This is a genomic window from Oceanobacillus damuensis (assembly GCF_001618145.1).
In the GTDB taxonomy this organism is placed as follows: domain Bacteria; phylum Bacillota; class Bacilli; order Bacillales; family Amphibacillaceae; genus Oceanobacillus; species Oceanobacillus damuensis.
On the sequence record NZ_LQNF01000003.1, the window covers coordinates 1 to 115343 of the forward strand.

99 protein-coding genes, 2 pseudogenes and 1 riboswitch (1 of these 102 running past the window's edge) are annotated in these 115343 nt (G+C 39.6%); of the genes and pseudogenes, 64 read left to right on the forward strand and 37 right to left on the reverse strand.

Annotated elements, in window-relative coordinates:
- Positions 1–365: 365 nt before the first annotated feature.
- Positions 366–758: an Hsp20/alpha crystallin family protein gene (locus tag A4245_RS03660; RefSeq protein ID WP_067726264.1), complete on the forward strand. Its 393-nt coding sequence runs from the start codon at positions 366–368 to the stop codon at positions 756–758.
- A gap of 400 nt (positions 759–1158) precedes the next feature.
- A complete protein-coding gene (locus A4245_RS03665; RefSeq protein ID WP_067725780.1) occupies positions 1159–2211 on the forward strand; it encodes a C45 family autoproteolytic acyltransferase/hydrolase in 1053 nt (350 codons plus the stop codon).
- 154 nt (positions 2212–2365) lie between these two features.
- Here A4245_RS03665 and A4245_RS03670 read toward each other — a convergent pair whose 3' ends face one another.
- Complete coding sequence (locus tag A4245_RS03670) at positions 2366–3463, reverse strand: metallophosphoesterase family protein (protein ID WP_067725783.1); 1098 nt, start codon at positions 3461–3463, stop codon at positions 2366–2368.
- Positions 3464–4007: 544 nt separating this feature from the next.
- On the opposite strand from A4245_RS03670, the gene A4245_RS03675 reads away from it, so the two are divergent.
- Both A4245_RS03675 and A4245_RS03680 read left to right on the forward strand, forming a co-directional pair.
- Positions 4008–4772 (forward strand): gluconate 2-dehydrogenase subunit 3 family protein, encoded by a 765-nt coding sequence (locus A4245_RS03675; RefSeq protein ID WP_067725785.1) that lies wholly within the window; start codon positions 4008–4010, stop codon positions 4770–4772.
- A 109-nt stretch (positions 4773–4881) separates the two neighbouring features.
- A complete protein-coding gene (locus A4245_RS03680; RefSeq protein WP_067725787.1) occupies positions 4882–6630 on the forward strand; it encodes a GMC family oxidoreductase in 1749 nt (582 codons plus the stop codon).
- A 184-nt stretch (positions 6631–6814) separates the two neighbouring features.
- Here the strand turns inward: A4245_RS03680 and yidA are convergent, their stop codons facing one another.
- The 3 genes from yidA to A4245_RS03695 all read right to left on the reverse strand — a co-directional run bounded on the left by yidA (position 6815) and on the right by A4245_RS03695 (position 11144).
- The gene (gene yidA / locus A4245_RS03685) at positions 6815–7645 is read right to left on the reverse strand and encodes a sugar-phosphatase (RefSeq protein ID WP_067725789.1); all 831 of its coding nucleotides are present in this window, start codon (positions 7643–7645) and stop codon (positions 6815–6817) included.
- 190 nt (positions 7646–7835) lie between these two features.
- On the reverse strand, positions 7836–9866 hold the full coding sequence (locus A4245_RS03690) for a bifunctional metallophosphatase/5'-nucleotidase (RefSeq protein ID WP_234402340.1): 2031 nt from the start codon (positions 9864–9866) through the stop codon (positions 7836–7838).
- Between the two features lie 495 nt (positions 9867–10361).
- Positions 10362–11144 (reverse strand): DUF4097 family beta strand repeat-containing protein, encoded by a 783-nt coding sequence (locus tag A4245_RS03695; RefSeq protein ID WP_234402351.1) that lies wholly within the window; start codon positions 11142–11144, stop codon positions 10362–10364.
- A gap of 611 nt (positions 11145–11755) precedes the next feature.
- Between A4245_RS03695 and A4245_RS03700 the strand changes: the two genes are divergently transcribed.
- Entirely contained in the window at positions 11756–12586 is an 831-nt protein-coding gene (locus A4245_RS03700) for a GGDEF domain-containing protein (protein WP_067725794.1), read from the forward strand.
- A 252-nt stretch (positions 12587–12838) separates the two neighbouring features.
- Positions 12839–14260 carry a YfcC family protein gene (locus A4245_RS03705; protein WP_067725796.1) on the forward strand — a complete coding sequence of 474 codons (1422 nt, stop codon included), beginning with the start codon at positions 12839–12841 and terminating at the stop codon, positions 14258–14260.
- Positions 14261–14512: 252 nt separating this feature from the next.
- On the opposite strand, the gene A4245_RS03710 is transcribed toward A4245_RS03705, so the two are convergent.
- From A4245_RS03710 to A4245_RS03740, 7 genes are all read right to left on the reverse strand, one after another.
- Positions 14513–15508: a histidinol phosphate phosphatase domain-containing protein gene (locus A4245_RS03710; protein WP_067725798.1), complete on the reverse strand. Its 996-nt coding sequence runs from the start codon at positions 15506–15508 to the stop codon at positions 14513–14515.
- A gap of 123 nt (positions 15509–15631) precedes the next feature.
- Positions 15632–16399: a DeoR/GlpR family DNA-binding transcription regulator gene (locus tag A4245_RS03715; protein ID WP_067725800.1), complete on the reverse strand. Its 768-nt coding sequence runs from the start codon at positions 16397–16399 to the stop codon at positions 15632–15634.
- Between the two features lie 33 nt (positions 16400–16432).
- Entirely contained in the window at positions 16433–17449 is a 1017-nt protein-coding gene (locus A4245_RS03720; protein ID WP_067725802.1) for an ABC transporter ATP-binding protein, read from the reverse strand.
- On the reverse strand, positions 17449–18360 hold the full coding sequence (locus A4245_RS03725) for an ABC transporter permease (RefSeq protein WP_067725804.1): 912 nt from the start codon (positions 18358–18360) through the stop codon (positions 17449–17451). The genes A4245_RS03720 and A4245_RS03725 overlap by 1 nt, the downstream gene beginning before the upstream one ends.
- Positions 18357–19205: an ABC transporter permease gene (locus A4245_RS03730; RefSeq protein WP_067725806.1), complete on the reverse strand. Its 849-nt coding sequence runs from the start codon at positions 19203–19205 to the stop codon at positions 18357–18359. The genes A4245_RS03725 and A4245_RS03730 overlap by 4 nt, the downstream gene beginning before the upstream one ends.
- Entirely contained in the window at positions 19183–20040 is an 858-nt protein-coding gene (locus A4245_RS03735; RefSeq protein ID WP_067725808.1) for an alkaline phosphatase family protein, read from the reverse strand. The genes A4245_RS03730 and A4245_RS03735 overlap by 23 nt, the downstream gene beginning before the upstream one ends.
- Entirely contained in the window at positions 20030–21130 is a 1101-nt protein-coding gene (locus tag A4245_RS03740) for an ABC transporter substrate-binding protein (protein WP_067725810.1), read from the reverse strand. Before A4245_RS03740 ends, A4245_RS03735 begins: the two co-directional genes overlap by 11 nt.
- A 725-nt stretch (positions 21131–21855) precedes the next feature.
- Between A4245_RS03740 and A4245_RS03745 the strand changes: the two genes are divergently transcribed.
- The 10 genes and pseudogenes from A4245_RS03745 (at position 21856) to A4245_RS20015 (ending at position 29710) form a co-directional block, all read left to right on the forward strand.
- Entirely contained in the window at positions 21856–22572 is a 717-nt protein-coding gene (locus A4245_RS03745; protein ID WP_067725812.1) for an HAD family hydrolase, read from the forward strand.
- 3 nt (positions 22573–22575) lie between these two features.
- On the forward strand, positions 22576–23424 hold the full coding sequence (locus A4245_RS03750) for a MurR/RpiR family transcriptional regulator (RefSeq protein ID WP_067725814.1): 849 nt from the start codon (positions 22576–22578) through the stop codon (positions 23422–23424).
- Positions 23425–23460: 36 nt separating this feature from the next.
- Positions 23461–25029, forward strand: a complete 1569-nt coding sequence (locus A4245_RS03755) for an ABC transporter substrate-binding protein (RefSeq protein ID WP_199860644.1) — start codon at positions 23461–23463, stop codon at positions 25027–25029.
- Positions 25030–25044: 15 nt separating this feature from the next.
- The gene (locus A4245_RS03760; RefSeq protein ID WP_067725816.1) at positions 25045–26001 is read left to right on the forward strand and encodes an ABC transporter permease; all 957 of its coding nucleotides are present in this window, start codon (positions 25045–25047) and stop codon (positions 25999–26001) included.
- On the forward strand, positions 25994–26815 hold the full coding sequence (locus A4245_RS03765) for an ABC transporter permease (RefSeq protein ID WP_067725818.1): 822 nt from the start codon (positions 25994–25996) through the stop codon (positions 26813–26815). Before A4245_RS03760 ends, A4245_RS03765 begins: the two co-directional genes overlap by 8 nt.
- On the forward strand, positions 26812–27618 hold the full coding sequence (locus A4245_RS03770; RefSeq protein WP_067725821.1) for an ABC transporter ATP-binding protein: 807 nt from the start codon (positions 26812–26814) through the stop codon (positions 27616–27618). Before A4245_RS03765 ends, A4245_RS03770 begins: the two co-directional genes overlap by 4 nt.
- Positions 27619–27639: 21 nt before the next feature.
- Positions 27640–28452: an ABC transporter ATP-binding protein gene (locus A4245_RS03775; protein WP_067725823.1), complete on the forward strand. Its 813-nt coding sequence runs from the start codon at positions 27640–27642 to the stop codon at positions 28450–28452.
- Positions 28442–29173, forward strand: a complete 732-nt coding sequence (locus A4245_RS03780; RefSeq protein ID WP_067725826.1) for an MBL fold metallo-hydrolase — start codon at positions 28442–28444, stop codon at positions 29171–29173. The genes A4245_RS03775 and A4245_RS03780 overlap by 11 nt, the downstream gene beginning before the upstream one ends.
- A gap of 226 nt (positions 29174–29399) precedes the next feature.
- Positions 29400–29492, forward strand: a pseudogene (locus A4245_RS21015) (hypothetical protein); the annotation flags it as partial.
- Between the two features lie 35 nt (positions 29493–29527).
- The gene (locus A4245_RS20015) at positions 29528–29710 is read left to right on the forward strand and encodes a DUF7713 domain-containing protein (RefSeq protein WP_157087649.1); all 183 of its coding nucleotides are present in this window, start codon (positions 29528–29530) and stop codon (positions 29708–29710) included.
- A gap of 312 nt (positions 29711–30022) precedes the next feature.
- Here A4245_RS20015 and solA read toward each other — a convergent pair whose 3' ends face one another.
- The 4 genes from solA to codB all read right to left on the reverse strand — a co-directional run bounded on the left by solA (position 30023) and on the right by codB (position 35188).
- A complete protein-coding gene (solA, locus tag A4245_RS03785) occupies positions 30023–31207 on the reverse strand; it encodes an N-methyl-L-tryptophan oxidase (RefSeq protein WP_067725828.1) in 1185 nt (394 codons plus the stop codon).
- Positions 31208–31489: 282 nt separating this feature from the next.
- The gene (locus tag A4245_RS03790) at positions 31490–32716 is read right to left on the reverse strand and encodes a M24 family metallopeptidase (protein WP_067725830.1); all 1227 of its coding nucleotides are present in this window, start codon (positions 32714–32716) and stop codon (positions 31490–31492) included.
- A gap of 247 nt (positions 32717–32963) precedes the next feature.
- Entirely contained in the window at positions 32964–33734 is a 771-nt protein-coding gene (locus A4245_RS03795; protein WP_067725832.1) for a creatininase, read from the reverse strand.
- 131 nt (positions 33735–33865) lie between these two features.
- Positions 33866–35188 carry a cytosine permease gene (codB, locus tag A4245_RS03800; protein WP_067725834.1) on the reverse strand — a complete coding sequence of 441 codons (1323 nt, stop codon included), beginning with the start codon at positions 35186–35188 and terminating at the stop codon, positions 33866–33868.
- A 505-nt stretch (positions 35189–35693) separates the two neighbouring features.
- Between codB and A4245_RS03805 the strand changes: the two genes are divergently transcribed.
- Complete coding sequence (locus tag A4245_RS03805; RefSeq protein WP_067725836.1) at positions 35694–36620, forward strand: LysR family transcriptional regulator; 927 nt, start codon at positions 35694–35696, stop codon at positions 36618–36620.
- Between the two features lie 996 nt (positions 36621–37616).
- On the opposite strand, the gene A4245_RS03810 is transcribed toward A4245_RS03805, so the two are convergent.
- From A4245_RS03810 to A4245_RS03820, 3 genes and pseudogenes are all read right to left on the reverse strand, one after another.
- Positions 37617–38969 (reverse strand): MFS transporter, encoded by a 1353-nt coding sequence (locus A4245_RS03810; protein ID WP_157087650.1) that lies wholly within the window; start codon positions 38967–38969, stop codon positions 37617–37619.
- Positions 38970–40252: 1283 nt separating this feature from the next.
- Positions 40253–40942 (reverse strand): thiaminase II, encoded by a 690-nt coding sequence (gene tenA / locus A4245_RS03815; RefSeq protein ID WP_067725838.1) that lies wholly within the window; start codon positions 40940–40942, stop codon positions 40253–40255.
- A gap of 117 nt (positions 40943–41059) precedes the next feature.
- Positions 41060–41150: riboswitch (TPP riboswitch) on the reverse strand.
- 51 nt (positions 41151–41201) lie between these two features.
- Positions 41202–41396 (reverse strand): annotated as a pseudogene (locus A4245_RS03820) (Lin0512 family protein); the annotation flags it as partial.
- Between the two features lie 166 nt (positions 41397–41562).
- Between A4245_RS03820 and A4245_RS03825 the strand changes: the two are divergent.
- The 4 genes from A4245_RS03825 (at position 41563) to A4245_RS03840 (ending at position 45164) form a co-directional block, all read left to right on the forward strand.
- Positions 41563–42042, forward strand: coding sequence for a hypothetical protein (locus A4245_RS03825; protein ID WP_067725840.1), 480 nt, complete (start codon positions 41563–41565; stop codon positions 42040–42042).
- A gap of 51 nt (positions 42043–42093) precedes the next feature.
- Positions 42094–42360, forward strand: coding sequence for a hypothetical protein (locus A4245_RS03830; protein ID WP_067725842.1), 267 nt, complete (start codon positions 42094–42096; stop codon positions 42358–42360).
- An 880-nt stretch (positions 42361–43240) separates the two neighbouring features.
- Positions 43241–44011: an SDR family NAD(P)-dependent oxidoreductase gene (locus A4245_RS03835; RefSeq protein ID WP_067725844.1), complete on the forward strand. Its 771-nt coding sequence runs from the start codon at positions 43241–43243 to the stop codon at positions 44009–44011.
- Between the two features lie 583 nt (positions 44012–44594).
- A complete protein-coding gene (locus A4245_RS03840; RefSeq protein ID WP_067725846.1) occupies positions 44595–45164 on the forward strand; it encodes a Uma2 family endonuclease in 570 nt (189 codons plus the stop codon).
- A 57-nt stretch (positions 45165–45221) separates the two neighbouring features.
- Here the strand turns inward: A4245_RS03840 and A4245_RS03845 are convergent, their stop codons facing one another.
- Positions 45222–45416 (reverse strand): hypothetical protein, encoded by a 195-nt coding sequence (locus tag A4245_RS03845; protein ID WP_067725849.1) that lies wholly within the window; start codon positions 45414–45416, stop codon positions 45222–45224.
- Positions 45417–45632: 216 nt separating this feature from the next.
- Between A4245_RS03845 and A4245_RS20020 the strand changes: the two genes are divergently transcribed.
- Complete coding sequence (locus tag A4245_RS20020; RefSeq protein WP_157087651.1) at positions 45633–45794, forward strand: MBL fold metallo-hydrolase; 162 nt, start codon at positions 45633–45635, stop codon at positions 45792–45794.
- A gap of 12 nt (positions 45795–45806) precedes the next feature.
- On the forward strand, positions 45807–46454 hold the full coding sequence (locus A4245_RS03850) for an MBL fold metallo-hydrolase (protein WP_267886895.1): 648 nt from the start codon (positions 45807–45809) through the stop codon (positions 46452–46454).
- Positions 46455–46987: 533 nt separating this feature from the next.
- Here A4245_RS03850 and A4245_RS03860 read toward each other — a convergent pair.
- The gene (locus A4245_RS03860) at positions 46988–48079 is read right to left on the reverse strand and encodes a PfkB family carbohydrate kinase (protein WP_067725855.1); all 1092 of its coding nucleotides are present in this window, start codon (positions 48077–48079) and stop codon (positions 46988–46990) included.
- Positions 48080–48425: 346 nt separating this feature from the next.
- On the opposite strand from A4245_RS03860, the gene A4245_RS03865 reads away from it, so the two are divergent.
- From A4245_RS03865 to A4245_RS03895, 7 genes are all read left to right on the forward strand, one after another.
- The gene (locus A4245_RS03865) at positions 48426–49331 is read left to right on the forward strand and encodes an EamA family transporter (protein ID WP_067725857.1); all 906 of its coding nucleotides are present in this window, start codon (positions 48426–48428) and stop codon (positions 49329–49331) included.
- A gap of 215 nt (positions 49332–49546) precedes the next feature.
- Positions 49547–50647, forward strand: a complete 1101-nt coding sequence (locus tag A4245_RS03870; protein WP_234402341.1) for a carbohydrate kinase family protein — start codon at positions 49547–49549, stop codon at positions 50645–50647.
- Entirely contained in the window at positions 50631–51548 is a 918-nt protein-coding gene (locus A4245_RS03875; RefSeq protein ID WP_067725858.1) for a pseudouridine-5'-phosphate glycosidase, read from the forward strand. Before A4245_RS03870 ends, A4245_RS03875 begins: the two co-directional genes overlap by 17 nt.
- A 256-nt stretch (positions 51549–51804) precedes the next feature.
- Positions 51805–53031, forward strand: a complete 1227-nt coding sequence (locus tag A4245_RS03880) for a NupC/NupG family nucleoside CNT transporter (RefSeq protein ID WP_067725860.1) — start codon at positions 51805–51807, stop codon at positions 53029–53031.
- Between the two features lie 34 nt (positions 53032–53065).
- The gene (locus tag A4245_RS03885) at positions 53066–54004 is read left to right on the forward strand and encodes a nucleoside hydrolase (protein ID WP_067725862.1); all 939 of its coding nucleotides are present in this window, start codon (positions 53066–53068) and stop codon (positions 54002–54004) included.
- Positions 54005–54059: 55 nt separating this feature from the next.
- Positions 54060–54941: a ribokinase gene (rbsK, locus tag A4245_RS03890; protein WP_084268656.1), complete on the forward strand. Its 882-nt coding sequence runs from the start codon at positions 54060–54062 to the stop codon at positions 54939–54941.
- A gap of 70 nt (positions 54942–55011) precedes the next feature.
- Positions 55012–56013, forward strand: coding sequence for a nucleoside hydrolase (locus A4245_RS03895; protein WP_067725864.1), 1002 nt, complete (start codon positions 55012–55014; stop codon positions 56011–56013).
- Positions 56014–56157: 144 nt separating this feature from the next.
- Here the strand turns inward: A4245_RS03895 and A4245_RS03900 are convergent, their stop codons facing one another.
- A complete protein-coding gene (locus tag A4245_RS03900; RefSeq protein WP_067725866.1) occupies positions 56158–56451 on the reverse strand; it encodes a hypothetical protein in 294 nt (97 codons plus the stop codon).
- Positions 56452–56922: 471 nt separating this feature from the next.
- Between A4245_RS03900 and A4245_RS03905 the strand changes: the two genes are divergently transcribed.
- The 5 genes from A4245_RS03905 to A4245_RS03925 all read left to right on the forward strand — a co-directional run bounded on the left by A4245_RS03905 (position 56923) and on the right by A4245_RS03925 (position 64530).
- Positions 56923–60327, forward strand: a complete 3405-nt coding sequence (locus A4245_RS03905; RefSeq protein WP_067725868.1) for a phosphodiester glycosidase family protein — start codon at positions 56923–56925, stop codon at positions 60325–60327.
- Between the two features lie 679 nt (positions 60328–61006).
- Positions 61007–62167, forward strand: a complete 1161-nt coding sequence (locus A4245_RS03910) for a hypothetical protein (protein ID WP_067725871.1) — start codon at positions 61007–61009, stop codon at positions 62165–62167.
- A gap of 50 nt (positions 62168–62217) precedes the next feature.
- A complete protein-coding gene (locus A4245_RS03915; protein WP_067725873.1) occupies positions 62218–63462 on the forward strand; it encodes a metal-dependent hydrolase family protein in 1245 nt (414 codons plus the stop codon).
- Between the two features lie 487 nt (positions 63463–63949).
- On the forward strand, positions 63950–64204 hold the full coding sequence (locus A4245_RS03920) for an AbrB/MazE/SpoVT family DNA-binding domain-containing protein (protein ID WP_067725875.1): 255 nt from the start codon (positions 63950–63952) through the stop codon (positions 64202–64204).
- Positions 64204–64530 carry a type II toxin-antitoxin system PemK/MazF family toxin gene (locus A4245_RS03925; RefSeq protein ID WP_067725877.1) on the forward strand — a complete coding sequence of 109 codons (327 nt, stop codon included), beginning with the start codon at positions 64204–64206 and terminating at the stop codon, positions 64528–64530. The genes A4245_RS03920 and A4245_RS03925 overlap by 1 nt, the downstream gene beginning before the upstream one ends.
- A 404-nt stretch (positions 64531–64934) precedes the next feature.
- Here the strand turns inward: A4245_RS03925 and bioB are convergent, their stop codons facing one another.
- Complete coding sequence (gene bioB, locus A4245_RS03930; protein ID WP_067726274.1) at positions 64935–65930, reverse strand: biotin synthase BioB; 996 nt, start codon at positions 65928–65930, stop codon at positions 64935–64937.
- Positions 65931–66055: 125 nt separating this feature from the next.
- Positions 66056–66634, reverse strand: coding sequence for a biotin transporter BioY (locus A4245_RS03935; RefSeq protein WP_157087661.1), 579 nt, complete (start codon positions 66632–66634; stop codon positions 66056–66058).
- A gap of 579 nt (positions 66635–67213) precedes the next feature.
- On the opposite strand from A4245_RS03935, the gene A4245_RS03940 reads away from it, so the two are divergent.
- The 8 genes from A4245_RS03940 to A4245_RS03975 all read left to right on the forward strand — a co-directional run bounded on the left by A4245_RS03940 (position 67214) and on the right by A4245_RS03975 (position 77506).
- Entirely contained in the window at positions 67214–67666 is a 453-nt protein-coding gene (locus A4245_RS03940; protein WP_067726276.1) for a carboxymuconolactone decarboxylase family protein, read from the forward strand.
- A gap of 226 nt (positions 67667–67892) precedes the next feature.
- On the forward strand, positions 67893–69530 hold the full coding sequence (gene ggt / locus A4245_RS03945; protein ID WP_234402342.1) for a gamma-glutamyltransferase: 1638 nt from the start codon (positions 67893–67895) through the stop codon (positions 69528–69530).
- Positions 69531–69568: 38 nt separating this feature from the next.
- Positions 69569–71179: an L-lactate permease gene (locus A4245_RS03950; protein ID WP_067725881.1), complete on the forward strand. Its 1611-nt coding sequence runs from the start codon at positions 69569–69571 to the stop codon at positions 71177–71179.
- A gap of 461 nt (positions 71180–71640) precedes the next feature.
- Complete coding sequence (locus A4245_RS03955) at positions 71641–72426, forward strand: glucose 1-dehydrogenase (protein ID WP_067725883.1); 786 nt, start codon at positions 71641–71643, stop codon at positions 72424–72426.
- 208 nt (positions 72427–72634) lie between these two features.
- On the forward strand, positions 72635–73576 hold the full coding sequence (locus A4245_RS03960) for an RpnC/YadD family protein (RefSeq protein WP_067725885.1): 942 nt from the start codon (positions 72635–72637) through the stop codon (positions 73574–73576).
- Between the two features lie 723 nt (positions 73577–74299).
- The gene (locus A4245_RS03965; RefSeq protein WP_267886896.1) at positions 74300–74836 is read left to right on the forward strand and encodes a M15 family metallopeptidase; all 537 of its coding nucleotides are present in this window, start codon (positions 74300–74302) and stop codon (positions 74834–74836) included.
- A 53-nt stretch (positions 74837–74889) separates the two neighbouring features.
- Entirely contained in the window at positions 74890–76197 is a 1308-nt protein-coding gene (locus tag A4245_RS03970) for a helix-turn-helix domain-containing protein (protein ID WP_067725889.1), read from the forward strand.
- 91 nt (positions 76198–76288) lie between these two features.
- Positions 76289–77506 carry a DUF819 family protein gene (locus tag A4245_RS03975; protein ID WP_067725891.1) on the forward strand — a complete coding sequence of 406 codons (1218 nt, stop codon included), beginning with the start codon at positions 76289–76291 and terminating at the stop codon, positions 77504–77506.
- 465 nt (positions 77507–77971) lie between these two features.
- On the opposite strand, the gene A4245_RS03980 is transcribed toward A4245_RS03975, so the two are convergent.
- Positions 77972–78538: a MerR family transcriptional regulator gene (locus tag A4245_RS03980; RefSeq protein WP_157087652.1), complete on the reverse strand. Its 567-nt coding sequence runs from the start codon at positions 78536–78538 to the stop codon at positions 77972–77974.
- 509 nt (positions 78539–79047) lie between these two features.
- Here A4245_RS03980 and A4245_RS03985 point away from each other — a divergent pair.
- The 5 genes from A4245_RS03985 to A4245_RS04005 are packed head-to-tail and all read left to right on the forward strand — an operon-like array spanning position 79048 to position 84037.
- Complete coding sequence (locus tag A4245_RS03985; RefSeq protein ID WP_067725894.1) at positions 79048–80046, forward strand: TRAP transporter substrate-binding protein; 999 nt, start codon at positions 79048–79050, stop codon at positions 80044–80046.
- A 30-nt stretch (positions 80047–80076) separates the two neighbouring features.
- Positions 80077–80589 (forward strand): TRAP transporter small permease, encoded by a 513-nt coding sequence (locus tag A4245_RS03990; RefSeq protein WP_067725896.1) that lies wholly within the window; start codon positions 80077–80079, stop codon positions 80587–80589.
- The gene (locus A4245_RS03995) at positions 80586–81875 is read left to right on the forward strand and encodes a TRAP transporter large permease (RefSeq protein WP_067725898.1); all 1290 of its coding nucleotides are present in this window, start codon (positions 80586–80588) and stop codon (positions 81873–81875) included. The genes A4245_RS03990 and A4245_RS03995 overlap by 4 nt, the downstream gene beginning before the upstream one ends.
- Before the next feature lie 16 nt (positions 81876–81891).
- On the forward strand, positions 81892–82797 hold the full coding sequence (locus A4245_RS04000) for a hydroxymethylglutaryl-CoA lyase (RefSeq protein WP_067725900.1): 906 nt from the start codon (positions 81892–81894) through the stop codon (positions 82795–82797).
- A gap of 19 nt (positions 82798–82816) precedes the next feature.
- Positions 82817–84037, forward strand: coding sequence for a CaiB/BaiF CoA transferase family protein (locus A4245_RS04005; RefSeq protein ID WP_407668350.1), 1221 nt, complete (start codon positions 82817–82819; stop codon positions 84035–84037).
- Between the two features lie 250 nt (positions 84038–84287).
- Here the strand turns inward: A4245_RS04005 and A4245_RS04010 are convergent, their stop codons facing one another.
- Positions 84288–85655 carry a D-serine ammonia-lyase gene (locus A4245_RS04010; RefSeq protein WP_067725902.1) on the reverse strand — a complete coding sequence of 456 codons (1368 nt, stop codon included), beginning with the start codon at positions 85653–85655 and terminating at the stop codon, positions 84288–84290.
- Positions 85656–85926: 271 nt separating this feature from the next.
- Here A4245_RS04010 and A4245_RS04015 point away from each other — a divergent pair, with 271 nt between their 5' ends.
- The 8 genes from A4245_RS04015 to A4245_RS20925 all read left to right on the forward strand — a co-directional run bounded on the left by A4245_RS04015 (position 85927) and on the right by A4245_RS20925 (position 92882).
- Positions 85927–86577 carry a GntR family transcriptional regulator gene (locus tag A4245_RS04015; RefSeq protein ID WP_067725904.1) on the forward strand — a complete coding sequence of 217 codons (651 nt, stop codon included), beginning with the start codon at positions 85927–85929 and terminating at the stop codon, positions 86575–86577.
- Between the two features lie 43 nt (positions 86578–86620).
- Positions 86621–87304 (forward strand): DUF2848 family protein, encoded by a 684-nt coding sequence (locus tag A4245_RS04020; protein WP_067725906.1) that lies wholly within the window; start codon positions 86621–86623, stop codon positions 87302–87304.
- Positions 87305–87309: 5 nt separating this feature from the next.
- On the forward strand, positions 87310–88095 hold the full coding sequence (locus A4245_RS04025) for a carbon-nitrogen family hydrolase (RefSeq protein ID WP_067725908.1): 786 nt from the start codon (positions 87310–87312) through the stop codon (positions 88093–88095).
- Positions 88096–88515: 420 nt separating this feature from the next.
- On the forward strand, positions 88516–89505 hold the full coding sequence (locus A4245_RS04030) for a TRAP transporter substrate-binding protein (RefSeq protein ID WP_067725909.1): 990 nt from the start codon (positions 88516–88518) through the stop codon (positions 89503–89505).
- A 69-nt stretch (positions 89506–89574) separates the two neighbouring features.
- Positions 89575–90033 (forward strand): TRAP transporter small permease, encoded by a 459-nt coding sequence (locus A4245_RS04035; RefSeq protein ID WP_067725911.1) that lies wholly within the window; start codon positions 89575–89577, stop codon positions 90031–90033.
- Positions 90030–91307, forward strand: a complete 1278-nt coding sequence (locus A4245_RS04040) for a TRAP transporter large permease (protein ID WP_067725913.1) — start codon at positions 90030–90032, stop codon at positions 91305–91307. The genes A4245_RS04035 and A4245_RS04040 overlap by 4 nt, the downstream gene beginning before the upstream one ends.
- A 472-nt stretch (positions 91308–91779) precedes the next feature.
- Positions 91780–92622, forward strand: coding sequence for an aldo/keto reductase (locus A4245_RS04045; protein WP_067725915.1), 843 nt, complete (start codon positions 91780–91782; stop codon positions 92620–92622).
- 179 nt (positions 92623–92801) lie between these two features.
- Complete coding sequence (locus A4245_RS20925) at positions 92802–92882, forward strand: putative holin-like toxin (RefSeq protein ID WP_407668353.1); 81 nt, start codon at positions 92802–92804, stop codon at positions 92880–92882.
- 204 nt (positions 92883–93086) lie between these two features.
- Here A4245_RS20925 and A4245_RS04050 read toward each other — a convergent pair whose 3' ends face one another.
- The 5 genes from A4245_RS04050 to A4245_RS04070 form a co-directional block, all read right to left on the reverse strand.
- Positions 93087–94727, reverse strand: coding sequence for an FAD-dependent oxidoreductase (locus tag A4245_RS04050; protein WP_067725917.1), 1641 nt, complete (start codon positions 94725–94727; stop codon positions 93087–93089).
- A 57-nt stretch (positions 94728–94784) separates the two neighbouring features.
- Entirely contained in the window at positions 94785–95066 is a 282-nt protein-coding gene (locus A4245_RS04055) for a HesB/IscA family protein (RefSeq protein ID WP_067725918.1), read from the reverse strand.
- Between the two features lie 33 nt (positions 95067–95099).
- Positions 95100–96866, reverse strand: a complete 1767-nt coding sequence (gene arsA / locus A4245_RS04060; RefSeq protein ID WP_067725920.1) for an arsenical pump-driving ATPase — start codon at positions 96864–96866, stop codon at positions 95100–95102.
- 15 nt (positions 96867–96881) lie between these two features.
- Entirely contained in the window at positions 96882–97238 is a 357-nt protein-coding gene (gene arsD / locus A4245_RS04065) for an arsenite efflux transporter metallochaperone ArsD (RefSeq protein ID WP_067725922.1), read from the reverse strand.
- A 240-nt stretch (positions 97239–97478) separates the two neighbouring features.
- The gene (locus A4245_RS04070) at positions 97479–97823 is read right to left on the reverse strand and encodes an ArsR/SmtB family transcription factor (RefSeq protein ID WP_067725925.1); all 345 of its coding nucleotides are present in this window, start codon (positions 97821–97823) and stop codon (positions 97479–97481) included.
- Between the two features lie 433 nt (positions 97824–98256).
- Here A4245_RS04070 and A4245_RS20745 point away from each other — a divergent pair, with 433 nt between their 5' ends.
- From A4245_RS20745 to A4245_RS04080, 3 genes are all read left to right on the forward strand, one after another.
- Positions 98257–98385 carry a hypothetical protein gene (locus tag A4245_RS20745; protein WP_267886892.1) on the forward strand — a complete coding sequence of 43 codons (129 nt, stop codon included), beginning with the start codon at positions 98257–98259 and terminating at the stop codon, positions 98383–98385.
- 142 nt (positions 98386–98527) lie between these two features.
- Positions 98528–99922, forward strand: a complete 1395-nt coding sequence (locus A4245_RS04075) for an L-cystine transporter (protein WP_067725927.1) — start codon at positions 98528–98530, stop codon at positions 99920–99922.
- A 236-nt stretch (positions 99923–100158) separates the two neighbouring features.
- A complete protein-coding gene (locus A4245_RS04080; protein WP_067725929.1) occupies positions 100159–101451 on the forward strand; it encodes a M20 family metallo-hydrolase in 1293 nt (430 codons plus the stop codon).
- A gap of 270 nt (positions 101452–101721) precedes the next feature.
- Here A4245_RS04080 and A4245_RS04085 read toward each other — a convergent pair whose 3' ends face one another.
- From A4245_RS04085 to A4245_RS04100, 4 genes are all read right to left on the reverse strand, one after another.
- Positions 101722–102981 (reverse strand): glutamate-5-semialdehyde dehydrogenase, encoded by a 1260-nt coding sequence (locus A4245_RS04085; protein WP_067725932.1) that lies wholly within the window; start codon positions 102979–102981, stop codon positions 101722–101724.
- A gap of 21 nt (positions 102982–103002) precedes the next feature.
- Positions 103003–104136, reverse strand: a complete 1134-nt coding sequence (proB, locus tag A4245_RS04090; protein WP_067725934.1) for a glutamate 5-kinase — start codon at positions 104134–104136, stop codon at positions 103003–103005.
- A 97-nt stretch (positions 104137–104233) separates the two neighbouring features.
- Entirely contained in the window at positions 104234–105061 is an 828-nt protein-coding gene (gene proC / locus A4245_RS04095) for a pyrroline-5-carboxylate reductase (RefSeq protein ID WP_067725936.1), read from the reverse strand.
- Positions 105062–105686: 625 nt separating this feature from the next.
- The gene (locus A4245_RS04100; RefSeq protein ID WP_067725938.1) at positions 105687–106469 is read right to left on the reverse strand and encodes an ABC transporter ATP-binding protein; all 783 of its coding nucleotides are present in this window, start codon (positions 106467–106469) and stop codon (positions 105687–105689) included.
- Between the two features lie 244 nt (positions 106470–106713).
- Here A4245_RS04100 and A4245_RS04105 point away from each other — a divergent pair, with 244 nt between their 5' ends.
- The gene (locus A4245_RS04105; protein WP_067725940.1) at positions 106714–106941 is read left to right on the forward strand and encodes a hypothetical protein; all 228 of its coding nucleotides are present in this window, start codon (positions 106714–106716) and stop codon (positions 106939–106941) included.
- Between the two features lie 190 nt (positions 106942–107131).
- Here A4245_RS04105 and A4245_RS04110 read toward each other — a convergent pair whose 3' ends face one another.
- From A4245_RS04110 to A4245_RS04120, 3 genes are all read right to left on the reverse strand, one after another.
- Entirely contained in the window at positions 107132–107854 is a 723-nt protein-coding gene (locus tag A4245_RS04110) for an amino acid ABC transporter ATP-binding protein (protein WP_067725942.1), read from the reverse strand.
- Positions 107851–108513 (reverse strand): amino acid ABC transporter permease, encoded by a 663-nt coding sequence (locus A4245_RS04115; RefSeq protein WP_067725944.1) that lies wholly within the window; start codon positions 108511–108513, stop codon positions 107851–107853. Before A4245_RS04115 ends, A4245_RS04110 begins: the two co-directional genes overlap by 4 nt.
- A gap of 169 nt (positions 108514–108682) precedes the next feature.
- Entirely contained in the window at positions 108683–109468 is a 786-nt protein-coding gene (locus A4245_RS04120; RefSeq protein ID WP_067725946.1) for a glutamine ABC transporter substrate-binding protein, read from the reverse strand.
- Positions 109469–109898: 430 nt separating this feature from the next.
- Between A4245_RS04120 and dacB the strand changes: the two genes are divergently transcribed.
- The 4 genes from dacB to A4245_RS04140 form a co-directional block, all read left to right on the forward strand.
- Entirely contained in the window at positions 109899–111434 is a 1536-nt protein-coding gene (dacB, locus tag A4245_RS04125; protein WP_067725949.1) for a D-alanyl-D-alanine carboxypeptidase/D-alanyl-D-alanine endopeptidase, read from the forward strand.
- Between the two features lie 358 nt (positions 111435–111792).
- The gene (locus tag A4245_RS04130) at positions 111793–112857 is read left to right on the forward strand and encodes a M42 family metallopeptidase (RefSeq protein WP_067725951.1); all 1065 of its coding nucleotides are present in this window, start codon (positions 111793–111795) and stop codon (positions 112855–112857) included.
- A 22-nt stretch (positions 112858–112879) separates the two neighbouring features.
- Positions 112880–114481 (forward strand): glutathione ABC transporter substrate-binding protein, encoded by a 1602-nt coding sequence (locus A4245_RS04135; protein WP_067725953.1) that lies wholly within the window; start codon positions 112880–112882, stop codon positions 114479–114481.
- A gap of 421 nt (positions 114482–114902) precedes the next feature.
- Positions 114903–115343 carry the 5' end (the start) of a M20 family metallopeptidase gene (locus tag A4245_RS04140; protein WP_067725955.1) on the forward strand. The gene runs 786 nt beyond the window's last position, so the window shows 441 of its 1227 coding nt (coding positions 1–441); the start codon lies at positions 114903–114905; the stop codon falls past the right edge of the window.

Here is a 115343-nt window from a genome sequence, read left to right on the forward strand (position 1 = left end):
CCAGCAGAAGAAGTACCAGCTGAAGAACCGGTAACGGAAGACCCAGCAGAAGAAACGCCAGTTGAAGGTCCTGTAACAGAAGATCCAGCTGAGGATCCAGCAACAGATGAACCAGTAGAAACACCAGAAGTGTAATAGAAAATATTTAAAAGAAATACCTTTCCCACTTAGGGAGAGGTATTTTTTTGTTTAAATAAATACCTGCTTCGCATTATTGATAGTATCGTAATAGCACGAATGGGCTTTAAGCTATCCCAACATTCCCTTCTCATTCATATAATAAATTAGATTGTGTTCTGCTGATTAAATTATTTTAAAGGAGGTAATGAATCGTGACGCACGATCCGTTCAGGCAGCTGAGAAACATGAGAAAAGATTTCGGACGCATTTTTTCCGATTTCCCTTTTTCTTTAGATGGAATACTTAACTCTGATGGGATCCGAATAGATATCCATGAAACAGAGGACGAGGTGGTGGCAATCTGTGATCTTCCGGGCTTAAAGAAAAAGGAGGATTTGGAGATCGATGTTCAGAGTAATGTTTTAACAATTTCCGGTTCTATAAATGTAACAAATGAAGTAAATGGGGATAACATCCATAGGAAGGAGCGCTTTGCCGGTAATTTCCAGAGATCCGTACTGCTTCCGTCACCGGTATCTTCAGAAGGAGTAACCGCTTTTTACAGGAATGGGGTCCTGGAAGTGAAAATGCCAAAACTGCCAGACGACAAAAAGAAAATTAATATAGAGTTTGACTAACAGGCCCACAGGGACAGGTTCCTCGGTCCATTTTAAGAATAGGCAGGAGTTGTGGGGGCAGTTAATAACACCATATATCACTTTACTGACAGGGGTACGTAAGAGAGACACGCACTATTGCTCCCCTTCTGCATTTATATTCTATTTATCTTAAGAATAGCGGAGATTCTGAAATGCTTCGTAAGTGGCTGACCGAGGGAATTACTGAGCATGCAACTAGAAAGGTTAGATTTATCGCTCTTAAAAAAGCATAATTGAATCCAGAAATAATTTTATACCTCCACAATAACAAGGTCCCAACTGTAAAAATCTCCCTAACCCCACTCCATCGATGATTTCCTGTATACTGATTTTATTGATTAAATGATTTGTAAATGAACAAATGAGAAGGGTGAGCGTCGTGAGGCAGGTTTACAGTGACATTATTCAATTTCGCGGGAATCACTATGATTTCGGGTTTATGCAAGGGGAAAGTATAAAAGATTCTTTTATTGTCAAAAACAGGCATCGCCATTGGAAGCTAAGAAGACCTCGGTTTACGATTGATGAGAGGGAAGCGAAGCAGGCATTTTTGCAGTTCGCGCCTCAAATCTGGGAGGAGCTTGAAGGATTGCGGGATGCACTCGAGAAGCCGATGGATATCATTTTGCGTGATTTTGGCAATTATCGGGTCCAGCCAGTGTACAGCGGATGTTCAATCTTAACGGGAAAGGATTATCTGATCCGTAATTATGATTATCATCCGAAAACCTATGAAGGGCGCTATAACTTTTTCCAACCGACTGACAGCGGTTACGCGTTTGTTGGTCCATCACAGCGAATTACCGGTCGGATGGACGGGATGAACGAGAAGGGACTTGCGATGGGCTATAATTTTATCAATCGTAAGGAACCAGGTGATGGGTTCATTTGCCATATGATTGGAAGGATCATTTTAGAAACGTGTGCAAATGTTGAGGAAGCAATCGCACTTGTGAAGGAAATTCCGCATCGGACATCATTTAGCTACATAGTACTCGACGAAAAGGAAGAGACGTTTGTGCTTGAAGCAACTCCTCGGTCTGTGAAAGTAAGTCAGGCCAATGTATGTACGAATCATTTCGAAGTGTTGCAGCATGAAAATCGCCGTTATATCGATGAGTCTCAGGAGCGGTTGGATGCGATTCGGAAGGGAAAAGATCAGGCGACAGATGGATACAGTGCATTCCGACTGTTGAATGATACGGATAAAGGCGTCTTTGTAGATAATTATAAAAGCTGGTCAGGAACATTACATACATCAGCTTATTTCCCAAAACAGAAAAAGGCTTGGATTGCGATCGGTGGTGACCAGGAGCCGATTGAATTTGATTTTAAAGCATGGTTGGATGGGGAAAATGTTACTCAGAAAAAAATAGTTGGTCAAGTGAATACGGATGCAGGGTTTGCGCATATGGATGAAAACGCGCGTTGAGTGCAAAGGTTGGAATCAGTCCCACACAACAACTGACACGTTTATCTGTTAAATGGTTTATTCACACTTAATTTAAAGGGAAGCCAATACAAAGCCACCCAAATTTTTTAGGGTGGCTTTGTGATAAATATTTTTTGCCAAGTAATTAACTAGCTTATTCTATTCCATAATCCTCAGCGAAGAGCATTTTTGTATCAACCAGGACATTCTCGTCATTTTCATCCAAGTGGAATACACGGGCGCCGCGCAGCCTGTTGTTTTCCTCGCCGCCAAGGCCATAGGCTCCATATCCCACGCTGCCTGCGTAACCTAATTTAATGCCATAATAGTCACCAACATATGTATTGATATGGTCATGACCAGAGAAGACACCTTTCACATCGCCTCTTTCCAGCATAGCCGCAAACATCCCGCTGTTAAAAGGCCCAGTGCAGACACATTCGTTCTTTTCACCTACGATATTATGTTTTTCCACTGCTTCCTGATGACTTTCCTCTGTTCTTTCATAAGGACTTGCATACCACATAAACTCGAACTCTGGAAGAGGAATATGCATGAATGCCAAAGATGGAACTTTATGGCCAGTTGTTTGCTCCAGTTTTTCCGAAGTTTCATAATACCATGCTACTTGATCATGACGGAGCCAATCCCATGTTTGGTATCCATCGAAATTCTGTTCAGCTATTTCATCCGGGGCATATCTCCCACTATCAAACAGCCAAATGTTAAAAGCCGGCTCTGAATTTTTGGAGTTATTGATAACCAAGTTAGTGTTTCCAGTTCCGGTAATATCCTTAGCTCCCGGTTTGTTTACATTATGTTCGTAAGACATATAAACTTCCAGCATATCTGCTTCGTTCATTCCTGTCTTCGGTGTATGGTCCTCATCATGATTACCGAAAGTAACTGCCCATTGGACACCCCTATCTTCCATCGGTTGTGCAATGTTATCGATGGCTTGTTTCACCTCTTCCGGTGTTTCCATGTCAGCATTAAGCATGTCACCATTTAAAATTGCTAAATCTGGATTCTGCTCATCAAGCACCTTATCCATCAATTCTATTGTACGGGAATCGATATCCTCGTCATCCTGAATATCGTTAAATTGCACAATTTTGTATTCCCCCTCAGAGTTGAATTGAAGTTTTTCATTCTCATTGGTCTTCCCTTGTACGGAAGAATTGGTGAAGCTAGTTGTCATTAAGATTACAGCGATTGCAATGATGATTCCGGTTAATGATCTCATTTTCATAAAAAAACCCCTTTCTTAGTTGTAGTTAAATTTTAATATAATGGCATTAAACGCATATTAATTTACTTTATGATTTATGTGAAAATAGATAGTTTAATAGACCTAAGCCGAAAGCCACTCTGCAATAGAACTGGATGACCAATTGTTGGAAAAATATAGAAGTAAATAGGTTGACAAATTAGTTTAGAAGTCCTAAAATTTAGTTACCGTAATTTTATAAAAAATTATAATAATTAAGCGTAATTAAAATAATTTTTATTATTTTATGGTGGGAAATTCAATACATGGATTTCTTTATCGTTTTAATCTAGTAATTCATATGATTTAAGCAGAAATAAAGAGAATCTATTTTGATAGCTTGATTATATTGTATGAAAGCGCGACCATTATATTTGGCGACTAAATTCATGAACAAACCAAGCACAAAGAAGATGAATTATACAAATTCGGGGATAACTGCATAATCGACTGGGGAAGGAAATCCCTTACGATGCTTTTCCACCTCTCTTTACTTCAAATTTTCTAAGAATTGGAGGCTTTTTTTATGTCAACGAATGATGAGAAACAACTGAAGACAACCGATTCCTCAAGACGTAAATTCTTAAAGAATTCTGGTATGGCTGTTGGGGGTATTGCAGTCGGTGGAGCATTAGGCGGATTACTTGGAATGAATGGAACAAGTGAACCAGCAGAACCAGCATCTACTTCACCAGCAAATAGTCACACAGAAAATCATAATGTGGCGTTAATGTACTTCACCCCAGAACAGTTTAGTATTACAGATGCTGCTACAGAGCGCATTTTCCCGGAAGATGATAACGGACCGGGAGCTAAAGAGTTATTAGTCGCATATTACATCGACCACCAATTAGCTGGTGGTTGGGGCACTGGAGCAACTGAATACACTTCAGGTCCGTTCTTCCCTGGTGAGCCGACACAAGGTTATCAAGGTCGCCTGAATAGACAACAAATCTTTACAATTGGTCTAAAAGGAATCCAGGATTATAGTCAAAAAACATATCAGAAAAATTTTCCGGAGCTTACAGAAGAAGAACAGGATGCTGTTTTAACAGAGTTTGACGAAGGTAATGTGCAACTAAGTGGCACAACTTCATCCCATTTCTTTAGTGAATTGCGCACAGCTACACTTGAAGGTGCCTATGCGGATCCATTATATGGTGGTAATGCTAGAATGGCAGGATGGGAGATGAAGGACTTCCCGGGACATCAAATGAGCTACCTTGATATTATCGAAGAAGAGTTTACTGAAATTAAACCAAAAGCATTGAATTCACAACACAATCACTAATAATTGAATAAGTAATAAATTTCACTTGAGTTAGATAGCTTTAAAAACAAAATTTAGTATTTTACTAAGGGATCAATAAAATAGATTAAAACAACTGGGGGAGTTATAGATGGCAACGAAATTACCAAAAACGGACGCCGTAATTATTGGGGTTGGCTGGGCAGGAGGAATTATTGCTTCCGAGCTTACAAAAGAGGGACTAAAGGTAGTTGGTATTGAACGTGGTAACGATAGAAAAACAGAAGACTATTATATGATGCATGATGAACTTAGATATGCGCAAAGACATGGCATGATGCAAGACCTATCGAAAGAAACAGTTACATTCCGCAATAATGAAGATATGCGTGCACTCCCAATGAGAAGATATGGTTCTTTCTTGCTAGGAGATGGTGTAGGTGGTGCCGGTGTTCACTGGAACGGACAGAACTTCCGCTTCTTGCCATATGATTTCGAGCTCCGCAGTCAAACCATTGCAAAATATGGAGAAGGAAAAATTCCTAAGGATATGACAATTCAAGACTGGGGAATTACTTATGATGAAATTGAGCCATATTATGATAAATATGAAAAAATGGCCGGCATTTCAGGCGAAGATAACCCATTAGGCGGGCATCGGTCGAATCCGTTTCCAACTCCGCCAATGAAAAAGACTGTAAATATGAAATTATTCGAGGAAGCAGCAAAGAAGCTGGGATTAAATCCATATGTGCAACCATCCGCTAACCTGTCAGAGGATTATACAAACCCGGACGGTATTTCTCGTGTTGCATGTCAGTATTGTGGATTTTGTGAACGTTTTGGTTGTGAGTATGGTGCAAAAGCTGATCCGATTGTTACGGTATTGCCTGTAGCAAAGGAAACAGGGAATTTTGAATTACGTGCACATTCTTATGTAACACGCATTCTTCATGATGGTAATGGGAAGGCTACTGGTGTACTGTACACGGATTTGAATACGGGTGAGGAATTTGAACAGCCTGCAGATGTCGTTGTCTTGACAAGTTATGTCTTTAATAATGTACGCCTTCTTCTATTATCTGAACTCGGGAAAGCGTATAATTCTGAAGATGGTACAGGATCTGTTGGGAAAAACTATGCATATCAGATAAGAATAGGGAAGTCGACTGGTTTCTTTGATGATAAGAAATTCAATATGTTTGCTGGTGCAGGTGGATTAGGTATTCTTTTGGATGATTATAACGGCGATAATTTTGACCATACCGATTTAGACTTTATTCATGGGGGAATGATTATTCATCAGCAAACAGGTCAACGGCCGATTGCGAATAACCCTGTGCCATCCGGTACACCATCATGGGGGCAAGAATTTAAAGAGGCTTCCTTAAAATATACGAATGCTACACTAACCGTAAGTGGTGAAGGAGCATCCATGGCCTTTAAAGATCATTACCTTGATCTTGATCCAACATATAAAGATTCTAATGGAGATCCATTAATTCGTCTGACGTATGATTTCAAAGAACAAGACCGGAAGTTAGCTGAATACTTAGCCAAAAGATGTGAAGAGATCTTAATTGAGATGGGTGCAGATCATGTGGATACCATGCAAGAATTAGCGCCATACGATGTTGCTGTTTACCAATCCACACATAATACTGGCGGGGTGATTATGGGTGCAGATGCTGAAACGTCTGCGGTCAATAGTTACTTGCAAATGTGGGATGTTGACAATCTATTTGTTGTTGGCGCTTCAGCATTTCCGCAAAATGCCGGATATAATCCAACAGGAACGGTAGGTGCATTATCCTACCGTGCAGCAGAGGGAATCGTTGAATATCTTAAAAATGGTGGCGGACAATTAGTTCAAGCTAAAAAGGAAAAACAAAAAGCTTAATGGAAGGAATACACTAAAATCCAAAGCATACGTTCTGTGGGATTTCAGGACAAGTTCCAGGCTCCTCACTGCTGTAAACCAATAAAATAAAATACAAAAAACTGCAAGCATCGGTATAGTTAATCCCAAGCTTGCAGTTTTTATTTTGATAAAATCCAATATGAACTACACTAAAATCGTTCTACTATTTAACACTTACACGCAAAGGCTCTAATGCAAGTTTTTCGATTGCATGTGCAACTCCGCTTTCATTATTGCTTCGGGTTTGAAAATCGGCGGCTGCTTTGATTTCTGGAATGGCATTATCCATTGCCACGCCACACCCTGCATAGTTGATCATGGATAAATCATTTCCATTATCACCAATACTCATTACTTCCTCTTGCTTTATACCAAGCTGTTCGGCAAGTTTTTTCACTGCGTTTCCTTTGCTTGCACTAGGATGAACAAATTCTAGGAAATATGGGGAGCTTTGTACAATCGTATACTGTTCTTTTATGTTTTCTGGAAGTGCTTGAATGGTTTGAACTAAGTTGTCCGGCTGATCGATATACATGATTTTTGGTAAGGATAGATCTGCAGGCACGTCGCTCACCTGGCGATAACTTAATGGAATTTTATTCAAATACGATTCCAATACCGTAAATTCACTGATATTTTTGTTCGGGGAATAAAGACTTTCCGCATCAAAAAAATGCATTGGTGTGTTCAACTCGATACTGAGGTCATACAACTTTACTAAATCGTCACGTCCAAGTGATAATTCCGCTACAATCTCGTTTGTATGTGTATCTTGCACAAATGCTCCATTATATGCGATGACAAAGTCGCCTTCCTGATCTAAGTTTAGTGCTTTAATATATCTTCTCATGCCACCAATCGGCCGTCCGGAGCAGAGGACAATTTTAATCCCTTGTCTTTTTGCTTCATCTAATGTGTGTTTTACAGCTTCTGGTACTTCATGACGGTCATTTAAAAGCGTCCCGTCCATGTCTATTGCGATTAATTTATACAATGTTCATTCTCCAATCTCTTGTCTGATAGGACCATTATACGACAACGAGGTTTATTTGGCATGTGATTGTTTTAATTACTTACTTTCCATGACCTTCATGCTGCCAGTTATACAGAATTATCACGGTAAATAAAAGAAAAATACCCGGAATCATCAATTAAATTGACGGTTCCGGGTTGGTGATTGCTATTTAGTTTTGATCCGCTTTATCTACTATTCTACCCTCTACTTCAGGAGTGATGGTACCAAGATCAACTAGATGTTCTGCAAAATTACTCCAGTCAGAAAGTCCAAGGTCAGTTACGCGCCCTTCTGCATAAGCAGCTGCAAACATATCAAATCCGTCTCCACCTTGAGCTGTAAATGCATTCGTTGGGATCGTATACCTGACATCATCTTGAATTTCGACATCATTTCCGTTTTCATCCTGGTAAGAAACCGATACAACCCGCTGTCCTGCTGGTTTTGAAGAATCATAGGTAAGTTGTCCGCCAGAGAGGTGCAAGAAGCCACCACTTTCATTTGGATAGTTCTGTAAACTATGTTCAAAGGCTGCTTTTAGCTCAGCACCCGTTATATCCATTACGGCTAACGTATTCCCGAATGGAAGAACAGTAATTACTTCACCAACTGTAATTGGACCTTCATCAATTGCTGCGCGAATCCCACCACCATTTTGCAAAGCCATGATGACATCTTCGCTATATACCTCTTTTGCTTTTGCAAGCATTCCGTCGGTAATTAAGTTGCCTAATGGGGTTTCATTTTTACGTACACTTGGTGCAGTATTATCGCCATTTGTACGTGGGTTTTCCAATGGGGCAGTGGCTGTAGCCCCTATTTCCGTTTGAGCAACTTCATTAATTTGCGATTGGTATGGCTCGAGCATTGCCGCAGCCTCTGGATCCTCTTCTTGACTGCCGATAGCAATTAATTCACCAGCTTGTCCGATAACAGTACCGTTTTCATCGAATTGAACATCAAGCACTCCGAGATAGCTATTGTTTCCGCCCGCTTGAACAATTACAGTAGGATCTTTCTCTTCACCATTTCCATCTGCAGTTACAACTGCAGGCTCAGTAAGTGCTGTATGAGAGTGTCCGCCGACAATAACATCGATCCCGTCAACTTCCGCTGCCAATGTTAAGTCATTATCCACCGCTGCATTATCATCATAGCCAATATGAGTTAAAGCGATAATCTTATCTACACCTTGTCCTTCAAATGCCTCAACGGCTTTTTCTGCCTCTTCAAGGTAGTCTGAGAAGCTTATAGCACCAGGACTTGAAAGAGATTCTGTTTCGGCGGTTGTTAAGCCGAAAATACCGACCTTTTGCCCGTCCACTTCTTTAATGATCCCATTGTAAATCTTACCGTCTTCAGGCTCACTGGAAATTAAATCACTGAAGAGTCCAGTAAACTTTTCATCTTGTGAAAAATCTACATTTGAACTTACAAATGGGAACTGAGCCCCTTCAATAAAATCCACTAACCCTTGATGTCCTTCAGGTGTTGAACCTAAATCAAACTCATGGTTTCCAAAGGTCATTGCATCGTATCCCATGAGATTCATAAACTGCAAGTCTGCCTGTCCAAGGAATTCATTAAAATATAGTGTTCCAGAGAAAACATCTCCAGCACTAAGCAGGAGAGAATCGGCCTTTTCTGCTCGAACTTCATTAACTGCTGTTACTGTTTCAGCGATATTATCCAGATTTGCATGCGTATCGTTCGTATGCATAATTGTTAAGTCAAAAGGTTTCGGAAAATGAATGTTTTCAGGATTTGCCCCTTTTACATATTCAATCTCCTCAATATTTTCCGCGCCTCTGACTTCAGCGACCATGTCACCTTCAATGACCACGTTCGATATCTCATTGTTATTAAAGTCAACAACCGCACCAGCGTTTTTCGGCTTAATCGTTACAGGGGTATCTGCAAAACCGTCCCCATGGAATTCCGCATAATCCCCAGTTACGACAACGCCGTTTTTAATGTCCGCTCCAGGCTCTAATGTAATCGAAACACTAGCATCATGAACCATCAATTTACCAGTTTTGTAGTTTGCATCTAAATAGATTTCCTTTAAACCTTCTTGTTGAAGCGAAGCCTCTTGTTGTGAAAGATCTTCTTCAGCGCTAACAGTCATTGGTGCTGTTGAAAATAGTAATCCAAGCGACAAAGCAACATTAAGCGACGATCTCCAATTCTTATTGCTCATTTAACTACACTCCTCTACAAGAATAATTGTTTTCTATGAATCTAGTAACATAACTAAAGTTAGTATAGGGAGCGGTTAAAATACTGTCAATTTGGGATTGTGAAGGGTTTGTTAATTTGTGGGTGATAAGGATCAGAGTCTAAAGAACTAATTTTTGAGGGGAGGCATTTTCAATGTAATGTTTTTGGGTTTTTTAGGTGCATTTTAGTTTTTATTACCTACATTTCGAATGAGAAACGCTAAATTTAGTTAAAAATCGTGTTACAAAAATTTTAGTTTTGAGGCATTTCATGGATGCTGGGAGATTATGGTAGTTTGCTGAAAATAAGATCGAAGTATGTGGATTAGCATCTGAACTGTATCTGCGTTTATATCCTTACAATAAAAATAAAAACTGAGCAGCAGGAGGCATGTTCTCTTGCTTACACAGTTTAATTTACATTCCTATTCGCAGGGGATTGCCCATCATCTACCAATTAAACCATTCAATCATCTCTATCGGACCGTTATTTTTCCGTTATCTGCTGTCAGTTTGATTACATTATCTCCATTGCCAATCACTGAATCATAGTTTGATTCACCAAAAACATTCACTTTTCCATTATCTAGGGTGATATCAAAAGTGGCATTTGTGGGTGGCTCTACTGTTTGAATATCGATAGTTCCATTATCTGTTTCCAGTGTAAGTGGCCGATCCAATGATTCCGTTTTTAAAGAGATCCGACCATTATTTGATGTGCCGTGAATTTCTCCTTCGATATTTTCTAATGAAACCTCACCATTATCTACCTCTACATTAATCAAACTGCTTTTTATCTTATCCAGCAAAATTTTTCCGTTATCAGCTTCCATATTAACAAGATCTGCTTCCATTCCACCAGCAATTATTTGTCCATTGTCTGTTACAACTTCAACAGTGTCATATGCTTTCTCCGGGAGGTAAACTTTTAGAGATGTTGGTGATGGATTAAAGAAGTCGATGGAAAACATTTGAAACCTCTTATTCTCTACTTCGACATGAAGCGTATCTCCCTCCACATTTGTGGTAAGCTTGTATTTACCTTTTTTATTTCCCGCTAACTCAACTTCTGCTGTACTGCCACTTGCAGGCAGGATTTCAATTTTTACATTTTCAGTCTCTACATCGATGTTGTCAAATTGTTCGCTAATGGTTTGCTTTTGTTCCTCTTTCCCATTAAACCCATACTGTAAAAAATTTATTATGACTAACGCAACAGCAACTGCTATAAGTATAGCAATAATTGCTCCCCTCCTCATTTCAATCAACTGCCTTCCTTTTTAATATCTATATTACTGTCATAACAAAAGTATAGCTTAAACTTGATAACTATATCACGGTCTTTAAACGTAACTTTTATTAAGACTTAAGGCTTAGGTTATTCTCGTTGAATATAGTGAATTAATGGATCATTATGGATTAGTAAGCGATTTATTGATATTTGCTTAAATAGCAGTCCGAACAATGATTGTAACTATCGGCTATATAGTCAAAAAGAGGTAGCCACCCTTCTGTTAAGGGCAGCTATTTCTTTGCGTAGCACTATGGTCAGCCATTCAAATAGCCGTTTAATGGCCAACCTGGCATTTTAGAACGACCAAACGCTGCTCTAAACGTGGATGAGGCGAGCAAGAAAAAACAGCTAAGGGAAAGCGACTCGGGGACAGAAAAAGAAATGGACCAATAAACCTGTCCCCATGGACCACTTCCACCAAAAGTAAATGAGAACCCACTCCTATTTTACCGTAAGAAATCATAACTCAAATAAGAAGGTTAGGTGATAGCGATACCTAACTCAATATAATAAAATAATAAAGAGCTCTCCATAATGAACGGAAATCCTATGCTGTAGAACGAGAGGAAAACTTCGATGATCAATAAGTATTTTTTATGTTTCTTTATCCCATTTTCTTTTATTGGAACTTTGCTAGTTAACTATTATTTCCCATACCCGACACTTTGGATTTTATTTTTAATTCCAGCTGTTTCTGCTGTGGTCTTAATTCCAAAATGGAAAGTTGTTTTATTGGTTGGCTTATTAGTCTCCGCTGTCAAAGTGGTTATGCAGTTAATGTTATATTCCAAAGGGCTCAGTATTTTTGCGAATCCGTATTCCTTGGTTGTTTCAGAGATTGTTTGGTGGATTTTATTGCTTTTTATTTCTAACCTAAAGATAACGAACAGAAGATTAGTCCTAGAACTAGAGGAAATTTCTGTAACTGATCCCCTGACGAAAACGTACAATCGAAGGTTCCTGAATCTGTATATGGAAAAAGCATTAACCCTGGATAATAGTGGGGACAATCCTTTATTGATTTTGATCATGGACATCGATCACTTCAAAAAGATCAATGATACTTATGGGCATAATTGCGGGGATAAGATACTAAAAAGGTTAGTGAAAGTTACGAAAAAAGCAATTCGAAAAACGGACGTCCTTATACGATATGGCGGAGAGGAATTTATTATAATTTTACCTAACACCAGCCTGAAGCAAGGTTTGGATATAGCTGAAAGAGTTAGAAAAATCGTGGAAAAGGAAGGATTTATCTACAAAACTAAGAAGATTGATGTGACCGTCAGCATGGGAGTTGCACAGTATATTGAGGAACAGAGTTTGTCTGGGTTTATCAATAATGCTGATCAAGAACTATACCAGGCAAAAGAAAGCGGGCGGAACAAAATAGTTGTTTCAAATTGATAAAAGTAAAGCATGGGGAACGGATCTTATGTTTTCCTTTTATTATTAAGAGGAAGACGGGTATGCTTTTATGCTTCTAAGAGGGTTCCATGTCCGGGAAAGATTCTATTCTAAGCACTATTTGATTTCGGGAAATGCATGTCAACTTGATTTTATACATATTTAGTGTATAATTATACACTATATTTTCTGATATTCATTTATTCTTTTAGTATTAGAATTTATATAAATACATGTTTCTTGGAGGATTCGATGAAGAACAAAAATGATTTACACAATGAGGAGTCTAATCAATCTAAAAAATCCAGGTGGGAGATGCCGGATACATATGTTATTTTGTTTCTGGTATTGCTTGCAGGTTATATAGCTACATTTATTATCCCTTCAGGAGCCTTTGATAGAGAGGTTGTCAATGGAGTAGAGAGAGTCATTCCGAATACTTATCAGCAAGAAGAGGGGCAAACGCTTGGATTACTTGATATCTTTAATGCAATCCAAACGGGGATGATTCAATCGGCAGATATTATTTTTATGGTTCTCTTTACAGGTGGTATGTTTGAAATCATTGAGCGGTCAGGGGCATTACGCGGTGCCATCAACCGGGCTGTGAAGGTGACAAGGAATAATGAATTTTGGTTAATTGCCGTAGTTTCTCTATTTTTTGCTTTAACAGGAGCTGTCGGTGCTGTAGCAAATTCGGTCATTGCATTTGTTGTCATCGGTGTGATTATTGCAAGAGCAATGAAGCTTGACCCGATTGTTGCGGTTGCTATTACCTTTGGTGCCAATTTTGCAGGATTTAGTGTCGGGTTCATAAATCCTTATACACTTGGCGTAGCCCAGGGCATTGCAGACTTGCCAATCTTCTCAGGTATGGCATTACGTCTAATCATTTTTGCACTTATCGTATCGATTACAATCTGGTACACGTGGCGGTATGCGAAAAAAGTTATGGATGATCCGGGTCGAAGTCTTATGGGAGTATATGAAGAGTCCGATGAGGAGGGTGCATTAGATGCCCCATTTACAACAAGGCATAAGCTATTGCTGACCTTTGTTGGATTATGCTTAGTATTTTTCGTTTACGGTTCAATCCAATTAGGCTGGACAATTAATCATATGTCGGCATTTTTTATCTTTATTTCGATAGGTGCTGGTATAATCGCCGGTATGCATTACAACACCTTTGCCAGTACATTTTTGGAGGGAACGAAAAAGCTCGTTTACGGTGCTCTAGTTGTCGGACTGGCAAGATCCGTGATCGTTATTTTAGAAGAGGGAGTAATCATCGATACGATTGTTTATGCAATCTCCGTTCCTTTGGAAAGCTTAGCACCAGTATTATCGGCCATTGGAATGTTTCTTTCTAATGCATTTTTAAATTTCTTTGTTAACTCCGGAAGTGGTCAGGCGATGATTGCAATGCCGTTGTTGACACCTTTAGCGGATATGGTTGGGGTTTCCAGACAGGTTGCAGTACAAGCTTATCAATTTGGTGATGGGTTAACGAATCTTATCTTCCCAACCTCAGGTATTTTGATGGCAAGTTTAGCTGTGGCAAAGGTTCCTTACACGAAGTGGGTAAAATGGGTGTTCCCATTGTTCCTGATTTGGCTGGTGATTGCCATTGTGACGTTGGTTATTGGGGTTCTAATTAATTGGGGACCGTTTTAAGGCTTGATATGAGATGCAGATTGCTCTATTTGGAAGCATGGGGACGGTTCTCCTGCTTCCTTTTTGATGAGGGGGAGAAGGAACCATCCCATGCTCTCCACGGTCTAAAGCAATTTTTTTTATGGTTAGACAGCCTGACCTTTGAGAAAGTGCTTATTTACCGTGGTTGAGGTGAGCAAGAAAAAGGAGGGAGCCTAGGGGAAGGGGAGAGGGTCCTGAAAAAAGTGGACCAGCAAACCTGTCCCCGCGGTCCTACAGTGCTTTCATTGTTCGTTGTTTTTGCTGGAAGGTTGCGATTTCTTTGATGCCTTTATTCAGTAATATATTTTTGATTTCATTGGAGTAGATGCCCAGGTCGTTTGGGAAGTGGGAATCGGATGACATCGTGAATGCAACACCTGCTTCGATCAATATCTCAAGGAATGTGGTGCTTGGGCACATTTCTTTTACGGGATATCGGTAGTAGAGTCCGGGATTTACTTCTGTTGCAATATTGTTCGCAGCCAGTGTTTCTGCTACATTGCGGTACATTTCAATCAAGCTTGTTTCGTCTGGACGAAAATTAAACACCTTTATATTATCTAAATGTGCAATGATGTTAAACAGATTGCTTTTTGCTGCATTTTTTACTGTTTCAAAATGGTTTCTGTACAGTTCCTTTAAGTTGTAATTCTTAAATCTATGCTGAAGCTCCGGGTTATCAAAGCCCCATCCATCATAAAAATGCACTGACCCAATGATATAATCAAAGTCATAAGCGTTTAGAAGCGATGCGAGCTCTGCTTCGCCGCCACTGAAATAATCGGCCTCAATGCCAAGCCTCAACTGTATGCCTCGCTCTGCCCATATTTCTTTTTGTGATTGAATAAAGGACACAAATTCATCCAGGCTTCTAACCATTACTTTGTCGAGCCATTGCGCCTGCTGAGCACCGATTTCGTCTGAGGTTAGGTCCATATATTTTTCAAAATAGGCACGCGTTTCTTTGAATCGATAAAGATGGTCAACAATTCCTACCTCTTTGATGCCTTTGGCCAATGCTTCTTCTAAATAAAAATCAAGCCACCACTTGGAGTACTCACTTTCTGCTAAACGGTTGCTCATTTGATCCATTGCTTGGACGAGCCATTCTTTTGTGTTTCTCGGAGAATTTCCCGTATTTTTATGCTCCATTGCCTTTAAGCTTTTCTCGACAAACGAAAGGGAATAGGGGCCTTCCTCAAGATGGATATGATAATCAACTTTCATGATGCGTACGACCTTTCTTTTCTTAAAATTATGGTAAAATGTCAGATCTGTTCCGGACTTGGGCTAGCAGACCGGTAGTTTCTATATCATCGCCAGCCCTTTGTTCCCGGAAAACTTTACTTTTCAGCTTTCGGTAACATGAATCCAATCATATCCTTCGTTGGCCCAATCATCGGGCTTCGCTTTATCGCTAATGATTACTGATAGTTTGGAGATCGGACATATTTCAAACAATGACTTTTTGTTTAATTTCGATGAATCGGTAAGTAAAATTGCTTCTTGGCTGCATTTCATCATAGCCTCTGAAACAAGGGATTCGTCCATGTCGAAGTCATATACTGCGTCCTTTGTCAGCCCGCCACAGGATATGAAGGAGCGATTGAAATGAAATCGTTGTAAAAACTCGACCGTATAGATTCCTTTAACCGATGCCTGATAGGGATTAGTCGTTCCCGGAAGCATGATGACCAGTCCTGTCATGCGCTGTTCTTCGATTGCTAAATTGAATCGACTAGCCGCACTCAGTGAGTTTGTGACAACGGTAACGGATTGAAGATTTTCAATCATATCCGCTATATGAACGGTTGTTGTACCAACGTCTACGGCAATTGTATCGCCATTTTGAATCATTGCTGCTGCTTTCTTTGCCAATTTCTTTTTTTCGTCCAAATGCAATGACATTTTCTTTTCGTAGACCATTTCCTTTTGGGAGGGAATATAAGGCACTGCGCCACCATGAACGCGTGTTAGCAGCTCATTCATTTCAAGCTCGGCCAAATCTCTCCGTATTGTTTCCGGAGTCACTTGCTGCTGCTTTGCTAAAGTTGTAACCAACACTTTTCCATGCTTGTTTAACTGATCCAAAATAAGCATATGCCGTTCATCCTTCATTGCTTCTTCCCCTCGATTCATTGCATTCTGCACTTACTTTTCAATCGAAATAATATTCGTTCGTTCAATATAAAGCTGTGCTTGTGACTGGATGCTTTCCTGATTTCTTTCGTTATTGATCAGATCGACGGAAAGCTTTATACCATTTACGTCATATATGCAGCGGATTGTGCTGCCTAAAACGGTGTAATTGATGAGCTGTCCGTTGAAAAAGATGCCCTTCTCACCGGAAGACGGTGCCAATTGAATGGACTCTGCGCGTATCGCAAACGTATTCTCAGCATTCTCAGCTGAAAATGTCGGATCAATTTTTTTCAGGTCCTTCGCAGATAAAATATTATAATTTCCGATAAAACTTGCGACGAACTGATTTTTTGGATATGCATAGAGCTCTGCTGGGGTGGCGCTTTGCACGATTTTCCCTTCACTCATTACAAAAATTCGGTCCGATAAAATCATAGCCTCTTCCTGGTCATGGGTGACGAAAATCATCGTGATCCCTAATGTTCTTTGCAATTCCTTGATATCCACTTGCAATTGCTTTCTGATCTTGGCATCCAGTGCACTTAACGGCTCGTCCAATAATAGGACTTTCGGTTTTGTGACGAGTGACCGTGCCAGGGAAGTCCGCTGCTGTTGCCCGCCTGAAAGCTGATGTGGGTAAGCGTCTATTTTATCCTCTAAGTTGACCAACCGTACAATCTTCATCACTTCACGGCGTATTTCATCCTTGGGCATTTTCTTTAATGCGAGGCCAAATGCGATGTTTTCAAATATCGTCATATTTGGGAATAGCGCATAGTTCTGAAACACCATTCCAACGTTACGATCACGAGGTAGAATATTGCTGATGTCTTCCTTATCGAGAAAGAGATTACCCTCCTGGAATACTTCCAATCCTGCAATTACACGTAATAATGTAGACTTTCCGCAACCACTTGGTCCGAGGAGCGTAATTAATTCTCCTTCTTCCAACTGTAATGAAATATCTTTTAATACTTTATGCTCACCAAAACGAAGGGAGAGATCCTCAATTGTAATAAAGCTCATCACTTATGCCTCTTTTCATTGTTGACTTTTATTTCTGTACTTGTTGCAGGTTCTGCCTGGGCAAGGGTTAATGGTGGAAATGGCTGATTTTCGTTAGGTTGCTGCTTTCTTTTTTTCCACGCAGTTCTCTTCCCTTTTTTGGAAGCTGTCAAGTGCGTGATAACTAGGCTGATTACAATCAGCAGCAGGAAGTATGCCACCATGACAGCACTAGCTAAGTGGCCATTTTCATTCATTCGTCGCATCATATAAATCCGAATCGTTTCATAACGCCCACCGATTAACAGGTTTGTTAACACAAACTCACCGAAAAATCCCGAAAAGATTAGTAGGGTAGTAATTAACAGGCCTAATTTGATGTTTGGCACGATAATTTTTAGAAAAGCTTGCAGTTTATTGGCCCCGAGCATTTCGGCAGCATGCATCAGGTTTCTGGAGTGAATGCTTTCCAGGCTGTTTCGGACACCTTGATACATAAACGGTAAAGAGCCGACGAAGAGTCCGCCGACCAAAACGGCAAACATCGGAATCGCTGAACCAGAATACATTCGGAGTAAGCCTGTCGCCAGAATCACCGCAGGAATCGCATAGGGCATTAATACGAGCCCCTTCATAAAATTGTCTACTCGAGGGAAATACATATACACTAAGAAAACAGTTGGAACCATGACGACAAGGACGACCGCTAATGTGACAAACGTTAAGGTGATGGATCGCATAACTGCAGATATGAAGTTAGGATCCTGGAACAGTTCGATAAACCACTTCAATGTGAAATCCTTTGGCAACAGGGTATTGGACCAATTTGTTGACGTTGCATATAAGGCAGTTGATATAAATGGAGAAATCATATAGAGACCAAATATTGTCAGTATGAGATAGGTGCTGTAATTCCGTTTTTTTGTTTTCATGCTAAATCTCTCCTAACTCTCCGTAGCATCGTTTGCGACAGAATTAATATCGCAATCATAATTACGGCAAAGATAACGGCTAATGTGCTGCCAAGAATCGGACGTGCATAAATGTCTCCAGAAACAAGGGATGCGATGCGAATGGTTATTAGATTAACATCACTTCCTGTCAGTGCGTAGGCCGTCTCATACGTGCCCATTCCATTCGCGAACATAATTACAAACGTCCCTGCAATCGCGGGGAAAATATTCGGCAGACCAATTTTCCGCCAGTAGGTCCAATTTGAAGCCCCTAAAATGAATGCCGCTTCTTTCCATTCCTTTTTTATCTTTTTTAACGAAGGATAGATGAAAAGTATCCCAAGCGGAATCTGGAAGTACAGGTATGTTAAAGCGAGGCCTTGCCAGGAATAGAGGTTAAAGCCATCAAATAGTGGAACATTTAATCCATCAAAGAAAAGACGCAAGACCCCGGAATTCCCAATCAGAATGATAAACGCAAAGGCTAGCGGAACACCTGCGAAATTTGCCGCGACATTAATATAAACGGCAATTTTATCCTGGATTCGCTCAGGTAAATTCGTTAAGGCATAAGAGACAATGATCGCTAATGCCAGCCCGACAATGCTTGAGAAAATCGATATCATTCCACTATTTATAAAGGCCTGGTAATAATAAGGGTTCGTGAATGTTTCTTGATAATTTTCCAATGTAAATGATCCAGTTGTTTCACTTGTGAAACTCGATGTGATCATTAAGACCATTGGAAGAATCAAAAAAAGTGCAGCGAGCAGGAAAAATGGGATCAGACATATCCAAATTTTATTCAACCGTTTCGTTTTCAAGGATATTCATCCCTTCTTTTAAAGTTTGCCAATCTACTTCCTGCATTTTGTGACCTTTCTCAATGCCAAGTAAATGACACACAAGCGGAGCGAGCTGCAATTGCTCCAGTGGTTTGGTTCCGATTCGGGGCTCTAGCTGATCAGAAATGATAAATAATGGGACCTCTCGATGTGCAGGCAGTGTACCGCCGTGATTTCCAAAGTCGTCCATGCCATGATCTGAAGTCACGATCACCTGATACCCCATCTCTAACCATCGCGGTACGTAAATCCCTAAAATCGTATCCACTCGGTTGACAGCACTGCGGTATTCGATGGAATTTCCGGTATGCTTATGCCCGACATCGTCGATATTCATGGAATGAACATACATGAAATCCGGGTTTGCTGAAGTGATTAGCGAGTGTGCATCCGCAAAAAGATGTGAATCTGGGTAGGTATCATCCGCATAGAAAATCCCATGTTGAATTGCCTGCTCCTCATCATGCTGAATACGATCTTCAAACATGGAAAAAGGTGCGCGATTATATAATTCGCTTACCCAGTGATAAGCAGCAGCTGCAGTCGTCTTCCCGGCATCTTTCGTCAGAGAAAAAATGCTTTGTTCCTTTGACCGCTGTACACTGTAATTTGTGTAAATCCCATTAACATGTGTAGGTACCCCTGTTAGCAGTACTTCATATAAAGGGCGTGAATTACTTGGTGTTTCAGAAATGACTTTAAAGCGACTAGCCAGTTTCTTTTCGACAAAATGATTCAGAAAGCCAAGATGCTGGATGGCCATGTCATAGCGACAGCCATCCAACGTAATCATAATGAGCTTTTTACTGGGCATTTACCAACACCTCTTGCTGCCATAATTGTGGTAATTCAATTGCTGTTTGATCCCATGCTTCATGATCATCAACTTGTTTTACATTTTCATAGGCTTCATCCGGAAGTAATTTTGCCTGTACATCTGCAGGCAGCTCGACATCACGGATCGGGCGTGCATATCCTTTTGCAAGGTTGATTTGACCTTCATCCGATAAAATATACTCTCTGGCCAATTTTGCCGCATTCGGATGTGGGGCATTTTTGTTGATGACAGTTGTATACCCGCTCATCACGGAACCATCTGTTGGAATCGTTACTTCAAAACGGTCAGCATTGATTTGATCACGGTAATTTAATCCATTGAAGTCCCAAACAACCGCAACATCGATTTCGCCTTTTTCCAAATTCGCCAAGTTAGCATCTGCAGAAGTTAAACGTCCTTCTTCTGCAAGTTGCTTAAAGTAGTCAAGCCCTGGTTGAATATCTGTTTCACTTCCACCGTTAGCCATAGCTGCAGCAAGAACTGCGAATTGTGCCTGGGTTGCTTTCGTCACATCACCTACAGAAATATTGTAGTTTCCATTTGCTGCATCTTCCCAGGAAGTAGGGGCTTCATCCACATTCTGCTTGTCCGTGATAAAAGCAATTGTTCCTGTGTAGCTTAGCAGCCAGTGACCTTCGTCATCCTTCGCCCAATCCGGTATTTCATCCCAGTAGGAAGTTTTGTACGGGGCAGTTAGACCTTTATTGACTGCCAATGGGCCAAAGTTAATTCCCACATCCCCAATATCTGCCGTTCCATTTTCACCTTCTGATTCGAACTTCGCTAATTCTTCAGCGCTGGACATGTCTGTGTCAGTTTGTGTAATGCCGTATTCTGATTCGATTTCGTCCCAAGTTTCCACCCAGTTCGCCCACGTATCCGGCATCCCGACACTTGCAATCTCGCCTTCTTCTTTTGCTTTTTCGATAATTGTTTCCAGTGAATCATCTGCGTTTGCTGTAGAACCTTCGTTATCAGATGAACCGCCGCATGCCGCTAACAGAAGCGCCAAAGCAATAAATCCTGTAATTAAAAATGTCATTTTTTTGCTTATGTTTGTTTTCATCTTAAGTTGCTCCTTAAATGTTTGATTTAATTCTAAATAATCTTAAGTATTTATTTATTCCTATGGGTAAATTCACTAAAAGATGAAGTAGCTATGCAAGTGTCCTCCTTTATTTGAGAAATTGATGCTCCTAATCAAACGTAGTTTTGATTTTGTTTTGTTTATGTTTGATTATGCTTTTATATTATCAAACAAATATTAAACAAACATGGAGGGAAGGTAAATTATTTGTAAAGCTATTGTGGGGGAGTGGGAGATGGGATGGGTAGACTGAAGGGAAACTGGGAACCTAACCCTTCAGTCCTTCCCGCACCCATAAAATCAATATTGTTTAAATTTACCCAGGTTGACAATAAAGAACAGGTTTGTTTTGCAGTAAGAGAAGGTGCAGCATTCTCTTATTTGATCACCTTCCTTTAAATGAAAAATCATATCTAGCTCTTTGCTCTATTTATAGTGTTAATCAAAAGGCAAGATAATGGAGGCTCAATAACTTTCGCAGAGTATGGAAGTTATTGAGCCGTTCCTTTTGGTGTGTATAATGCTGGTTTGGTTCAACATTAACTAATATTAATAGGGTACTCATTCCATCTTTCCTTCAAGCATTTACAAACAATTAACGGTGGCTTTATTGTAGTAACATATTTCGGAGTTACAATTAAAAGTGTAGGAAATGCATCAAAGTAGCAATTTTGTTGGAAAAACTACGATATGAGGAGAGTGAAATGCTATTGGTAGATTACATTTGGTTTGATTTAGGTTATACGCTGGTTCATTTGAATAGAGAAGAAGTCTACCAAGAAAGATTGAAAGATTTCGGAATAGAAAAATCATTAGATGAGATTGCTTTAGCTTATCATTTAACTGATAAATACTTTATGCGTGAGCATCCAGGCTTGTTGGGGAAGGATCGCAAACAGTATGCCGCTTATTATCAAGGTAAACTGAATACATACTTAGGCCTTGAAGTAGATTTAATTGATGAAAGTGAGACAAGCAAATTTAATCAAACAGTGAAAGTAGAATGGAAAGCATTTCACGCAACTTTACAGACCTTAATGCAATTAAAGGAAAGTGGAATTGGTGTTGGATTGATCTCCAACTGGAATCATACGGCAAGAAAAGTTTTAATGGAAAATAAGATCCTTCCATTATTAGACCATGTGGTGATCTCGTCTGAGCTAGAAATTGAAAAACCTGATGAACGAATTTTTGTACATGCATTTCGTCAATCAGGTGTTTCTCCTGAAAAAAGCTTATATATTGGAGATAACTATTACGACGATGTGGTTGGCAGCAGAAAAGTAGGTATGGATAGTATTTTAATTAATCCATTTGAGCGAAGTGGTATTGAAGAGCTTAGCAATGATATTCATACGATATCTAATATAAAAGACCTCGTTCCTGCATTGAATTCTGATTTAATAGTAGCTAGGGGATAAGTGATGGTACAAATTAATGAGAGAATCAAAGAAAAATTTTCAACATTAACTAGTTCACAGAAAAAAGTTGCTCATTATCTACTGGAAAATATGGAAGAGGCGTTCTCTGCATCTGCGATAGAAATTGCATCAAATTCCGATGTGAGTGAGGCAACGGTTCATCGATTAGCACAAGAGCTTGGTTTTGAAAGTTTTCGCCATATGAAGCAAGAGATTGGTACGTTTATCCGGCATGATTATCGTTCTATTAATAACCTTGTTACTTCTACAACGTTGAAGCAGGATATATGGCTTGAGGAACATTTTTTTCAAGAGGCGGAGAACATTATCAATACGAGTAAACATCTTAATCAAGCAGAGATTACAATCGCAGCAGAGGCTATATTACGAGCACCTAATATTTGGGTTGGTGGATGGAGAATGGGTTTGTCGGTAACTTCTTATATGCAATTTATTTTGAAGTATATGTTAGGAAATAGTGCACTCATTCCTCAAGGAGAAGCTGCAGAATATGCTGCATATTTCAAAAAAGAAGATGTTGTTTTTCTTAGTGCATTCCCCCGTTATGACGAGAAAGTACTTAATCTTGCTAAGATAGCGAAAGAAAAAGGTGCATATGTAATTGGTTTAACGGACTCGACAGTATCGCCAATTAAGGAATATACCAATCTGTGTTTAATTGCAAAATGCAAGTCAAAAAGTTTTCTGGATTCCTATACAGCGGCAGTTTCTGTTTGTAATGCGGTTGTCAGTGCCATTTCTTATATGGAAGAAGAAAAGGTGAAATCCAATATTAAACAGGTGGAGGATAATTTTGTTACTTTTCAGCAGAAATACGAATGGAAGCATTAAGAGCATTGAAAAAATAAACCTAAAAGGAGATTTAAAATGAAACGTTTAAAAATAGCTGTTTTCATATCTTTACTTGCTGTATTCCTTGTTGCTTGTGGATCTAATGAAGGTGGAGAATCAAACTCAGACGAAACGGAAAATGCTGCTCAAGCGGGAACAACAGAGTTGGACGAGTCTACAGAAATGAATACAGAAAAAAAGGAATTAAATATGGCATTGTCAGTAGATCCAGATGGATTAGATCCGCATCGTACAACAGCAGCCTCAACATTCCAAGTCACAAATAACATCTATGACACCTTGGTAAAAGTTACTCCAGATGGTGAGTTTGAAGCTGGATTAGCTGAATCTTGGAAGGTTTCTGAGGATGGCTTAACAATCACGTTTACATTACGTGATGGGGTTGTTTTTCATAATGGACGTGAAATGACAGCTGAAGATGTAAAATATTCATTCAATCGATTAATGGATGAGGAAAGTCCAAGAGCAGGAGATTTTGCAAATATCATTGAAATCAATGTAATAGACGAATTAACCATTGAATTTGTGACAGAAGAATTAAATGTTGCACTTTTATCTGATTTTGCATACCCATGGACAGCAATTGTTGCACAAGAAGCTTCAGAAGAATTACGAAATCAACCAGTTGGAACAGGGCCGTTTATGTTAGAAGAATGGATTCCACAACAACAATTAGTATTAACCAAAAATGAAAAGCATTATGATCCTGCTTTATTAGAAACAATTACCTTCAACATGATGCCAGATGCGACATCACAAGTATCTGCACTACAAGCAGGCGAATTGGATGTCATCGCTGTTACAGGTGATTTAGTGAGCCAGTTTGAAGGAAATGATGCCTTTACCATTTTAGAAAACGAAGCAAATTCGATTCAGTTAATGGCAATGAATACAGCGAATGAAGCGTTAGGGGATGAACGTGTCAGACAGGCAATCAATTATGCAGTAAATAAAGAAGCATTGATTGAAACAGTATGGTGGGGATATGGTCAGGAAATTGGTTCGCATTATCCACCAATTTTAAAAGAGTATGTAGATACAAATGACGTCATAACTTATGACCCAGAACAGGCGAAAGAATTACTTGCTGATGCAGGATATGCTGATGGATTAGAGTTAGACATGTATCTTCCGGCATCTTACCCGGCCTATGTTGATGCTGGCCAGGTAATAGCAGATGAATTAGGAAACGTTGGAATCACTGCTAATATTGAAATCGTAGAGTGGGCGACGTGGTTAAGTGATATCTATGCTGGTCGTCAATATGATCTAACGGTTGTTGGTCACACCGGCCGATTGGATCCATATGTATTGTTATCCCGATACCATACAGATAGCGAAGAGAATTACTTCAATTATTCCAATGAGCGTGTGGATGAAATTCTAACATTAGTTCAAGAGGAACAGGATGATACTAAGCGTATGGCTTTGTATGAAGAATTGCAGGAAATTTTAGCTGAAGAGGTTCCAGCATTTTATATTCAGTCACCAACTGCATTAACAGTTACTTCAAGTGATGTAGCGGGTTATGAGGCATATCCAATTGATATTTATGAAATGAAAGATGTCTATTTTACTAACTAATAAAAGAGGAATAATATGCTGAATTTTATTGTGAAACGTTTATTTAGTGGTTTGGTTGTGTTGTTTTTCATTTCTCTTGTCACCTTTATCGTGCTGATGTGGATACCTGGAGATCCGGCATTGCTAAGTCTTGGAACCGATGCGACACCGGAAAAACTAGCAGAGCTACGGGAATCGATGGGATTAAATTTACCATGGTATGAACAGTATTATCAGTGGTTAACTGGATTTTTGGTTGGAAATTTGGGCAATTCATATGTGTTTGGCGAGGACGTATTTACGTTGCTCGTCCAACGCTTGCCCGTCACGATTTCATTAGCAGTTCTGTCTATGGCGATTGCGATTCCGATTGCAATTGTTATAGGGGTTTTATCTGCTATTTATAAGGAACAATGGATTGATTATATTGCCAGAAGCGTTATGCAACTAGGAGATGCGATGCCACAATTTTGGCTTGCTCTCGTTTTCTTAGTATTCTTTTCTGCTGGGTTAGGATGGTTTCCAGTCGCGGGGTTTACACCAGTTGAGGAAGGATTCTTTGCAAGTTTGCATAGTATTCTTTTACCATCGATTGTTCTGGCAATCGGTCAAATTGGTCCGCTGATCCGGATTATCCGTAGTTCAATGTTAAGTTCTTTAGAACAAGATTATATGCTGATGACGAGTGTGAACGGATTTACAAAATTTCGTTCGATTGGCAAATATGCATTAAGGGGTGCAATCATTGCGCCTCTTACCATTATCGCTATGCAGCTGGCAGGTATTCTGGGTGGCGCTGTATTGGTGGAGAGTATTTTTGCACTGCCGGGCTTAGGGCGATTGCTTCTAATGGCAGTAGAACAACGTGATTTAATATTACTTCAGGGAATCGTTATTTTTGTTACTGGTACGGTTGTTGTCGTAAATATGGTGACAGATATTTTATATCAAATCGTTAATCCGATGATTCGCTTTGGAGGTAGTCATGAGTAAGTTAAAAGATAATAAGCTGCTCGTATTTGGGTTGATATTGGTAATGATTGTTATTAGTATTTGTGTCGTTTCGTTCTTTTACCTTCCGCATGATCCAAATGCGATGAATACATCCGATCGTTTTCAAAGTCCCTCTATTGAATACTTACTTGGGACAGATCAGTTTGGTAGAGATATCTTTAGTCGAATTATGGTTTCGTCACAATATGCATTGTTGATTGGACTTGTGTCTGTCACGCTTGGATCATTCCTAGGATTGATTCTTGGAGCTATTGCAGCAACATCGAAGGGATTTGTGCAAAGTATATTGATGCGAATAATTGATGGATTTATGGCCTTTCCAGGAATTTTGCTTGCTATGATGTTAGTTGCTGTGCTTGGGAAAGGTTTATGGAATGCCGTTATTGCAATTGCTATTTTCATGGTTCCGGTATTTGCCCGGTTGTCGTATTCACTTGTGTTAGATCAAAAAAATAATTTGTATGTAAAAGCTGCAAAAAGTTATGGCGCGAGTAAAGGCAGAATTATTTTTAAACATATACTACCAACCATTTTGCCGCGTTTGATTACACAATTTAGCGCAAGCATAGGGAGTGCGATTTTAATCGAGTCTTCTCTTTCCTTTTTAGGGTTAGGAGTACAGCCGCCTGACGCGAGTTGGGGGCTCATGCTAAGTGAGTCCAGGCAATATACGTTGACCTATCCATTTTTGGCCTTTCCATCCGGTATTATCCTAATCATTACGGTCCTTGGGTTTAATTTAATCGGAGATGCGTTAAATGACTCGATGGTAAAAAGGAGGGCGTCTGCATGATGAATCGTTTACTCCATTTGGAAAATTTGAATGTGAAAGATACGCATAACCATGAATTGGTGAAGGGTGTCTCGCTTGATTTATATGAGCATGAATTTGTTGGAATCGTAGGTGAATCAGGTTCTGGAAAAACGCTTAGTGTAAAAGCTGCGTTGCATTTACTACCCAATGACTTAGGTGTTACTTTTGAAGATAGTGAAGTGTTGGGAAAGTCTATTATCGATTTAAGTGATCACGAAAAAAGAAGGTTGATTGGAAGCGGAATTGGCTTTGTTCCTCAAAATACAGTTGCATTCTTGCATCCAATGATTAAAATTAAACATCAAATTGGTGATGCCTTTATCTATCATACAAAAGCGAATAAAAAAGAGGCATTACAAAAGGCAGAAGAGCTGTTGGTCAAGGTGGGAATCAAGGAGCCAAAACGGGTACTTCATTCCTACCCAGTTCAACTGAGCGGTGGAATGAAGCAACGTGTCAATATTGCGATGGCATTAATGACTGACCCGAAAGTAATTATTGCCGATGAACCAACGACAGCACTTGATACGGTCGTTCAAAAACAAGTCATGCAGTTATTTAATGATCTTTACACGAACGACGGCGTATCAATCCTATTTATCTCGCATGATTTAAAAATCGTCAAACGTTTTTGTAATCGTATCTATGTAATGCATGAGGGAAAAGTTGTGGAATCAGGGTACACGAGTGAGGTGTTTGCAGACCCTACGCATTCTTATACGAAGAAACTACTTCGTTTGATTCCTTCATTAAAATCAGGAAGAACGAGAAGGTTAGGATAATCCGAAGATAGGGTGAATCAAATGGACACGATATTAGAAGCAAAACAGATTATAAAAGAATTTAAGGTGAAAAAAGAGCGTCTTTTGGATAAGAAGTCGTATTTTCGCGCAGTAAATGATATTTCACTGCGAATAAGAAAGGGACAGACTATCGGGATTGTTGGGGAATCTGGCTCAGGAAAATCAACGGTTTCTGAAATCATCGGAGATTTGCAAAAACCAACATCAGGCACGATAAACTATGAGGGAAAAGATATACGGAAGTTGTCCCAAGCAGAATATCGTGATTTTCGGAAGAATGTCCAATTTATTTTCCAAAGCCCAAAGGATTCACTTCACCCTTTTTATACGATTAAGGAAAATCTATTAGAACCGCTTAAGATTTATGCGGAGGAATTTAATCAGAAGCAAGCAATGATAGAAATTGAAAATATGATAAAAAAAGTAAATCTTGATGTGTCAATTTTAAAAAAACATGCCTCGGAAATTAGTGGTGGACAGGCGCAACGGGTCGCTATTGCCAGGGCATTGTTGCTAAAACCAAAAGTAATTATTTGCGATGAGTGTGTATCGGCACTTGATGTATCGGTACAAGCGCAAATTTTGGATTTGCTGCTTGATTTGCAGGAAGAATTTGCGACGAGTTACTTATTTATATCTCATGATATCAGTGCTGTGAATTATGTTTCTGATTATGTTGTTGTAATGAAAAATGGTGAAGTACTGGAAGAAGGGGTCACCGATCAAGTGCTATTCCAACCGCAGAGTGACTATACGAAAACTTTGATTTCCAGTTCATTTCTATCAGAAGAGGATGAAGTACATGCATTGTAGAGTAATTGGAATGTGGGGCGGGTTTCCTAAAAAGAATGGCCCCTGTTCCGGATTTTTGATTCAACAAGATGGATTTTCGCTATTGCTGGATTGTGGCAGTGGTGTCGTCCCGCAATTACAAAATTATATCGATTTAAATGAAATAAATCATGTTGTCTTATCTCATTATCATTATGATCATTTTAGTGATATAGGTGTCATGTTATTTTCGAGGCTAGTGAATACCCAATTAAAACGTGCAGACAAACCTTTGTCTATTTATGGACCGCTTAGTGAGGAAATGGAAAGAAGAGTGGAAGAAGTTCCCCATTCGAAATTTGCTTATTTTAATGAAAAGAGTAAGTTGGAAATTGGCCCTTTTACATTGGAATTTAAGAAAAACAGTCATCCGGTAGAAGCATATTCTATCAAAATTACGTCGGATGATAAAACAATTGTATTTACTTCGGATACGACTTTTACAGAGGATTTAATTCCCTTCTCAAGTGAGGCCGATTTACTGATTGCAGAATGCAGTTTGTATGAAGAGATGGACGGGTCATCATCGGGTCACATGACATCTAAGGAGGCCGGAATATTAGCAAAACAATCCAACGCAAAAAATGTCATCCTTACTCATCTCCCTCATTACGGTGATTTGAATGAATTGCTGGAGAATGCGAAAAAACAAGGAAATCCAAACATAAAGCTTGCAGATGTTGGAATGGTAGTGGAGGTTTAAGGGGCATAGGAGGTTAGCTTCTTGACCAACCTTCGAATCCTAAACAATTTAAGCGGGGAAGAGTTGGCAGAGAAGATTGATATAACCGAACAGTCTATTTGGCAGTATGAATGGGTATGTTTCTCCTAAAATGGAAGTTGTAAATACATTAAAGCGTCTCTTTCACGTTAAGTCTTCTTGCTTTTAAGGGGATGATTTGATATAAGATGGGGATTGCTATAGGTTTGAGATAGACGGTGAATTGGATAGTTACCAGAAGTTGTTGTTGGAGCAATTGGTTGAAAAAGTAAAACAGGGACTGGAGACTACATATATTTGATAAGATAGATTTCCAAATGGCAGCGATATCAAACGATGACGAAGATGTTGGTAGGAAGGATAGAAAGCAGTGAAAACTCTTTGGATATTCCTATAGTAGTCATTGATGGAAAACTGCATTCCTGGGAGGAAGTAGAGAAAATGGGGATGAGTTATGAAGGCTTCCAGATTCAAATGGAAGTGGTTCGTCCCTGGCTTCAGACAATCAAAATTTGTTAATTCCTGCATATACAATATACGGTGGATATACGATTCGATAGATAAATAAGTGGAACGTGGGACAGGTTTTTCATTGTCACACGTTCAAACTCTTATATAGTCTCACCTACAGGCCTCACATAAACATTTTTATTTCTATAGTTTAACATCAGATAGGCTGTGACCGGATAGAATCAACCTCTAAACGAGAATGATTCTTATAATAGAGCAACATTTCTTCTTTTTGCCCAGTACCTTACTATGAACGTGCCCCCACTACCAACTAAATTCAGAAAGAGTAATGGAACAACAAACCAGTCACAGCGTCCCTTTCTATTTTTTTGCTACACTGGATTCTCTTAAACTTGGCCGGTTTAAGTTAAAGATTGATATATCATGACTTGTTTCACCTGAAATAGCTAATTGGGATAAAATTTCTCCTACAACACTCGCAAACTTGAATCCATGACCTGCAAATCCGGCAGCAATGGAAATATGAGCGTGTTCTGGATGTTTATCAATAATGAAGTGGCCATCTGGAGTTCTTGTATACATACAGATGACGCCTTTTTTTAGTGCCCCCGATGCTCCTGGCATAAATCTGTCCAAGAATTCGCGAATATGACCTTCGTCGTTTTCATCGAAGCCGAAATCACGGTTCACCGTATCCGGATCAATCGCTTCAACGTAATCATGTCGTCCTACTTTTACCCCGCACCCGTCAAAGGTTGGAAAGCCGTAATATATTGCTCTCGTATCCGTATCACCTGAAGGAACTTCAACCATAAAAGTAGGGAATACGTTTGAATTAAATAATGCTTCATCTGCCTCAAACCAAGCAACCGGTTGACGTGTTGGGACAAGCGGCAGATCAAGGCCAACTTTAGAAGCGATTTTCCCGCTCCAGGATCCTGCACTGATGATTAGCTTGTCTGAGGTAAATGATCCTTTTTCTGTGATGACTTTGACTGAATCCTCGTATGCCTCTATATCCTTAACCGGGTTGTTTACAGATAGTTCAGCACCGTGTTGTTCTGCTAATTCACGGTATGCCTGTATACAATTTTCGCTGAATAAAAACCCTGAATTCGGTTCATAAAAGGCACTATAATCATCTGGAACATTTAAACCTGGAAAACGCTCCTTCGTCTGTGCTCCTGTTAAATGTTCGACATTCAGATCATATTCTTTCCCACTTTCGATCGCCTCATCGATAAATGGCGCATTGCCTTTAGGACCAAAACCCATTGCGCCAGCTTGCCTGAATATCTTATGATGTGTCTTTTTTTCGAGCTCATCCCATAGCACCTGCGATCGAAGAGCTAGTGGTACATATTCTCGCCCTTCTCCGTAAGCGTGACGAATGATTCGGGTTTCGCCATAATGACTTCCCTGATCATGCGGCGGATCAAAAGCATCCACCAGCAGAACCTTCACTCCTTGTCTTGCTATATAATATCCCGCAGCCATCCCCATTGAACCCGCACCAACTACAATAACATCATAATGTTTTGTCATTTATAATCCCCCTCTTTTAATGTTTTGTTGCTATCGTCTAAGTAAGCATTTACATAAATGTCCTACTGATTGAATTAACTTACGTCTTATATACATTATAAGAATGATTTGTTGCCGTATATAATGATGGGAAAAGATGTTTCCTATCAGTTCTACTGATTGCTAAAGGAATAGGATTCAGCCTATTCTGTCATTTTACTTTAAAAAGAAAAAGTGTTCATATTGAGAAAGCATGAACTCCCTTGGAGATTTGCGTTAGAATCTGAGAAGCAGTCTGAACCATTATTTTTTAATGATATTATGTTTTGGACCGTACGGAAATTTGGTAATGTTTTCAGCACCATTTTCAGATAATACGATAATGTCATGTTCACGATAGCCGCCAGCACCAGGTTGACCTTCTGGAACCATAATCATTGGCTCCATGGAAATAACCATTCCTGGTTCCAACACAGTGTCAATATCCTCCCTTAGCTCTAAACCTGCTTCACGGCCATAATAATGACTAAGTACTCCAAAAGAATGCCCGTAACCAAATGTCCGATTTGGTAAAAGGTCATGTTCGCGATAGATTTCATTAAGCTCAGCAGCAATGTCCATACATCTGGCACCTGGTTTGAGTAGTTCTAGTCCTTTTTCATGTACTTTTACGTTAATCTCCCACAATTCCAATTCTCGATCAGATATCTCTTCAAAAAACAGCGTTCGTTCAAGGGCTGTATAATAACCAGCAATCATCGGGAAGCAATTTAAGCTTAAAATATCACCACGCTGTATTTTTCGGGAGGTTGCCCAATTATGAGCCCCGTCTGTATTGATGCCAGATTGGAACCAGACCCATGTATCCCTCAGTTCAGCATGCGGGTACGTTCTGGCAATTTCTCGTGTCATTGCTTGTGTACCATGGAGCGCTACCTCGTATTCAGGAACTCCCTCATTGATGGCTTCAACCACAGCCGATCCTCCAATATCCGCGATTCGAGCTCCATTTTTTATTAGCTCAATCTCTTCTTGTGACTTAAACATTCGCTGCTTCATGGTTACTTTTGACACATCTATTAGTTCAGCATCCGGAAATGCGTCTTTTACTTTTCTGCGCATCTCGAGGGTCATATGATCGTCTTCAACGCCAAGGCGCTTGACCGGTGCTCCTCCTAGTACTTTCTTGACTGCATACAGGTAATTGTCTTTGTTCCAGTCAGTATACACAATATTGTCCTCAAAACTGCGGCGCCACGGTTGACCGGCGTCTATATTCCCGCTGACCGTACAATGTTTTTCTTGGGTGACCACAAGGGCGTAGGATCTGCCAAACGATGTATAAAGGAAATCACTATAATAATTTATATTATGATAAGAAGTGAATAACACAGCATCTATACCTTGTTCTGCCATGTTTTGACGTAAAATATTGTTCCGGTTTGCCATCTCTTGTTTGGAAAAGGTTGATTTAACCTTTTCACCGTTTTCAATTATTTTAATTCTTTCCAAATCTGTTACGTTTTGCATTTTTAATATCCCCTTTCAAGTTTTTCAAATTGGCCATTTTAGAATTATGCATGGAAATTGATTACTAAGCACATATCACCTCCTTCGTATAGTCACTCGTTTTTTAAATCTTTGCGGTTGACTGAATACGCTTACATTGAAATGTGTTTGATCCGCTAACATCAGTATAGTAGATAGATGCGTTCCTGTATAATAGCTAAAAATGATAGAATATATCATTTTTACAGATCTGCTTCATGTTGTGCTTTCAAACTTCATGTAAAGCAAATTCCTTCTTCAAAAATAGAATAATATTATTTGTGACATCTTCCACAATCAACCTGCCTTTTTCTGCTGTACTGGATTTCCCGGTATAAAGACAGCCTGATGAAGGTATTAACGTTTTTGATGGTGGAAACCTTTGATAGGTTGGCGGGTTCTCAATCCCATCATCTGTAATTAGGTCTTCATGGACAAGTTCAGGTGTAAAATACATCATCATGGATGTTTCCGTAATGGCAGCATGCTCCATTGCCCACCCCTTAAATTCTACTTCATCAAATATTTTTGGCATAAGTTCAATTGATATATTATCCCACCAATTAGATAGAAGAATTTTAGGAAAAGCCTCTTTTTGATTTCTTAGTAAAAGGTCAGCAGCTTCAGCAAGAAATGCGTCATTTTCATAATGACCACTCATAATTAAAATGTTTTTCCAGCCGTCATCTACAAACTCTTTCAGCACATCATAGATTAGCGAAGTTAAAGTAGTGCCATTTAAATCAACCGTACCAGGAAAAAGAGGACCTCCTCCACTAGCAGGCTGGGATTTATAGCCATATGTTATTGTTGGAGCAATAACTGCCCTTACTTTCTCTGCTATAGCCTGACTATATCTTTCCGATATGATTGCATCAACACCCAGCGGTAAATGAGGGCCATGCTGTTCCGTTGAACCCACAGGTAGAATAAGGATATAATCCTCAACCTTAGAATGATATTCCTGCCAAGTCATGTTTCTCACTAAATTATTTTTCATATAAATCAACCTTCCTTTCTAAAAACTATTAAGTTAAATTCTATAAGACAATGAAATTATCCTTCTTTTCTGCAATTTGATTACGATGACCCCGAGTTGGTAGTGGGATATACCTTTGCTTCACATGCATATCAGCTAATATTTTTACTGTATTCGGAATCAGTTGGGACTTCATGGCGATCATCAATACTCAAAAAGTTAAAAATTTTATCCATTACAAATACTAAGCCGATTCCTAGTAGTATGCCATTAAGTGGTGGCAATCCTATATCAAAAATAGAGCTTAAATATGCGCCTAAGGTAGCCAGTATATAAGCTATCAAGTTTGAATAACGTACCACCCTGAACTTAACACTTTCAACTGTCGGAAATGATTTTCTCCAGTTAAATATATAGTCTCCTATGATTAACCCACCAAGCGAAGGAACGAACACACCCAAAAATGATAGGAAGGGAATAAATACTTCATATATTCCTGTAACTGCCATAATCGTGGCGATAATCAGCCCGCCAATAACAAATGGAACTTTATTAGGTTTATTGAAGAATTCGGCTCCTGCGATACCAAAGGAATATGCTGCTGTCGTATTTGTGGTCCATATATTAAAAATTAAGATGAGCATCGCCATTACAATGATCCCCAATTTCATCAAAACTTCTACCATATCAGCTTCTTGCATGACTAGTCCACCTAACATACCAGAGATGGCCATTACTATATTACCTATTAAGAAGGCAAAAAACCCTACTGCAAATCCTGTTTTTGGTGTTTTTGCAAAACGAGCCCAATTAGGTGCCTGGGTACCTCCGGAAATAAATGCTCCTATTATAATTGTGATGGCTGCTGCAAAGGTAATTGTCGTGGTAGGTTCTATTGCAAAAAGTTCTCGAAAACCTCCTGCAGTCTCTACACTTACAGAAGGAATCTTGTATGCTAAATAAAGGAATGGAGGTATTGAAGCATAAGCTACTATCTCCATTCCCTTAGTCCCCCAGATAGCAAAAGACCCCATAAATAGTGACCAAAATATCGTAATTGGTATAAAATATGCTTCCAAACCTAAGCCTAGTGTAAACACCTTGCCCATATATGCAGCCTGAAATGCGTACCAAAACACTTGTGTTCCACCTAATATAATGCCAGTCCATTTAGAGCCTACTTTTCCTAACGCGTAACGGGCCAGAATAATTGCATTTAAACCAGTTTTTGCAGAAATCCAACATAACACACCTACATAGGTAGAAAGAATCAAATTACCTACCAACAAAACTTTAATCAAATCACTGAGCTTCAGTGAGGTGCCAAGACTTGCCCCGGCTGCCATCGTCGTGACGATAAACGTGAATCCAAGCAGAACTGCAAATATAGAGATCCAGTTCTTTCGCGCGCTCATTGGTACATGAGTCAAGGTATAATCAACATCAACATATTCCTTCGACACTTGCTCTTTCATAACATGAACACTCCCTTAAATTAGATTTTCCAAAACGGAGTAACGCAAATCCAACTATTGATTATCTGTATTGAATTTTTCTCTTAATGTTAGATGTTCATATTTACTCCTTTCTTAGTGGTTGATTCGCCGTCTCTTCTAGTCAGGAAAGGGCTTTAAAAGAAACGAACTCAGCACCCATTAGATAGAAGGGACATACAAATTTGTTGTTTCAAAGAATATGAGAACGCTTACAATAATGGCTGTATATAGTCAATTCGTACACGCTAATAAAGAAAACCGCTATCCTCCTTCCAATTATGAAAAGAAATATATATATTTCGAATAGATTGTTGTGGTATATTTCAAATATATATATTTGACTATTATAATAATTTTAACTTGTCTAATACTTATAAAAATTATAAAATGAAATTGCCTTCTTGTATAATGATTTGAAAAGATGGCTCCTATCATTAATACTGAACGGCATGAAATTGAATCGATTATCGGAGGAGGGTTACAAATGGAAATAAAAGATTTGTTGATTTTTCAAAGTGTTGCCCAACATGGCAGTATCAGCAAAGCAGCAGATGATCTTTGTTATGTTCAATCCCATGTGACAGCCAGAATAAAATCCTTAGAATCGAAGCTTAACACACAATTATTTCATCGACACAGCCGAGGGACAACCCTCAATTCAGAAGGAAAGAAGCTTTTATCATACTCCAAAAAAATTTTATTCATGTTAGACGAAATGAATAAGGCGTTTCAGGACATGGATAGTCCCTCAGGTACACTTGAAATTGGAACAGTTGAAACTGTTATGAAACTGCCGTTGATATTATCCGCCTATCATAGGAAATACCCTAACGTTGATCTAACACTTAAAACTGGTGTCTCAAAATCCCTAATCAGTCAAATCTTACAATGCAAACTGGACGGTGCTTTTGTTGCAGGATTTGGTCCGCATCCAGATATACAACAAGTCGAAGTTTTCCAAGAAAAATTAGTTTTAATCTCCGATGATGAAAAAGTTTCCTTTGATCACTTAAAAAATAAACCTCTTCTCGTTTTCAATTCGGGCTGCAGTTATCGCGCGCGGCTGGAGGACTGGCTTAGTGATGAAGGGGTAATTAATGCAAAAGTTATGGAGTTCGGCACATTAGAAACGATTTTGGGCGGTGTCATATCTGGACTTGGAATCAGCCTCGTTCCTCAGTCTGCAGTTAGTCACTTAGAGGAAGAGGGAGTCATACAATGTCACGCCATCCCTGAGAAGTACGGTAATGTTTCAACTGTCTTTATTAGGCGGGAAGATACTTACCTAACAAATACAATGATAAAATTCATTGATACAATTAAAGAATTCACAAATGTAGTCCCCCCTTCGTTTAAACCGATTTTTAGCGTTACAGATAATGAGCAATCGCCTTTATTGAAAAGTCAATAGATGCAGTTGATGAAAATGAGTATCAATTTTACAGATGGTAAGTATCAATATTGGCTATTTTAACAGATGAAAGATACCTTCTATGACAGACGAAACAAAATCTAGAATAAAACCTGGCAAAACTGATAAAAGGAGGAATTTAGTAACAGCCTGAAATCAAGGTTATAGAAGCGCAGCAAAAGGTTATGATAGGAAGGATATGAATGGTAGCTAAGGGACTTCTGTCGCACTGAAAATGCCAACTTATAACTTAGCCGAAGCAACGATTCCTAATACTGAGCTAAGGCTGCCCCAAATGCGAAGTCTCAGGTGATAGAATTCAAAAATAATCCCGTATCACATTAAAGTGGTACGGGATTAATTATTTATCAAAAGTGATGGATAGAAAGTTTGAAATTTGAAGGAACTGGTTCTATCATTTGGAAATTGATAGGCTGATTCTATAGCCTTATATGATAGAAAGTTATTTTCAATTGATTTTTTTATCAGAACCCCGCAACCTGATCAAATTTATAAAAATACGGCTCCAATTCCTCATAGGTAATAACCCAATCCTGTAATGTATAGCCACTGAAACGCTTATCGTGACCGTATTTGATCCATCGTCTGAAAGGGAATGAGCAGACTTCTTTTAATAAGTAACATTTCTCCGAATAGCACACCTTCATGTAATGAGCGGGCGCCAACCACACCTAACCAGCACCCGCCACCAAAAGATCAGAAAGAGCAATGGGAACAAAACGGTTCCGGCGTTCCTCCCCAGTAGATTTTAAAATCGCAACCAATACATGCGTTTACAGAAAACTTATACTGTTATTATAGTAAATAGTCATGCTACTATATGATAGGTTGAAAATGATGGAATATATCATTCCTACAGATTGGTCTATTTTATCGCTCATAATCTGAACGTCTAAGGTCGATCACTGAGATGTGCTTTGCTTTTAAGCCATTATTTAGCAAATGACCCTACGATTTTAAAACTATCGAGAATTTTTATAGGCCAGCAGTATTTTTTTCGATTGGTGAATCTTCACTTTTATGCTGGTTGTCTACTTCTGAAAGCGAGATATTAAATGATTCCTTTGTTTTGAATAGAGCAATGCAAGCGATGATTGCTCCAGCCATTAGGTAGAAGGCAGGTGCAAAGTCATTGCCGGTGAAAACAATTAGGAAGGTTGCAATATAAGGTGCTGTTCCTCCAAATAGTGCATTTCCGGTGTTGAATGATAATGCAAAGCCACTGTATCTGACTTCTGTCGGGAACATTTCTGATAAGAAGGTAGCTAATACTCCATCATTACAGGCTAGGATTGCCCCTAATAGAATCATGGATAGGATGGTATAAATTCCACCCATGGCCATTAAAACGAAAATCGAATACGTAAATAGGACAAACAAAACACAAGCAGTTAGTAGTACTGGTTTTCGACCGACTTTATCAGTTAATTTCCCAACCATTGGTAGCATGATAACGTATGTTAATAATGTAAAGATAGTCGTTAAGGTACTTTGTAAACGGTCGAATCCCAATACAGTAGAAAGGTAGGTAGGCATGTAGGTTAAAATGATATAGAATCCAACAGCGTTCAAACAAATGACACCCATTGCAATGATAATTTTTCGGCCATTTTTGCGGATGCCTTCAATTGGACCCAGCTGTTCGACGGTTGATGTTTCCTTTCTCATTTCATTGAATACTGTTGAATCTTCCATTTTTAGACGAATATATAGACCAATTATTCCTAATGGCAAGGACAACAAGAATGGTATTCTCCAGCCCCAGCTGTGTAATGCTTGAGTGCTTAAGGTGAACTCCAATATGGCAGCAGCACTAGCTCCGAGTAGCATCCCTGCAGCTGTACTGGCCGGAATTATACTTACCAACAACCCTCTTTTTTCCCTAGGTGCATGCTCTGCAATCATTAACGAGGCTCCTGCATATTCCCCTGATGCAGAAAATCCTTGAATTACACGACAAGCTAATAATAAGAACGGAGCCAATATACCAATGGTGCCATAGCTCGGAATCAGCCCAATGGTAAAGGTAGACAAGGTCATTAAACATATTGTTAAAACTAATACTTTTTTACGTCCAATACGATCTCCATAATAGCCCCATATTAGACCGCCAATCGGCCTTACTAGAAAGGATAATGCAAAGATTGCGAAAGTATTCAACAAGGCTGCAGTACTGTCGCCTGGTGCGAAAAATACGGAGGCGATAATCGTTGCTAAATATCCATAAGTGGCATAGTCGAACCATTCAATCATATTTCCATAAGCGGATCCGCCTATTATTTTTTTTAACCCTTTTTGCTTTTCCATATCATGTATTGACATAGTCATTCGTCCATCTCCTTTTATTAGACCTTAATTTCGTACAAGAACATCACTAAGGGTTTCTTGGTTGTGAGCGATTACAATTGATCGGACAATTAAAAAAACGGAACCCCCTTTCAATTATGAGTATACTTGTCATAAAGTTTATACATTTGCTATTTTACAAAGTTATGGACCATACGATATCCACTCGTCCTAATGAGGATCTTCTTCCTAACAAGTTCAATCCAAAATAACAGGGTCCTTCAACTTAATTGGAAGTACGTTACTAAAATTTTCCCTTACTTATCATTACGCTTGAGAAAAAGACACAAGAGTAAGATCACTTAAATAATCCTTTTGAAAATAGACTCTCTCTATTTTTATTTAAAGATATTTACTTGAAGTAGATAGTAAATAATCTTTATTTCGCTTATCAAAGATGATTTCAATAGATAAAATCTGTAACGAATAACTTGTCAGTTAATTTAACCGCTAATGTGGATTGTAATCTTCCTTGGAAATTATAGTTAGGAAGTGCTTTCTTATAACAATTTAAAATGATGAGTATTATCTTTTAATCTGATGCCTAGCAAACATTATTTTGAACAAACTACTAGAATTCCTTCCAATTTAAAGTCACATAGGAGATAAGCAGGGTGGAATGTGCGTTATCATTTTCTAATTATTAAAAACTTATTTAATATTTAGATATATTATAAATTGAAATTTGCTTTATTGTATAATGATTTAAAGAGATGACTCCTATCATTAATACTGAAAGGGGTGAAATTGAATCGATTACCGGAGAAGGGTTCCAAATGGAAATAAAAGATTTGTTGATTTCAAAGTGTTGCCCAACATGGCAGTTTCAGCAAAGCAGCAACTAACCCAGGATGGAAAAATTGTGTTGGGCCTGTAGGTGTTACTGAAAGCAGTGTAGAACATGAGGTTCAAGAAGGACAAGCAACAGTTAACGTTAATAAAGCTTTAATGTTAGTGCTGGCCGCTAGATTAAAAAACCTCAGATAAATAAGACTGCCCCAAAAAGGGGAGCCTCAGGTAATCGAATTCAAAAATAATCCCGTATCACATTAAAAGTGGTACGGGATTATTTATTTATCAAAAGTGGTGGCTTGAGAGTTTGAAATTAGAAGGAACTCGTTCTATCATTGGGAAATTGATCGGCTGATTCTATAGCCTTATATGAAAGAAAACTATGTTAGAGAACCTAAGTAAATAGTAGTCATTTATGAGAAAAAAGACAGTTAAAAAAGGGCGGCATTCCATCAGCCGCCCCGACCTCTTCTCTAGACAGACGTTCCTAACTTATCCTTTTCCGAAAGCCATGTTTCGAATGTATACGACATTTCCCAGAATGCAAGTTCATATTCTTTGGCAATAACGAACTGTTCTTTAATCTTTTTCAGTTCTGCTTCACTCGCCTGGTCAGCTAATTTATCCAGCAGGTCAATCATTTCCTGTGTGGATTCCTGGAACCAGCTGCTTCCATACATGTTCAGCCAATTTTGGTAGATTTTTTGTTCTGGTTTGGCATCCTTAAATTTCAAACCGATATCCGCATAAAGCCAGTAACATGGCAGTATAGCAGCTACAATTTGGGCCAGACTGCCGGATAATGCAGCCCGGTACAAATGAGATGTATAGGCATACGCAGTTGGCGCTGGTTTAAAGTTTTCTACTTCCTTATTGGTAATCTTTAAAATTTCAGCATGCTCCTTGTGTACAGTAAGCTCTGCTTCGGTTGTCTTTTTTGCCTTTTCAGCCAGTCTGGCAGAAACATGAAAGTCATCCGCATGGGCTGCCGCAAAGGCATGCACCTTGCCGTAATGTTTCAGGTAATAGATGTCCTGCATAATATAGTTCTTGAAAGTTTCCAGCGGCAAATCTCCCTTGACAATTCCTTGTACAAACGGATGATTCAAGCTTAACTCCCAGCTTTGCTTTGTTGCTTCCCGCAACGACTCTGAAAAACGCATAAAAAATTCCTCCCCTATTTTCGTTTCCGACTGATGGAGGGAGGAATGGATGTACGCTTTTACTGACTATTCTTTCACATTACTGTCATTCTCTATGTCATCAGCTCGATGAACAGAAACAGCGTTCTTCCACTTCCCTCCGCTGGTATTAACCAGATCAGGTTCAAAGAGTGTATCTCAGCCATAATAGGCACCTCTAGCAGAAACGTATTTTGTTTTCTATTCTATCTTATCATAGTTACCGAAATTATTCTGATCTTTAATAGCCCACCTCCACGACAGCTTTCACGATATACATCAAATCGTTTCTATCCTGCTGTTCTTCAAGAAAAATTTCGCTTAACGTTGCCATGCCGCCGTTCATGACTTCGACTGGCACCGTACCATAGGGAATCAACTTCTTTATTCTGTGCAGATCTAATTCTTCCAAATCCCGCGGGACGCCTAGTTTTACGAGGGTGGGTGAGCAGAAAAATTACAGATACAGTAGTGCGGAGGAGACTTCCCTCGTTTCTTTTTCTATATAAGTACTTTTCTGTTATATTAGTAACTATAAGTTCAGAAAACATTCTGTAACTATTTAAGTGAATAATGCGACTAATTTTCTAAGAGGTGAAAAAATGAATACAAAAAAATTATTTTTCTTATTGATGAGCGCCCTGCTTGTAGCAGTTTTAACTGCGTGCGGTGGTACTGACGAGGAAGGTACGGAAACAGAAGAAAACGAAGTGGATGTAACAGAGGAGCCGGCAGAACAAGAGGAAAATGAAGATAATGAGGATGCAGAAACAGAGGATTCCTCATCGGCTGATGATCAAGTTGAAGAGACGGAATCTACAGAAGAAGATGCTGGTGAGGAAGGTACCGGATCAGAGAATGATGATGCTGATGCAGAAACCGTAAAACAAGAAGCAACTTATAGCGGGCAAGCAGATCCTCATACAATTGAAGTCGAAACGGCAGAAGGAACAATCGCACTACAGATTATGGAATTTATGGAGGATGATTGGCCTTCGTTAGAACCAGGAACACCGATGGACATTGAATATTACGAGACTGATACAGGTCAGTTAATGCTCGTGGATTACACGGTAAAGTAGAGGGTTATGGTTTAGTTCAACTCTTAAGGCATTGGGATAGTTATTATCCTGATGCCTATTTTTGATGCACGATTTTTACATGAAGCGAAAGAAACGTCGCCGTACTTTATTAAAACTGGACCAGAACCTTACCCTAACTTTCTTTTGGATAGGAGAGACACATTTGAGCATGTTGAAAAGGGCAAGCCAATGAGAGACTCGGATATGAAGCAGCTTGAGAAATTACTGATGTTTAAAGAATATGCGATTCAGTGGGAACTTATCGAAGAAATGTTAAAGTATGGCAAGACGATTGAGCAAGAGGCAGTGGTTTTGTAGTTGCAGAAGATTTGCAAATAATATTTAAAAAACATCGTATTCCATATGAATAATGGTATGATGGGGTCAGCAATTACATAGGTAGGATGGCGGTTGGCCATTTCCCTGAGAAAGAATGGTGACATGCGTTACAATAATAGAAATATTAATTAGTTTTGGTATATTATTAGCAACGTCACTAACGGTGATTGTAGCAATCATTGCGTTAACTGTCACCAATAAAAATAAAAAGTAACCGCCCTCCACACATACCAGTTGACGGGCGGTTGCTTTTTATGCTCACAAAATTGGCCAGCCGCATATCTGGCGGCATGTAGTTGCGCTGACCGGGTGTTGAGGCACTCGGTCATTTTTATTATACGAACTTTCTTTTTTAAGTATACCTTTATTTATTATGTGTTCCAATATTTTATTTATTATTGATGAATTGCATTTCTAATGAGAACTTTAATGAAATAGATTTTTTCATTTTTCCAATTCTCATCCTTAAACCTTCCGCAAATTAACCACCTTTGTATTCGAAAGTATAGTCAATTGCTTCATCATATATTCTCTGGAGTATAAAAAGATTCGGGATATTAGTCTATCAATATATATCCATCTTTCAAAACATTTCCGTTTTCCTAATCCTTCTATCCATATTCGTCATCCTCTTAAATAATAATACTAAACAATTCTATTATAACTGTTGCTTAAGCTTCATAGTAACTGTTTGTGTTTACCGTTTTTTCAAAAGTTCATGCTAGGATAGAGATGTAAGTTAGGAAATAGATTTCCAAGTAATGTAAGGGATTTCAACGAAAGAAGCGAGAAGTTTGTTCTATTAATTTCTAACCATTACAATAGAAATGTAAACGTTATCCAAGAAGGAGGATTTTTAATGGGAAGATTAGAAAATAAAGTAGCAGTAATAACTGGTGGTGCTGGAGGTATCGGGAAGGTAACGGCAGAAAGATTTCTGAAAGAAGGGGCCAAGGTTGTTTTAGTTGATTTATTCAAAGAGCCGTTGGAAGAAGCGCAGAATGAACTTAAATCATTCGGTGATGTATTAACGGTTGAGGCAGATGTCTCCAAAGAGGATGATGTAAAGAGATACGTTAAAGAGACAGTTGACCAATTTGGAGAAATCGATGTTTTCTTTAATAATGCGGGCATTGAAGGAAAAATAGGGCTATTAACGGATTTAGATGTGGAAGATTTTGATAAAGTAATCAATGTAAATGTCCGAGGAGTATTTTTAGGATTGAAACATGTATTGCCAGTCATGAGAGAACAAGGATATGGCAGTGTAATTAACACTTCATCTGGTGCCGGATTGATGGGTACTCCAAACCAAATTGCATACGGTGCTTCCAAACATGCGGTGACGGGAATGACTAAAACGGCAGCACTCGAAATCGCAGACGCAAACGTACGAGTTAATTCTATTCATCCATCACCTGTAAACACGAGAATGATGCGATCCATTGAAGAAGGAACAAGTCCTGGAAAAGGTGCGGAGGCAAAAGAAGCATTTACTCAAATCATCCCGCTTGGACGTTATGGGGAGTCAGAGGATATGGCTAACCTGGTTCTCTTCCTTGCATCAGATGAGAGTGCATTCATCACTGGCTCACAATACCGTATTGACGGAGGACTTGGGGCTAAGTAGTTTATAGATTGTTGCTGGGATAAAAGTTGCTTGTGAGACAGAATCATGGTGTTAGGCGACCACAAGCATGCTTCACCATTAATATTCACCAAATGGTTAACGGAAAAAGAGTTCTTTTTAATAAAGATAATACTGTTTATTAGTAGATACCACTACTATAACCAAGCAACTGTATAAAAAGAATGAAAATTGCCATTTCCTCGCAACGATTTTAGCGATAATTTCATTATTGAAACCAAAAAAAGTAACCGCCCGTCCCATATTAGGCAGTTACTTTTTTTGCGTAACAGGTTACTCCTCTTCTTGGGGCATATAGTTGCAATGCCACCGATATGTGTGAAATTGGAGCCTTTTATTCTGGACTCTTTTTAGTGGCAGTTTGCCTTGTTTTAACATGATTGAATCATTATAATTATAATGAAAGGCATTACAATTTGGATTTGATGAAGATATTTTTTAATTCAAATAGGCAGGTCTTCAAGTGAAGATACCAACCCATTTATACCAGACCAATACAAGGCGAATGTAAGTCCAATCTGATTTAGGTTACCTTACTAAAGAAGAATAAGAGGTGGATAAATTCATGAGCATTCCAAGATATGATAAGAAACTTTCCTATACGGATTATTTAAGTTGGTCTGGTGATGAGCCAATAGAAATTATTAATGGAATTCCACATAACATGTCCCCTGGACCCTCAACGAAACATCAACAAGTATCTATGAACTTATCTTATCAGCTAATGAATTTTTTTATATCACAGAACTGCCAAGTCTTTGCAGCTCCATTTGATGTTCGGCTATTCTCAGCAGGAAAAAGTGATGATGAAGTCTTTCATGTTGTACAGCCAGATATTTCTGTGATTTGTGATGAAAATAAATTAGACGAGAAGGGCTGTGCTGGTTCTCCTGACTTAATCATCGAAATCCTTTCTCCGTCGAGCGCAAAGATGGATAAAATGAAGAAGCGTAATTTGTATGAGAGGGCACATGTAAAGGAATATTGGATAGTAGATCCACTGAATGAACTGGTTGAAGTTTATCATTTAGATAAGAATGAATTATATGGAAAACCGCTTTTCTTCTCAACAGAAGATACGGTGGAATCGTTCATTTTTAAAGAACTAAAGATAGAGGTTGGAGAGGTGTTTTGAGGGAAACAGAGGTCAATGATTCAGTTTCCCACTACCGTAAGTTTTATATAAAAATATCTAGAAGCTGCAAGAATCGATGGAGTTAATCCCATTTATTTTCGTAGCTTCTATTTTTGAGAAAATATTTTTCATATTTACTGAGTGCCTGTGACTTCCCGCCGGTGTGTTATCATAAGTGGCAAAAATATAGTTAGGAACGATGACTCCACCAATACGCCCCCGCATTCTTGGGTTTAATGTTTTTCTCTCCACCAGTTGAATTACTCCTCATCGTGCGCCTAGAATGACTTCGGTTTGAAACCTCCTAAGCATTAAGCTTAAAAATTCGATATTTAACCACAAAATATTTAAATAATAAGTTACACCAAGTAATTCCACATAGTTAGTCATCTAGGATATAAAATACTGCACATCTGTGAGTATTTCATGCTTGAATTGGGTAAATTTCAAAGGAAGGAGGTTTTATTTATGAAGGAAATTAAGTTAACGATGCTTGGGACTGGCTCTCCTATACCCACCTTGGAAAGAGCAGCATCTGCACAGTTATTGGAGATGGATGAGATACCCGTATTGATTGATTGCGGCCAGGAGACAACGTCGCAATTGCAAAGAATTAATGTTAAACCGTAGAACGTAAACCACCTGCTCTTCACTCATCTGCATTCCGATCACTCCATGGGTTACTTCCAATTTTTAATTGGTGGATGGCATCTTGGAAGAGAAAAACTGACGGTGATTGGGCCTCCGGGTGTAAAAAAATTTCATGAAACGGTTTTGGAAATGTACAAAGAAGATATTGAATACCGTACTTCGCTAGGTTTCCCAAAGGAAGGTATTCTTGATGTGAATGTCATTGAAATGGAAGAGCCCGGCAATGTACCAGCCGAGGGCATTCCAGCCAATATAACCTCTGCATCCATGATACACAATTTACCTACTTATGCCTATCGCTTTGAAATTGATGATAAAATTATCGTATTTTCGGGTGATACATCTCCAACAAATAAACTGGTTGAACTCGCTCGAAATGCTGATTTATTGATTCATGACTGCTCACTGACAACTGAAAAGCTTGAAACTGAGAATTCTGATGAGATAGGTGAAAATCTGAAAAAAGAGCACAGTACCCCAACTCAGGCTGGAGAAACTGCTTTTCATGCAAACGCCAAAAGATTAGTGCTAACCCACTTCTTACCGAACATTAATGTTGATGAGATTAAAGAGGAAGTCAGGGAAGCATATGATGGTGAATTAATTCTGGGTAAAGATTTGCAAGCGATAACAATTTAAACAGCATCATTGTCTGTTGTTAATTATTTCTCTTTATTAACCATGTTAATTGTGTCATTACTGAAGGTTCATTTCCATGATGGAGATAGACCTTTAGTAATATAGTGAATTCCTTGCTTCAAGTATTTTTATTCAATTCCTGCAAAAGTCAAAATTCAACTTACCAGTTATATAATACAGAAAAGTTGTGGTGGGGTGATAGCTGACATTTGTTTATCTCAAGCGGGAGAGAGAAGCCCACACCCGGGAGAGCGTCCATCCGAGTCGGGAGAGAAGAGCCACTACCCGGGAGAGGCCTCGTTTCAGTCGGGAAAGCGGAGCCACCATACGGGAGAGCGCCCATCTCAATCGGGAGAGACGAGTCTACACCCGGGAGAGCGTCCGCCCGTGTCGGGAAAGCGGAGCCCACCCCCGGGAGAGCCAAGTCCTCACTCGGGAGAACCAAGTCCTCACTCGGGAGAACCAAGTCCTCACTCGGGAGAACCACGTCCTACCCAGAAAAGCTCTCTCCCCTACTCAAACTGAAGCCCCCACTACAACCGCTCCTCCACCAAAGTATAAATCTTCTCAGGTCTTAGTTCTGTGGACACCGAACGTTCTGTTTGCTGTGTGAGGGAGTATCCAGCAAGTCCCAATTGGCATGCGCGTGATAAGGAGTCTCCATTCATGATTCCGTATATGGCACATGATGCAAATGCGTCATCTGCACCTGTTTCATCAACAATATCGGTTTGTAATGGTGGAAAATGACCGGATTCTTCTTGTGAAGCATAGTAGACACCGTGATTAGGCATCATTATAATTACTTTGTTAACACCTTGCTTCTGCAGTTTTTCACAGGCCATTTTAAACTCATCCGCCGAATTAATCGTAGAACCAATCATCATCTGTGCTTCTTCCTGATTGAGAATCAGCAATTCGACCCCGTCGAGATCAGTGGGAAGTCTTTTAGCTTTTGTGGATGATACTGGGTTAATGTACAATGGAATATTTTCATCCTTACACCGTTGGATTATAAAATGGATACAATCCTCAGGGATATTTGTATCCAAAAAGATAGCTTGGGATGCGACAATGTAGGACCACTTTTCTTCAATCATTTCAATAGTGATATTATCGTATATATTCATATCTGCCATGGAAACGACCATTTCTCCATTGACATCCAGCAAAGCGGTATATGTACCTGTCCGTTTTGTTTCCAAAATCCAAACCTGGCTGACATCAACCCCCTGCTTTTTTGTTTCCCCTAAAAGCCATTCTCCTTCCCGATCATTTCCGACACAAGTCATGAGGGTGGTATTATGGCCAAGCCGGCTTAGATTTTCGGCAAAGTTCCGGGCAACTCCACCACAAGTCTCCGTTATTTTGACTGGATTTGACGAATGCAACTGCACTTTCTGATAGGAACTGGCTTTCCGGTCCGTATTTGCGCCCCCAATACATACAATCGAGGACTCCTCTTTCAGAACATATGCACGACCCTTAATTTCCCCAAGCCTAGTTAGGTTAGCAATATAATTGGCTACTGCTGGTCGAGATAGACCGACCTTTGCCGCCAACTCCTGCTGGGTAATGAAGGGGTTTATTTTTATATGGTGTAAAATCTGATTTTCTTTATTCATGGAAACGACCCCATTTCTAATTCCAACATCATTTGATTTAGTAATCTAGTGATTGATCCAGTTTGCCACCTATCTAATGCATCCTTAGTGCTTAAATAAATCCGACGAGTTATTTTGTCTCTATCGTAATTAATAATTGACAAAAAGTCCAATCTAGCTTTATAGTAAAAGCTATTTATTTTTTGGTGCAAATAAACGCTAACCTTTGTCTGCTGGCTTAGTATAAATTATTCCAAAGGATTTGAAACCTTGCGGGATATGGTTTGCTCCCTAAAATCAATAAAATTTATTCCGTGGGGATTTAGGCTGCCTCTTGGAAAATTAATATATACGGAGGAAATAAGTAATGAAAACATCCTGGTTTTATTCACTGTTAGTTATTATAGCGGCCAGTAGTTATGGTATTGTGTCAACGATTATTAAACTGGCGATGCAAGATGGTTTCACTGCATCAGAAGCGGTCACAAGTATGTTTCTGATAGGCTTTTTACTGGCATTCATTATTTTTATTTTTACAAATCGTGGAAAAATAAGTTTTAAGGGAATGAAAATTTTAGTTCTTGCTGGTTTTCTAACGGCGTTAACGAATATTTTATATGGTCGCTCACTTGTTTATTTGCCTGCTTCATTAGCTGTCGTACTATTATTTCAATTTACCTGGATTGGCATGCTGATCTCCTCTGTCGCCAAGCGGCAGCTGCCAAGCAGAATTGAATTTATTTCATTAATCGTGTTATTCGCGGGAACGATCCCGGCAGCAGGCCTAATCGATGTTGATTTAAGTCAAACTCCGATTCAAGGCTGGTTATGGGGATTCGCTGCAGCGGTCAGTTTCTCCTTCTTTATTTACATGAATGGCAAAGAAATTAAAGGGATGAAAACTTCAAATCGGCTGCTGATTGTTGCCCTTTTTGCTTCTATCACAACGGCAATTTTGCAGTCACCGCAAATTATTTGGAATGGAACGTTATTTGGTGAGGGGCTATGGATTTATGGATTGGCATTAGGGCTGTTTGGGATGATTGTTCCTGTTTTCTTATTTTCGATTGCCATCCCGAGAGTAGGGTCTGGCAAGTCCTCAATCCTCAGTGCCTTTGAACTGCCAATTGCCGTGACAGCTTCCGTTCTAATGCTTGGGGAATCGGTAACATTCCTGCAAGTAGCAGGTATAATCATCATTCTCATTGGTATAGGACTACCTGCGAGACAATATAATGACACATTAATCAAGAAAGATAGAAAATTTACGTAAGAATAAAAGGGCGAGAATGAAAGCAAACTATTGCTATAGTTTTCTAAACAAATCTGAACGATATTCCGTGCTGATTGCAAAAGCATTGTAAGAGAAAGCATATCAAAAATAAAAAGTGCTGCTTCTATTTTCTGGGGTTGACACTTTTTAAGTGAAAGCGTATACTAAAACAAAAGTTTAATAATTAAACCTTTGTTTACAAGCCGTGAAAGTAGGTGAGAAAAATAACTTATGACACTAGCTATAATAGTGATTTAATCGTGGGGAGTCTATCCTCCGAGTCGAAAACAGAAAGCATAACGGATATGGAAACCTCAAATTCATCAAATGTTAAAGCAACGAAGAAGAGTTCTACAGCAAATACCAACCAAAAGCTGCCGGTTATCTGTATCGGTGGAGCTAACATTGATCGGAAACTTTATGTAAAGCAAGAGATCAGTACTGGAACATCCAATCCAGTAACCTCATCGAAAACGATTGGGGGAGTTGCGAGAAATATAGCAGAAAACTTAGGCAGACTTGGCGAAGACGTTACGTTGATCTCGGTAGGCGGGGATGATATAGAGTGGAAAGAAATTGATCTTGTTTCATCACCGTTTATGAATTTAGAACATGTTGCGCAATTGGAGCATGCAGCAACTGGTTCTTATACAGCGGTATTGGATCAACATGGGGATATGAAAATTGCCTTGGCTGATATGGATATTTTTGATGAAATAACACCTGAGCTGTTAAAGGGAAACAGCGATATTCTAAAACAAGCAAAGTGCATAATCATAGATTTGAATTGCCCTAGAGAAACCGTTGATTTTCTTAGTCACTTTACAATGGAATACAACATTCCATTCGTTGTGATCCCAGTCTCCTCCCCAAAAATGGACAGACTTCCGAGTTCATTAGAGTCGGTAAGCTGGCTTATTGTCAATAAAGATGAAACCGAAGCTTTTTTAGATGTAACAATCAAGAATATGGAAGATTGGAAACGAGCTGTAAAAAGCTGGCTGGAATTAGGTGTCAAGAATGTCATCGTCACAAATGGAGCGGAAGGTGTCATTCTCGGGAATGAAAATGGGAACTTCCGTCATTATCCAGCCGTAGATACACCCGTAGTAGTTGATGTGACAGGTGCTGGCGATTCATTTTGTGCCGCTGTCATCCATTCTTGGATACAGAAGAAGGATATTGATTATATCATTCATTCAGGATTGGTGAATTCGCATAAAACGATAACCTCAAAACATACCGTCAGACAAGAATTATCCGCAAAACAAATAAAAATCGACATGGAGGAAATTTTAAATGAAAAAATATCTTGAACTGGCAAAAGAAGTACAGGAAGCAAAAGAAGCAGGGAAAGCAATTGTCGCATTGGAATCAACAATCATTTCTCATGGAATGCCTTACCCGCAAAATGTAAAAATGGCTCGTGAAGTGGAACAAATTGTCCGTGATAATGGAGCGGTACCTGCAACAATCGCAATTATCGATGGGAAAATTAAAATCGGTTTGACAGATGATGAATTGGAAATGTTCGGTAACAGCTCTGGTATTGCCAAAGTGTCCAGACGCGACCTGCCCCAAATCATCGCAACAAAGCAATTAGGGGCTACAACTGTTGCAACAACAATGATCTGTGCTGAAATGGCAGGGATTGAAACGTTCGTAACAGGCGGCATAGGCGGAGTTCACCGTGGTGCGGAAACAACAATGGATATCTCAGCAGACTTAGAGGAATTATCACAAACAAATGTAGCTGTTATCTGTGCGGGTGCCAAATCAATCCTGGATCTTGGACTTACAATGGAATACCTTGAAACAAAAGGAGTTCCTGTTGTCGGATATGAAACGGAAGTTCTTCCAGCATTCTATACAAGAAATAGTGAATTCAAATTGAATTTCTCTACTGATTCTGTCGATGTCATTGCCGATACAATGAAGGCGAAGTGGGATCTTGAGCTTGATGGTGGGCTTGTGATTGCAAACCCGATTCCTGAAGAGTATGCGATGGATGAGGATTATATTAACGGAATCATCAATCAGGCAATCAAAGAAGCAGAAGAGAATAATATTGTCGGTAAAGATGCAACCCCATTTTTACTTGGAAAAGTTAAAGAACTGACAGAAGGCAAAAGTCTTGATGTGAATATCGAATTGGTAAAACACAACGCTAAGATCGGCAGCTTGATTGCGGTAAGTTTTAATAACAAAAAGAAATAATGATCAAAGAAAAAGCAACCTCTATACACAATGGAAGAAAGTGAAATTATAGGGGTTGCTTTTTAACACAAATTGAAAGCGTTATTTTATTGGTTTTAAAAGAAAGGGATTGTCTCAATTATAAGCTGGTGGGACCCGTATTGATACTATTCGTAGGTCGTCAAGAGGCAAGCAAGATTAATAAATGGTTTAACGATAGAGTAATAGAATTGAAACTTGTGTAATCGATTGCATAAACAGAGAGGGTGTAAAATATATGAATATTTTATGGGGGATTATAGGTATTGTAACTGTTTTAGGACTGGCTTATCTTATGAGTGTTGACCGCAAACAAATATATATGCGAACCATTTTTGGGGCGTTAGCAATTCAACTGGTTTTCGCGTTTCTTACTTTAAAATCTTCAACCGGACGAGCTGTGTTGGGTTGGGTCACGGAAGCGGTACAAGGTACTATTGAATTTGCAAATGAAGGGATATCCTTTATATTTGGATCTTCAGTTGACGATGGCTTTGTTTTTGCTTTTGAAGTATTGACTATCATCATTTTCTTTTCATCTTTAATTTCAATCCTTTATTATTTAGGGATAATGCAATGGGTTATTAACATTATAGGTGGAGCACTATCCAAACTATTGCGAACAACTAAAACAGAATCCTTATCTGCTGCAGCCAACATCTTTGTTGGTCACACGGAAGCACCATTGGTAGTAAAACCATTTATCAATAAAATGCATAAGTCAGAACTTTTTGCCATCATGGTAGGAGGTATGGGGTCTGTTTCAGGTTCTGTTCTTGTCGGATATTCACTGTTAGGCATACCGCTTGAATATTTATTGGCGGCAAGTTTTATGGCTGCACCATCAAGTCTTTTAATAGCAAAAATAGTCCTTCCTCTTCCAAAGGAAATTAGAGAAGGAATCGGTGATAACCAAGAGGATATTAAAATTGAAATTGATGAAAATGAGAAGGCAGCTAACGTAATTGATGCTGCAGCAAGTGGGGCATCTACAGGTTTGAAGATGGCATTGGAGATTGCTGGTACACTTTTAGCATTTGTTTCTTTGATTGCTTTAATCAATGGTCTGTTTGGTATAGTAGGTAATTTTGTCGGAATTGAAAATCTGACAATGGAACGAATTTTAGGAATCATTCTATCGCCAATTGCTTTTCTTATAGGGGTTCCTTGGGAAGAATCTGTACGTGCAGCACAATTTATTGGTCAGAAAATAGTAATCAATGAATTTGTAGCATTTGCTGGATTAGGTGAGGTAATTGAGACAATGTCTGCAAAAACCGGTATAATTTTAAGTTTTGCTTTAGCTGGTTTTGCTAACTTTGGATCGATCGCAATTCAAATTGGTGCATTAGGTTCACTTGCTCCAGAAAGAAGAAAAGATGTTTCCAAATTAGGGATGAGAGCAATGCTTGCTGGTACGCTTGCTTCCTTATTAAACGCTGCTATTGCAGGTATGTTCATTTAATAAACAGCGATAATTATACTACAAGGAGGATTTTATAGTGAAAAGAAAAGTTATATTGGACTGTGATCCGGGACATGATGATGCGATCGCAATTATACTTGCAGCATCTAAAATCAGCAATTTGAAAATTGAGGCGATAACAACCGTTGCAGGAAATGTAGAAGTTGAAAAGAACACTCTGAACGCTTTAAAGGTCTGTGACATTATTGGTTTAGAAAATGTTCCTGTTGCACAAGGTGCCGAAAGACCTTTAGTAAAAGAAAGAGAAATTGCTGAGGAAATTCATGGTGAAACTGGGTTGGATGGTCCTGTTTTACCTGAAAATCCAACCAAAAAGGCAATAGACAAACATGGTGTCGACGTCATTATCGAAAAAATACTAAGCTCCGATAATGATATTACGTTAGTTCCTACAGGGCCGCTTACAAATATTGCATTAGCGATGATCAAAGAGCCGAAAATAATTCCAAAAATAAAAGAAATTGTTTTAATGGGTGGAGGCACATTTGGTAATTGGACCCCTGCGGCAGAGTTTAATATTTATGTTGACGCAGAGGCAGCAAAAGTTGTTTTTGAAAGTGGAGTGCCAATTTCTATGTTCGGATTGGATGTGACTCACCAGGCCATTGCAACCGATGATATCGTAAAAGAGCTGTCTGAAATAGATAACCCTATTGCAGACTTCGTTATTGAACTCTTGAAATTCTTCTCAGAAACATATAAAGAAGTTTTTGGGTTTGCGGGACCACCAATCCATGATGCATGTACCGTTGCTTATTTAATCGATCCTTCTATTTTTCAAATGAATCATGTACGTGTGGATATTGAAACAAAAGGTGAATTTACGTATGGAATGACGGTTGTAGATACCCTTGAGACAACTGGCAAGGAACCGAATGTTCATTTTGCATATCAATTGGATTCAGATAAGTTTTGGGACTTGATGACAAGAGGATTGAAATCGTATTCTTGATTGAAGGACGGACAACAAAATAGATGTAAGAAAAATATGTTAGGAGGAGGTCTTGTTGAATAATCCTACGATTACAGTTATCGGGAGTATTAACGTAGATATGGTAACTACCACCGATGTTTTGCCCAATCAAGGTGAAACATTGGTAGGTAGGAAATTTCATATAAAGCCTGGTGGCAAGGGTGCAAACCAGGCAGTAGCAGCAGCGCGCCTAGGAGCGAACGTAAACATGATCGGCAGAGTAGGCCAAGATAAAAATGGGACGGATATGCTTCAAGTACTAAAAGATGAAAATGTCTCTGCTGGCATGGTAAAAACTGTGGCGAATGCTAACACAGGTATTGCGAATATTTTACTGTCTGACCGTGATAACCGAATCATTATCGTTCCAGGTGCGAATGATGAAGTTACCCCACAGTTCATCAAGCAATTCAAAAAAGAGATTATTCAAAGTGATCTCGTATTGATACAATTTGAAATTCCTGTTGAAACGATATTATATTGCCTTGATCTCTGTTATGAAAATAATGTACCGATAGTGGTAAATCCTGCACCAGCAAAAGAACTTCCTTATGATTATTGGCTTAAAGCAACATATATCACGCCAAACGAAACAGAGGCAGAACAATTATTCAATGGTGGTGAGAAAGATTCGGCCCTTAATAACAGATTGATTGTTACAAAAGGGGAAAATGGCGTTTCTTATTATGAGAATGATGAACCGTTAATCGCTCCTGGATATTCGGTTACTCCAGTAGATACAACTGGTGCAGGAGATACGTTCAATGGAGCATTTTGTGTGGCACTTTCTGAACGTAAGAGTCTATCCGCAGCGATTGATTTTGCAAATGCGGCGGCAGCTCTGTCCATTCAAAAATTTGGTGCGCAGGGTGGAATGCCAACAAGGTCAGAGGTGGATTCTCTTTTAACAGAATAATTCACTTTGTATAAGGTATCCCTTTTGCATGGCAACAACTTGTTTAATTTTACATGAAGGAAGTGACAGCATGGAAAAAAGGAAGATTATCATTGACACAGATCCTGGCATTGATGATACATATGCAATGACTGCAGCTTTAACCTATGAGGGTTTTGATGTACTAGGAATCACAGTGGTTGCTGGAAATGTAGGTTTGGATAACTGTGTCGTTAATGCTTTAGGAGTTGTTAATTTAATGAATGCAGATTGTTTCGTTTATCCTGGAGCACAAGCTTCATTAAATCAGTTGGATAACTTTGAGACCTATGATTTAAAAACTACGGTTCATGGAGAAGGTGGGCTTGGAAGTGTTACACTCACTCCTGATTTTTCGAAACGGTCTGAAACCCATGCTGTAGATTTCATATTGGAAACAGTAAAAGAGAACCCTGGAGAAGTCGAAATTATTACTTTAGGTCCACTAACTAATATTGCATTAGCGATCCGAAAAGATAGAGAAACGATGAAAAAGGTTAAGAAAATCTGGTCTATGGGTGGAGGTGTCCGATATGGAAACCGTACACCCGTAGCCGAATTTAACTATTGGGCAGACCCTGAAGCTGTTAAAGAGACCTACGCGTTAGGTGAAGATATTGACATCAATATGGTAGGGTTGGATGTTACACAACAAACTCGCTTTACTTTAGATGATTTGTTCTTTTTGCAAACAGAGTGTGGGGAATTGGGTGCGCTATTAAGTGAAATGTCAAATCATTATACGAAAATCTATTGGGATTCTCTTCGGATCTCCGGGGTTGTCGTTCATGATTTAGTTGCGGTAATGCTTGCAATTGACCCGAGTTTAAGCAATGAAGATGATATCTTTAATAGAGTCAATTTAAGTGTTGAATGTGAAGGAATATGCAGAGGGCAGACAGTGGTCCAATTATCTCCTAATGGGATGTACGAGGATGCGAGTCCCAAAAATGCAAATGTGTATATGGGAATTGACAATACAGCTTTTAGAAAAGCCTTTATTAAACTGTGCTTCCCAAAAGCGTATCCAATGTATATCAAATATATTTTATAATCTGCACGCTCAGAAAGCGGAGAGAGGGACAAGTACATGGTCTGACATAGGTGGATTTCGGACTTGGTACTGGTCCCTCTTTGTCTCTAATGGAAGCAAAAGAATCTTACTTGCACCTCTAGCCAACTCTCTTTTTTCTAGCTGTTAAATAGTCACTTGATCTACTGAACGCCTTGGGCTTGGAAGGGTGTTATTCAAAGCGTATCCTACTCGAAATAAAAACAATCCTTGCCATGAGGGGTCATCAGTAAAATTTTTCAGTTCCAGTCCAAACTTTTCTTTCGCTCCTAAATACTTTTCGCGGTCACTCATTTCATTCGGTTGATTTAGTGGGTGCATCCCCATTTTTTGCGTCGCTCCATATAAATGTATCCTTTGCCATGCTCTGCCCGCAAGCATTCTTTCTGTATTATCCATTGCATCCCTTACAGATATCATTCCATAAGCTCCGGCTGTGGCAGTGTGTGGTTTTTAATTATGTAAATAAATCTTAAACAATCCAGAAACGGTTCTGCTCCTTTTATTTCGGGAGCATGAGACAAAAGAATCAATTCTGTGCTTCTATTTTTTAAGTGGTCCCCTGACAAAAATGAAATAGTATCCAAACTGGAAGGTGAATCTAATGCAGATGTTGTTTTTTTGCGTGGATATCATTCTAATTGGCGCTGTTGCTGGACGCGGCAGTTTATGTGTAGAAATTAGTTGCTGCCAGTAAAAAATGCAGATGTCCTACCCGGTGATTGAAGAAAATATATTAATATTCATCATCCTATTTTACTATAAAAATTCATAAAATTCTTAAACCTATTTAATATAGTTTTGCTACTATTGATTATAAAGAACGGATGAAGGGGGGACTAGTGTACATAGTGCTGCAATCTATTAAAACAAATAGGGAGGGAATTATGAATGAATCGTAAATGGTGGATGACCATGGTTCTGATTTTTATTTTTTCTTTGTTAGCAATTATGCCGGTATATGCAGACAATGAACCGAATCCAATAGCCGATTCCCGTTCCGCGTCCTCGGACAGGACAGAACCGGAGATAACAGTTGGCCCCGATGGAAGAACGCTTTTATCGGAAGAAGATACCATTACAATCGGTCCTGGTATAGAATTAACAAGCTTTGAAAGATTTGATATACGTGGATGGCTGAATGGTGAAATTATGACAATCGACCTATCCAATGAAAATGTTTCAACGGACTTGCTGTTTCCCGGTGTAATCACAAAAGCAATGAGAGTTTCCGAGATGGCACAAGCTTCTGGAGCAGTTGGGGCTGTGAATGGTGATTTCTTTGACATTAATAATACGAAGGCACCTTCAGGGACGATGATTAAAGATGGGGACCTGTTGAAGAGTCCACAAGGCTCCCATACGTTGACTGCAGGAGTGGATGAGCAAGGGAAAGGGCAAATTGCAAATATTTTCCTTGAGGGTACCATTAAGCTTCCGGCTGGAGAGTATACGCTCTCCGCATTGAATCAATCTTCCATTCCATCCAGCGGAATTGGACTTTATACATCTGTATGGGGTCAGGCCCAAAGACCGGCCAGCGGATCTTCTCTATATGAAGTAACCGTACAAGAAGGAGAAGTAGTGGGTGTGTCTGAGGAACCTGGAAGTGGAGAGATCCCAGAGAACACCTTTGTATTGGTTGGACGTGAACAAGGGGCTGCTAATTTAAAAGAACTGTCGATAGGTGATGAAGTAAGCGTGGAATACGCGCCAAAAATGGATGAAGATACATTAATGAATTTTGCAGTAGGTGGAAATGTCAAGCTGGTTGAAAATGGACAAGTTCCTGCAACAATTGATGACAGCACAACAGCACCACGTACGGCTGTTGGGTTTTCTGAAGATGGGAATACGATGATTCTCGGGCTTGTTGACGGTCGTCAATCCGATAGTCGCGGAATGACCTATAAAGAGCTAGGGGAATTGATGAAGGAATACGGTGCATATACTGCCTTGAATATCGATGGTGGTGGATCATCGACAATGGTCGCACGAAAACCAGGTTATGAAAATGCCGAGGTGATAAATGAACCATCTGATGGTGTTGAACGCAGTGTACCAAATGGAATTGGCATTTATGCCGAGGCTGGCAGCGGCGAGCTCACAGATTTTTCAGTTGAGACAGTCTCGGATACGGAAAACAGTGATCGTATTTTCCCAGGATTGAGCAGAAGTTTTACTGGGATTGGTTACGACGAAAACTATTCTCCAGTAGAAGTTGGAGAAATATCCTGGCAGGCATTGCCGGCAGATGTCGGATCTTTTGATGAAGATGGCGTTTTTTACGCGAAAAAAACAGGCACTGCTGTAGCGGAAGCACAAATTAAATCTGCAAAGGGAACAAAGGAGATTACTGTACTCGGAGAATTGGAGCGGATAGCTTCTTCAAATTCCTATCTGGGACTTGAAATGGGCAGGAACAGCAGTTTTTCAGTTACTGGCTATGATTCGAAGGGTTATTCAGCTCCAATTGAAGCACTCGATATTGAGTTGGAGTATGATGATTCGGTTGTTGCAATCGAGGAAAAACATGACGGGAGCTTTACCGTGGTACCAGTGGAAGATGGGGCATCCACTACCATTTCAGTAACTGTACTGGATAAGGAAGTAAGTATTCCTGTCACGGTCGGACTTACATCCGTCAATATAGCTGATTTTGAAGACACAACAGGATGGGGTGTAACTAAATATCCATCGAGTGTCGGTGCATCCATGGAAGTAGTAGAAGGCAGAGAGGGGAATGGCATCCAGGTAAACTATGACTTTTCGACAACTACTGCAACACGGGCAGCCTATTTACAGACATCCCCTCGTCTCGAACTCCCTGGTGATGTTCAGAAAATCGGTTTATGGGTACATGGTGATGGCAATGGTGCTTGGCTTCGTACCGTCATTTCCGACGCAACCGGCACAAACTATACATTAACATTAGCGAATCAGGTGGATTGGACTGGATGGAAATACGTAGAAACATCCCTTCCGGAGGGTATAAGCTATCCAGCGAAATTATGGCGTATATACCCAGTGGAAACAAACAGTAATAAGCAATATACAGGACAGCTGATCTTTGATGATATAACTGTTGAAGTTCCGCCATCTGTTGAAATGATAAATGAAGAAGCACCGGCATCTGCTGATCCATTGATTATCCAAAATGATTCGATAGGCAATGACCGCTGGAAATTTGCAGTACTTACCGATAGCCAATTTGTAGCAGCTTCTCCTAACAGTAATCAAGTAGAAATGGCAAGGGAATCCCTTCGCCAGATTGTAGCCGAAGATCCTGAATTCCTGGTGATTAACGGGGATTTTGTTGATACAGCATGGGAAGAGGATTTCGAGTTTGCCAAACAGATCTTGGAAGAAGAAGTAGGAGATGAGATTCCAGTCTATTATATTCCTGGTAACCATGAAATTGCAGGTTCAGGGAATTTGGATAACTTTTTGGACGTATTTGAGGAAAACCGTTATAGCTTTGACCATAATGGCACCAGATTTATTTTACTGGACACGTCAACTGGAAGCTTAAGAACGAGCGATTTTGACCAAATGATTGAATTGAAGGAATCTCTGGATGATGCCGCATCGGATCCTGCCATTAAAAATGTGACGGTTATCGGACACCATCCAACTCGTGACCCGTTGCCAACAGACAATAGTCAGCTGTCAGATCGAAAAGAGGCTGAGCTATTGGAAAAATGGCTGACTGAATTCCGTGAAGAATCGAATGGAAAAGGGGCAATATATTTGAGTGGTCATGCCCACACTGTACATCTGGAACGAGTTGAGGGTGTTCCATACATGGTTACAGGACCTGCCGGGAAGGCACCTTATGGCGCAAAAGATAATGGAGGCTTCTATGCATGGACATTATTTGGAATTGATCCTACTGCTGTACCGAACAAGGCAATCGGTCCAGACAGAGCAGCAGAGCAAAGCAACGTAAAAGGCTCAGAATGGATCCAAGCAGAAGTTCTCCCACTGCTGGAATCAGTCACACTGCATGCACCTGAAACTGTTACAATCGGTGAAACCATTTCAATTGATGCAACAGGTCATCAGGCTGGAAATCTGGATTTCCCTTTACGCTATCCAGCATCTGTAACTTGGGAGGGAAGCGATAATGTTTATGTCGGCTCTGGAGATACAGCCGAACAAGCCGAAAAATCTGGCAGCTATGCAGCTATCTTCAACCCAGCAGATGGAAAGCTTAAACCATTGAAAGCAGAGGAAATTACATTAAAAGTTACATCAAACAACGTAAGCGATGAGCAGCAGATAACAATTCAATAGGAATCTATTTTTAAAAGAAAAGATGCAATTTCACTTTGGTGAATTGCATCTTTTTGGTGTTTTTTAATTTTTACGTTATATATAAAGTTACGTAGGATTAAGATTATTGCCGAGTGCTCGTAAACAGGGGTAAACACCCGTGCATTGACTTTGGGCATTCCAACATCGAATCCAAACGCTCCGTGTTATGTGAGGACTAGAGGCAGGTTTCTTCGTCCAGTGTCAAGTCCCACCCGGGAGAGGGGAGCTACGAGATGGGAGAGCGCTCTGCACAGTCGGGATAGTTCCGCCTCCAAACGGGAGAGCACTCCACCCAGCCGGGAAAGGCCCACCTCAACTTGGGAGAGCATCCACGCGCACACTCGGCTTAGCCAAGCCTCCACTCTCACTCGACATAATCTTGTGAAAAACAACCAGACAAAAATCGTTAATTTTGGTAATAAAAACCTCTACAGATGGCCATTATAAGGAGTGACTTATAATAAATGAATACGTAATCGTTTACATAACGAATTTTAACAAATACTTCAGAAAAAATATTGATTTTCTAGAAACAATGAGTATATAATATGTAACAGTCGCTCTGATTGTTAGGTGAATAGCTTGCTAAAGACCCGCATCATGGAGTGAATTTTCATAATAATAGAATTATACACATCTTAGAACGGAGGGTCTTTTTATGCTTAGTAATCCACTAATAGCTACAACATTAATTTTTGCGTTAATCGCTTTAGGGGAATGGCTTTCAATCGTTTCCCGAGCAAGAGTCCCCATGCTTCTGACAGCAATGGTAGGCTATCTGGTTTTAGTTTGGACAGGAATCTTCCCTGCGGATTTATTGGATAGATCTCAATTTGCTGCACTGGGTGCCATTCTGATTGGTCCTGCCATTTTACATATGGGAACAATGATCCCATTTGCTACATTAAAAAGTCAATATAAAGCAGTATTGATTGCGGTGGGCGGACTCATTGTGTCAGGAGTACTTGTACTGACCATTGTCACCTTCCTGTTTGATTATCCGACTGCTGTTGCTGGGGTTGGTCCACTTAGTGGTGGTGTTATAGCCCTGCTAATTACATCGGAGAAGCTGACTGAAATTGGACTTGCAAGCTTAGTTATTATCCCAGCCTTGATTGTTGCATTTCAGGGTGTGTTGGGAATGCCGCTTGCTCAATACTTCTTACGCAAATATGCTTTTACGATTCAAAAGGAAATGGATAATGGGACATTTGTTTCTTTCAATAGTACAGACAGTTCTCCAACTGAGAAGGTTTCATCAAGTCCATTCAAGTCGAGTATGACTTTAAAATTATTCTACGTGTTTGTTGGTGCGGCAATAGGTGTTGCTCTTGGCGAAATCACGCCAATTAATTACAGTCTTTGGTGTCTGATTATTGGTGTTGCTGGATTGAAGTTCGGTATTTTTGAACCGAAGCAGCTGGAGAAAGCTAATTCATTTAACATTACAATGATTGGTATTGTGTTTGTCGTTATTGGTACAATGGCAGGAGTTACTCCACAGGACGTTGTCAGCAATCTGCCAAGTGTTATCGTACTTATGTTGGTTGGTACTACAGGTCTTTGTATTGGAGGATATATTGTATCCAAACTGGTAAAATGGCATCCGCATAAAGGAATGCCTGTAGCTTTAACTGCCCTTTTCGGCTTCCCTGCAGATTACATACTCTGTGAAGAAGTAAGCAGAAGTATTGCCCGGAATGAAAAAGAAGAAAAAGCAATTTTCAATGAAATACTGACACCGATGTTGATTGGTGGTTTTACCACAGTTACAATTGCATCTGTAGTTATAGCTGGAATATTGGTGGAGACATTATAGAGGATATTCAAAAAGTCCGAGATTAATGTGCAATTAGGAGGTATTAGATAATGACTAGAACGCTGATTAAAAATGGTCTATTGATCGATGGAAATGGTGGCGAACCTCAGAAGAATGCAGCTGTTGTTCTGGAGGATAATCGCATTGTATATGCAGGGGAAGAAAGTGGCTATACTTCCACTGGTGAAGAAACGATTCTTGATGCTCAAGGTGGAACGATCATTCCTGGGCTGATTGATACACATGTCCATATGATGATGGAATTTTCCTCAGCTGCAGACAGACTGGCAAAACCTTTCTCATTTATGTATTACGAGGCTGCGAAGTATTTGGAAAGGACGCTTCATGCTGGGGTGACTTCCGTTCGTGACGCTCTAGGCACCGATCTTGGAGTAAAAAAGGCAGTTGAAGAGGGTTTGATAGCTGGACCGAGATTGCAACTGAGCATTAATGCCCTGACAATCACCGGTGGCCATGGAGATGGCTATACTGTTTCAGGGAGAGATATGGATATTCTCCCTTCCGGTTATCCAGGAATGCCAAACGGTAAGTGTGACGGAGTGGAAGAGGTGCGTAAGAAAGCCCGTGAAATGCTGCGTGCGGGTGCAGAGGTAATTAAGGTTCATGCAACTGGTGGTGTGTTAAGTGCAACAGACCATCCGGAATTTACGCAGTTTTCACAGGCTGAACTGGAAGCTATCGTTGAAGAGGGTAAATTCCGAAAAGGGGTAAAAGTCATGGCACATGCCCAGGGTGCAGAAGGGATCAAGAATGCGGTAAGAGCCGGGATTCATTCGATCGAGCATGGGATTTTCATCGATGACGAAGCAATTGAATTGATGCTGGAAAAAGGAACATTCCTTGTCCCAACATTGCTCGCTCCGGTAGCAGTTCTTGAAACAGCCGATGAAATGGGAATGCCGGAAACAGCAGTACAAAAATCCAAAGAGGTTATCGAAATTCACAAAGCGAGCATTGCAAAAGCATATCAAGCTGGAGTTAAGATTGCAATGGGAACCGATGCCGGCGTAATGAAACATGGTACAAACCTGCGTGAATTAGGGCTGATGGCGGATGTTGGGATGACACCAATGGAAACAATCGTTGCTTCTACGAAAACAGCTGCAGAATGTTTGGGCTGGGAAGATAAAGTAGGCACCATTGAGTCAGGAAAGCTGGCTGACATAGTCATCGTAAAAGATAATCCATTAGAAGATATCTACTCAATGGCAAATAACGATACCATTCAAGTTGTAATAAAAGATGGAAAAGTGGAAAAGAATATTCTTGTTTAATAAAAAGCCTATCCAACCGGATAGGCTTTTTTGGCACTAGGTATTATGATGAAATATATATTAAAATTAAAGTAAATGAAATACATTACAGGATTTATCCAATTTGGAGTTCCTCCACGAAACGTGATAAGGTTTGTGAAACTTTTGTCATCATAGCAGAGGAGGGCTTTTTTTATCAAGTAAGAAAGTATAGATTTTGGCAGCAATTAACTCTTGCACATAAAGAGCCACGTCCAGCTCCAGCGCCTACCCCCTCGAGGTCTAAAGTAGAAACTACCTGTGGCAAAGAACGCCACTGGTAGTTTCTACTTTAGCTTGTCGGGGGTGATCAAGGCGCTTGCGCTTTTGTTCTCATACTTAAAGGAAGTTCCGTTTCTGTTCCTACCAGAGCCTGGGGCTTAAGAGTTGGAGTTAAGTTATCTTTGACAAATATCTTATCCATGAATATAATTTAAGTAAGGAAATGTAAGGAATGGAGGTTAATCAAGTGTTTGAAGCTAAATTAACAAGTAAGGGCCAAATTACAATCCCTATTGAAATTAGACGTATGCTAGAGTTGGATACTGGAGATCAAGTGTCATTTACCATTAACGAGAATGGAATCTTTCTAGACAAGTTAAAACGGCCACTGACGATTCAAGAAAGATTTGCGCACTATGATATCAGTAAAACAAATAAAGAGGTAAGTGAATCAATGAAAGAAATTGATATGGGGAATGATGTTGGAGAGGAAGAATTCTAATGTATAGAGCTAGACAGGGAGACATTATTTATATAGACTTTAACCCGCAAAAGGGATCTGAACAGCGGGGAAGAAGACCTGCAATCATAGTTAGTAATGATTTTTTTAACCAGCTCAGCAGTTTAGCTCTTGTTTGTCCAATTTCAAATGTTTCTTCTGATTTCCCGCTGAATGTTAAGTTAGACCACAAGACAGAAACAACTGGCTCCATTTTATGTCAACATGTAAAGTCCCTTGATTTTACAGCACGAAATGCATCTTTTATTGAAAGACTCCCAACTGAATTGTTAGAAGAAGTCCTCAGTATTATTCGTAGTGAATTTTAATAAGGATTTCAATATTGAGGTAAGTATTATAGAGGTAAAGTCTAATTTTTAGTGACTGAGCTTATTAATGGGAAAATCAGACCTTGCTGCTCTGAATTTGGCATTTAGAGGGACTCGGGGACAAGCAGAGTCCACTGAAAAAAGGCCTGTTTTCAAGTAAACTTTCTTTTACTAAAGCAGGAATTTTCAGGTTTCTGCTATTTCCACCTGTCACACTATCCCGCGACTTCATTCTTCTGGGGCAATCAAAAATTTGGCGTGAGTAATTACATATGATAAGAAGAAGGCACAATGGCAGAAAAGATCCGCTAGTTGCGCCTTCTTCCGCGCAAAACCTTCGATTGTCCTCATATTTCTCTTTACTCTATATCGCTAGGTCAATCTAATTCTACTGATCCTTTATTTTATACTTGCTCTTCTGGTACTTGATTATAATCAATTTCAAATCCGAGGTCTTCAATCATTTTATGATCCTCCGTACTCTCCTGGCCGGCTGTCGTTAAATAGTCACCAACAAAGATTGAATTGGCTGGATAAAGTCCAAGTGGCTGCAGACTTCTCAAATTTACTTCCCGTCCACCCGAAATACGAATTTCCTTGGTAGGATTGATATAACGAAATAAGGCCAATACTTTCAAGCAATACTTCGGATGCAATTCTTCTGTTCCTTCTAATGGTGTTCCATCAATCGCATGTAAGAAGTTTACTGGGATAGAGTCTGCATCAAGAATTTTAAGACTTCTTGCCATATCAATCACATCTCCTTGTGATTCCTTCATACCGACTATCACACCAGAACATGGTGAAATACCTGCTTCTTTTGCTGTATTAACTGTTGCCACACGGTCATCATATGTATGTGATGTTGTAATATTGGGATGGTGAGCTTTGGATGTATTGATATTATGGTTATAACGATCAACACCAGCGTCCTTTAATTGCTCTGCTTGATCCGGCTTTAAAATCCCCATACAAGCACATACTTTTAAATCGTATTTACCCTTAATTTCTTTGACCGCTGAAGCAACTGTATCCACTTCCCGTTTGCTTGGCCCTCTGCCGCTCGCAACAATGCAATACGTTCCTGCATTTAGCCGATCTGCTTGCTCTGCACCACTTAGCAGTGAAACTCTATTTACGAATGTGTACTTCTCTACAGGTGCCTTTGATATTGAGGATTGAGCACAATATCCACAGTTTTCCGGACAGAGACCCGATTTCGCATTAATAATCATATTTAATTTCACTTTATTCCCGTAATAATGACGTCTAATATTATAGGATCCCTGCAGTAGCAATAGCAATTCGTCATCCGGACAATTTAGAATTGAAAGTGCTTCATCATCACTTATTTCATCGCCTGCTAACACTCTATTTGCCATACCAAACCAATCATTCATCATTTTTTATTCTCCCTTTTTAAAGATTTATAAGATTGCCCCGAGCGATTGCATATATTATCAGTTTTCAACCCTGTATGCCGAACGAGCGCTCCATACCATTTTCCAACAAAGAGTCTCAACACTTAAGCAGTTGTCTTATGTTCTGTATTTCTGGATCTGTAGACTTTTCCGTGAAGCCGGAATGCCAGTATACCAGCTAAACAAGAGAAGATAATATCTTTCGGAAATGGAGCAGCCATCCATAACCATGCAATCGCATAACTAAATCCCTCTGGAGCACCAAACCATAACTGATAAGCAAAGTACATCCAAGTTGTTCCAAAAACATAGTTAATGGTCATTCCTGCTAATGCTGCAATAATAAAGTTTGTTTTTGAAGATTTTTTCTCTACCATTTTTCCTGCAACATAGGCAACTAGAATATTAGATAGAATAAACCCGAAAGTTGGTGTGAGTATTGATGATGGGCCACCTGAGAATTGAGAAAAAACAGGAGCTCCAGCTAGTCCAATCAGGGCATATACTGTCATGGAAATAGCTCCTAATCTGCTCCCAAGCAGAAGCCCTGATAAAATACTGAAAAATGTAGTTAAGGTAATCGGTACTCCTCCGACAACAATAAAAGCTGTTATATTTGCACCGATTGCCATTAACGAAGCGAATAATCCCGCTAATGTAATATCTTGCGCTTTCAATTTAATTGTTCTTCCTCCTTTCTGCTTCACAAATCAGCTGAAATTTGCAACAATCTAATTTATTTATTGTTAAAACTAAGAATATTTTATTCCTGACTTAATGTCAACCCATTTATAAAAATGGATAACATTTAAGTTAAGATTATAGCAAGGGGATTCAATTTCCACTGCATTTGCAGGCTTTGATGGAAGTGTAAACGTTAAATTTTTTTATTAAGATAAAGGACCTTCACCCCCCTCAAAGAGGTTATTATGACAATTAATATGGCTAAAAAATAGCCGAATTATTATATAACTAACTATCCAAATAAGAGACCTATTGATATTCAGCTATCTCTTGCATACAATTTAATAGAAGTGCAATAAGTGCTTCCCTTTAAGAAATGATCTCTTTAATTAGAAATATAGTTAGTTTACTTATTCCTTATCAAGTGTTGCACCTCTTTCTGGTAAGATTTTGTTGAATAGGGTTTAATGTACTTAAGAAGATACCATGTCAGAAAATTCAGGGGAATATGAAGGGAGTTGCTTGTATTGGTTAGGATAATTAATAAAGGGATTGTAAAAGCGGCAGGATTTATGAATATGAAAAATAGAATCAATTATTTCAAGGTTGCACCAGAAGCTTTAGAGAAAATTATGGAAATGGAAAAGTACGTAAAGAAAACACCCATTGACCGAAAGTTGAGAGAACTGATCAAAATAAGAGTGTCCCAAATTAATGGTTGCTCCTACTGCATTCAAATGCATACAAAAGAAGCGAAGAAGTTAAAGGTCTCTGGCGAGCAGATTGACCAGTTAAGCAAGTGGAAAGAAACGAACATATACAGCGAAAACGAAAAAGCAGCACTGCAGCTTGCAGAAAACATAACATTAATTTCAGAAAAAGGTGTTGATGAGGAGTTATATAATCAAGTTAGAAAATATTATGATGAAAAGGAATATATTAATTTGGTTATGATCATCAATCAGATAAATATGTGGAATAGGTTATCCATTTCAGCGGGAAACAAAGCGAACATGGAACTAAACGATTAGCCCACTCTAACTTTCAAAGCACTTCTTTTAAAAGAGGTGCTTTTATTTATGGTTATTATCCGATAATTTATTGCCTTGTTGTTTAACCTTTCATTTGAAAGCAACTGCCAATGGGCGGACCAGCAACCAAAACAGTCAATCCAATGCTTTCCTAGTTTACCCAACAAACAGAGTGGGAAGGGAAAATAGTAGTCAACTCACATTTTATAAATTAAGGAGGTATATTTTGGGTAAAAATAACTCTTTTCTGAAAACAGGCAGACCGGTAATGGAAGGGAAGAATGGGGCGGTCACATCGCCGCATTATTTAGCCACGCAAACCGGAAAGCGGATACTGGACCGTGGCGGCCATGCGGTAGAAGCGGCGATTGCAGTTAATTCTGTACTTTGTGTTGTGCTCCCGCATATGGCTGGACTTGGTGGAGATTTATTCGCAATGGTTTGGGACGAGCAGGAAAAGGAAGTTAAGTCGTTAAATGGCAGTGGAAAATCCGGGAGTCAAGTGAACAGGGACGTATATAAACAAAAGGGCTTGGAAGAAATCCCGGAGCGTGGGCCTTTAGCAGCGAATACTGTCCCTGGAACGGTGGATGCATGGTGGGCCCTTCATAAACGATATGGAAAACTGGAATGGTCACAGCTGTTTGAAGACGCTATCCATTATGCGGAAAGTGGCTTTCCAATTACAGAAAAGGTGAGCGGTTATGTACAGGATAAGGCTGAATTATTAAGTGAATATCCGGAAACGAAAGCATTGTTTTTCAGCAATGGACATCCTATCCAAGCAGGAGAACTTCTGGTCCAGCCTAATTTGGCGTGGGCTTTCAAACAAATTTCCAAAGACGGCAGAGATGCCTTTTACCAAGGAGAGATTGCGGATAAAGTTATTGCTTCCATGGAGAAGCATGATGGCTTGCTCGTAAAGGAGGACTTCGCAAATCACTCGTCGGAATGGGAAAATCCAATCACGAGGGAGTATAGAGGATACGAAATCTATCAAGTAAAACCGAATACACAGGGGCTTGCTGTATTAATGATGTTGAATATGCTGGAAAAGTATGATATGGAATCGATAAATGATGGTACTGCAGATTACTATCATCTGTTGGCAGAGGCCAGCAAGCTAAACTTTCGCTATCGAGATGAATGGGTGACAGACCCTAACTCTATTCAAATACCCTACGATCAACTACTATCCAAAAACTTGTCATCGAAAATTAACGATCATTTCTCCAACGATAAGGTATTTCAGGAATCGAGCCTGGAAGAGCTTCCTTCGATTAAAGAAAGCAGAGACACTGCCTTCCTGAGTATCGTCGATGGAGATGGAAACTGTATTTCTCTGATTCAAAGCATTTTCCATGAATTCGGTTCGGCTTTTATCCCGGAAGGTTGCGGGTTCCTCCTGCAAAACCGTGGTTCATATTTTAGTTTGGACTCCAATCATCCAAATAGCCTGGAACCTAACAAGCGTACCTTTCATACAATCATCCCTGCAATGGCATTAAAGGATGGAAAGCCGTATATGTTATTCGGGTCCATGGGCGGAGAAGGCCAGCCGCAAACGCAATGTGCCATGCTGACAAGGGTGATTGATTTTGGCTATAACATTCAACAGGCGATTGAAGCCCCTCGCTGGCTTTATGGAAAAACGTGGGGCGAAGACAGCTCCACACTGAAGGTAGAGGCTAGGATCCCCAGTGAAATTGTTGATGATTTGAAAAAGCGTGGGCACGAGGTGGAGGTCGTTGAAGACTATTCCCAAACGATGGGACATGCACAAGGAATAATCATTGACAGTGAGAGCGGGATATATAGTGCTGGAGCAGACCCGCGTGGTGACGGGATTGCACTATCCTGGTAAGTGGGTTCTAAGAAAATGTTGGAATGGAGGAATTTGTGATGGATAATAATTTGCCGGTAGATATATTACATTGGTCTTTGGCCATCCTGCCATTGATCCTGCTTTTAGTCATGCTAGTTGGTTTCAAATGGTCTGGCGCCGCATCAGGCTGGATAGCGATGGGTGTCGCAACGTTAATAGGTTTCTTTATGTTTGAAGCTCCTTTGGATAACTTAGCAGTCGGGTTTGGCAAGGGACTTTGGGAAGCCTTTTTCATCCTGCTGGTCGTATGGTTTGCATTATTGCTATATCATGCAACAGAAGAAGCTGGTGCATTTGAAGTCATACGCGAGGAAATACAGGAGCATAGTGAAAATTATTTGTTCCTAGTCCTGGGCTTTGGCTGGGTGTTCGCATCCTTCCTCCAAGGAGTGGCTGGATTTGGCGTGCCAATAGCGGTAGTTGCCCCTCTTTTGGTGGGGTTGGGCGTGAAGCCCATTGCTGCTGTGGTTATTCCATTAATTGGACATGCTTGGGCAAATATGTTTGGTACGCTTGGTGTAGGGTGGCTTGCCACGGTTAATGCAGTACAGATTGAGGACACGACTGCTACACTTCTTTACACTGGATTCCTTTTATGGATTCCAAATATTATCGCAGGGTTCATGATTTGCTGGCTGTTCGCAAGGTGGAAAGGTATAAAAGAAGGTTTTCTTGCTGTAATTGTCATATCGCTTATTCACGGCGGAGGCCAACTAGCATTGGTAGCATTCAACCCTGAGCTTAGCGCGTTTATACCTACTATTCTTGCTGTTGGAGCACTTTTCCTGCTTTCCAAACGGAAGCGGTATAGTGAAAAGACAGAGCTGGAAGACGAAACAGATATGCTTGAAGAAAAGGACTCAGCTTCGGAAGAAAAACCGGACATATCGCTTCACCAAGCTTTTATGCCGTACTATGTATTGTCGGTATTGAGTATTGTGTTTCTAGGTATACCACCAATACAAAGCTTTTTGGATCAGTTTGAATTCGGCTTCTCTTTTCCGGCTGTAGATACCGGATACGGTTTTGAAATGGATGCGGAAGACCCTTATTCTCCGATTGCACCATTGACACACCCAGGATTCTATTTGCTTGTTTCCTTTATATTTGCCCACTTTTGGTATAAGTACTTAGGGTTGCACCATGAGAATACGACTAAAAATGTTTTCTCTGAAATGAAGGACAATGCCTTAGGAGCATCACTTGCAATAACAGGTTTTCTGACAATGACAATGATCATGGAGAATTCCGGACAGACAAATGTACTCGCACTGGGAATCGCTGAAGTTTCACCACCTGCTGTTTATCTTGCCTTGGCAAACGTAATCGGGATTATCGGCTCATTTATGACATCTTCCAACACATCGTCCAATGTGCTGTTCTCACCATTGCACGGATCTGTAGTGAACACGATGGACAATTTATCACTGCCACTCGTGATAGCTGCACAGTCAACCGGTGGAGCTATCGGTAACGTGATTTCACCTTCTAATATTGTACTGGGAACAAGTACAGCGAACGCACAAGGAAGGGAGTCGGAAGTATATAAAAAGACATTCATATTCGTACTGATCTCAGGAATTCTGGTATCAGTGACAAGCGTATTGATGCATTACCTGATTGGATAAAAAGAAGGGAGCAATTGGGGGAGAGTTCCTGTGCTTCTATGATCTGTAGGAAGCAAGTAAGGCCGGATTATTCTTGTCTTTAACATCGGAAAGGAAGCGACCGTCCAAACCGATTGACATAGGAAGTGTGGGCAGAGTGGTAACTGCCTGCCCTATGTCCTATACATAGTATGGTAGAATAAACAATTACCATTTTTCATTCGTTCTGAAAATATGGGTACTCCAGCTTATACTTGGCTCCTCCATCCTTATCGGCTGTATCTGTGGTGTATATCCAGCAATTAAAGCATCAAAATCGGCCAAGCCGGGGATCGCGGCTTGATTAGCTGAAGGGTTTGCTTCCTAAACTAATATTATTTGTTGAGCAAACAAATTGCCTTTGATTAATAAAGCGAATACAATCGACTTGTAATTGAAATAATACATTTTAATTACCAAAACATATGGAGAGGGATGGTTTAATGGGTAGGTTTACAGATAAAGTGGTATTGATCACGGGGGCAGGTTCTGGTTTAGGTCAGGCATCTGCATTGCAAGTGGCAAAAGAAGGGGCAAAACTTTCGTTAGTGGATTTAAATGAAGCCTCATTAGAAGATACAAAAAAACAAGTATTAGAGGTAGCTCCCGAAGCTGAGGTTCTTTTAGTTACAGCGAATGTAGCTGACGAAGAACAAGTGAAAAATTATGTGAACCAAACAGTTGAAGCGTTTGGCAAAATCGATAGCTTTTTCAATAACGCAGGAATCGAAGGAAAACAAAATCTAACAGAAGACTTTGGTGCCGACGAATTTAATAAAGTAATTTCCGTGAATTTAAATGGTGTATTCTATGGTATGCAATATGTACTAAAAGTAATGAAAGAACAAGGCTCAGGTTCTGTTGTTAACACAGCATCTGTTGGTGGTATTCGTGGGGTTGGTAATCAATCAGGATATGCCGCAAGTAAACATGGAGTTGTTGGACTGACCCGAAACTCTGCCATCGAATACGGTCAATATGGCGTAAGCATTAAAGCAATCGCACCAGGGGCGATTATGACTCCAATGGTAGAAAATTCCCTGAAACAAATCGGTGGGGAAGAAGGCTGGGAAGAAGTTGGTAAAGAATTTGTCCAGCCAAACCCAATGAAACGTTTTGGCAAGCCAGAAGAAGTGGGCTACTTAGTAGCGTTCCTATTGTCTGATCAAGCTAACTTTATCAATGCAGCTGTTGTTCCGATTGACGGTGGGCAGTCTTATAAATATTAAGATAATAAATAAAAATGACCAAGCCTCAGCAAGGCTTGGTCATTTTTATCGATTAACTAACTAGTGGTGGGAAAAGCTGGGGGATTACGGAGCATTCAGCATATAGTAGTTGAAGATATAGTTGTTCCTTATATGAATATTTAGTAAAATAAAGATAGATTTCCTCACCACGTTCTTCCCTCCATACCGGCCAAAGGAGAAGTGTCCCATGCTCCAAACTACTTTAGTACGAGATAATTCCACAAAGTACACCTACACGAGTCATGACCAATTATTTAAAGAACTAATCAACAACTATTTTGAAGAATTCCTCGAAGCGTTTTTCCCAGACGTCCATAGTAATATTGACTTTACTGCGATAAAACCAATGTCGGAAGAAGTGTACACAGATGTACTGAAAGGCACAGCTAGAAGGCTGGATATTGTGATTGAGACAAAATTGCAAGATGAAGAAACGATTATCATCATTCATCTGGAGCCGCAAAGTTATTATGAAAATAATTTTCATGAGCGGATGTATCACTATTTCAGCCTTTTGTATAATAAGTATCGAAAGCCAATTTTGCCGATTGCTATTTTCAGCTATGATGAAAAAAGAAATGAGAAAGATAAATTCATCATAGACTTTCCTTTCTTTCATGTACTGACATTTAACTTCCTGATGCTGGAGTTGCGCAAAAAGAATTGGCGCGCTTATATTGAATCAACTAATCCGGCAGCTGCAGCATTGCTAAGTAAAATGGGGTATAGCCAAGATGAAAAGGTTGAGGTGAAGAAGGAATTTTTAAAAATGATCGTTCGGATGGAATTAAACCCGGCAGAATCCAGATTTATCAGCGGTTTTTTTGATATCTATTTAACGTTAAACGAAAGAGAGGAGAAGCAACTGATGGAAGAAATTCAGCAAATGGAAAATGCGGAAGAGATTTTTGAGCTGTCAAACTCCTGGGAAAGAAGAGGGAGAGAGGAAGGATTGGAAGAGGGGCGCCAGGAAGGGCTAGCGATTGGGAAAAAGGAAGAGCGCAGAAATATCGCAATGGAACTTTTGAAAGAAGGATTAGCGCTGGAATTAATAGTGAAAGTTACGCACTTGACCAGGGAAGAGGTTGAAGGGCTGAAGGGAAATTTAAGGGTTACAAGATTGGATTAGCTGTGCCGTCTTATAAGGACATTGCTTCCATTGAGATTTATACACAACTAATGAGCAACAGATAATAATAAGAGAACTTTTTAATACAAACCAATGTTTAAATATAAAAATGTAGAGAAACTCAGGCTTTCATGTTGTGTATAAATGCAATGTGTGAGCCTCCTTTTTAAAAGGAGAAACATAGCGGAGGTTCTCGTCCTTTCTTACTGGCAAAATAATTGATTGCTCCTGAAGAATGATGTAGGGAAATAAAGTTTTCCCCTGGGAGTTTTCTTATTACACATTTTTATGTTTTGATATTAATTCCGAATAGACCGCTTAACTGAAAAAATAGAAGCTGAGAGGTTGAAATCATATGATTCTTGCCAGAATGAGGAAAGGAAATGCCTTTCTTACGATAAGGTCAATGTGTTATGGCAGGCGAATCTATCTATTATCATGAAAAAATCTCGTCTTTAATAACGGACCATTTACGGACATTGACACTTAGTGGAAACTGAAGTAAGGTAAAATAAATTATTGCAATAATAAAATTTTTAAGAAAGGAAGGGTTAATTATTTAGCACAACAAGAAAGGGGCATAGGATCATTTTTAATTGTAAAGACATACCAATTAAGGAAAATGGTGAAAAGCTTATCGCACTTTCTCAACTCTCTGAGAAGATTATAGTACAGCCATATTATTTTCTGAATGATATTCCAGGCTCCATTAAGGAATGTTACCTGAGAGAAGGTGCTGCCAATCGACTGTTAAAGGCAGCAGAGATGCTTTCAAATAAGCATTACCTTGTTGTATTTGATGCCTGGCGTCCATATGAAGTTCAATTAGAACTGTACCGACGGTTGAAAGAGGAACTACAGGCAAAGAGAATTTTGAATATTGAAAAAGAGTTATCTTTGTATGTTGATACACCTTCAAAAGACGCGATGAAGCCTTCCAATCATTTAACTGGTGGAGCAATCGATTTAACAATTGCAACAAAAGAAGTTCATTTAAATATGGGGACATGCTTTGATGATTTTTCTGAAGGTTCAAGAACTGATGCATATGAGAATATGACAGATTTAAACGATGAGGAACTTTTAATTCGAGAGAATCGTAGAATGTTAAAAAGGATAATGGAAAATGCAGGGTTTGCCAATTATTCAGAAGAGTGGTGGCATTATGATTATGGTAATCAGAACTGGGCTAAATCAGTTGGCAAGCACATGGCTTTTTACAGAGGGGTTCTAAAGTTAAAAGATCATATAAAAGTATAACTCATATTAATTTAGGTCTGTTTCTTTTACCGTTCTGGAGGTGGAAAATACTATTGCAGATTAAAGTGCTTGCAGTGGGGCCAAGTGATATCGAAGATTTAGTTTTAGATGTTGGGAGGGAATTTCCTGAGCTGGAAATTAACTATGTAACTTATACGAGTAAGGATGAGGTATTGAATATTGTAAAACATCATGTTAGAAATTATGAAATTCTATTGTTTGCTGGTTCTCTACCACATAATATTGCAAAAAAACAGCTGAGAAACAATATTCCAATGGTCTATATCCAATTTGAAGGGACTGCACTATATCGTGTATTATTCCAGTTAGTCCAAGAGTTAAACATTGACCTTTCGAAACGTGCGATTAATGTCAGTATTGATAATTTACAGAAGTTAGAAGTGGAAGAATGTCTTGTGGAACTAAATATACATGCTGATAAACTATTTTTTTACGAAAGTAATATGCAGCAGGATATTGACCTTACAACAGAATTCCACCATGAACTATGGCAGAATAAGCAAATCGATGTGGCAATAACATGTGTCGGTTCTATTTATGAAAGGTTAAAGACAACCGGTGTTCCAGCATTTAGAATTATACCAACACGATCTTCGGTAAGAAGCAGCTTGTCTCAAGTATTAATGGAAGGAAAAAATTTAAGACAGTTAGATTCGCAAATCGCGGTTGGAATCATTAATTTGAGTAATATGTATGAAGATGATTATCTTTCTGAGTATCAATTGCAACGTAGGATTTTAAATTTACAACAGATCTTGATCAATTATGGAGAAGAGTCAGGTTCGATCATTAAGGGTCCTGATCGAAAAGAGGTAAAGTTTATCTCGACTCGCGGATCAATTCAGTTCGAAAAAAGACAATCAAAAGAAATGAATTTACTTAAAGAAATCTTTAACAAGACACAAATAAAGGCTAGCATGGGTATAGGAATTGGACGAACTGTCACTGAAGCAGAGGTGCAAGCACGGCAGGCGCTGACAAAAGCATCGGAAAATCAGCCGAGCTGCTTTGTAATGGATATTGATGGGACAGTATACGGTCCTATTGGCAATGAGAGGCAGTTACGTTATTCCATTCGAAGTGATAATCAGAAAATATTAGACATGGCAAAAGAGACGAATATAAGTAGTTCTACAATTAACCGTATTCTATCCTTTTGCGACATACATGGGAAAAATTCAGTCACAACGATTGATTTAGCCAATGGTCTTGGTATTACAACAAGAAGTGCCCGAAGAATTTTAAGTAAACTTGAGCAGGCAAGCTTGGCCGTTATAACTGGAGAAGAACAACCAATTCACAGGGGAAGACCTCGTCAAGTATATTCACTATTCTCATGATGGAGGGCTTGGAAAACAGAGTTGTTTTTATTTTTTGTTGAAAGCGATGCCATATATAACCAAATCAAGATAATTTTTAGGGGGATGAAAGATGATTTATTCGATTATACAACCGGATGATACATGGATACTTTGGGGGTTTTTGGCCGGATGGGCAGCCATAAGTATCTACCTGGAACAAAAATATGCGTGGGCTTCTAAAGTTTCAGGGGCAATTATTGCGCTTATAGGTGCCATGATTCTGGCAAACTTGAATATTATTCCAACTGACTCGCCTGTCTATGATACAGTTTGGGCGTATGTTGTACCGCTCTCGATTCCATTATTATTATTCAGATCTAATATTTTAAAGATATGGAATGAGAGTGGCAGATTATTGATTATGTTCCTGATAGGTTCTATCGGAACAGTGACAGGGGCAATTGTAGGATTCTTTTTGCTGAAGGATGTCATCCCAGGTCTGGATAAAATCGGAGCAATTATGACAGGTTCTTATATAGGTGGCGGAGTAAACTTTGCAGCAATGTCAACAAAGTTTGAAGTGCCTGGAGAGACGGTGTCCGCTACAGTTGTTGCTGATAACCTGCTTATGGCTATCTATTTTCTTGTGCTAATTCTTATACCAACACTTACTTTTTTCAGGAAACGCTATAAAACACCATATATAGATGAAATTAACAGTAATGTAAAAGATGACGAAAATCAGGCTGCAACCTATTGGATGAGAAAAGACATTTCGTTAAGTGATATTGCTCTTGCAGTTGGTACTACATTTGTCATAGTTGCCGTATCCTTTAAACTTGCGGAAGTTTTTGATGGAATCATTCCATCCGGGGAAAATGTGAACTTTTTCCTGAATGCTTTAAATGGAATATTTGGGGATAAATACTTAATGTTAACAACGCTCACCATGTTAGCAGTAACAATTTTCCCTCGTTACTTTGAAAATATTAACGGAGCTCAAGAAATTGGAACCTACTTAATTTATATTTTCTTTGTAGTCATTGGGGTTCCAGCATCACTTCCACTAATATTACAACACGCACCACTTATTCTGATTTTTGTAGCAATCATGGTCTTTATCAATATGCTGGTATCGTTCGTGTTTGGAAAACTATTCAAATTCTCGTTGGAAGAAATTATTCTTACGAGTAATGCCAATATTGGTGGTCCAACAACAGCAGTCGCGATGGCTATCTCTAAAGGTTGGACAAAACTTGTTGGTCCAATACTGTTAGTAGGTACCTTGGGGTATATTATTGGTAACTACATTGGAACAGGTATAGGATATTGGATGGGAACTTTTTAGGACAAGAGCAGATGTTCATTGAATGGAATGTGGTGTGGGCTTGAGCTTAAAATCTTCCACATACATGCTGCATGCGGCATGTAATTGCTAAGACTGGGTGTTCACAGCACTCAGTCTATTTTTTTTATTATAATATAAATATTTGAATCAATGATTTCATTAAAATAGAATTTATTAAAGTAAAAAATCGGCAGCATGGCTACAAGATCTTCAGCGATGTTCCTGATGGGAGACAGCGCCAAAGACATTGGGAATTTTCTTGGAAGGGTTAAATTGTTATAAATCCCTTGAAGGCCAATTCAACCATGATTTTCTATCTGCTTGGTTTATTGATTAATTTTTGAAATAGTTGATTTGTAGATAATACAAAAAAAGGTGAGCATTATTCGCCATAATTCAGAGGGTGACCACTGTCACCGTAAAAGCAATTTTCCTCCTCCAATGACTGTGATACAACTCCTGTTCCTATCGTATTTTTCTAACAGGAGTAGGTAGGTTTGTTTTAAATAAATTAGCGAATGATCTTTTCTTTATTTCGTATACGGATGTAGTTGTCAACTGTTGTTTTAATGCTTCGATTTCTTGCCTCAGGTCATTTATTTCTTTTGTTGTTTGTTCTTCCAATTGCTGGATCTTTTTGTGTTGTTCCCGCTGAATCTGCTGTAATGCTTGTATTTCTTTTTCCTGGTTCGCGACATTCGAAACGGTTTTTCCTATTGTTTGCATGACAGTTAATATATTTTCCTTGTGATATCCTTCATCTATTGAATGTTGAATTTCTTCTAGTGATCTGGTTGCTGTGACTGGTATATTTCGATTTGCTAACATTTCTGAGATCTGATTGTTTTGGTAATCCTTTGCTTTACATTTTTTAATAAACTTTAATATATCAATCGCTTCTGGATGGTAATAGGTGATATTCTTCTCTACTGTTTTCGGGATGTAAACATTAAAATCTTCTATCCACTCTGACATCGTGTCTTTTGAAACATCTATAATGTAGCATAGTCCATCGATTGTTAACAATTCCAATGTTTTCACCGACTTTCAATTATTCTCTCACTGCAATCATTTTTATCTAGATTCCAAGTGATATCACGAGCATACACTCCAACATTGGAAACAATATGTGATAAATATGGGAAAAATAAGTAAGAAGCACAAAGATGGTTCCCGGACTTATGCTCGTACAAAGGAACTTTATTAGAAGGATGTTTTGCACTTTTTTTCCACATAAAAATATAAGCAAAAGAACCGTTGAACTTCTTCGACCGATGGATTCTGATACTTCGAAAAATTGCTGTTTACTAAATTATCTAATTATGGTATGCTCATTTTAATTTGCATTTTGTCGAAAATAGGCGAATTTTTCGAATGGATGCCAATACCCATTAGGGGACTTTCCTGTTATTTGGCAATTTCAAATGCGAGGAACAATGAAAGAAGAAAAAGAACAACTCAGGGAAGAGCCTAGCGGTGTTTGATCTGGATCGGATCTTGACGTTATTTCCGGATGGTTCGTTAAAAGGGAGGCTGGAATGATGAGGTATCATTTAATTTTTATGTTAACTATTATTGCTCTGCTTATTTCCGGATGTGGAGGTTCGGTAGCAAGTTCAAAAGACGAAAAGTTATCACTCGTTTTTGCAACAACAATGGATGATTCAGGTATCGATAAGGATATTAAGGACTTTTTTGGTAATAAAATAACTGAATTGAGTGACGACTCGATCGAAATCGAATTTTTCATGGCCGGGCAATTAGGAGGGGAGCGGGAGGCTTTGGAGCAGATGAATATGGGAGAGATTGATATCGGCTATAGTGTATTGCAGGCCGAATTGTACTTCCCGGAATATAATGCGATTTCCATTCCTTTCCTATTTGAGGACCTTGATTCCATGAGAGAATTTATGGACGGTAAGGTTGGCGATGAAATCAAAGAAATTGCCAGGGAAGTAGGCGGGATTATCCCAATGGGGCTGCACGGTTATGGTGCGCGCTGGACCACATCGAATGTTCCTTTTTCAAACATTGAGGAATTAAAAGGATTGAAAATAAGAATGCCGGAAATTGAGTGGTGGGTGGATGTTTGGGCTGAACTGGGAGCACTTCCGACACCAATCGCAGCTACAGAAATTGTATCTGCCTTACAAACGGGAACCGTGGACGCACAGGAAAATTTCCTTACTAACATCGCTGGACGCCAAATGTGGGATTATCAGAAATACTTGATGAAAACAGAGCACATCCAACTGTTTCAGCAGTGGGTTGTCAGTGAGGAAACATGGGAGAACAAGTTAAATGAAGAGCAGCGCAACATCGTCTCACAGGCAATTGACGAAACACTTGCATATGCGGATGAAATTGTAGCTGAAAGTAATGAGGCTTTTCTTGAAGAAATCGAAGCAAATGGCATGGAAATCATTTATCCCGACCAAGAAGAATTACGGGAAAAAGCACAGCCGGCAATTAAAGAAATTGTTGAAAATGAGTTAGCTCCCGGGGTGTATGAAGAAGTTAAAAAAATAATAGAAAAATAGAATGATAGATTCACGATGAGGAGGGAGCACATGCAAAAACTGTATAGAAAAGTGATGGCAGGCGTCACTTTTCTGATCGAACATCTTGCAACAATTTTATTTATTTTGTTTTTTATTGTAGTAATCCTGCAAATTTTCTTCCGTTTTGTATTGAACATGCCATTGACCTGGAGTGAAGAAGCTTCCAGATATTTGAACTTATGGTCGGTATTACTCGGTGCAGCGCTTGCAGTGAAATATAAAGACCATTTACGGGTAGATTTGATCGATGATTTGGTAAAAAGATGGCCATACAGGGCGCAGGTAGGATTTTACATGTTTACAACGGTTATTTCTTCGCTAGTGGCGTTAAGCTTTCTGACCGGGAGTATAAAAATGACGATCGATCGCTGGCACATTCCATTAACGATGGTGCCGATCTCGCAAGGTGTTCTATATCTGGCTTTATTCACCAGTTCGTTGCTTATGTTAGGCTACTTTGCCCATCACCTTGTTCGTTACATCATTGATTTCAGGAGAAATGAAGGCGGTGATGTCAAATGATCATGATTATTATGCTACTGACCTTAGTAGTCGCACTTATTATCGGTATTCCAGCCGTTTTTTCAATGGGTATCGCTACACTTACATATTTTCTGTTAGACCGCGGATTGTTTGAAATTCCTGATATCCTGATTGCGCAGCGTATCGTTTTTGGGCTGGATAGTTTTACATTGCTGGCAATACCGTTATTCCTGCTTGTTGGTAAGGTTATGAATGAATCCAATGTGACAACCCGCTTATTTGATTTTGCTAAAGCATTGGTAGGTCATCTGAAGGGCGGAATGGGCCAGGTGAATATTTTGGCAAGTGTCATTTTTGCCGGTATGAGTGGATCGGCAACTGCGGATGCTGCAGGCCTTGGCGCAGTTGAAATCAAGGCAATGAATGATGCGAAATATCCGAAGAAATTCTCTGCAAGTATTACAGCAGCTTCTTCCTTGATTGGACCGATTATCCCACCAAGTATTCCAGTTGTCCTCTATGCGATTGTTGCTGGTGTGTCTGTCAATAAGCTGTTGATCGCAGGAATTATTCCAGGGATATTAATGGCTGTCACCTTAAGTATTTTTGTGGCAATTCAAGCGACCAGAAATAATTTCCCTACAGAAGCAAGGGCTTCTCTGAGAAAAATAGCAAGTACAGCCAAAAAAGCATTCCTGCCTGTATTAACACCTGTTATTTTAATTGGTGGTGTGCTGACGGGGGTATTTACTGCTACAGAAGCTGCAGCTGTTGGAGCATTGTATGCCATTATTTTATCAACTGTCATATACCGGACAATTACGCTTCCGCATTTATATCAAATTTTCAAACAGACGATGCGTGACAGCGCGGTAATTATGATTATTCTAGGGGTAGCTAATATATTTGCATGGATCTTGATTCGCGAGCGTGTTCCAGTTACGTTTGCAAATACAATTACAGCAATTACAGATAACTACTATTTTGTGATGGGATTCTGTCTTGTATTCTTGCTCTTATTAGGAATGTTTCTATCATCGATTGTTTCCATTACCATTGCAACGCCTGTTTTGGTACCACTGATTATGGAAGTGGGAGGAGATCCGCTGCATTTTGGAATTATCATGATTGTAGCTTTAATGATCGGTGAGATCACACCGCCGTTCGGCATGGTTTTGTTTGCCATTACAAGGGTTGGGAATATACCGTTTAGCGAATTGGTCCGGGGTGTCGTTCCTTATATCATTCCAATTTTAATATTACTGGTTATACTTATTATTTTCCCATCAATCGTTACATTCTTACCTGATTTATTCCTATCATGAATGGAGATGAATTTTTTTGGAAAATGAAAAAGTAATTTTAACTGATGTAACTGGCAGAGATGGTTTTCAAATGGAAGATTGGGTGGAAACAGAGGATAAAGTCAGGATTATCAATGAAATTATTGCTGCTGGTGTGAAACGAATCGAGGCGACTTCCTTCGTTTCACCACGAGCGGTTCCTCAATTGAAAGATGCTAAAGAAGTAATCAAACAGATTAATCGCGAAAATGTACGTGTTATTACGCTTATTCCCAACGTAAGAGGGGCAGAATTTGCCTTGGAGTCTGACGTGGATGAAGTCAATGTGGTGGTTTCAGTCAGTGAAACACATAATCGGAAAAACGTAAATAATACGGTAGATGAATCGATAGCAGGCATTGCTGAGATAAATCGATTAATGCAATCTGGTGGTAAAAAGGTAAATGTAGGTTTAGCAACAACGTTTGGTTGTCCGTTTGAAGGTCTATATGAAGTGGACCGGGTAACAGAGGTTATTAATAAGCTGACAGCCAAGGGATTAAATAGCTTTATGCTTGCAGACACGACAGGCATGGCAAATCCATTACAGGTTTCCAGTTTTGTAAATAGTCTAAAAGCTGACTTTCCAGATGTGGGCCTTAGTTTACATCTTCATAATACAAGGGGAATGGGACTGGCAAACGTACTTGCTGGTTACGAAGCAGGGATCAGGAACTTTGATGCATCACTTGGCGGAATCGGTGGCTGCCCCTTTGCACCGGGAGCTACCGGAAATGTGGCCTTGGAAGATGTTGCCCATATGTTTGATCAGATGAATATTCCGATTGATCCCGATTTGAATAAGTTGATAGCAGCTGCCAGAGATCTGGAGCAAGTGTTGGGCTATAAGCTACCGGGACAAGTGATGAAGGCGGGTCAATCCACCGATTTGCATCAGGTATAATAGAGGGGAGACATAACGAATGGCATTAGATAATATGAAAGAAAACAAACCATTACAGGATATTAAAGTACTCGAATTCGGTTCCTTTATAGCAGGCCCTTTTTGTTCCAGATTAATGGCAGACTTCGGAGCAGAGGTCATTAAGATTGAATCCCCTGCAAATGGTGATCCTTTACGAAACTGGGGATCTGCTAAGTATAAAGGCGAATCATTATGGTGGCCGATCCAGGCAAGGAATAAAAAGTGTGTCACCTTAAATTTAAAAGAAAATGAAGGACAGGAAATTGCTAAAAAGTTAGTGAAAGAAGCGGATATCGTCATAGAAAATTTCCGTCCGGGTACGATGGAAAAATGGGGACTGGGTTATGATGATTTGAAGGAAATAAATCCTTCTATTATAATGGTGCGAATTTCCGGCTTTGGTCAGACTGGTCCATATAAAGATAAAGCAGGATTTGGGAGTGTCGGGGAAGCAATGGGTGGTCTTAAACATATCACTGGTTATCCGGATCGACCCCCTACTCGTGTTGGGGTTTCCATTGGTGATTCACTGGCAGCAATGTTCGGCGTAATCGGTGCTCTCATGGCACTTCATTATCGGGATCAATCACCGGATAGGCAAGGGCAATTAGTTGATACCGCATTATATGAATCTGTTTTTGCTATCATGGAAAGCAGTTTAACCGAATATATGAAGGTTGGCGCAATCAGAGAACGGACGGGAACGATCTTACCGGGCGTTGCACCGTCAAATAATTATCCTACGAAATGTGGCAAATGGATTGTTATTGGAGCGAACGCAGATAATATTTTTAAACGATTGACGCAAGTGATGAATATGGAAGAGCTATCTGAAGATGAAAGATTTTCAAGCCATAATGCAAGAGGAAAGAATCAGGAGGAACTGGATTCCATTATTTCAGAATGGACAGCAACCTATGAATTGGAACCTTTGACACAAATGCTTGATGAAGCAGGCGTCCCTGCCGGCGGTATTTATAATGCAGAAGATATCGCGGACGACATCCATTATCAAATGCGGGATATGATTTTAAAGATTACAGACAAAAAACTTGGCGAACTCCACATGCCAGGTGTCGTACCGAAATTAAGCGAAACCCCTGGTGCAGTGGAATGGACAGGACCAGAGCTTGGTGAGCATAATGAGGAAGTGTATAAGAATTTATTGGGGTATAGTAATAGAGAGTATGAAGAATTAAAGAATAAAGGGGTAATATAGGTGCCTGTCACTCCCCGAGTTTTGTGGTAATATGTCGAAGAGTTTTTTGCTTGGAAGAATGACCCTGACTTTTTGGATGATTGTGAAGTGAAACTTTAGGGGACGGAGGAACATCCATAAAATAAAGTTAACCATCTCCGCTCATGTCAAGCAACCCAACATGTATCCAAATGAAAGAGAGATATCCCCAAAGCATATGAGTTTTGGGGATGTCTCTCTCATTTAAGTGTAGAAAACCCTAATATTAAAATCAATCCTTATTTTTAATCTCTAACCCCAATCGATAATAACCTTCCATTACCTCCTCAGGTACCATACTTCCACCAGTTCCCCAAGCGATATGTGTTGCATTCGTCATTTTTTGTTCCAAATGTTTATCTTTCAAATATTTTTGCCCGGCCGGATTTTTAAATAATTGGACAGGCCCGTGAACACCAGCAAGTGCGGATGGCTCCAAACGAATATTCTCTGTATCTATTAGGCTGCTTAATAAACCATATAATGTTTGATCATCTACTGTATAACTTCCGCTGATTAAATTTTCCAGCGTCTTACCAACAAAGCCAGACGGTCTTCCAACCGCAAGCCCATCTGCATCTGTAATATTATCGATGCCGAAATCCTGGACTGAAATTTTATCATGTTTACCTGTCATGAGGCCGATCAGCATGGACGGTGAATGCGTAGGTTCAGCGATAAAGCAATGTACGTGATCTTTAAATATCATTTTCAGTCCAAATGCAACGCCACCCGGACCCCCACCAACTCCACATGGGAGATATACGAATAATGGATGATCCTGATCCACGACCACATTCATTTCATCCAGTTGTTTTTTCAATCTCGTTGCCGCTACAGCATATCCTAAAAATAGATTTATCGAATTTTCATCATCCACAAAATAACTATTTGCGTCTAAATCTGATTGCTTTCTTCCTTCTTCTACCGCTTTCCCATAATCAGAAGTATGCTCAATGACGGTTACACCCTTTTCGCGAAGCAAATTCTTTTTCCATTGTTTAGCATCAACTGACATATGGACGGTTACGTTAAATCCAAGCTTCGCACCGATAATTCCGATACTTAGCCCTAAATTACCTGTCGATCCTACAACGATCGAGTAATCAGAAAAAAAGTCTCTGAATTTCTGACTATGGATGATAGCGTAATCGTCGTCCATCGTCATCATTCCATGTTCTATAGCCAAATCTTCAGCATATTTTAACACTTCATAAATACCGCCTCTTGCTTTAATCGAACCAGAAACAGCAAGATGACTGTCACATTTCAATAATAGGTCCCCATCCACTTTTTGCTGGAACATTTCTTCAAGACAACGATGCATTTCTGGTATCTCGACCGTAGGGGACTCGATTATTCCGTTTAATTCTCCAGTTTCAGGAAAGGCCTCAGCGATATACGGAGCAAATCGCTGTAATCTTTCTTCTGCTTTTTTAACGTCCTCTTCAGTCAGTGAAATGTTATGTAATGCATCCTCAAAAGATAAGTAGTTCGGATTTTCCCAAAATACTTCTTTGGTAGAGATGATCTTCTCCAGCAGCGGATAGTCATTTTTCCATTGCTTTATTGTTTTGCCTGCGATTAATTGGTTGTTCATTTGTGTTTGCCTCCTAATGGTAAAATGTCTGGGCTATTATTTGGGTGTTCTTTAAATAAATTATAGTAGAAATAAAAAGAAGTGACCACTGAAGTATAGCTAAACAAATGAGATAGAACCGAAATGCCGATTAGGAACTAAATTGAATTTCTAGTCAAATTAAAAGTTGATATTTTTTATACATATTGACAATTCAGAAATATATAATGTATTATGTATACATAACACAGAATACATGTATGAGTTTATTATGATTTATGGAGTGAAATACATGAAGCCAATTGCTAAAAGGAAAACAACAAAAGAAATGGTCTATGAGCAATTAAAGAGAGCAATCTTAAATGGAGATATCAACCATACCGAAATTTTAACGGAGACTTATTTAGCCAACTCCTTGAATACATCACGTACACCAATTAGAGAGGCTGTTGCAGACCTTATAAAAGAGGGGTTGCTCATTCATATTCAAAGAAAAGGTTTCTGTGTAAGGAAAATTGAAGATCATGAAATGGAACAAATTCTTTATCTTAGATCTTCGATAGAAATGAAAGGGGTTACACTATTAGCCAAAACAGTTTCTTCAGATGAAATAGAAATTCTAAATTCTATTATCTCTGGGCAACAGGATGCAATAAAAAATCAAGACCGAATAAAATATATAGAATTAGATCAAATCTTCCACAGACAGATACTAAAATTTTCAAATCAAAACCTATTGGAAGGCATATTACAGGAACTTTACAATCTAAGCTTATTAATAGGGCATGCGGCTATTATGAAAGAAGGTAGAATGGAAGAAGTTATTCAAGAACATAAAAATATTGTTAAAGCACTGGAAAAGAAAAACGAATATAACGCAGCTGAACTTATGAAAGAACATTTATTGATTACAGGTGCAAGTGTAAGGAAGGGAAAAAATTAGATTTCCTTTATCAAAAAAGAGCAGACATTATGGAGGGGTTAAAATGGATAAATTAAAGTATAAATTAGAGGTTAATAGAAATGAAAAGGAACTTGAGATTACTCGTGCTTATTGTATTGGTTATACTGGAAGAAATAAGGAGAAAACAATGGAACATATAAAGGAGCTGGCCGAGATTGGTATTCCAGAGCCTAAAGAAATTCCGATGCTCTATCCCGTTCGTACGAGTAGTTTAAATCAGGTCCATCGAATTGAAGTTCTTGGAAATGAAACAAGTGGGGAAGCTGAAATAGTACTAGTATTCGGAAATTCTGAAGATGAAGTTTATGTCACTGTTGGGAGTGACCATACAGATCGTGCATTGGAAGAGACTGATATTAATAAATCTAAACAAGTATGTGATAAGCCATTTGCAAAAAAGGCATGGTTACTTAAAGATGTTATTGATCATTGGGATTTCCTGGAACTTTACTCTGAAGTCTACATTGATGGAGAATGGAAGGAATACCAAAGAGATAAAATCTCAATGATTCTCTCTTTTGAAGAAATAAAGGGTTATTTGAATAAAAAAGATGTGCCTTTAAATAATAGCATATTCTTTTCTGGCACGGTTCCGTTACTTGACGGGTTTCATTATGGAACAAAATTTAGAATGATTTTTAAAGACCCTATTAGAAATCAAGAAATTGTATCAGGCTATGACATCAACAATATTGAAAGGTGGTAATGATAATGAAGTTCTCTATCTATCAAATGAATATTATACCAGGTGATCCTAAGCAAAACAGAAGCAAAGTTAAGAAATGGACACAAGAAGTTGTTCAAAATGATAGACCAGACACAATTGTATTACCTGAGATGTGGACTACATCATATACATTAACACATTTAAATGGACTTGCAGATGAGGCAGGTGAGCCGACGAAATCTTTTTTAAGTGAATTAGCAATTGAACATAAAATTAATATTATAGGCGGTTCTGTTGCAAATAAAGTAGAAGATAAAATATATAACTCTAGTTTTGTGTTTAACTCAAAGGGAGAACTAATCTATGAATATAATAAAATTCACTTAGTTCCAATGTTGGGTGAACCACTATATTTAACCGGGGGAACGAAGAGGGTCGAAACGTTTGAGTTGGATGGTGTAAAAATGGGGTTAATTATTTGTTATGATTTGAGATTTCCTGAATTGGCTCGTGCCTTAGCTCTAGGTGGTGCTCAAGTACTATTCGTCGTTGCCGAATGGCCAACTGCACGAAGGTATCATTGGAAAATCCTTCAAATTGCAAGAGCTATAGAAAATCAAATGTATGTCATTTCTTCTAATAATATAGGTTCATTAGATGGAGTAGAATATGCAGGGAAGTCTATGATGATAGATCCATGGGGAGAAGTATTGTATCAAGGATCTGAAAATAATGAGGAAACACTTACTGGCGTACTGAATGTTGAAAGAGTTTCTGAAGTTAGAAAAGAAGTACCAATTTTTGAAAGCCGAGTTCCTAATCTTTACTGAAAAATAACATAATAATATAGATTTTATAAGTAAGGAAGGTGGTGTACTGTGAAAAGATTTGGGATGGAATTCACCCACTTTAAAGAATTTGGATTGAATGATGTTACTAGAAGTGTAAAAGGAGTTTCAGAAAGAATTATTTCAAAAGATTCCAGTGATTAATATTTAGTTCGTATAGAGTTTGCACCTGGAACAGATACTTCAGTAAATGGCGTGCAGGTTCTTGATTATTGGGAAGAAATTATTATTGTACAAGGTTCTATTTATAAATTGACATTGAATGAGGAACTTTCAGGCGGAATAATTGCATCTAGGCTACCTGGGATAAAACATGGTCCATGGAAAACAATAAATGGATGTATTATGTACGAGGCACGTTATTTTAAATAAAATAAAATAAAATAAAAGGGGTTCATTAAAATGAAAAAAATAGTATTAGGGAGTTTACTTATTTTATTAATCATTTTTACCGCGGCATGTTCATCGGATACTGTGGGAGAATCTGGGGATACTATTACATTAAAATTAGCTCACACAGGATCTGACACTCATCAATATCATCTTGCAGCTGAAAAATTTAAAGAGTTGACTGAAGAAAAATCAGCTGGTTCAGTAGAGATAGAAATTCATGGAAATGCAACACTAGGTAGTGAGGCAGATGTAATTGAGCAAGTTATGGATGGATCCGTTGAAATGACAACTGTTGCTCCAGATAGTTCTTTTGCGAATACAGTTCCTGAAATGAATATATTTGGACTACCGTATTTGTTTAGGGACAGAGAACATGCTTATAGCACATTAGATGGAGAAATCGGTCAGGAACTGCTCGATCTTACTGAAGAGAATAATATGAAAGGATTAGGATATTGGGAGATAGGATTTAGACATATTACAAATAACACTAAAGAAATAAAAACTCCTGAGGATATGAAGGGATTAAAAATCCGTGTACAACCATCACCTGTGTGGGAAAACCATATGAAAGCATTAGGAGCAAGTCCAACGCCAGTTGATTTTAATGAATTGTATTCCGCATTAGATCAAGGAATTGTGGACGGACAAGAAAATCCACTCCCAACTATCGATTCGATGAAATTTTATGAGGTTCAACAATACGTTTCACTAACGGCACATACGTATAATCCGGCAATAGTGGTTATGAACAATAATGCGTGGGAAAATCTTACCGGAGAACAGCAAACAGTAATACAAGATGCTGTCGATGAAACAACTAGTTATCATAGAGAATTATTAGCAGATAAAGAGGAAGAAATACTAAACACTCTAAAAGAAAATGGAGTAACAATTACAGAACCCGATCGTGAGGCATTCCGAGAACAAACAGTAGAAGTGAAAGATTCTATCTCTGAAATTCCACATGATCTAATAGAGAAAATTGAGAATAACTAAATGATTTGACGTGGAAGGGAGAGATTTTCTCTTCCAGGTAACTCTTAGTTGATGAAAGGATGTAGCCTAATGACCTTAAAAAGACTAGATGCTATTCTTGGAAGGCTGCTTGAAATAATAATAACTGCTTGTTTGGGAGCAGTAGTTATTATTACATTCTTACAAGTTCTGTTTAGATATGTGCTACAGCAACCTCTTACATGGTCGCAGGAAGCGTTAATGATTAGTTTTGTATATAGTGTGCTTTTTGGGGCAGCTTTAGCTATTAAGAATAATGATCATTTAAAAGTTGATTTATTTGAAAAAATGCCATCACTTTTAAGAAAATTATTTATGATTGTCGAGTTTATTGTTGTGGGTATCCTAATTATTACTCTCTTTTATTATGGGTATCTACTAGTAATGAGCAATCTAGAATCTGGTCAAATATTAGGGATCCTACCCATAAAAAAAGCATATGTTTATATGGCAATCCCTCTCAGTGCTTTATTTATGTTGTACTACCATATTAAGAAGGTGCTCAAATGATCTGGTTAGTTGTATTTCTTTTCATACTTATTTTAATGGGGATTCCTATAGCTTTTGGATTAGGTTTCGTGTCTATTTTTGGAATTATACTCACTGAACCTGACTTGTTAGTTAATGTACCTAGAAGGATATTTAGTGGCATAAATAATTTCACACTGGTCGCTGTTCCATTGTTTATTCTTGCAGGAGAGATTATGACAAAAGGTGGAATATCAAAAAGGTTAATTGATTTTTCGAAGACGATTGTTGGTCCTTTACCTGGAGGATTGGCAATGGTTGTTATTTTAGCCAGTATGTTTTTCTCTGCACTTACAGGGACTGCTATCGCAGCTGCCGCAGCGATTGGTGGCATGATGATTCCAGCAATGAATAAAGAAGGATATGATACTCGCTTCTCTGCAAGTATTGTGGCAACATCTTCTACAATAGGACCAATTATTCCACCGAGTATTGTTTTAATTCTATATGGAGTGATCGCCAGTGTTTCTATTGGAGACCTATTTATCGCAGGAGTAATACCTGGTGTGCTAATGGGACTAGGATTGATGATTTACAGTTTCTTGGTAGGGAAGAAAAATAATTATCGTTCTAGTGAACAAATTGCAACTTTTAAAGATATCATAGTAGGTTTAAAAGACGCAATATTAGCATTAATCATGCCAATAATTATCATTGGTGGAATTGTAAGTGGTATTTTTACTGCAACAGAATCAGGTGTAATTGCAGTAGTCTATGCCATTATTATAGGGATGTTTGTTTACAAAGAAATAAAAATTAAAGATTTATGGCCAATCCTACTAAATACTGCAAAAACAACCGCTACTATCATATTCTTAATTGGTAATGCTTCCTTATTTATTTGGTTCTTGTCTTATAATCAAATCCCAAATCAAATAATAGATATGATGGGTAGTGTAGCTGATAATCCGATTTTGTTGTTACTTGTAATTAATGGTATTCTGTTAATAGCAGGCACATTTATTGATACAATAAGTGCAGTTTCCATTTTTACACCATTATTTTTGCCTGTAGTACTAGCTGCTGGTATAGATCCAATTCATTTCGGAATTATTCTTGCAGTAAACTTAACAATTGGAATGGTTACTCCACCTTTGGGTGTATGTCTCTTCGTAACATCATCAATTGCTGAGATAAGTGTACCAAAGATGTTTAAATATTTAATTCCTCAGATAGTGGTATTACTTGTAGTTTTACTAGTAATTACTTATATTCCAGATATTGTAATGTTTCCGGTAGAGTTATTTGTGGAGTGATATTAGTATTATGCTTATAATTTCTTAAGTTTAATAAAGTTGGTATCACGTTTGTTAGAATTGTTTTGATCAAACAATAAACTATTTTATATTAAAGAGAAAGGGTTCAAATTATATCTGTGACAGTATCTAGATAGCTTGTCACCTTAAATGGTGATAGGCTATTTTTTGGTTATTACTAGATTTAAATCTTCCAATTGCCTTGGATGGTAACATGCTATTATAGTTAACAAATTGGAATGAGAACGGTTTATAATTTTTTTATGATTCAGCTGTGGTATTTTTATGTATATGGATGACAAAATGCTGCTAGATAATTAATTCACTATGATATAATAATGAGAACTCAGAATTCATCGATAGTAATGATTTGATTTTCTCTGGCAAAGCTTGGTATAAACCGTTTTTACCTTAGCAAGTAAATCATTAGAGCTTCAATCTGCTCATTTGTATAACGAAAGGAGAGATTTTCATGAATATATCAATCCCAAAAATCACACTTAATGATGGATTGACTTTACCGGCCATCGGTTTAGGTACATACAAACTTAAAGGAAATGCAGGTGCCAGCGCTATTAATAATGCGATCGATATCGGTTATCGGCTGATTGACAGTGCTTATAATTATGAAAACGAAGGCACAGTTGGTGAAGCACTTAGACGAAGTTCGATTCCGAGGGAAGAATTAAGAGTAACATCTAAATTACCAGGTCGTTATCACACGTATGATAAAGCTGTAACTACGATTCAGGAGTCCCTTTATCGTGCAAATTTGGACTATTATGATTTATACCTCATTCATTGGCCAAACCCAATTCAAGATGATTATGTCGAGGCTTGGCAAGCATTAATAGATGCTAAGAAATGGGGACTGATTCGTTCGATTGGTGTCTGTAATTTCTTGCCGGAACATTTGGATCGCTTGGAAAAGGAAACGGCTGTGAAGCCAAGTATAAACCAAATTGAGTTGCATCCATTTTTCAATCAGGAAGAACAAAGAAAATGGCATGAAGCGAATAATATTCAAACACAGTCATGGAGTCCATTAGCTCGGGTGAAAAATGTTTTGGAAAATGAAACACTCAGAAACATTGCCGACCACCATAACAAGACGGTTTCCCAAGTTATTTTACGCTGGCATTATCAACTAGGGTCAATCTCAATTCCTAAATCCGCATCACCTGAGCGGCAGCTTGAAAATATATCCATTTTCGATTTCTCTTTAAATGAAGCAGAAATGATGAAGATTGCAAAATTAACTCGAACTGATGGCAGGCAGAAGAATCAGGACCCTGCTACATATGAGGAGTTTTAATAGTTCAAAATTAAAATGTCAGCTCTCTTTAAATGGGGGCTGACTTTTTTGAAAACTATATTAAAAATGGGAAAATATGTTCTGTCTAAAATAGACAATCAATGTTAAAATGAGACTTGTACAAGAAGGCTTTCATGGGTGGTGGCTTACTCCCTTTTTTCGAAAGGGGGTGATGCCTGATGACGGTATATGAATCGCTTGTTCTAATGATTTCATTTGGAACGTTAATCGTTGCATTGCTGTCAGATAATAAAAAATAACCACCCTGTGAGCCTGACAAGCAATTAGGGTGGTTATTTCGTAACTCTATTGTGAGTCGCCCCCTTGAAGGGCTATTGTATGTGACCGTTAGTGTATCAGCACTAGCGGTCTCTTTACATTTTATGCAACTGCTCTGCATTTATTATACCCCATATCCCAGGAAATGAAAACAGTGTCACTCCCCGAAAATTGTAGAACGTTAATTACTGTTTATGAAAGCTTTGGTAATTCTTATTCCCGCCAGAGAGGTTAAATACTTCCTTAAAGCCCATATTTCTTAACACATTTTGCGCTGCATTTCCGGTAACTCCACTATTGCAGTACGTTACGGTTGGGATGTCAGGATTTAAGTTTTTAGCTTCAGTTCGCAAGTTGGCTAGTGGGATATTAATTGCTCCAGCTACATTGGAGACTTCAAATTGCTTGGAAGCTCTTGTATCAATAACTTGAAGTTGTTCACCACTTTCAATCCGATCTGTTAATTCTTCTGGTGTAATTAGTTTGTTTTTCTTGTCGATGGCATTCTGCAGAGCCATACCGGTATACATGACTGGATCCTTCGTAGTGCTGAAGGGTGGTGCATAAGCCAAATCTAGATGGAACAGGTCTTCCGCCTTGGCTCCAAATGAGATTGCTGTTACAAATACATCAAGCCGCTTATCAATACCATCTGCCCCGAGTATTTGGACCCCGAGAACTCGGCTTGTTTTTCTGTCTGCAATCGCCTTAATGACCATTTCCTTTCCTCCGAGATAATCTGCTCTGGATGGTTTAATATTATGGAGAACTTCAATATCGAACCCTTCCTGAAGTGCTTCTTTCTCACTTAAACCGGTATAACCTACAGCAAGATCAAACACTCTTAAGATTCCAGTACCAAGAATTCCACGATGCTCCAAATCCCCACCAGTGATTACATCTCCGGCAATGCGACCCATTTTGTTTGCGGTGGAACCTAATGGACGATAAATGGCTTTTCCAGTAATAACGGAGAAGCTTTCGGCAACATCGCCTACAGCATAAACATCCGGAAGATTCGTCTGCATTTTTGTGTTGACTTTAACTGCGCCAGATGCTCCTAATTCAACACCAATTTCTTGCGCCAACTTTGTATTCGGACGTACGCCGGTTGCTAAAATGACCATATCCGATTCAATTGCTTTGCCTGACTTGGTTTCCACACTATTTTCTGAAATCGTACTGGCTTCTTCATGTAAAAGCAGATTTACGCCATTATTTCTTACATGTTCTTCAACTCTTTTTGCCATATCCTTATCCAAGTGTGGCATGACTTGGTCACTTCTCTGAATGAGTGTTACTTCCAAACCTTTATGTGTGAGCTGCTCAGCCATTTCAAGGCCAATAAACCCAGCACCAATTATCGTAACCTTTTGTGGGTTATTCGCCCTCATGTAGGAATCGATACTAGCCGTATGCTGAATGGTGCGTACTTGAAAGACATGTTCTTGATGAACGCCATCAATAGTTGGCGTTATTGGAGTTGCACCTGTTGCAAATACCAATGTGTCGTAATGATCTTCCTTGGTTTCATTCGTATCTAAGTTTTTAACAATGACTTTCTTACTTTCCGGATCGATGGTTGTTACCTCATGTCTAGTTAAAATATTTACGTTGTACCGCTTTTTAAACCAGGCAGCACTTCTGGGGGTCAAAGATTCTAATTCATCTACTTCTCCGCCTAAGAAATAAGGAATCCCACATATCGAGTAAGAAATATCGTAGTCTGCATTGTATAACGTTATCTCCGCATTTTCATCGTTTCTGCGAGCTTTCGCAGCAACAGAAGTACCAGCAGCAACGGATCCGATTATTATGATTTTCATTTTATAAAATCCTCCATAGGTATCGTGTGAATTAATAGTTTATGTTTTATCCTTCTGCTAGCAGCACTGATCTATTCCCAATAAAACAAACTGTGATCCATTTGCAGTTTCATCATTGTCTAGAGTTAATCCTTCCAGCGTATTCTTTACATCTTTATCAATAGCTACTTTTATTCCATTGATTTCTTCAATGATGTCATTCTCCTCCGGTGCATCCATGGATATTCCCAACTGTGGTCCGCAACAACCCGCTCCCATGGAATAAAAGCGAATTCCTTCTCCACCTTTTTCTTCAAAAATTGTTTGTAAATTTTGCTTTGCCTTTTCAGTTATATTCATTTTAAATCCCTCCAGTTTCATTTAATAAAAAACTTATGATTGAGTAACCTTATGATCATTGTTCAAGATGGCTTTCTTTGTCCACGGAATAAGTGCACACCGTCCAGACAGTTCATTATCTATGTTTTTAATCCATTGTTTTTCGCTTGAAGCCCTCATCTTTAAGACCTTGTCTTCTGTTCCCGCTGCAGACAAACTTCGGTTAATGATCCACCATTTTGGAACAATTTGGGCACGTTTAAGATCTTCTTGTAAGCGGGTTGATTCAAATACAGGTGTAGCTTCAGCCAATGTTACAATCACAACTTCTGTTTCTTGTGGATTCCGGAGACGAGGTAATAATGCTTTCACGCTTTCTGGCGTACTACCTGTAGAGCGACTCATCTCTTTATGATAGGCTTCTGATGAATCGAGTAAAAGCAATGTATGACCAGTCGGTGCCGTGTCAATGACAACTATTTCGTTTTCTGACCTTGCGACAACATCAGCAAAAGCGCGGAATACGGCGATTTCTTCTGTGCATGGTGATTCCAGATCTTCTTTTAAGTATGCTAATTCTTCTTCGCCCAAGTGTCCTGCGGCTGAAATGACTTCTTTTTTGTATTTTTCGACTTCCAATTCCGGGTCAATACTGCTGATGGATAAATTTTCATCGACAGCACTATTTTTAAACATGTAATCAAGATGGGATGCTGGATCGGTTGTAGTAAGATGGACCTTATGTCCTTTTTCAGAAAGGCCAACAGCAATGCTTGAGGCAACGGTTGTTTTTCCGACCCCGCCTTTACCCATTGTAAAAATCACACGCGTATTTTTAGCTGAGAAATCATCAATAACGTCACGTAACTCGGCTAATTGATTAAGTTCGATACCTTCATCGTTATCTTCTGTTAAAACAAATGGATTGTCGCTTACCAGTTGTCGTAGACTGGCAATATCTGTAAGAGAATAAGGGACATATGGTATGGATAATGTATCTATTAGCTTTAACGCTTTTGGCATTTCAGCTAAGGCATCCTGCTGACTTCCGTAAAACGCAGCTGCGACTTCATCATTAGTATCATGTGACTGAAGCAGTCCATTAATGATCAGCATATGATTTTGGATCCCGATTTCTCTTAGTTCTGAAGATGCGCGATTTGCCTCAATGAGTGTCGATTCTTCTGGTCGAGCAACCAATATAAGGGTCGTTTTTTCAGAGTCAGAGAGAGCCTGAACAGCTTTTCCATACATATCCTTCTTATCTCCAAGACCTGAAAGTGGTCCCAAACAAGAAGCGCCATGTGTACTCTCTTCCAAAAATCCATTCCAGGCAGTAGGGAGCGACAAAAGTCTTAGTGTATGACCAGTTGGCGCTGTGTCAAATAATACATAATCAAAATTAGTCAATGTCGATTCATCAGCAAGTAAATGTGAGAACTCATCAAATGCGGCAATCTCCACCGTACAAGCACCCGAAAGCTGTTCCTCCATCTGATTCACAACGGATTCCGGAAGTTTTCCGCGATATGGTCCAACTGTTTTTTCACGATAGGCTCTTGCAGACTCTTCCGGGTCAATATTGCTGGCAAACAAGTTTTCCGCCTTAGGAATTTCGGTTGGTTCGCTCCTTAGTTCCACCCCGAAGACATCCTGCAAATTTGATGCTGGATCAGTACTGACGAGGAGTACCTTGTACCCTTGGTCTGCAAGGGAAACCGCTGTTGCACACGCTGCGGAAGTTTTTCCTACACCACCTTTTCCGGTAAAAAACAAAATGGGTGTTTTTACATGTTGTACTGGATTATATAGTTGGTACATATCATTTCCTCCTGGTTAATCAAGATTGATGGATACACGAACTTGAGGTTTTTGCGTAAGTTCTTCCGTTTCCGTTCCAAACCATTCAGCAAAATCCTCATTCGTTGGATATGACCCCACTCTTACTACCTCATTGTCTAAAAGCGTTACAGGCAGTGCATCCGCTCCCTTTTCATGAAGTACCTGATTAACCGTTTTGTTATCCGTAAAAGCTGAAGGATCATTTGCCAGATTATAGCGTGTAATATTTGCTCCTTTTTTTTCTAGAGAATAAACAGCTGATGCAACCCTTGTCAAATCAGGGTCGACACTTGGTCCACAAACTCCCGTGGAACAACACATTGCCGGATCAAAAATTTCAACTTTTTTCATGTATGAACATCTCCTCATTAATATATAACTATATCCTTATCATAAAGTTTCAAAGTGACAGATATAACCCGAATAAATTAGTAACTAGGTTCGAAAATTTCAGGACTATCCCTGCCTTAAAATAGGTCTGCATGAAATATTGGTACAATTTCTCGATAAATAGGGAGTCATCACAGGGCTGCATGTGTATGCAGCCTCGGGAACAAGGTCAGACATGTTTGACATTGACGGTTTCTCCAATTAACAACATGTAATCCGTGTACCTTGTTTTTCCAATTCGTTTAATTTATCATCTTGATCAGGCAGTTGACTAAGGATTTGGCTGACAAACGGATAGTATTCGTTACTCTTATTTACTGAATAAAAAATCCATTGTCCTCTTCGTTCTTCCTTCACCAATCCGACATCTTTCAATTTACGTAGATGCTGACTAATCGACGGCTGACTCACTTTAAAAATTTCAACAAATTCACATACACAGCAGTCGTGGGAATCAAGAATTTTGACCATCGTCAGACGTGTCTTATCACCTAATAACCTCAAAATCATCGCCGCTCTATCCATTTCAATCGCAGTTTTTAACATGACTTAACACCTCCTGTATGTTTCTTTAACATTCTAAGATTATTATATAATGATTTGCTTATATATACAATGAATTGGATTATATTACCGTGACATTTTTTGAGGGCTTAAATATAACTTTTTATGAAAAAGAGGGTCATAATGAGAGGATGCTCACTGCCTCAGTGGATGGATGGTCAATTTTCGTTGCATTTTAGTAGATATTGTCTTATGAATTTATGCTCTCCATAGCGACACAATCGAAGCGGGTATATAGTTTTAAACCGCACGCAAAAAGTAATTATGTGAGACGGCCCCCTTTTTTAGACAATAAAATCTCCCATTCCCACTTTAAATAAAACTGTATACTTGGGATTTATTTGTAATAAATTGACTGCATAGTTCATAAATATAATTCACGCCCAATTTTGTTGTGTACAGTAGTGGAGAATCGTTGCTTGAAAATACGATATTGAGAGATGACATTGTTGGGGATGTGGATTATGTATCTTTTGAAGAGAAGGAGATATCATTGACCGAACGCACCTGCATTGCTGACATGGGTAGAAAGCAGGAAGAATAGTGTGCACTGAATTCCGGTTAAGCCAGAAAGCAGCTTCCCCTTTTATCCTCAAATTTATATCTTGTAATTCTCCCAAAACCAATGTATTATTATATCTTAGTAAACTCATAGGGATAATTAACAGAAATAGGAGGTTATGAGAATGGAAGGTTTATTTATACTGGTTAATATTGTCGTTTTACTAGCAATCATTGGTTTATTAATTAATATGCAAAAGAGACATGTTTCCTTTTCTAAGCGTGTATTTGCCGGTATGGGATTTGGGATTGTACTCGGTGGTATTTTACAGGCGATATACGGGGTTGGATCAGATGTTTTAGTGGGTACTTTGGATTGGTACAGTATCGTTGGGAGCGGATATGTTCGTTTTCTGATGATGATCGTTGTCCCACTAGTTATGGTATCCATTATTCGGTCAATCATTAATCTGGAAAAAACGAAAGAGCTTGGAAAGATGGCCGGATGGGTAATTGGCATTCTCATTTCGACGACGCTGATAGCAGCAGTGGTTGGAATCGGTTCGGCTTTATTATTTGACTTAAATGCTGAACAAATTAAAGCTGGTCAAGCTGAAAGTGAACGTGCAGAATCTATTGAAGGAAGCTACGCGTCGATGGAAGGTCAATCAACAGCACAAAGAATATTAAACTTTATTCCTAGCAATATTTTTCTAGATATGACGGGAGATCGTCCAACGTCTGTCATTTCAGTGGTTATCTTCTCAATTATTGTTGGGGTTGCGGTTCTTGGAGTGCGAAGGAAAAATCCGGAACAGGCAGATATGTTTCTTAAAATTGTCAATTCCTTATATGCTGTCGTCATGCGAATCGTTACCTTAATTCTGCGTCTGACACCATTTGGCGTATTGGCCATGATGGCAAATATGGTTGCAAGCACTAATTTTGCCGGCATTGTGGAACTTGGAAAATTCGTCCTTGCATCTTACGTGGCATTGATCGTTATGTTTGTGATTCATCTCGTTCTTGTAGGTGTATTCGGTTTAAACCCAATGACATATCTGAAAAAAGTAATTCCGGTATTAGGTTTTGCTTTTACATCCCGTTCGAGTGCAGGAACAATTCCGTTGAATATTCAAACCCAGAAAGAAGCACTTGGTGTTGATGAGGGTACGGCGAATATTTCCGCGTCATTCGGTGCAACCATGGGTCAAAATGGATGTGCAGGAATTTATCCGGCAATGCTAGCCGTGATGATTGCACCAACAATGGGAATTAATCCATTATCACCTGAATTCCTCATCCAGCTGGTACTGATCACTGCTATCAGCTCATTCGGTGTAGCTGGGGTCGGCGGTGGCGCAACTTTTGCAGCCATCATTGTACTTTCATCCATGGGTCTCCCGATAGGATTGGCTGGTTTGTTGATTTCTGTGGAGGCATTAATCGATATGGGACGTACAGCACTTAACGTAAATGGTTCCATTGTTTCAGGAACCCTAACATCTAAGGTTATGCGTAAGTTGAATGTGAAGAAATTTAATGATAAAGAATCGGTAACGGAGAGTACTGCAGTGTAATCGGTTTTCTTAAAAACAGTCATCTGTGGAGATGGCTGTTTTTGATGTGTCTTAGATTTTATAATTGATTTGTTGAGCGCATAGATAAAAGTGGGCAGTAGGGATTGCTAATCTCATTTTCTTAGCATATATTTATTTTCCATATAAATATGATAATATAATGGGACATGAAGAGAATCTATTCTAGATAAGAACATTTGGCTGTAAATATTCATAACAATCGAAAGGAGTCAATCATGCATCATACATTTTTAAACAGATTAACAGAGGAATATAATTCAGACTTAGATCACGCAGGCATTAACGGTGAAAGGATTGCCAGCAGACTTGCGGAGCTTTCAAAAATCGGGTCAGAAGAAAATGGAGGGTTAACCAGAATTGGTTATTCCATGGAAGAGAAACAGGCAAAAGAACTCGTTATCAGCTGGATGAAGGAGGCGGGATTATCAGTAGTCATGGATGGGGCTGGTAATGTTTTTGGCAGATTGGAAGGTCAGAAGGATTCCGCTGCCGTGATGTCAGGATCCCATTTGGATAGTGTACCAAATGGCGGCCATTTTGATGGTCCACTAGGTGTTCTGTCAGCACTTGAGGTAGTTGAAGCTTGGAAAGATACAGGGTATACACCACCAGCACCGTTTGAAGTAGCAATTTTTACAGACGAAGAGGGCTCCAGATTTAAAACGGGATTAACCGGCAGTCGATCTTTTATGGGGAAAGTCTCCAATGAGGAATTGGATCACTTAAGAGATGAAAGCGGAAAAACGTTTGATGAAGTCATCGAGGCCTATGGAAGTAACCGGGAATCCTACTTAGAGGCACATGATAAATCTAAGGATTTGAAACTGTTTGTGGAAGTCCATATCGAACAAGGAACAGTATTGGAAAAACACAATGAACCAGCGGGTATTGTTAATGGGATTGCGGGGCCTTCTTGGCTGGAAGTATCCTTTAAAGGAAAAGCGGGACATGCAGGGAATACACCAATGGAAAACAGAAAAGACCCGGTCATTGCGGCTGGTATTTTTGTACATGAAATTGAATCCCTGCCACGAAAAGTGAGCCAAACAGCAGTTGCAACAGTGGGGAAGATGAATGTCATACCAAACGGTGTAAATGTTATTGCACAGGAAGTCAATTTGATGGTTGATATAAGAGATATCACCGAGGAAACACGTGACAAGCTTTTAGAGATGATTCATCAAAAAGCTGAGGAGATTGCAGCTAAAAGAGGTATCGAGGTAACGTGGAATATTAATACAAGAATAAAACCGTTGCCAATAGATCCGGACTTGCAGGGGAAACTTGCGGCAATTATGGAAAAGCAAGGCATCAAGCCAGTGTACATACCAAGTGGTGCCGGTCATGATGCCATGATAATCGGTGGAGAAGTTCCAGTCGCCATGATCTTTACCCGCAGCAAAGATGGGATTAGTCATAACCCGGAGGAATGGTCCAGTTTGAATGATTGCGTGAATACGGTCCATGTGTTGAAACGGTTTGTAGAAGAGATTATGGAGGAAGATTGAGCGGGTTCGAAAGGCAGGGCAGGGGGCGAAGGAAAATTTACCGGCAGATAAACGTCTCCGGCCGGTAAATTCTGTTAATGGCAGATAAATTTGTCCTATGTAGTATATATTGCAGCTACGGAAATTTAATTTCTGTCGAGTTGCATTCAAGTTTAAATTACCCAAAAATAAAGCTAAAGACAAAGAAGTTGCTTCTTTGTCTTTAGCTTAGTTTATATTTGCAAGTAAGGCATTCGCCGAAAGGCTTGGCGCATGCCAGGTTTTCTAATATTACCTAACCTGCCCATTACCATTCATCAGATACTTAACTGTTGTTAAAGCAGGCAATCCCATTGGTCCGCGGGCATGCAGTTTCTGGGTGGAGATTCCAATTTCTGCACCGAAGCCCAATGCACCTCCGTCGGTGAAACGGGTAGAAGCGTTGTGGTATAATGCTGCAGCATCAACGAGCTTCATAAAGGTGGAGGCAGTTTCGGCGCTTTCGGTGATAATTGCTTCGGAATGTTTCGTGCCATATGCATCAATGTGTTCAATTGCTTCTTCCACATTATTAACAATTTTGACTGCAATGTCTGTGCTTAGATATTCATTGGCCCAGTCATCTTCACCGGCAGGCACAGCACTTGGGATAGCTTTTACAGCAACCTCATCACCATGGACAGCAATGTTATTTTCCTTAAACGTTTGAATCAAGGCCTCTTTGTTGGCATCGAACCAATCTTGATGAATGATTGCCGTTTCTGCGGCGTTGCAGACAGCGGGACGATCTGTTTTCGCATTGACCAAGATAGCTAGTGCTTTTTCAACATCAGCTTCTACGTCAATGTAAATGTGGCAATTTCCTACACCAGTTTCCAAAACAGGCACAGTCGCATTGTTGACGACCGCCTGGATCAGCGAACCGCCACCGCGTGGGATGAGCACATCGATATGCTGTTTCATTGTGAACAGCTGCTGTGTTGCCTCCCGGTCGGTGCTGGCGATAAATTGTACCGCCTCTTTTGGAATTTTTGTCTGTTCCAAACCACGGTGGATGACTTCAACGATTTTTTCGTTGGAATTAATCGCTGAGGACCCGCCTTTCAGTACGATTGAATTCCCTGATTTCAGCGCGAGGCCAGTGGCATCCACCGTAACATTTGGACGTGCTTCGTAAATCATGCCGATGACTCCAAGCGGGACGGTAATCTTTTGAACGTTCAATCCGTTGTCCAATGTCCAGTCAGAGTTGATGATTCCTGTTGGGTCATCAAGCTCTGCAACATTACGTAAACCCTGAGCAAATTCTTCCACACGCTCTTTTGTAAGGGTCAGACGGTCCATATAAGCATCATCGTATCCATTTTTACGTCCATTTTCCAGATCTTCCTCATTGGCAGCTAAAATGGTTTCGTATTCGGCATCAAGCACATCTGCCAGTTTGCGCAGTGCTTCATTTTTCTCTTCTGTAGTCAATAATGATAAAGTCTTAGCTGCTTTTTTTGCTTGAATGGCCTGTTCTTCGACGTTGACTTTCTTCATAATTGTCATCTAATTCCTCCTATAAAGAGTTTATACATTTGCGGGCACGGCAATATCAAGCATACATACGAGCTGTTCGCTTTCTATCGCAGGATCCGTGTAGTTTTCCAAATTTATATCTGTATTGCTAATCAATTGGTCCAGTGCCTTGGAAGAGTAATTTACGACCCCAAGACCGATTTCCTCTCCGGTCACATCGAAAATCTTGACGACTGCTCCTTTTCTGAAACGTCCCTTCACGCTGTGCACTGCTGAAGGTTCCAGGCTGGTTTCATTTTTAATGATCGCTTCTGATGCAGCGTGGTTGATTGTCACTTCGCCTTCAGGACCTGAGTTAAACGCAATCCATTGCTTTTTCCGATTTAGATTTTGCGTGTCATCCTGTGGCTCGAAATAGGTGCCGACAGCATTTTTACATACAGCTTCATAAATGATGTTGTCCGTACTTGACTTTCCTAAAAAGGAAGGAATGCCGGATGCCATTGCAATTTTAACGGCCTCAATTTTTGATTTCATGCCGCCTGTTCCGACAGCACTGCCCGGATCTCCAGCCGCTGCTTCGACCTCAGGGGTAATTTCATTCACTTCAAGTAAAAGCTTTGCATCTTTGTTTTTGCGTGGATCACTATCATAAAGTCCATCAATATCAGATAGAATGATTAATTGATCTGCCTCGACAAGTCCTGCCACTTTTGCGGAAAGTGTGTCATTGTCCCCGAATCTTAAAAAGTCCATGGCAATCGTGTCATTTTCATTTACGATTGGAATGATTCCACGATCGAGCAATACGTTTATCGTGTTTCGTGCATTGTTATAACGCTTCTCATCGGAGAAATCACTCCGTGTGATCAATATTTGCGAAGCTACATATCCGTGGGAAATAAAGAGGTCTGAATAGGTTTCGATAAGCAGGCCTTGACCAATGGATGCTGCAGCTTGTTTTTCTGCTAATGAATCCGGACGGGTTAGACAGCCAAGCTTACGATAACCAGCTGCTACCGCTCCAGAGGAGACGAGCAGTACGTCATGACCGTCTTCTTTAACTCGCACTACCTCGTCGACCAGTTTTTCCAGCTTTCGATGACTAACTTCCCCGTTCATGCTTGTTAGGGAACTGCTTCCTATTTTAATTACAATGCGTTTTTTGTCTGTTCCAGGTGTCACAACGTCACTCCTATATATTATTAGAAATAGATTTTGAATCATTGTTTATTTTTTGGTGAAAAGACGATGGGATAAGATGTTTTCCAACATGTCCCACCTATATTTTAATTGGTTCTTTGCTTAATTCTTTGGAGCGGGATGCAGCACTTTTGACTGCTTCTTCAATTGCCATACCGCCTCCGAACTTATCTAATGCATCCAATCCGGCTGCAGTTGTGCCATTTGGAGAAGTGATGTTTTTTCTTAGCTCTGCCGGTGTTTCTTCCCGATTGAGCATCATCTTTGCAGCACCATAAAGTGTTTGTGCTCCAATTTCCCGTACCAGTTTTCGTTCGAATCCTGCTTCATGGCCAACTTCCTCAATATGTTCCATTAGGTTGTAAAAATATGCTGGGCCACTACCTGCTATGCCGGTATACACATCCATCATTTCCTCATCGATAATATACGCTTCCCCGATGCATTTCATCAGTTCCTTAACAAGGAAAACCTGATCCATTGCTACATGATTTCCCGGAGAAACAGCAGTTGCTGATTCCTGAATCATGCTGGAAGTGTTCGGCATTACCCTGATTACCTGCTGGCTATCGTTTAAGTTATCTTCCATATAAGAAGTGGAAATACCAGCCAACACAGAAATGAGTAATTGGTCCGCATGGATTTTGCCACGTAAATCTTCCATTACGCCATCTATATCTTTTGGTTTCATTGCCAAAATAAATATATCTATTGAATTATAGTCCAACTTGTCTTTAGTTACTGCTTTGATTCCGTACTTGCTTTGTAATTCGTTCAAACGCTCCTGATTGCTGCGGTTTGTAACGATAATCTGCTCAGCAGCCAATTTTCCTGATTGTACAAAACCTGAAATGATTGCCTCCGCCATGTTACCCGCACCTAGAAATGCGATTTGTTTGTTATTCAAATTAACAACGCTCCTAATTTCCGTTTTTTTTATTAGCCGTATACTAGCGTAACATGCTCAAATTTAACTTCAAGGGTTTACCAACAAGTCGGGTGCATATCGCTCAAATAATTAAGGTAAGCGGTAACATTCGGAGTTATATCCGTATGATCGTTGCTGAAGAGCTTTAATCGTGTTTTAACGCGAGATATGGAGGCTGGAAAAATGGGGAAAGTGGTTTTAATGGTATTAAGTGGGTTTGAGCAGCAAGCAAAAAGTGTAAGAGCGGGCGTAGATGAAGTGAAGTCGGGAGGCAGTGAAGTTGAACCGGGAGAGTAGGGAATGAAGTCGGGAGGCAACGATGTTGAACCGGGAGAGCGAGGAGAGAAGTCGGGAGCAGTGAAATTGAATCGAGCTGCTGAGAGTACAAGCGGGAAGAAGCCGAATCGAGCGACAGCGGGCAGGTACCTCGTCCCACTGTACGCGCTCGAAGCCCTTGTTTAATAGTTCAAACTCAAATTTTATCTCCATTATTAGGAGCTGTAAAAGAAAGAGCTGTTTACACTCCCAATTAAAGAGGGAAATGCGCCCGAATGAAGAGAATAATCTTTGCGAACATAATCGCTCCCTGAAAAGGCTGTTTCCATCACTCCCGAATCGTCATCCATGGCCGTTCTCTTCTCCATTCCACTTGCACAGGTTTATCGAAAAAGTGAGTTAAGCGCTCACTAGTCAGGACATCCTTACTTTCACCTTGATCGAAGACTTCACCTTGGTGTAACAGCAGTGTATGAGTAAAGACCGGCAGTATTTCTTCGATGTGATGGGTTACGAAAATGATTGTTGGTGCATTATCATCGGCAGCGAGCTTATTTACTGCAGCCATTAATTCCTCTCTGGAAATAAAATCAAGGCCGTTGGTAGGTTCATCCAGTATGAGTAACTGTGGTGTCCCCATTAATCCACGTGCTATAAGAAGCTTCTGCCTTTCACCATGAGAACATGTTTGATAGGTCCGTCCAGCCAATTGACTGCATCCAAGACCTTCCATTATTTTTACAGCCTTTTGAAAATCTTCCTCAGTCGGATTTTCATACAACCCGATTGATGCATATTTGCCACTGACGACAATATTCTCGGCATATTCTGTTCCCTTTATTCTCTCTTGAAGTGAGGAGCTGACCCAACCGATTGACTTTCTTAATTCTCTAATATCGGTTTTTCCAAATATTTTGCCTAGCACACCAATCTGTCCTTTGGTAGGCCAAATATAGCCATTTATCATATTAAGCAATGTTGTTTTCCCGGACCCATTTAAACCAAGTACGGCCCAATGCTCGCTTTTAGATACTTTCCAATTGATATTGGATAGGATTGTTTGATTCTGTCTTTTCCATGTGACGTTCTGCAAATTGATGATTGGTTCCATTTTTAATCTCCCTCGTATTAGGTTGTTATGTAACTAGCTATAATTATATGATTTTATTGCTTGTAGAACTAAATATTTTGATTTCATGCTAGTGGAAACGGGATTATTATATGAGGTTGAAAAGAGTGTTTGATGGGGACCTTGCTGAAGTTTCCGGTGTTATAAAAGCAGTAAAATATAGGAGGATGAAACGAGAATAACCAGACATACTAACACAGACTTTTAAACTAAAGGAGGAGAGAATATGTCCCAGCAGCAAGCACAACAGACACTTCAGCAAATCGCTCAGATTGCTCAGCAACTGCAGCAGCAGGAGCAACAGAATGCCCAGACCTTACAGCAACAAACCCAGCAGGGCGGAGCAAACATGGGAACTCAACAAAACATGGCTCAGCTTGAACAGAATGCTGCCCAGCAATTACAGCAGATCCAGCAACTTGTTCAACAATGCCAGCAACAGATGACACAATAACCTATTTGGTGTGAGAGCCTGTGAACGTTTACAGGCTCTTTTGTTATATAATATAGAAGGGATGTCCCTTTATAGATCATATCAATTTTAACCGTGAATATCTGATTTTCCTCGCAAATTCTGTAGACTATTCCGCGATTACAGGAAATCACGAACCGGATGCTCAGATAAAACCTTTCCCTCTCCCTTGTTATAAAATCTTATTCAAAAACTCCTTTGTCCGCTCAGACTGCGGATTGTTAAATAGTTGATCGGGGTTTCCTTCTTCAACAATGACACCATCGTCCATAAACAGGACTCTGTCACCGACTTCTCTTGCAAATCCCATCTCATGCGTAACGACGACCATCGTCATACCTTCAGTTGCCAGCTGCTTCATTACTTCCAGCACTTCTCCGACAAGTTCGGGGTCCAATGCGGAAGTTGGTTCATCAAATAACATCATTTTGGGTTCCATCGCAAGAGCTCTGGCAATTGCCACCCGCTGCTGCTGTCCACCGGATAATTGTCCTGGATATTGTTCAGCCTTTTCGGAAAGGCCTACTTTTTCAAGCAGCTTCATGCCACGGTCTCTGGCAGCTTCCGTCGTCAGCTTGCGCACTTTTTGGGGTGCAAGCATAATGTTTTCAATTACATTTTTATGTGGAAACAGATTGAACTGCTGGAAAACCATTCCGATTTCTGTACGTACCGAATTGATATTTGTTTTTGGGTCGGTTAAGTTTTTTCCGTCTACAACGACCTCCCCGCTTGTAATGGACTCAAGCATATTCAGGCAGCGCAGAAACGTACTTTTTCCCGAGCCACTCGGGCCGATCACACAGACAACCTCTGTGGGCTGGATGTGGCAATCAATCCCTTTTAACACTTCATTATCTCCGAACTGTTTATGTAAATCGTTTACTTTAATCATTTAATATCCAACCTTCTTTCGATAATGCGCAATACAAAGGACAACGACAGTGTAATAGCCAGATAGAAAACGGCAACCGTTGTATAGATTTCCACGGCATTAAAATGGTTCGATGCGATCAGTCTCCCTTGAAACATCAGCTCCGGAACAAGAATAACAGATAACAGGGATGTATCTTTAATACTGATGATAAACTGGTTCCCAAGTGGGGGAATCATCCGCTTGAATGCTTGGGGCCAAATAATGTAGCGCATTGTCTGCCCGTGATTCAAACCGAGTGATCGACCCGCTTCCATTTGTCCTTTTTCTATTGATTGTACAGAACCACGTACGATTTCAGCGATGTATGCTCCCGAGTTCAAGGCTATCACAACGATCCCCGCCGTCACAGAGTCCATGTTGTATCCGGTAATCAGCGGGAGTGCAAAGAATATCCAGATTGCCTGTACAAGTACCGGTGTGCCGCGTATCACTTCAATATATACTGAAGAAATACCGTAAACGATTTTATTTTTGGAAACCCGTCCCAATCCAAAAATGCCGCCTAAAATAAATCCGATCAAAAGACCGACGATTGAAATTAACAGGGTGTAATAAAGACCTGTTCCTAGTTGTGGTAAAAAATCTATTACACCCGCCCAATTAAATCTACCTACCATTTTTCCACCTCTTAATATAGTAAATCTAAGGGTAATCCTGTCTCAGATTATCCTTAGATTTTTTAGATTCTTAGAAGTAATGCCTGATGCTTATAATATTGAAACTTTTCTGCTGCATAAATCGTTTGCCTAAAGGCCTGGTGCAGATCCGCTTTTTCCCATGGCTGATTTATTCGGTCGGTTCACCAAACCATTTCGCATAAATGTCATCATACGTGCCATTTTCACGTAATTCTGCGAGCGCTTCATTGATCGCTTCCACCAGAGCTTCTTCCCCTTTTGTGATTGCGATACCATAATCTTCGGCCTGATAAAGATCACCAACGACCTTCAAGCTGCCTTCACCCTGTGTCTGAATATAGTAATTCACGTTTGGTGCATCGTAAAGAATTGCATCTGCACTGCCATTTTCAACAGCAAGGTAAGCCTGGTCCAACTGCTCATATTGATTTGCCTCGGCATTCTCAATATTATCCTCGATATAGGATGCGCTCGTGGATCCTAAACGAGTGGCAATTGTTTTGCCTTCCAAATCTTCTATTCCATTAATGTCTTCGTTGTCAGCCGCAACACCGATAGCCAGTCCAGATTCATAGTAAGGATCACTGTAATCGATTTGTTTTTTTCTGTCTTCCGTAATACTGATTCCGGCGATTGCAATATCAAACTGTCCTGTCTGTAATCCAGGAATGATTCCGTCAAAATTAGTTGTTTCCATATCAATTTCGAATCCTGCTTCATCAGCGATTGCATGTATCAGGTCAATATCAAACCCGACATATTCCCCATCATCCATAAATTCAAATGGAACGAAGGATGTATCCGATACAACGGTATATGTATCTGCCAGTTCTTCTGATCCTGTTGCTTCATTATTTGTGCCACATGCTGCTAGGATCAGAATCAGCATGAACGATAATAGACTAACCTGAAGTTTCCAATTTCTATTTTTCATGAACAAATCTCCCCTTTGTTTTATCTCTACTATGTTAAAAGTGACAACTATAATATTAACAAGGAATTGATTTTTTAGAAAATTGGGTATTAAGTGATATTTCATGAAAAAGGAGCGTTATTTAGGATGATGGAGAAATAACATAGGAAATGCTTAGATTTGTTGGTGATAACTGGCATATACTACTGGATTGCAGGAAATAATCTGACGAGGAAGAGGTATTCGGAGAGGGGGGAAAACTTATAAATAGACCATAGCAAGATTTTCCGGCAATGCCTGTGAGCTTCAGTCTAGTCGCTTCGACTTCAGACCAAATACACTGTCGAAAATTTTATCTGGGTCTATCGATGCCTTTAATAGAAATGTTCTCCTATCATAATAACATTACTGTATAATTAAAATATTCAAACTATAAAGGATGTGAATGTTGATGAAATTCAAGTCTTACTTGAAACAAAGGCTGCTATTGATCCTAATTGGAGCTTTGGCTGTGATTCCTTTCATGGGACAGGAAGAAGCGCTATTTGTGAATGCCTCCGAAGAAATTACACAAGCTGAGTTTGACGAGAGTGCGTCATTGGAAGAAAAGTTGGCAGTAATACTCGATAATGAGCGATTGGAAGGTACGGTGACTGGGGTCAGTGTCAAACATGCAGAGACAGGTGAATTGCTTTTTGCTCAAAACGGGGATATTCGCCTGCATCCGGCATCGAACCAGAAATTACTTACAGCAGCATCTGCATTGGAGACACTAGGAGTGGATTACAGGTTTAGCACAGAAGTACTGACTGACGGTAAGGTAAATGGGGATGTACTGCATGGAAATCTTTACATAAAGGGAAAAGGTGACCCAACTTTACTGAAAGCGGATCTCGATCAGTTTGCACAAGATTTAAAAGACCAGGGCATAAGCAAAATTAAAGGCAATCTTATTGGAGATGATACGTGGTATGATGATGTCCGACTTTCTCAGGATTTAAATTGGTCGGATGAACCTTTCTATACGGGTGCACAAATCTCTGCACTCACACTTTCGCCGGACACGGATTATGATGCGGGAACAGTAATTGTGGAAGTTAAGGCTGCAGAGGAAGCCGGCGGACAGGCAGTGGTGTCAGTGACTCCTGAAACAGATTATGTAACAATCGTTAATAACACAGAAATGGCTGCAGCGGGGGAAAGTAAAAATATTTCGATTGAAAGGGAACATGGATCAAACAATATTATAATAGAAGGAACGATGCCAGTTGGTGGAACTTTTTCCCGGTCTTGGGTTTCTGTCTGGGAGCCGACTGGGTATGTACTCGATGTATTTGGAAAGTCATTAGAAGAACAGGGAATGGAGTTCATTGGTGAGTTGGAGGAAAAATTTGCAGCAGCTCCCGATGATGCAAGATTACTTGCATCCAAGGAGTCCATGCCGCTGGAAGAATTACTGATACCTTTTATGAAATTAAGCAACAATGGGCATGGGGAAGTTCTGACTAAAGAGATGGGGAAAGTCGTTTATGGTGAAGGCAGCTGGGATAAAGGACTTGAGGTGATGGAGGATGTCGTGACAAGCCTTGGTGTAAATGGTGATACGATCCTATTACGTGATGGATCTGGAATGTCGCATAAAAATATGATTCCAGCGAATGACCTTGCCCAGATGCTGTACGAGGCACAGAATAAAAGCTGGTATCCAGTATTCAAACATTCCTTACCGGTTGCCGGTGAGTCTGAGCGATTTGTCGGAGGTACATTGCGTAACCGCATGACCTCAGAACCTGCTAAAGGAAATGTGACAGCGAAGACAGGGTCACTCTCTGGAGTATCAACGCTGTCAGGCTATGTGACAACAGCTGACGGAGAAGAATTAATTTTTACTGTGATGATTAATAACTACCTGGGTGCGGGCAGCAGTATGCGGGCTATAGAAGATGCCATTGCCACTGCGCTTGCAGGACATGCGTTTGGGGAATAGATTAGAGGAGGCCGTTTCTTCGCTTGATGGGGAGGAACGGTTTTTTTGTCGCTGGTCGGCATGCGGAACAGCTGCGAGGTTGGGAGGGGGGCAGGTTATACGATAAGCTTTTTCTGATAACCCAATCTATAACGGCGAATTTTAAGATTTATCAGCAATTTTTTTAAATTTATCAGCGAATTCAGCCTCTCGACAAAATACGACAAAACCCGGGAAGTGACAGGCACCATATTGATTGATTTGGATTGGAGTTCGGTATAAAATGGTTAGTAATTGTCGAAATATGACGACTAGTGGCGTTTTATTAAGATGATAATTTTGAATACTTAATCAGATATGCACATAGGGAGAGGGAAGAATGGACAAGCTTGTGAAACAACTAAGTGAGTTGAACGGACCATGTGGGTATGAACAAAATGTCGCTTATTTTATTCGCGATTATGTGCAGGATAAAGTAGAGGATGTTCAAGTGGATGCAATGGGAAATGTGACCGCCAGGAAGAAGGGGAACACTCCCGGACCGACGACACTACTTACAGCACATATGGATGAGGTTGGATTTATTGTTAAGAAGATAGAGGACAATGGTTTGCTTCGCTTTGAAAAGCTTGGTGGACACGATGACCGAATTTTACTTGCACAACCTGTAAAAGTTCTTGGAACACAGAAAGAATTGGATGGGGTAATCGGAACAATGTCTGCTCATTTTGTGAAATTTGATGATCCGAAGAAAGTCAGAGCCCACCAGAAATTGTACATAGACATTGGCGCAACCACCAAAGAGGAAGCATTGGAAATGGGTGTAGAGCTAGGTACACCTGTTACATGGGCAACCGAAACGAAGGTGATTGGAAAAGAAGATAATCAGATGATCATTGGCAAGGCACTTGATGATCGTGCAGGATGTGCTGTACTCTTGGCGGTTCTAAATGAAATCCAGGGTAAGGATTTTGCAGGCGAGGTCATTTTTCTTTTTACCGTTCAAGAAGAGGTCGGTTTGCGTGGTGCACAGGTGGGAATAAATCGTCTGCCCGAAGTGGACGTAGCCATTGCCATTGATACGACTGCGGTCAGTGATACGCCGGAGGAAACAATGGACCAGACACTTCACATTGGTGCGGGGACCGGTATTAAGGTAATGGACTTTAGCTTGATTGTACAAAAGGCAATGAAAGATGAGTTAAAGAAAATAGCCAAGCAGAAAAATATCGCCTATCAAATGGAAGTTTTCCCTGGTATCGGTACGGATGGAGGAGCGGTTGCATTAGCAAATGAAGGAATCCCAACCGGCGTCTTATCAATCCCGTCACGTAACGCACACTCACCAGTTGAGCTTGTTAGTATGAAGGATATGGCCGCAACAAAAGATCTAGTAGAGGAATTTATTTTTAGTCTGAACGAAACTACACGATTTACATTTTAATAATTGAAAGAGGGAAAACATCATGACAAAACTGAAAAAGTCATTATTAATTACTGTTTTTGTATTTGTACTAGGTACGCTGCTTGCCGCTTGTGCAAGTGAGCCGGATGAAAATGCTGGGGATGACAGCACGACACAGGAGGAAGGCACACGTGGTGGTGACCTTGTCATTGCAACACAATCAGATGCGGTATCCTTGGATCCGCATGCTACAAATGACACGCCATCTGCAGACGTACGCATTAATATTTATGATAATTTGGTAATCCAGGATGAAAACATGGAGCTGCAGCCGAGCCTTGCAGAAAGCTGGGAACAGATCGATGATACGACATGGGAATTTAAGCTGCGCGAAGGTGTTACATACCATGATGGGTCAGCGTTCAATGCCGAAACGGTAAAAGCAAACATCGAACGTATTTTGGATCCGGATATCGGAGCGCCGGTTGCATTTATGTATGACATGGTAACAGAAGTTGAAGTGGTTGATGAGTATACGGTACGATTTATCACAGAATTTCCTTTTGCTCCACTTCCTGCACATTTAGCACATCCAGGTGGACAAATGGTATCCAAGGAACAAATTGAAGAAGACTACGCTGCAATGGAAAATGGTGAACAGCCTGGTACCGTAATTAATCAAAACCCAATCGGTACTGGTCCATTCAAATTTCAGGAATGGAACAGTGGACAATCCATTGTATTAGAAAACAATGAAGATTATTGGGATGAACCTGCACTGCTTGACTCTATAACATTCAAAGTGATTTCTGAGGATCTAACTCGTATTTCCGAATTAACAACAGGTGATTCACATGTAACGACTCCACTGAGTCCATCTGATGTTGCACAAGTTGAAGGTACGGATGGAACGAATGTGCAAAGACAGGAAAGTTCATCACTTGCATACATTGGATTCAATATGGATAAAGAGCCATTTGATGATGTTCGGGTCCGTCAGGCGATTTCCATGGCTATCGATAAAGAAGAGATTATTAACGGAATCTATGATGGAGTTGGGATCCCTGCAAAAGGACCACTAGCACCAGGAATCTTTGGCCATGATGAGGATCTGAATGGCCTGGAATACGATGTAGAGGAAGCAAAAGCATTATTGGAGGAAGCTGGCTATGGAGATGGCTTCTCCGCAACAATCTGGACAAATGATGATCGCCAGCGTATGGATACTGCGACAAATGTCCAGGCACAGCTTGCAGAAATCGGAATCGACCTGGAAGTGGAAGTGCTTGAGTGGGGAGCAATGCTGGAGCAAACCGCACAAGGTGAACATGAAATGATGGTATTCGGCTGGACAACGGTTACAGGCGATGCCGACAACGGAATGTATCCATTATTCCACTCCGACAATCTTGGAGCACCAGGAAACCGAACATTTACAGTGGACGAAGAATTGGACAGCTACCTGGATGAGGCACGCCAAACTGCCGACCCTGAGGTCCGACTAGAATTATACAGCAAAGCACAGGAAAAACTAGTAGAACTAGCACCATTCGTATACCTGCTTCACCAGGAATATTTATTGGGAGTAAGGGATGAAGTGAAAGGATTGTCGCAGTTGCCTACACAGCTGCTGCAATTGAAAGAGGTTTATATTGAGGAATAGAGCAGAAAGCATGGGGGCGTTTCAAAACGCTCCTATGCTTTTTTGTTTATTTTGCTGTCTTATTTTTGTAAGTGTCAGAAGTTAGGATCGCTCTCCCGCAAGTTCGGGGAACTCTCCTGGAAATGACGCAGTTCTCCCGGCTGGCAGTTGCTCTCTCCCGACTTATGCAAGTCTCTCCCATATAGATGTTGCGCTCTCCCGAAAAAAGGATTCCCTCTCCCGCCTGGCCGGGGACTCTCCGAAGAAAAGACGCTGCTCTCCCGCCCGTCCGTCGCTCTTTCCTGACAAGCGACACAGCTCTCCTATATGACAGAGTACTCTCCCGCCTCGATTTAAAATAACTATTTACTAGATTGCCTTATTCCTATATAATATATATAAATATCCGAATATTATGTAAAAATAGCGAGGAGCATGTCTTTTGAAAAAATTATATCCCGAGGAAACATACGCACGAGATCGGGAGGCAGTTATTCAATTAACGAGAGAACTTGTAAGAATTCCCAGTGTTTACCGGGAAAACGACCCAACAGGCAATGAGGCGAAAGTTGCTGGCTATGTAGCGAATTATTTAAATCGAATTGGGATTGAGACACATATGGAAGAAGTAGTACCTGGCAGACCGAATGTCATTGGAATTGTCGATTCAGGGAAACCAGGAAAAACCCTGCTTTTTGAAGGACATACAGATGTTGTAACTGCGGGGAATCGTGAGAGTTGGGAATATGATCCGTTTGGTGCGGAGATTGTTGAAGGGAAAATGTATGGACGTGGGACGAATGATACGAAAGGGAATCTGGCTTGTATGATTACAGCCGTTCACTCGATTCTATTAGATCAGGCTGCATTTACCGGTAAAATT

Excerpts from the sequence above, each read along its gene's own strand:
- A4245_RS03660 (WP_067726264.1), top strand. The coding sequence starts at position 366 with ATGAGAAAAGATTTCGGACGCATTTTTTCCGATTTCCCTTTTTCTTTA.
- A4245_RS03745 (WP_067725812.1), top strand. The coding sequence starts at position 21,856 with ATGCTATTGGTAGATTACATTTGGTTTGATTTAGGTTATACGCTGGTT.
- A4245_RS03710 (WP_067725798.1), bottom strand. The coding sequence starts at position 15,508 with ATGAAAGTTGATTATCATATCCATCTTGAGGAAGGCCCCTATTCCCTT.
- A4245_RS04085 (WP_067725932.1), bottom strand. The coding sequence starts at position 102,981 with ATGACAATTATGAAGAAAGTCAACGTCGAAGAACAGGCCATTCAAGCA.
- A4245_RS04130 (WP_067725951.1), top strand. The coding sequence starts at position 111,793 with ATGGACAAGCTTGTGAAACAACTAAGTGAGTTGAACGGACCATGTGGG.
- A4245_RS03765 (WP_067725818.1), top strand. The coding sequence starts at position 25,994 with ATGAGTAAGTTAAAAGATAATAAGCTGCTCGTATTTGGGTTGATATTG.
- A4245_RS03775 (WP_067725823.1), top strand. The coding sequence starts at position 27,640 with ATGGACACGATATTAGAAGCAAAACAGATTATAAAAGAATTTAAGGTG.
- A4245_RS03880 (WP_067725860.1), top strand. The coding sequence starts at position 51,805 with ATGAATATTTTATGGGGGATTATAGGTATTGTAACTGTTTTAGGACTG.
- A4245_RS03755 (WP_199860644.1), top strand. The coding sequence starts at position 23,461 with ATGAAACGTTTAAAAATAGCTGTTTTCATATCTTTACTTGCTGTATTC.
- A4245_RS20015 (WP_157087649.1), top strand. The coding sequence starts at position 29,528 with ATGACGAAGATGTTGGTAGGAAGGATAGAAAGCAGTGAAAACTCTTTG.
- arsA (WP_067725920.1), bottom strand. The coding sequence starts at position 96,866 with ATGTACCAACTATATAATCCAGTACAACATGTAAAAACACCCATTTTG.
- A4245_RS03950 (WP_067725881.1), top strand. The coding sequence starts at position 69,569 with ATGGATAATAATTTGCCGGTAGATATATTACATTGGTCTTTGGCCATC.
- A4245_RS03990 (WP_067725896.1), top strand. The coding sequence starts at position 80,077 with ATGCAAAAACTGTATAGAAAAGTGATGGCAGGCGTCACTTTTCTGATC.
- A4245_RS03715 (WP_067725800.1), bottom strand. The coding sequence starts at position 16,399 with ATGAAGGATGAACGGCATATGCTTATTTTGGATCAGTTAAACAAGCAT.
- A4245_RS04075 (WP_067725927.1), top strand. The coding sequence starts at position 98,528 with ATGGAAGGTTTATTTATACTGGTTAATATTGTCGTTTTACTAGCAATC.
- A4245_RS03940 (WP_067726276.1), top strand. The coding sequence starts at position 67,214 with ATGAAAAATAGAATCAATTATTTCAAGGTTGCACCAGAAGCTTTAGAG.
- A4245_RS03670 (WP_067725783.1), bottom strand. The coding sequence starts at position 3,463 with ATGAAAATGAGATCATTAACCGGAATCATCATTGCAATCGCTGTAATC.
- A4245_RS03780 (WP_067725826.1), top strand. The coding sequence starts at position 28,442 with ATGCATTGTAGAGTAATTGGAATGTGGGGCGGGTTTCCTAAAAAGAAT.
- A4245_RS03910 (WP_067725871.1), top strand. The coding sequence starts at position 61,007 with ATGCTTAGTAATCCACTAATAGCTACAACATTAATTTTTGCGTTAATC.
- A4245_RS03905 (WP_067725868.1), top strand. The coding sequence starts at position 56,923 with ATGAATCGTAAATGGTGGATGACCATGGTTCTGATTTTTATTTTTTCT.
- A4245_RS03810 (WP_157087650.1), bottom strand. The coding sequence starts at position 38,969 with ATGACTATGTCAATACATGATATGGAAAAGCAAAAAGGGTTAAAAAAA.
- A4245_RS03895 (WP_067725864.1), top strand. The coding sequence starts at position 55,012 with ATGGAAAAAAGGAAGATTATCATTGACACAGATCCTGGCATTGATGAT.
- A4245_RS03960 (WP_067725885.1), top strand. The coding sequence starts at position 72,635 with ATGCTCCAAACTACTTTAGTACGAGATAATTCCACAAAGTACACCTAC.
- A4245_RS03695 (WP_234402351.1), bottom strand. The coding sequence starts at position 11,144 with ATGAGGAGGGGAGCAATTATTGCTATACTTATAGCAGTTGCTGTTGCG.
- A4245_RS04035 (WP_067725911.1), top strand. The coding sequence starts at position 89,575 with ATGACCTTAAAAAGACTAGATGCTATTCTTGGAAGGCTGCTTGAAATA.
- A4245_RS03750 (WP_067725814.1), top strand. The coding sequence starts at position 22,576 with ATGGTACAAATTAATGAGAGAATCAAAGAAAAATTTTCAACATTAACT.
- A4245_RS03985 (WP_067725894.1), top strand. The coding sequence starts at position 79,048 with ATGAGGTATCATTTAATTTTTATGTTAACTATTATTGCTCTGCTTATT.
- A4245_RS04055 (WP_067725918.1), bottom strand. The coding sequence starts at position 95,066 with ATGAATATAACTGAAAAGGCAAAGCAAAATTTACAAACAATTTTTGAA.
- dacB (WP_067725949.1), top strand. The coding sequence starts at position 109,899 with ATGAAATTCAAGTCTTACTTGAAACAAAGGCTGCTATTGATCCTAATT.
- A4245_RS03760 (WP_067725816.1), top strand. The coding sequence starts at position 25,045 with ATGCTGAATTTTATTGTGAAACGTTTATTTAGTGGTTTGGTTGTGTTG.
- A4245_RS03925 (WP_067725877.1), top strand. The coding sequence starts at position 64,204 with ATGTATAGAGCTAGACAGGGAGACATTATTTATATAGACTTTAACCCG.
- A4245_RS04025 (WP_067725908.1), top strand. The coding sequence starts at position 87,310 with ATGAAGTTCTCTATCTATCAAATGAATATTATACCAGGTGATCCTAAG.
- A4245_RS03835 (WP_067725844.1), top strand. The coding sequence starts at position 43,241 with ATGGGAAGATTAGAAAATAAAGTAGCAGTAATAACTGGTGGTGCTGGA.
- A4245_RS04100 (WP_067725938.1), bottom strand. The coding sequence starts at position 106,469 with ATGGAACCAATCATCAATTTGCAGAACGTCACATGGAAAAGACAGAAT.
- A4245_RS03825 (WP_067725840.1), top strand. The coding sequence starts at position 41,563 with ATGAATACAAAAAAATTATTTTTCTTATTGATGAGCGCCCTGCTTGTA.
- A4245_RS04115 (WP_067725944.1), bottom strand. The coding sequence starts at position 108,513 with ATGGTAGGTAGATTTAATTGGGCGGGTGTAATAGATTTTTTACCACAA.
- A4245_RS03900 (WP_067725866.1), bottom strand. The coding sequence starts at position 56,451 with ATGATATCTGTAAGGGATGCAATGGATAATACAGAAAGAATGCTTGCG.
- A4245_RS04020 (WP_067725906.1), top strand. The coding sequence starts at position 86,621 with ATGGATAAATTAAAGTATAAATTAGAGGTTAATAGAAATGAAAAGGAA.
- A4245_RS03690 (WP_234402340.1), bottom strand. The coding sequence starts at position 9,866 with ATGAGCAATAAGAATTGGAGATCGTCGCTTAATGTTGCTTTGTCGCTT.
- A4245_RS03860 (WP_067725855.1), bottom strand. The coding sequence starts at position 48,079 with ATGAATAAAGAAAATCAGATTTTACACCATATAAAAATAAACCCCTTC.
- arsD (WP_067725922.1), bottom strand. The coding sequence starts at position 97,238 with ATGAAAAAAGTTGAAATTTTTGATCCGGCAATGTGTTGTTCCACGGGA.
- solA (WP_067725828.1), bottom strand. The coding sequence starts at position 31,207 with ATGACAAAACATTATGATGTTATTGTAGTTGGTGCGGGTTCAATGGGG.
- A4245_RS04030 (WP_067725909.1), top strand. The coding sequence starts at position 88,516 with ATGAAAAAAATAGTATTAGGGAGTTTACTTATTTTATTAATCATTTTT.
- A4245_RS04135 (WP_067725953.1), top strand. The coding sequence starts at position 112,880 with ATGACAAAACTGAAAAAGTCATTATTAATTACTGTTTTTGTATTTGTA.
- A4245_RS03790 (WP_067725830.1), bottom strand. The coding sequence starts at position 32,716 with ATGCAAAACGTAACAGATTTGGAAAGAATTAAAATAATTGAAAACGGT.
- A4245_RS04120 (WP_067725946.1), bottom strand. The coding sequence starts at position 109,468 with ATGAAAAATAGAAATTGGAAACTTCAGGTTAGTCTATTATCGTTCATG.
- A4245_RS04050 (WP_067725917.1), bottom strand. The coding sequence starts at position 94,727 with ATGAAAATCATAATAATCGGATCCGTTGCTGCTGGTACTTCTGTTGCT.
- bioB (WP_067726274.1), bottom strand. The coding sequence starts at position 65,930 with ATGAATGATTGGTTTGGTATGGCAAATAGAGTGTTAGCAGGCGATGAA.
- A4245_RS04080 (WP_067725929.1), top strand. The coding sequence starts at position 100,159 with ATGCATCATACATTTTTAAACAGATTAACAGAGGAATATAATTCAGAC.
- A4245_RS03720 (WP_067725802.1), bottom strand. The coding sequence starts at position 17,449 with ATGAGCTTTATTACAATTGAGGATCTCTCCCTTCGTTTTGGTGAGCAT.
- A4245_RS04015 (WP_067725904.1), top strand. The coding sequence starts at position 85,927 with ATGAAGCCAATTGCTAAAAGGAAAACAACAAAAGAAATGGTCTATGAG.
- A4245_RS03915 (WP_067725873.1), top strand. The coding sequence starts at position 62,218 with ATGACTAGAACGCTGATTAAAAATGGTCTATTGATCGATGGAAATGGT.
- tenA (WP_067725838.1), bottom strand. The coding sequence starts at position 40,942 with ATGCGTTTTTCAGAGTCGTTGCGGGAAGCAACAAAGCAAAGCTGGGAG.
- A4245_RS04045 (WP_067725915.1), top strand. The coding sequence starts at position 91,780 with ATGAATATATCAATCCCAAAAATCACACTTAATGATGGATTGACTTTA.
- A4245_RS04105 (WP_067725940.1), top strand. The coding sequence starts at position 106,714 with ATGTCCCAGCAGCAAGCACAACAGACACTTCAGCAAATCGCTCAGATT.
- A4245_RS20925 (WP_407668353.1), top strand. The coding sequence starts at position 92,802 with ATGACGGTATATGAATCGCTTGTTCTAATGATTTCATTTGGAACGTTA.
- A4245_RS03680 (WP_067725787.1), top strand. The coding sequence starts at position 4,882 with ATGGCAACGAAATTACCAAAAACGGACGCCGTAATTATTGGGGTTGGC.
- A4245_RS20020 (WP_157087651.1), top strand. The coding sequence starts at position 45,633 with ATGAAGGAAATTAAGTTAACGATGCTTGGGACTGGCTCTCCTATACCC.
- A4245_RS03735 (WP_067725808.1), bottom strand. The coding sequence starts at position 20,040 with ATGCCCAGTAAAAAGCTCATTATGATTACGTTGGATGGCTGTCGCTAT.
- A4245_RS03830 (WP_067725842.1), top strand. The coding sequence starts at position 42,094 with ATGCCTATTTTTGATGCACGATTTTTACATGAAGCGAAAGAAACGTCG.
- A4245_RS04005 (WP_407668350.1), top strand. The coding sequence starts at position 82,817 with ATGGCATTAGATAATATGAAAGAAAACAAACCATTACAGGATATTAAA.
- A4245_RS03675 (WP_067725785.1), top strand. The coding sequence starts at position 4,008 with ATGTCAACGAATGATGAGAAACAACTGAAGACAACCGATTCCTCAAGA.
- A4245_RS03740 (WP_067725810.1), bottom strand. The coding sequence starts at position 21,130 with ATGAAAACAAACATAAGCAAAAAAATGACATTTTTAATTACAGGATTT.
- codB (WP_067725834.1), bottom strand. The coding sequence starts at position 35,188 with ATGAAAGAGCAAGTGTCGAAGGAATATGTTGATGTTGATTATACCTTG.
- A4245_RS03875 (WP_067725858.1), top strand. The coding sequence starts at position 50,631 with ATGAAAAAATATCTTGAACTGGCAAAAGAAGTACAGGAAGCAAAAGAA.
- A4245_RS04070 (WP_067725925.1), bottom strand. The coding sequence starts at position 97,823 with ATGTTAAAAACTGCGATTGAAATGGATAGAGCGGCGATGATTTTGAGG.
- A4245_RS03805 (WP_067725836.1), top strand. The coding sequence starts at position 35,694 with ATGGAAATAAAAGATTTGTTGATTTTTCAAAGTGTTGCCCAACATGGC.
- A4245_RS03725 (WP_067725804.1), bottom strand. The coding sequence starts at position 18,360 with ATGAAAACAAAAAAACGGAATTACAGCACCTATCTCATACTGACAATA.
- A4245_RS03955 (WP_067725883.1), top strand. The coding sequence starts at position 71,641 with ATGGGTAGGTTTACAGATAAAGTGGTATTGATCACGGGGGCAGGTTCT.
- A4245_RS04010 (WP_067725902.1), bottom strand. The coding sequence starts at position 85,655 with ATGAACAACCAATTAATCGCAGGCAAAACAATAAAGCAATGGAAAAAT.
- A4245_RS04110 (WP_067725942.1), bottom strand. The coding sequence starts at position 107,854 with ATGATTAAAGTAAACGATTTACATAAACAGTTCGGAGATAATGAAGTG.
- A4245_RS03995 (WP_067725898.1), top strand. The coding sequence starts at position 80,586 with ATGATCATGATTATTATGCTACTGACCTTAGTAGTCGCACTTATTATC.
- A4245_RS03700 (WP_067725794.1), top strand. The coding sequence starts at position 11,756 with ATGATCAATAAGTATTTTTTATGTTTCTTTATCCCATTTTCTTTTATT.
- A4245_RS03770 (WP_067725821.1), top strand. The coding sequence starts at position 26,812 with ATGATGAATCGTTTACTCCATTTGGAAAATTTGAATGTGAAAGATACG.
- A4245_RS03795 (WP_067725832.1), bottom strand. The coding sequence starts at position 33,734 with ATGAAAAATAATTTAGTGAGAAACATGACTTGGCAGGAATATCATTCT.
- A4245_RS03975 (WP_067725891.1), top strand. The coding sequence starts at position 76,289 with ATGATTTATTCGATTATACAACCGGATGATACATGGATACTTTGGGGG.
- A4245_RS04040 (WP_067725913.1), top strand. The coding sequence starts at position 90,030 with ATGATCTGGTTAGTTGTATTTCTTTTCATACTTATTTTAATGGGGATT.
- A4245_RS03840 (WP_067725846.1), top strand. The coding sequence starts at position 44,595 with ATGAGCATTCCAAGATATGATAAGAAACTTTCCTATACGGATTATTTA.
- A4245_RS03865 (WP_067725857.1), top strand. The coding sequence starts at position 48,426 with ATGAAAACATCCTGGTTTTATTCACTGTTAGTTATTATAGCGGCCAGT.
- A4245_RS03705 (WP_067725796.1), top strand. The coding sequence starts at position 12,839 with ATGAAGAACAAAAATGATTTACACAATGAGGAGTCTAATCAATCTAAA.